Origin of the sequence: Bacillus sp. SH7-1 (genome assembly GCF_008042405.1) — a bacterium.
Taxonomy (GTDB): domain Bacteria; phylum Bacillota; class Bacilli; order Bacillales; family Bacillaceae_G; genus Bacillus_A; species Bacillus_A thuringiensis_N.
The window spans coordinates 57,672-141,314 of the sequence record NZ_QNUD01000002.1; the positions used below are offsets into that span (position 1 = coordinate 57,672).

Here is an 83,643-nt window from a genome sequence, read left to right on the forward strand (position 1 = left end):
GAAGAATCAATCGTACTTGTGAATATTGAAGATATTGTATATGTAGGACTTGTAGATGGGAAAGTGACAGTAAAAACAATGAGGGAAACGTATGTAACACACGATACACTTGTGATTTTGGAGAAGAAGTTGCCACAGGCAAGTTTTATGCGTGTCCATCGTAGCTTTATTGCAAATATTAATCATATTACTGAAATTCAGCCATGGTTCAATTCTACTTACAATTTAATCATGAAAGAAGGATCAAAAGTACCTGTTAGCCGTACATATGCTAAAGAACTCAAGAAGCTGCTTCGTATTTAAGAAGCAGCTTTTGTATTTCATCCTTTTATATTTGCAACTGATTCTGTATATTTGACGTTCCGCTATGTAAACGCTTACTCAGTCGTTTATATCCTATACAATAAAGGTACCAAATCGAAAGAGGTGGCCAAAATGAGTACGAAAAAGGTATATAGTTTCTTATCACAAGCATTCATATTCTCAGCTATTATGTTAATTTCTAATATTATTGCAACACATTTACCAATTCCGATGCCTTCATCGGTAATCGGGTTAGTCATTTTATTTAGTCTATTATGTTTAAAAGTAATTAAATTGGAGCAAGTTGAATCACTTGGAACAGCTTTAACCGGTATTATCGGATTTCTCTTCGTCCCATCAGGTATTTCAGTTATTAATTCTCTTGGTGTAATGGGACAATATTTTGTACAAATCTTAACTGTAATTGTTGTCGCAACAATTATTTTACTCGCTGTAACAGGATTATTTGCACAATTTATTTTAGGAAAAGATGAAAAAGAAACAGAAGATACAAAAGAATTGAAAGTAGTAAATAAAGGACGCAAGCACGGAAAGGTTGCGTAACCATTTTAGTATATATTGTTAGGAGGTAATGAACATGGCAAGCACAATGACTCCATATTTCGGAATCGTCGTTTCATTAATCGCATACGGAATCGGCACATTATTATTTAAGCATTCTAAAGGATTCTTCTTATTCACACCATTATTTGTAGCGATGGTATTAGGGATTGTCTTTTTAAAGGTAGGTAACTTTACCTTTGAAGAGTATAATACTGGCGGAAAAATGATTAGTTTCTTCTTAGAACCAGCAACAATTGCCTTTGCAATTCCGTTATATAAACAAGTTGATAAGTTGAAAAAATATTGGTGGCAAATTTTATCAGCTATCGTAGTAGGATCTATTTGTTCAGTAATTGTCGTGTTCATTGTTGCAAAAGCAATTGGTCTAGATACAGCAGTAATGAATTCAATGTTACCGCAAGCAGCAACAACAGCAATTGCGTTACCAATCTCTGAAAGTATTGGTGGTATACCAGCAATTACATCGTTTGCAGTTATTTTTAACGCAGTTATCGTATACGCATTAGGAGCATTATTCTTAAAAACATTTAGAGTGAAACATCCAATTGCAAAAGGTTTAGCGCTTGGAACAGCAGGTCACGCATTAGGAGTAGCAGTAGGAATTGAAATGGGTGAAGTAGAGGCAGCTATGGCAAGCATTGCTGTAACGGTAGTAGGGGTTGTAACAGTAGTTGTCATACCAATGTTCATGCCGTTTATTGGATAGTAAAACTTACTTAAAAAAATGAGAAAAGCAAGCTATTTGTAGGACAGATTTCTACTGATAGCTTGCTTTTTATGTTACAGTAGTGGTAAGACCTATCTTTAACAAAATGTAAGTTTCCTTAAATCTTCATTAATACTATGTAGAATACGTTTTGAATTAGGTCATTGTATTGTAAAATAAGAAGTAAGCTACTATAGACCTGCTAAGGTAGGCGTATAATGAGCTTATAAAAATCTTAATATGAATGAATAATTAAAAGTAGAAAAGAGAGAAAAATCTACTTATTAACGTTTTACTTTATAGGACAGGAGAGAGTACTCGTCGATTATGCAAATAAAAAACCTGTTTCAAAGCAAAGGATTTCAGAGGTTACTCGTATTAGTAATACTTGCTCTCGTATTATACGGGCTGCAAAGCATGTTGAATTTAATTTTAATTACGTTTATTCTCACGTATTTAATGGATCGATTCCAAAAATTTATTTCTCGTAAATTAGATCATTTTATGCCCATCAATCGAAAGCTCATTATAGCATTTCTATATGTCATGTTAATTGGTGGAATTGCTATTACGCTATTTAAATATTTACCAGTATTAACGATACAAATTTCACAATTGATTTATCAATTTAACGTATTTTTAAGAAACCCACCGGATAGTGAATTAATTAAGTATGCAGTTAATGCTGTCAATCATATGGAATTTTCTAAATATGTAGGACAAGGTGTAGACATTTTGTATAAATCGATTACAAATGTCGGGAAGTTCGGACTTCAAGTTTTACTTTCTTTAATTTTAAGTTTATTTTTCCTGCTGGAGAAATCTCGTATCGTTGCTTTTACTGCAAAATTTAAAGAAAGCCGACTTGCAATTTTCTATACTGAAATTGAGTACTTCGGTAAGAAATTTGCACGTTCATTCGGAAAAGTAATCGAAGCACAATTTTTAATTGCAGTTGTTAACTGTGTTTTATCCGTTATTGCATTATGGATATTAGGATTCCCACAATTATTAGGTTTAGCGTTAATGATCTTCTTACTCGGTTTAATTCCAGTAGCTGGGGTTATCATTTCGTTATTCCCACTTTGTATGATTGCCTACAATATCGGCGGTATTATGTACGTTGTTTATATTTTAATTATCGTAACAGTCATTCATGCGCTTGAAAGTTACGTGTTAAATCCGAAGTTTATGTCGCAAAAAACAAACTTACCGATTTTCTATACATTTATGGTATTAATCTTCTCAGAACACTTCTTAGGTGTATGGGGACTAATTATCGGTATTCCAATCTTCATTTTCTTATTAGATGTCTTAGATGTGACAAGTGATGAAATGGAGAAGGACTTGGAAAAAAATAAAGTGAAGTAGAGAAAAGCATCGATGTTCGATGCTTTTTCTTTTATAACATGATGTTTCTTATGCCATACTGTAAGAAGAATATAGAATAGGGGTGAAAGAATGGCTGTAAATGAAAAGGTAGAATTAGCTACATTTGCTGGAGGGTGCTTCTGGTGTATGGTTTCGCCATTTGAAGAGATGGAAGGGATTATAAAGGTTGTTTCTGGCTATACAGGTGGTCATAAGGAGGATCCAACGTATAAAGAAGTGTGCTCGGAAACGACGGGACATTATGAGGCAGTACAAATTACATTTGATGCAACCAAAATGCCGTATGAAGAGTTACTAAATATATATTGGAGACAAATTGATCCGACTGATGTAGGTGGGCAATTCCACGATCGTGGACAGTCTTACGAAACAGTGATTTTTTATCATAATGAAGAACAACATAAAAAGGCAGACGCTTCAAAAGAAGAGCTTGCACAGAGTGGACGTTTTTCAAAGCCGATTGCGACAAAAATATTACCAGCTACTACGTTTTATCCGGCTGAAGAATATCACCAAGGATATCATAAGAAAAACACATTCCGCTACGAGTTATACCGTAAGGGTTCAGGACGAGATGCATTTATTAAGCAACATTGGCCAAAGGATAATGATCATTTAAAGGAAAAACTCAATGAGATGCAGTTTTATGTAACACAAGAGAATGGTACCGAACCACCATTTCGAAATGAGTATTGGAACCATCAAGAGGAGGGCCTTTATGTAGACATCGTTTCAGGTGAACCGTTGTTTACTTCTATAGATAAATTTGATAGTGGATGTGGATGGCCTAGTTTTACAAAACCAGTTATGGCAGCAAGTGTGAAAGAAAAAATGGATGTGAGTCATAATATGACTCGTACGGAAGTGAGAAGTAAAGAAGGAGATTCCCATCTTGGGCATGTATTTCCAGATGGTCCAGGACCGAATGGGCTTCGCTATTGTATAAATTCAGCAGCTCTTCGATTTATTCCTAAAGAGGAATTAGAGAGAGAAGGCTATGGTGATTTCTTAATCTTGTTTGGAAATCAAAAATAACCTCGCAGTTAGCGAGGTTATTTTTTGTTATTTTACTTTTTTCTTTTTGAACTTGCTTAATACTTCATAAACGATTGGGACAATAAGAAGTGTTAATAACGTTGAACTTGTTAATCCACCAATTACTGTTACACCAAGTCCTTTAGAAATTAAGCCGCTACCTTCAAATCCTAATGCAAGCGGGATAAGAGCCCCAATTGTTGCAATTGCAGTCATTAAAATTGGACGAAGGCGTGTTGCACCAGCTTCTAATAAAGCTTCACGTGTTGATAGACCTTCATTTTCTTTATGAATAACGCGGTCAATAAGCACGATTGCGTTTGTTACAACGATACCGATTAACATAAGCGCACCGATCATTGCAGAGACACTTAACGTTTCACCAGAGATTAATAAGGCAACAAGAGCTCCAATAATTGTAAATGGTAGCGAGAATAAAATTGCGAATGGTGCAAGAGCACCACCAAATGTAACGACAAGAACGAAGTATACAATCGCAATCGCAGCTAACATCGCTAAGCCAAGTTGCTTGAATGATTCTTCAATATCTTTTGTAACGCCGCCCATAGAAACATCTACGCCGGAAGGAAGATCCATTTTATCTACTTCTTTTTGAACCGCGGCAGATGCTTTTGAAACGTCATCAGATGTTAGTTTTGCACTTACTTCTGCATAAACACGGCCATCACGGTGTTTCACTGTATTCGAAGTTTCCCCTTCTTTTATAGTCATAACATCTTTCACAGCCACTTCATTACCAAGTGGCGTTGTAATTTTACGATTTGTTAAGTCATTGATTGTTTCATAATTTTGCTTTTCAGCTTCTACATATACATTGACATCTTTACCGTCTTTTTTAATTGTTGTCAGAACAGGGCGATCATGTTGATTAGAAAGTCCCATTCCGATTTGTGCAGCCGTTAGCCCCATTTTGCTTAGTTTTTCCTGATCTGCGACTAAACTGTATTCTGCATACGTTTTTGCAATACTAGAGTCTACATCTTTTAAGTCTTTATTTTTCTTCATGATATTTTGAATATCTTTTACGACAGGCTTAATTTCTTCAGAGCTATCTCCGTAAACGTATAGTTTAATTTCATTACTACCGCCACTCGCTCCGAAATCTTGGTTTTTCCATTCACCTTTTCCAGACATCTTCTGTAAATCTTTAACGACTTGTTCTTTTTCTTTTTCAAAGTTTTTCGTGTCGTTATCATATTGTACGAAGAACATTGCTTGATTTGATTGACCAGGGCTCATTGGGTTTTCTCCACCTAATGAGAATTGAATTGTTTTGACGTCTTTATTATCCTGGAAGTGCTTTTCAGCTTTTGTTGCAATTTTTTCAACGTCTTCTAACGTTTGACCTGGTTCAGGATTGTACGTTGTAATGATCATTTTTTCTTCTTCAGCTGGTAAGAAGCTTACACCGATAGTTGGCACAAGTGCAAGACTACCAACTAATAGAAGGACAGCGATACTTGATGTAATAATTTTGTGATTTAAAGCCCATGCAAGTATGCGTTTATAACTGTTTGCTAATTTGCTTGGTTTTTCTTCATGATGTACCTCTTTTTCCCTCATGCTCTCTTTTTTAAATAAAGAATGAGCTAGCATTGGTACAATTGTAACTGCTACTAGTAATGATGCTAATAAAGCGAAGACGATAGTTAAGGCGAATGGTAAGAACATTTCACCGATCATACCTTTTACTAGTCCAAGCGGTAAAAATACAGCAATTGTTACAATAGTAGAAGACATAATTGGAATAAACATTTCTTTCGTAGCTTCACGAATTAAATCTTTTCCGCGTAGTTTTTCTTCTGATAATGACATACGTCGGTAAATATTTTCAATAACAACAATGGAATCATCGACGACGCGCCCGATAGCGACTGTCATTGCTCCAAGTGTCATAATGTTAAGCGTAATATCCATTTGCTTTATGACTAATACAGCAATTAATAACGAAAGTGGTATGGAAACGACAGAGATTAATGTTGTTCGGATATTTCGTAGGAACAGCATAATAATAACAATCGCAAAGATAGCACCAAAAATGGCTTTGCTCAGCATTGTTTCTACTGATTTCTCAATAGGTGCACCTTGGTCGAATGTTGAAATAACCTCTAAGTCTTTATATTTTTTCTCAAGTTCTTTTACTTTATCTTTCACTGCATTTACAACATCAACTGTATTCGCGTCAGCAGCTTTTACAATTTGAATTCCAATTGCTTCTTTTCCATTTGTTCGAGAAATAGATTCTGCTTTTCCGACTTCTTTAATGTCAGCAATTTCGTCTAATGTAACTGTCGGAATCCCGTTCATAGCGGCTGGATTCATTTGCGGCATTTGTGTACCAGCTCCAGCATTTTGACTACCTTGACCATTCGGTGATGAAGGAACAGCTGGGATTTTCATTTCTTTCAATGCTTTAATTGTTGTAATATTTCCATCTACAACAACTGATTTTTCCGTGTCTTTAAATGTATATAAGCCAAGTGGTAAAGATACGTCCGATCCTTTAATTACATTTTTTACAGTATCTTCACTTAAACCTAATTCTTTCATCTTATCTTTCTTGAAGACAAGTTGTACTTCATCTACTTGTTGACCTGAAATTTGAACAGATGCGACCCCATCAAGCCCTTTTAATCCTGGAACAACATTTTTTTCTACATTTTCAGTTAAGGTAGCTAGAGATTCATTTTTACTTGCTACGCTTAACGAAATAACTGGAAAGGCATTGAAGTTTACACGTGAAACTTTCGGATCCTTTACGCCTTCTGGCAGTTTCACATTTGCGAGAGCTTCTTTAATTTCTGTTTCAGCCTTTTCCATATTTTTATCAAAATCATATTCTACCTGAATAGAAGATGCGTTTTGAAAAGATGATGAACTAACAACATTTACACCACTTAAATTTTGCAGTTGCTCTTCCATTGGTTTTGAAATTTTGTCAGCTACTTCTTCTGGTGTAGCACCAGGATAAACCGTAGTTACTGTTACAACCGGTGTTGTAATATCAGGAATTGTTTCCAGCTTCATATTAAGCCCAGAATAAATACCTGCAATGGTAACAATAATGGTTAGTAGCCAAACTGCGAACTTATTTTTTAACGAGAAATTAATGATTTTGTTCATGTTTGCGCTCCCTTTTTATTGTATTGACCAACTGGTCAGTCTAATACATAATATAACTGACTGATTGGTCAGTCGTCAATGAAAAGAGATGGTATAATAAATTCATGATAAGATGCGAGATTAAGTTTAGGAGAGAAGATATGAAAGAAAAAGAGCGCTTAATTATAGAGATGGCTATGAAGTTATTTGCGACTAAGGGTGTAAATGCAACATCAGTGCAGGAAATTGTGAGAGCTTGTGGCATATCTAAGGGAGCTTTCTATTTATATTTTAAATCGAAAGATGAGCTTTTATTAGCAATACTTCGATATTACTATGACAAGATTCAAAATAAAATGATGGATATTGATAAAGAATCATTATTACCACGTGAAAAATTTGCAAAACAATTGCATTGCCAGTTTAACGATATACAAAAGCATAAAGAATTTATTATTATGCATGCGAGGGAAAATGCTATTCCTTTTAATAAAGAAGTGGAAGAGTTTATGATGCGGATGAAGTTAGAGTCTCACGCATTTTATCGGAATAGTTTACTGTCTATTTATGGTGACAAGGTTATTCCATATTTATTAGATTTAGTAATTATGGTAGAGGGCATATGCCGTGGATATTTAGAACTAATCATTTTACAAGCACCAGAAGTTGACTTATCGTATGTCTCTGCGTTTATTTTGAAAAGAGTGGATGATTTAGTAGATGGGTTGGTAGAATCTTTGGAAGAACCCGTGTTACATGAAGAAAAGCTTGGAGAATTCCTTTGTAAATCAGAGCTTATTAAGGAGCAGGTTAAGGAACATTTTTTAAAAGAAATCATTGTTTTTAAACGTACATTAGCTGATCAATTAGAAGATGATGAATTGCTTGTTACGCTAGATGTTTTGGAGGCGGAAATGAGATTACCAAATCCAAGGATTCCGGTCATCCAAGGAATGCTGTCTAATTTAGAAGTATATCCAAATTTAAAAGAATTTCGCTTACGACTTATGGGATATTACAATATAAAAAGGTAACAATGACAGTTTTCATTGTTACCTTTTTTTTATGCATTCACTTTTTCTTTTGTTTGTGTAGTCTCTTCTTGCTCAATATTGATTGTTTCTTTTACGATATAAATCGGACGGTTTTTACTTTCGTCATAAATACGAGCAATATATTGGCCGACGATGCCAAGGCCAAATAACTGAATACCACTAAAGAATGTAATAGCAACCATAATAGATGCCCAACCTGTTTGTGTATCATGCCCGAGAATTTTCACAGTAATTGTATATAGTAAGACAATTATAGAAATAAGAACTGATAATAAACCTAAAGACATAACGATGCGTAATGGCTTTGTCGAAAATGCAATAATGCCATCAGATGCAAATTTAATCATTTTCTTTAATGGATATTTTGTTTCACCAGCAAAGCGCTCATCGCGTTGATATTCAACATACGTTTGGCGGAAGCCAACCCAAGACATCATACCGCGGATGAAGCGATTTCGCTCAGTCATTTGATTGAAAACATCAGCTACCTTGCGATCGATGATTCGGAAATCACCAGTATCTTTTGGGATATCGATATCAGACATGTAGTTTAGGAATTTATAGAAATATTTAGCTGTTAAAAGTTTAAACCAAGTTTCACCTTTACGTTGTTTACGTTTTGCATAAACAACTTCATATCCTTCTTCCCATTTTGCAATAAGTTCAGGAATCACTTCAGGTGGATCTTGTAAGTCTGCATCTATGATTACAATAGCGTCACCTTTTGCAGCAGCAATACCAGCTGTAACGGCTACTTGGTGTCCAAAGTTACGCGCAAAATTAACGATTTTTGTACGGTAATCATTTGCTGCAATCTCAGATAAGATTTCCATTGTACGGTCTGTACTACCGTCGTTTACAAAGACAAACTCGTAATTAATATCATTTTGAAGCATAACGGACTTTAAACGATTATAACATTCCTGTGCTACTTCTTCCTCGAAGTACATAGGAACTACAACCGAAATTAATTTTTGCATGTTGTATCCTCCGTATTTTTAATAAGTCGTTCAAATTTAATTAGTAGCCTTTTCAGTTTGGTTGAATGTCCAAATTTTATTAAGAACAAAATTTATAACCATTCCGACACCAATTGCGAAAATCTGTGCAATTAATGCATTCAAGGCAAGTTTATCTACTAATATAAATAAACATAATGTATTAAAAGCCAATACAATTAAATTTACAGTTAGAAATTTAAAGAACATTGACGTGCTTTTATTATTAGGTTTAAACACCCAATTTTTATTCCAATAGTAGCTATTGGCAACACCAATTAAATAGGCAATGGTATTCGCAACAAGATAGTTCATCCCGAACCTTAATAAGATCCAAAAGCTAATAATGGTAATGAGCGTATTAAAGATTCCTACTAAACCAAACTTTAAGAGTTTCTCCATAATAGTATCCTCATCTTTATAAAATATATAAATAAAACAAGAAATGTAGAAAGGTTATTCTTACATAACAACTATCAATTATAGCATAGTTTATACTAAGATGTTATATGTTTTGAGTGGATATGATTTTAGGATACAGAATGAATTTGTCAATAATAAAAAAGGTTAATTCAAATTGGCATACTGGACAATATGAAAGCAAACATGGAAATCATGGTAATATTAATGTATAGTAGCTGGTAGTGTAATTTTTTTTAGGAAATATAATGTTTTCCCATATAAATATGTTAAGGAGTGAGTTTTTTTGGAACGTTTTTCTGGATTGTTTTCAACTTTTTCTACACGTGCCATATACGGCATTTATAGCTTTTTCGTTGCAATATTAATTTTTGATTATTTTTCAGATACTCAAAAATATAATTATGCAATGATATTAGTTGGAGTTTTATTATTATGTACAATTGGAAACTTTATACTTAGTAGTGGATCGCTATATCTTGAAAGAGTAAATGAAAAAATATGCTTTTTTGTACTGCTAATTATTTGTGTAGCAGTGAAAACTGCATGGATTGTTACATATAAGATTGATCCGATTGGTGACTATGAAGCCTTTTTCAATACTGCAAAAGCATTAGGTGATAACTTTGTTATTCATGATAGATATGTTGCATTATTTCCACATATTTTTGGTTATGCTTCATTCTTAAGTATCTTCCTAAAAATATTTGGGGCAAACTTTATGGTTCCGCCAATTATTAATGTTGTTTTAACTACAATTTCGATGGGATTAATATATTTTATAGCTAGAAGAATTGGTGGAGTGAGAACAGCGATAACAGCAAGTGTTTTATGGATTCTCTTGCCATCACAAACGATGTATAACATGTTTGCACTTTCAGAACCGTTGTATTGTACAGTACTGTTATTAGCCTGGGCAATTATGATAATTGTTTATGATAAACTTGAAAATATAACGATTGCAAAGGTCCTTATGTATTCAATTCTATTAGCTGCATTACTTGTATTAATAAATATGGCAAGACCAATTGCAGCAGTTCCAATTATTGCCTTAGCGATATGGATGTTTATTATAGATACAAAGCATATAGGGAATAAAAAGCTACTTATTAACAAGGTGGCATATGTAGGGGTTATCATTATTGGGTACTTAATGATGTCTTCGGCAGTAAATCATTATACAACATTACGTTTAGGTGAAGAGATAGCAACCGTGCCGGGATACAATATTCATGTAGGATTTAATAAGGGATCTTCAGGAACATGGAATCCAGGAGATTCAGCATTACTATATCATTATAGTGGTCAACCAGGATGGAGTGCTCAGGATACTCAAAAGCAAATGCTTGAAGAAGCGAAAAAGAGAATCAAAAACGATGATATAGATTTCGGAAAACTAATGTACGATAAATTTATTATCTTCTTAGGGAATGATGATCAAGCTGTGAAGTACGCAGATCCAGTGATCGACCATAAAGTAGGATATACTATAATTTCTAATGTTTTCTATTACTTTTTACTAGCTACTTCACTGTTCGGAGCGTTAGTAGCTATAAAAAATAAAAATAAATCTTCACTTTTAATTATTTGTTTATATGCGATTGGGCTAACAATGGCACAAATGATAGTAGAAGTAGCACCGAGATATCATTATTCGGCTACAATACCTATGATCTTTTTAGCTGCTTTTGGTATTAAGCATATTTATAATAAAAAAAGTGACAGAGATATAGTAAAAAGATAAGTAAAAAAAGCAGTTGTTTCAAAAGGGTGTGTACGAATCCTTTTAGAAGCAACTGCTTTTTTACTTATAAAATTTGAAAGATAGTTCTTATTGGATTAAGCGTTTTGCTGAGCCCATTTCTCTACATCCCAAGTTTTTGTTATCCAACCTTCATAAAAGTCTGGTTCATGGCATACAAGAAGAATTGTTCCTTTATATGCTTTCATCGCCTTTTGCAGCTCTTCTTTTGCTGTAACATCAAGGTGGTTTGTTGGCTCATCAAAGAGTAACCAGTTACTTTCTTCACCCATTAGTTTACATAAACGAACTTTTGCCTGTTCGCCACCGCTTAATTGGTTCAGTGGACGAGAAATATGTTCGTTTTTCAAACCGCATTTCGCTAACATGGCGCGTATCTGATGTTGGTCTAAGCTAGGGAAAGTATTCCAAACATCATCAATTGGTGTTATATTATCAGCTTTTACTTCTTGTTCGAAGTATGATGGATTTAAGAAGTCACCAAGGCTTGTTTTTCCGCTTAATGGTTTAATCTTACCTAAAATTGTCTTCAACAGTGTTGACTTACCGACACCGTTACATCCAACAATTGCAATTTTTTCTCCGCGTTCAATTGTCATCGTTAATTTTGGTAATAGCGGATGTGTATATCCAATTTCTACATTTTCCCCTTCAAAGACGAATCGGCTACTTGCACGACTTTCTTTAAATGAAAACTCAGGTTTAATAGCTGTTTCAGGGCGATCGATACGTTCCATGCGATCAAGTTGTTTTTGACGGCTCTTTGCACGTCCTGTTGTTGAGTAACGAGCTTTATTTTTCGCAATAAAATCTTCTTGCTTTTTAATAAATTCTCGCTGCTTCTCATAAGCGTTGATATGTTGATTTTTATTCATTTCTGCTAGCTCTAGGAATTTTTCATATGTCGCTGTGTAACGCGTCATTTTTGTGAATTCTAGATGGAAAATAATATCGACGCATTTATTCATAAATTCCGTATCATGGGAAATTAATAGGAATGCGTGTGGATATTCTTTTAAATAAGTTGTTAACCAATGAATATGTTCAACGTCTAAATAGTTGGTAGGCTCATCTAATAGTAGTACTTCTGGTTGCTCAAGTAGTAATTTTGCGAGTAATACTTTTGTACGTTGTCCACCACTTAATGCTGCAACGTCACGATCTAGACCAATTGCGTCAATTCCAAGACCACGTGCTGCTTCTTCAATTTTAATATCTAATAAATAGAATCCGCCTGCTTCAAGAGCATCTTGAATTTCTGCCATTTGCTCAAGAAGTTCCTCTAATTCTTCCGGTGTAGCAGTTCCCATTTTTTCTGCAACTTCATTTAAAGCTTTTTCTTTTTCAAATAAAGGTAAAAACGCATCTGCTAATACATCACGAATTGTGCGACCAGGTGTCAAAATAGTATGCTGGTCTAAGTAACCGTAATTTGTACCAGGTGTCCATTCAACGCGACCTTCGTCATGGATAAGCTGACCAGTAATTATATTCATAAATGTTGATTTACCAACACCGTTTGCTCCAACTAATCCAACATGTTCCCCTGCAAGTAAGCGCATGGATACATCTTTAAATAATGTACGATCACCAAATGTATGGCCTAATTTTTCAACAGTTAATAAGCTCATAATGTCCTCCGTTCATTTCTAAATAGTGTCTTGAATCATGATACTAAATTCTTGGATAGAATGCTATCATTTCCAAAATATATAATGTATTTGACCAGTAGGGTATGCAATTCCAAAAGGATGATGGGTTGCTATGATGTGAAAGAAATAAAAATAAGGTGTAACCATTTAATAAAAGTGGTTACACCTTATTTTTTATTTTAAATATCCACGAACAATTCCGCGTAAGCGATTTGCGTGGAATTTGCGCTTATCATTAGAAATATTCTGTGTCATACGGAATGTTGCTGCAGCAACAGCACGTAAGAAATAAGGGAATCCATAGTGTAAGCGAATAACCCTACCAAAACCACCAGCATAAGAAATGGCACGTTTTAATGATTGTTCATTAATAATTTCCTCTTTTACAGGATGGTATACGAACAGATCTTTTCTAAATAAACCAGTATAATTTTGTTTCATACCGCGTAGTACAAAGTCAGTTTCTTCACCAGCTCCATAAATCGTTCCCGAACCAACACCTAAATCTTCATCAAATGTACCTACATCTTGTACAAATTGCTTTGTGAAGAATAGGGTGAAAGAAGGTCCCATGAATCCATACTTATTATTTAAAATAATGTCTGTATTCGGCGCGTGTATTAAAGAACCCGTTCCTTCAACATTTGTCGTGTTTGTTGAGATAAAATGAACATCTTTATTAGAGTTGAAGGTTTCTAATATGCTTTCTAAAACATTTGTTTCATAAATACAATCATCATCTGGAAAAGCGATGAAGTCGCCATCTGCTACTTTTAAACCTGCATTGCGAGCTCTCGATAGCCCTTTAATAGGTGTATAGATGTAATTAATAGAAAATTTATCTTTATATTCATCAAATAAATCAGAGATTGGCGTATCATTTTGATCTACTACGATAAGTTCAAAATTTTTGTAAGTTTGTTGTTCAAGTGATTTTAGTAAGTCAAGAATATCATCACGTCTGCCACAAGTAGCCATGATTAAAGAAAATTTCAAGTTTAACAGCTCCTTTTAGAGATTGCGTTTAAGCCTTTTTGAATCGTGCTAGTATCTTTTCGAGTAGTGAAAAGAGAATTTCATCCTTTGTTATAAAGAGGATAAGGGCATACGTTAATCCACATGTTATTATTACTAGGATAACTTGTAGTATTTGTCCAGATACGATCATATCAATAACGAATGCTATCGGGACAAATGTTAGTGAATAAAATAGATATTTAAGTTTTTGTATATCGAATAACGTATAATTCACTTTTAATTTCTTTTTCACATAAATATATTCAAATGTGATTAAGAAACAATTTGCAATTGTTGTTGTGAAAATTGCGGTTGTTGGTGTAAGTACATGGAAGAATATTAATGCAATATTGGATGCCAAGTTGATAAATCCACAAATGAATAAAAATCGCACTAAAATGCTTTCTTTCTTTTTCACATAAATAATTTGATTCGATAAAATGGACTCAATACCAACCGTAATCATATAGAAGGCGAAAACAATTAATGTATTACCAGCCGCAGCAAATCCTTGTCCACCGTAAATAACAACAGCTCCATGAGCAATGAGCATTAAACCGATTGCAGCAGGGAATAGGGTAATGAAGTATACTTTTGAAATTTTATTTAGTAAAGATTCATACTCCAGTTCAGACGCATTTCCTGATAAATAAGACAACCTTGGAACGGTTACTTGTACAACACTTAACATAAGTGTATTAATAATCATCATAATTTGAAAAGCCATTACGTAATATGCAACTTCTTCTTTTCCAACATATACTCCTAAAAAAAGACGATCTAATTGAGTATATAAAATATTAGCATTTGAAAAAATCAAGACTAATAGTAACGGTTTTAAATGAGGAATAATCGTTAAGTCGGAAAAATCAAATTTCACTTGGCGTTTCACATATATAAAGCTAATAGAGTGGTTTAAAAATGTTGATAATACTAATAAACCAGCATATGTTTTGTAATCGTCAACCCCATGAATCAAAGAGAAAAGAAGTACGACATAGATTAATCGAACGATAACTGTTTTTTTAGTGATGAAATCATAATTTTCATATGCCTCATTGAACCATTCCACATAAAACATGTTAGATATAAAATTAAAACCGAAAATAAGAAGAACAGGAAATAGACTATGATGTCCATATCCAATATAACTAAAGAGCACAAAGGCTGATAAAGCCAAAATACTAGTTGTGAAGTTAATTACATAGAGGCTTGTAAATAACTTAGAAACTTTCTTTTTATCGTTTTTAATTAAGCTAATTTCACGTAAACCATATTGATATACACCAAATACGGCGAACACGAAGAAGTAATTGAAAAAAGTTTCAGCAATATTAACGGTTCCGATTGAAGTTGCTCCTAACGTTCGATATGCGTAAGGACCAACTAAAATTGGAAGGATAATATTAAACGTATTGAGCAGTATTTTATAAAAAATATTTGAAGCAATTGATTTCTGCATAATTTCACCTTTCCATTAAAATAATCCAATTTAATTAAAATACTTGCTATGTCATAGTAAGGTTTTTAACTACAATTAATTCTTTCAATATAATGAAGTGTAAGGTGTTTTCTACACGATTTACAAATCCTTAAATTGTTTTGTTGACCACCCGTATAAGTGTACCCTACATAAACTTTGTAAAGCAACTGTTGATGGAATAGAACCGTGTTATAAATGAGGTTTTATCAATTAGAAAAAGTGAATAGCGAACGGATATGTATAAAAATATTACATAGTATGTGTGAAAAGGAGTAATGGTTGTATGAAGGTGTGGAAATGATTATAAAAAATGAGCGAATATATGATAGTTATTCGCTCAGAAGATGTTTTAATGGTAAAGTCCTACATACTCCAAGGTTTACTTAAAGTTAGAACTTCAGCCATTTCCTTGCTTTTGACGCGTCCCTTTTTTCTACTTTCTGCACGCTCAGAACCAGTTGTGTGTAGCCAATGTTCTTCTTCAGTTTCAGGTAGTACTTGTGGAACTGATGAAGGTTTTCCATCTTTTAATGCAACGAATGTAATGAAACATGTTGCAGCTATTCTACGCTCGCCTGCTAATAAATTCTCTGCAATTACTTTTACGAACACTTCCATTGAAGATTTTCCTGTATAGCATACGAATGCTTCATAACAAACAGAATCTGCTTGGTGAATTGGAGTTAAAAAATCAACAGAATCGATAGATGCTGTTACACAATGTTTACGGCTATGTCTTGCAGCTGCAATTGAAGCGATACTATCAATTTCTGCTAATAATTTTCCTCCGAAAAGTGTTTGGTGATTATTTAAATCATTCGGAAAAACACGTGTTGTTTTAATTGCTTTGGATTCTCGCATGAATTTCTTTTCCATATGGTCAGCCCCTATTTTCTGTTTTCAATCAGAATGACATGTATTGTAAGTGGAGTACAAAAATATTAAAAATCCATAGATATTTAATGAAGTAAAGAATTCCAGAAGCGGGTTAGTAAAACTTCTGTATTTGTATTCATGTAACTGAAAGAAAAGTTATCTTATATAAAGTGTAGTGTAAAAGAGGATTCGCTTACATTGCAAGTGAAAAAATTAGGACCCTGTATTTGTCATAGAAATTCCCTATCAGCTATGTGCCTATTCATGATAGAATCGTTTTGTTATGAATGGAAGTAGAGGTGCAATGGACATATGAATCATATACAAACAAATTTTTCGTCTTTTTTCAGTAAAATAATGATTGGTGCGATGCTCGCATTTTTTGTTTATAGTTGTTGGTCTGCGTTCGAAACAAGCAAACAATTTTTTGGAGACAGTACAACAAGTGTAACAATTGTATTGGTTATTTTCGTTATTCTCATGTTGTTGGTAGCATCGATTTTACAGTATCGTTTTACAGATAAACAATTTCTTATTTTTCTTATCAGTACATGTATAGTTGTGAGACTTAGTATGGTTTTATTTGTAGACGTTCCGTTAATCGGTGATATGAAAGCTATGTTTGAGTCTGCAAAGCAGGTTGCGATTGGTAATAGCGTAGAGAATATAGCACAGTTACCTTTTATTATTTATGAATCAATTATTATTCGTATATTTGGCGATACAGTATTCGCATTGCAGTTATTTAATATTTTATTTTGCACAGGGACTGCATTTTTCATTTATCGTATTGCAGCAATAGTTTTTGGAGAAGAATGCGGTCGTATTGCGTCTGTATTTTATGCTTTATATATTCCAAATATATTTATGAGTTCTTTATTAACATCAGAATCACTCGCAATATTTTTATTTTATTTAGCTTGTTACATACTTTTATATAAAGGTTTAGATCATCCTTATATGTGGGTGCTTGCAGCAATTTTATTTGCATGTAGTAATATGATTTTCCCAATGGGGTTATTTCTTCCTATTTTTATTGCTGTATATGTGTTGTTAGTTGAACTTTTTCAATCAGCAATGAAGCAAAAAGTATTATTAAAGATGATAGGAATACTTATTCTATTTTATAGTACCCATTTTGGTGTGAGTTATGGAATTCAGACAATGGGAATGTCACAATATACGATTTCAAATGAAACGTATGTTCAATCTGTTTTGATTGGAAAAGGTAAAAATGAGAGGGAAATGACAAAGAATCAAAGCGTAACAGAGCGTATTGACCAAAAGCTAAAAGAGATTGAAGAAGAAAGATTTAAACTTTTAAAGCCAGTCATTAATCAATTCTCAGATGAGGGAATACATTCTATTCTATTTAAATGTGAAAAACTTATATATATAGCGGTAACATTGTTTATGTCTATTGCTTTATTACACTTTCTTATTAAGAAACAACAAAACGAAGGATATATGTTGTTCTTATTGTTAATTAGTGGATACGTATTGTTAAGACTCTTCCAAGTAGATATGGCATATTACAATCTTATTGTGCCAGCTTTGTTTATTTTGCAAAGCTTTGGTGTTTATATGAGTTATGTATACTGTCAAAAAATATTCTTCAGAAAATAAAAAGAATCCAGATTGGATTCTTTTTTTGAATGGAAGATGAGGACTAAGAGTTAGCGGAGATAAAGAATCTCTACTGACATAATCTGCACTCTATCGGTTCAGTTCCAGTTGCAAACTAACGGCTGTTAGAGCCATTTTTGAGGAATCGTCTTGAATTCCTTTCATTACTTGTGAAATGGTTTCTAACTCATTTTCAATTTTTTTATTCTGCTCTTTCGAGTTAGACATGTCTTTTACAATTTCTTGGAAGTATTGATCTGTTACAGACATACCATCTGTTCCTTCAGATACGAGGGAGCTAATTTGTTTGACTGAAGAAGAGACACGAATAATTTGTTCATTTGTTTTTTCGACGAGCTTTGTCACGTTGGATATAGATTCTTTCGTTTGCTCTGATAACTTTCGAATTTCTCCAGCTACAACAGAGAAGCCCTTACCAAATTCCCCAGCACGAGCAGATTCAATCGCAGCATTTAGTGCGAGTAAATTTGTTTGCTCTGCAATTGATTTTACAATATCTATGATTTCATTAATTTTGTTAGAAATATCGAGAAGTTCATGAGTATCTGTAATGATAGTTTCCATGTTCGTTTGAATGTATTCCATTCGTTTATTTTGCTGATTTAATTGCTCTTTCCCTTTATTCGCTTTTTCTTCCGATGTTGTAGCTAATGATGTACCTGTTTTGGCAATTTCTACAATAGTTTCAGATTTAGCGGTTAACTGTTGAATAGAAGCGCTCGTTTTTTCAGATACAGATGCTAGTTCTGTTGCAATATGCGTAATGGTCATAGCTGTTATTTCTTTTTCTTTTTCATGTTCTTTTTGCATTCTTTCATATTCAGATTCATAAGCCGCAATAACGAGTTCTTGTTCAAGAGTAAATAATTTGTTTATTACGTTTATAGAATGTGAAAAATCGTCAATTGTTTTAAATTTTGTTTGCAATATCTTCATGATAGAGCGGAATAATTCTTGATAAGCGGCAGTATACCATTTTCTATGTAAGCCAATTTGTACATGCCTTTTGGCAATTCGAACACGTTGTTCAATAAAATCTTCATGCATATCTCCGCTGAATAATTCTTTTATATGTGTTTTTAAAGTTTGCTTTAGTTTTGGAATAGAACTATAACGTTCAATAATAGTAATTAAATTTGGCTGTTTTGTAATATTGGCATAGAATTTTTCCGTAATCCAATCAATTTCTTCATAAATAAAGGGCTGTAGTATCTTTACGATTTGTAAATCTTCCTTTGAAATATGTAGCATATCCATTTGAATTTTCAATTCAGAATTAGTGGGCACGTTAAAAGTGATTTGTTGATCCTTACTTAATTCAAGTATACTGGCGTTTGTTTTATTTGTATGTTTTTTAAAAACCCCAAACATCGTTCTTCCCCCCTGTGTATAAAGCGTTTTCATTTTTGGTTCTATTATAATTATATATTTTTATATACAATTACTCTACGTTAGTGTGTAGAATAGTATATAAATTAAGAGAATTCTATGTAGAATTCTCTTAATGGCCTTTATTAATTTTAGCATGTGTTTTAAAGAAAACTGGGAAATGTACATTATATATTACAGTGACAACACGAATAATGAATGTTACTAATAAACAAACATAGAAAGCTAATACGTGTGCCCCCATTGCATATGTGATTAGGAAACTAATTGCTCCTAAAATAGAAGCGATTGCGTAAATCTCTTTTCGGAATACGTAAGGGATATCTTGAGCGCAAATGTCACGCAAAATACCGCCTCCAATACCTGTAATGACTCCCATTGAAACAACTAGGAATGAGGCGTCAACATGATGTGACATTGCCGCATTTGCACCAATGGCTGTAAAAACACCTAGGCCAACAGCATCAGAAAGCATAATAACGACTTGCAGTTTATTGATACGCTCAAAAAACATACAAGTAAATAATGCTGATAATACGCTTACGAAAAAGTAAATGGGTTTAACAAATGCGACAGGAGGCAGGTTACCGATCATAATATCACGAATAATACCGCCGCCGAGCGCAGTAGCTACAGCTAAACAAAGGACACCGAATAAATCTAAATCTTTTTTTAAACCAACTAATGTACCGGAAATAGCAGCGGCGATAATGCCAAGAAACGTAAATATGTCGATTAATAACATTGCTGTAATCCCTTCCTCCTAAAGATGTTCCAGAGAAAAAATATACACTAAAGTTATGTAAATAACAATGCATTTTCGTTACATGTAGAAAAAAAGAAAAAATGAGGAAAGAAAGCGCTTGAAAATACAAATAATCTTTTTCTGTAAGGTAAGGTTGGGGTAGAAATGTGAGACGTTTAATTAAAAAATATATGTTATAATAAATATTTGAGATGAGAAAAAAATATTAACTGTATAGATTGAAATTAGGTAATAGTTATGGAGGTTCTAGATGTTAAGCGAAAATAGTAAAAGTAATAAATTTGAAAATTTTCTACTAATCTTTATTTTGTTGCAACCGATTTTAGATTTGCTTACAGCGTTCTGTATCATGGTTTTAAAAATTGATACGACCATTGGAGTTATTACACGCCTATTCGTTATGTTCCTAAGCGGGATATATATTTTAATTCAAACGAAGAAACAAGGAAATATAAAATATATATTGTATATAATCTTAGTAGGGATAGTCTTTACTATCGGATTGGTAAATAATAAGCTTACAAAAAATCCTATGGTACTTACAGAAGAAATTAAGTTTATAGCAAAAGCTTTATATCCTTTTGTTATGCTTACTTGTTATGTGTTTGTATTTAAGTCTTTAAAAGAAAAAAGCCATTCAAATTCAAAAATGCGTGACTATATTACGTATGCATCACTAATTATAGGGGTAGTAATGGTAGCTTCGATTACTACTGGAACAGATTATAATAGTTATGAGTGGGTAAAGTTAGGATCACGCGGTTGGTTTTATGCAGGTAACGAGCTAGGATCTATTTTAGCCATCATGTGTCCAATTGTTATTTTGTATTCAATTGAAAAAACAAAAAGTATAGGTAAAGCGTACTATTGGATTCCTTCAATTTTAGTTGTTTATTCACTATTTGCAATTGGAACAAAGGTTGGCGTAGGAGCGATCTTTGGATCAATGGCTATCGCAGTTGTTATGTGCTTTATTCAAGCATTTACACAACGTAAAGATGGAAAGAAACATGCCTACTTATTAAATGGTTTTCTTGCAATGACTGTATTTGTAGGCATATTGGCATATACACCTTTTTCACCGTTTATGAAAAATATGGGATTCCATTTCCAATTGATTGAACAAGAACAGAGTGTGAAAAAGGAAGAGAAAAAGAAGGAGGAAGCTAAAGAGCATAAACCTCCTGTGACAGAGAAAGAAAAGGAAAAAGAGAAAGAAAAAGAAAAAGTAGCTGAGAAAAAAGAAGAAACGCAAGCTCTTATTTTTAGTGGGCGTCAATTATTTGAACAGATGTATAAAGATTTCTATAATGAAGCTCCAATGTCTCAAAAATTATTAGGAATGGGTTACGCTGGTAACTATAAAGAACAGCCGAAGTTAATTGAACGTGACTTCCACGATTGGTTCTATTCTTTCGGAATCATAGGGTTCATTTTACTTGTAATTCCATTTTTATACTTTGGTATTAAATTTATTGCATGTATATTTACTAAATTTAAACAAATATTCACTGTGAAATATGCAATGGTGATTGCAGCGATACTTCTCGGATTAGGTATTTCATTCATGGCTGGTCATATTTTAATTGCACCTGGAGTGAGTTTCTACTTAGTAGTAATCATGGCATATTTAATAGTTGACCTGGAAATTGAATGATAGAAAAATAAAAGCTAGCATATGTTAGCTTTTATTTTGTTATAGTAAATAAAAAGAAAAAAATGGGGGATGTAAGAAATGAAAGTGTTGCATATGAATGCTGGTGCAGAAGAAGGTGGGGGGAAAACACATATTATTTCACTTTTATCTCAATTTTCAAAGGAAGAAGTGGAATTAATGGTATTTGAAGAAGGTGCGATTGCTAGAGAGGCGAGAAACCTTGGCATTCAAGTGCATGTTTTTACCCAATCATCTCGGTACGACCTATCAATTCTTTCAAAAATAAAAGCATTTATTAATGAAAATCAATTTGACATTGTGCATACACATGGCGCACGAGCAAATTTCTATCTCTCCCTCTTGAAAAAAGGTATAAAAGCGAAATGGATAATGACTGTCCACAGTGATCCAACTTTGGATTTTATGAAGAGGGGATTAAAAGGATGGGTATTTACGAAGTTAAATTTACGTTCTTTCAGGAAGGTAGATTTGTTCTTTGCAATTACGGAGAACTTTAAGAGAAACATAATAAAACTAGGTGTACCAGAAGAAAAGATTTGTACGGTTTATAATGGAATTGAGTATGATAGTAATCCAGTAAAACCTTATGATAAGAGTGAATTTGGCATCGATGAAGGAGTATTTACAGCTATTCAAGTAGCGCGTCTTCATCCTGTTAAAGGTCATGATATTTTATTTGAAGCGTTACAAAAAATTGAAATTCCAAATATAAAGGTGCTTCTGCTTGGTGATGGCCCTATAGAAGCAGAATTAAAAGAGATGGTGAAACAAAAAGGCTTAGAGGATAAGGTGATTTTTCTAGGTTTTCGTACAGATTCAAAAGAATTATATGCATCTGCACACATTAATTTGTTAACCTCTTATAGCGAAAGTTTCCCTCTCGTTTTATTAGAAGCGGCTAATCAACGCTTAACGTCTATTGCAACAAATGTAGGTGATATGAGAAAGTTAATAGTTGATGATACGTATGGATGGATTGTACCGATTGGTGATGCGGATTCGTTAGCAAACGCATTAGAAAATGCTTACGAAAAATGGTTGAATGGTGAATTAGAAGCGATGGGAAATCGTTTATATAATCATGCATCTACTCATTTCTCGCTAAAGAATTTGTATGAAGATACTTATAATGCATATAAAAAACTTTTACTGAAATAGAGAGGATAGTTAATCATGGAAGTAAAAACGGTTGATATTCTAGGTGTTCCTTTTTCTACAATGACAATGGATGAAACAATCCAATATTTGAAGGGACAACTAGAATTGGAGCGAACGCATACTTTTCAGGTAGTAACAGCGAATCCTGAAATTGTTATGTGTGCAAAAAAGGATGAAACATTCCATAAAACATTATTAAATACAGATTTAATTACACCTGATGGTATTGGAGTTGTAAAAGCAAGTGGTATGCTAGGTACACCTTTAAAGGAACGTGTAGCAGGTTTTGATTTAATGTGTAATTTATTTGCGAAGCTATCAGAAGAGAATAAACCGGTATCTGTTTTCTTACTTGGTGCAAAACCGCATGTTGTACAAGCTGCAGCAGATCATTTAACGAAGACGTATTCAGCTGTATCTATTGTAGGCATACAAGATGGATATTTTAAACAAGAAGAAGAAGAGAATATCGTTTCTCGTATTCAAGAAGCAAAACCAGATCTATTACTTGTCGCACTTGGTTTCCCAAGACAAGAGAACTTTATCCAAACTAATAAGCATCGTTTAGAAACGAAAATGGCTGTTGGAGTAGGTGGAAGTTTAGACGTATGGGCTGGTGAGGTAAAACGTGCACCAAAATGGATTCAAGCAATCCATTTAGAGTGGTTTTATAGATTGTGTAGTAATCCAACGCGCTGGCGTCGTCAGTTAGTATTAGCGGAATTTTTAAAAGAAATCATGCGTTCGAAAAAGTAGCGGAATATCGCTACTTTTTTATTTGGCCATTTTTGATAAATTGAGGTTTTGTTTATCTAATACTGATTGGTGCCCTTCACTAATCGGGCGTTTCATGGCAGTATACTTTCAGTCTAATTTCTTTGCTCCAGCTGAATTTTGAGGTAGTGTTCTTACAGCCCTCAAATAGTGGGATATGTATTTTGCTTTTTGGGAATGATGAAGGAGAATTTTTTACAAAGTATTTTACTTATACAATTCACACATGTAAAATGATGTGTAAAGACAGCTGTGTAAGGAGGACTTCTTGTGGGTAAGGTGAAAGAAATTTCGAAGCGAAAGCTACTTGGTATAGCAGGGCTTGGATGGTTATTTGATGCAATGGATGTTGGAATGCTTTCATTTGTAATGGTAGCGTTGCAAAAAGATTGGGGATTAAGTACGCAAGAAATGGGCTGGATAGGCAGCATTAATTCAATTGGTATGGCAGTCGGGGCGCTCGTTTTTGGAATACTATCAGATAAAATAGGACGGAAATCAGTCTTTATTATTACATTATTACTATTTTCTATCGGTAGTGGTTTAACTGCTTTAACGACGACGCTTGCGATGTTCCTTATTTTACGATTTTTAATTGGTATGGGGCTTGGTGGAGAACTTCCAGTTGCTTCTACATTAGTATCAGAGAGCGTTGAAGCACATGAACGTGGCAGAATAGTTGTGCTATTAGAAAGTTTTTGGGCAGGTGGATGGCTAATTGCAGCTCTTATCTCGTATTTTGTTATCCCGAAATATGGTTGGGAAGTGGCGATGGTATTGAGTGCGGTTCCGGCACTATATGCTTTATATTTAAGATGGAATTTACCAGATTCTCCGAGATTCCAAAAGGTTGAAAAAAGACCATCTGTTATCGAAAATATAAATTCAGTTTGGTCTGGGGAATATCGTAGGGCAACAATTATGTTATGGATTCTATGGTTTTCTGTTGTCTTTTCCTATTATGGGATGTTCCTTTGGTTACCTAGTGTAATGGTATTAAAAGGATTTAGTTTAATAAAAAGTTTCCAATACGTACTTATCATGACGTTAGCTCAATTGCCAGGGTATTTCACTGCTGCTTGGTTTATTGAACGTCTTGGTCGTAAGTTTGTTTTAGTTACATATTTGATCGGTACAGCGTGCAGTGCTTACTTGTTTGGAGTGGCAGAGTCATTAACAGTACTAATCGTAGCAGGCATGTTACTATCCTTCTTTAATTTAGGTGCTTGGGGTGCATTATATGCTTATACACCTGAACAGTATCCAACGGTTATTCGTGGTACAGGTGCAGGGATGGCAGCAGCATTCGGTCGTATTGGTGGTATTCTTGGGCCTTTATTAGTAGGATACTTAGTTGCTTCACAGGCTTCATTATCACTAATATTTACGATTTTCTGTGGATCAATTTTAATTGGCGTAGTTGCTGTAATTGTACTTGGGCAAGAAACGAAGCAACGAGAATTGGTATAAGGTAAAACTTTAATCAGTGAGTGATCTGATTATTGGCCCGTACCAATTGTGTTTTAGAGCAGTAAAACTAAGGGCTCATGTTTTCGCATTCAGTGATTTTTACTGCCTACAAATAATGGAATAAAAGGGCAGGGGGAACCGTGGTGGTTCCCTTTTTTCTGTTTTTTTAGATAAATAATGGTATAGTAAGAAAAAGGGAATGTTCCTTATAAAAGCGAATGTATACAACAGGACATACGGACAAAAGAATTAGGTGGTTGAAGAAATGAAAATTTTACTAATCATGGAAGAAGCAGAAGAGCGAAGAAGTTTAGTTGAGAAATTTACTGAAAATATAAGGAATGTAGAATGTTTTGAAGCAAATACAGGAACAGAATCATTATTTATGATGAAGAAGCATACACCAGATTTCGTTTTTTTAAATTCCAAATTACTAGATGGAACGGGTTTTGAATATGCGAGTTTATTACGGGAAGTAAATTGTTATACGAAATTTATTTTTATGGGTGAAGATATAGAGGAGTCCATTACAGCATTTCGTTTTCAAGCAGTTTATTATTTACTACGCCCATTTCGCGAAGAAGATTTGCAATTCCTTTTATATAGAATGGGTAAAGAGCAAGGCGAGAAAGCAAAGAGTTATTTGCGAAAACTACCGATAGAAGGTCAAGAGGGGATTAGGTATGTTTTCCCTGATGATATTGTATATGTAAGCAAAAATAAGGAAAACAAAACGGTTTCAATTTATACAACAAATAATCAGTATATTTCAACATATACACTCCAAGAGCTGGAAAATAAGCTAAATGCATATGATTTTTTACGCGTGCATAAAAGTTATTTAATTAATATGTCATATGTACAAGAACTAAAACCTTATTATAATGGCACATATAATCTATATTTAGATAAATATGATGAGCAACCGATCCCAGTTAGTCGTAATTATGTGAAACGACTTCGAAATAAAATTGAATTATAGCAGATAATGCGAATTTTTTAACATGATAAACTAAAAATCCTTCATGATAGGGAGGATTCAAGTTAAATATTCAGAAAATTTAGTACAATCCCACTAAGAAATAGTATTGGGGGGATTGTATGTGAGAACATTGAAGTCGATTTTACTTTGGGGAGTTATTGCAGCAGTAGGAGCGGGTGCTTTTGGTGTAATAGCTTTATCACAAGGTGAAACTATTAATGCCGTATGGCTCTTAGTAGCTGCGGTATGTGTGTATGCAGTTGCTTATCGCTTTTATAGTAGATTTATAGCGAGAAAGGTATTCGGTTTAGATAATAATCGGCAAACGCCAGCCCATACATTAAATGATGGAAAAGATTATGTTCCGACAAATAAGTGGGTATTATTTGGGCATCATTTTGCAGCAATTGCTGGGGCTGGGCCTTTAGTAGGACCAATTTTGGCGGCACAAATGGGATATTTACCAGGGACAATATGGATTATTGTTGGGGTAGTTGTCGCTGGAGCTGTGCAAGATTTTGTAATTTTATTTGCTTCGATGAGACGTAATGGTAAATCTTTAGGAGAAATGATTAAAGATGAGATTGGTCCTGTTACAGGACTTATTGCAATGATCGGTATTTTAGGCATTATGATTATTTTATTAGCGGTATTAGCATTAGTAGTAGTAAAGGCGCTTGTCGGAAGCCCTTGGGGAATGTTTACAATAGCAGCAACGATTCCTATCGCTATTTTAATGGGAGTGTATATGCGCTACATTAGGCCTGGACGGGTTGGTGAAGGGTCAGCAATCGGAATTATCCTACTTATACTGTCTCTTATTGGAGGGCAGTATGTAGCGGAAAATCCAGCGCTTGCAAGCATGTTCACATTTAGCGGCGAAACAATTGCTATTATGCTTATTGTATATGGATTTATCGCATCGGCATTACCAGTTTGGATGCTTTTAGCACCACGTGATTATTTAAGCACATTTTTAAAAGTCGGAACAATTGTAGGATTAGCAATCGGTATTTTAATTGTAGCACCAGAGCTACAGATGCCAGCGGTTTCGAAATTTATTGATGGAACTGGTCCTGTGTTCTCTGGAAACTTATTCCCGTTCTTATTTATTACTATTGCTTGTGGTGCAGTGTCTGGATTCCATGCTCTCGTTTCATCAGGTACGACGCCGAAGATGATTGAGCAAGAGGGACACGCACAGCCAATTGGTTATGGAGCAATGTTAATGGAGTCATTTGTAGCGGCGATGGCGATGATTGCAGCTTGTGTATTAACACCGGGAACTTATTTTGCAATTAATAGTCCCGCAGCACTTATCGGTACAGATGTCTCACAGGCAGCTCAAGTTATTTCCTCATGGGGATTTGCTATTACACCAAATGAACTAAAAGATCTCGCTGTAAACGTTGGAGAGCAAACGATTTTATCACGTACAGGTGGTGCGCCAACGTTAGCGATAGGTATGGCATATATTTTCTCACAAGTAATAGGTGGAACGACCATGATGGCATTTTGGTATCATTTTGCGATTCTCTTTGAAGCGCTATTCATTTTAACAACGATTGATGCTGGAACGCGTGTAGGCCGATTTATGATTCAAGATATTTTAGGGAATGTATATAAGCCATTTGGGAAAACGGATTCTACATTAGCAAATGTAATAGCTACAACGTTATGTGTATTAGGATGGGGTTATTTCTTATATCAAGGGGTAGTTGATCCGCTTGGTGGAATTAACACATTATGGCCACTTTTCGGTATTGCGAACCAAATGTTAGCGGGTATTGCATTATTACTTGGAACGACGATTTTGTTCAAAATGGGGAAAAAGGCATATGTTTGGGTGACGCTTATTCCAACTGTCGGATTGCTTATTGTAACGATGACGGCGGGTTATCAAAAGCTATTTCATGAAAACCCTAAAATAGGATTTTTATCCCACGCAAAGGTGTTCCAAGGAGCATTAGATGAGGGGAAAGTGTTAGCGCCAGCTAAAAATGTCGCTCAAATGAAGCAAATTATTTTCAATGATTATATTGATGCGGCACTTTGCGGGATTTTTATGATAGTTGTAATCGCTGTATTAATTTCTGCAATTCGAATTTGGATTCAAGTATTAAGAAATAAGCCGATGCCGCTAAAAGAGGCACCATATATCCCTAGAGATGAAAGTGAGTCGAGGAACTATGCTTAAAAGACTATGGCAAGTATGGGGACAAAGGAAACACTTTATTAGTTTACTTGTTGGAGTACCAAGCTATGAAACGTATGTAGAGCACATGAAAAAGCATCATCCAGAAGAAGAAGTTGTATGTCAAAAACAGTTTTTTGCAGAAGCACAAGAAGCTAGATTTAATGCAAAGGGTGGCAAGATATCGCGCTGTTGTTAGTGAAAAGGACGAATTTTCGTCCTTTTTTATTTTTTGCTGTTCCACGTGAAACAGCAAAAAATAAATAAAAATCTTTGGGAATTATAGGAACTTCGTATACAATAAAATAAGGAAAGGGATAGATAGAAAAGTAGGGAGATTATTTTATGTTAAGGGATTTATTTGTAAACACAACAATTATTCTTTCCTTTATTTTTATTGGAGGTCAGTTTTTAAGGGACAGGCCGTTAAAAGAAGAGTTCTCTTTTTGGCAGAAATGTGTAGTAGGTATTCTTACCGGAATATTAAGTGCACTGTTGATGCATTTTGGTGTACATATTGAGGATATTATGTTAGATCTACGCTATTTAGCTGTTATTTTGGCAATTACAATTGGAGGTCCAATAGCTAGTAGTATAACAGTTACTATTATTTTAATTACTCGATTGTTTTTCACTGATTACTCTTTAGCCTCTGAATTGGCTTGTTATACTATTGTATTGATAGGCGTTGGAATTATTTTTATTTGGCGGATGAAAGCTTCTATATTTACAAGGTGGATCTGGTTTAATGTATATAGTTTATCTATTTTAGCAGTGCCACTTTCTATTTTATTTAAGGATAGATCTATAGTAGCATTATATTTAGTTTGTAGTAGTATAGCGGCATATATCACGTTTATAAGTGCAAATTATGTTTTACAATCCAATGAGTTATTTCAAACGATGAAGCAATATGCAACGATAGATGCATTAACAGGTTTAGGAAACGTAAGACAGTTTGACTTAGAGATGAATCGTCATATTAGTAATAAGCGTATGGAAAATGATTCATTTTGTTTACTACTTATAGATATTGATCATTTTAAGTATGTAAATGATACGTATGGGCATCCTGCAGGAGATGAAGTATTAAAACAAATAGGGCGTATTTTACGAGAAGTTTCAACGTTTCCAGATTTGGCCTTCCGAAAGGGTGGAGAGGAGTTCGCGCTTCTGATACCGAAGAAGGGATTAAACTACGGAATGCGTATGGGGGAACAAGTTCGCACAGCTGTGGAGAAACATTCATTCCAATTGTTAAATGGAACAAAAATAAAAATTACAGTTTCAGTAGGAATTTCAGTATATGAACAGTCACCAGAGCAATTTATTCAAGCTGCTGATGACGCGTTATATTACTCCAAAAGAAATGGTAGAAATCAGGTCAGTTCTGCATCTTAAAGGTAAGATGACCGGAAGAGCTTATAAAAAACAAAACACCCACAGAGAGGAATATATGATCTCTGTGGGTGTTTTCATTTAGTTAGACAAGTTCTTTTGATACAACGAATTTACGATATGCACCGTGATGTGTTGGGCCTACGTATTCGTTGATCTTGAATGAATAACGAATAGCAGCTGTGATAAATTCTTTAGCAGTTTTTACCGCTTCTTTCACAGGTTTTCCTTTTGCAAGTTCTGCTGTAATTGCAGCAGAATATGTGCAACCTGCGCCGTGTGTATTTGTTGTATCAATTTTTTCTGATTCTAAAAGATCAAATGTTTCTCCATCATATAGGACGTCGATTGCAGTTTCCGTACCAAGCTTGCTGCCGCCTTTAATTAGGACATATTTCGCACCTAAAGCGTGGATTTTTTTCGCTGCTTCTTTCATGTCTTCAAGAGAATTAATTTTCACACCACTTAATTGGTAAGCTTCAAATAAGTTTGGTGTTACAACTAATGCCTTTGGAACAAGAACGTCACGTAAGCAATCATTCGTTTCAGGATGTAATGCCTCATCAGCACCTTTACATACCATAACAGGGTCAACTACTACATTTTTGAAATTATGTTTTTCGATTGTTTCTGCAACCATTTCAATAATTTCTACTGATCCAAGCATACCTGTTTTTAAAGCATCTACTCCAACACCCTCAATTGTCGTTTCTAACTGTGGTTTTAATGTAGAAGCTGGGATTGGGAATACGTTATGTGCCCAACCGTTATGTGGATCCATCGTTACGATTGTCGTAAGAGATGTCATTCCGTATACACCAAGTTCTTGGAATGTTTTTAAATCAGCTTGTATACCAGCACCGCCACTTGTGTCAGAACCAGCGATAGTAAGTGCTTTATTTAATGTCATTATGAAAGCCCCCTCAGGTGATATAATGAAAACTATGTTTTCACCATTATATCAATGTTATGAATAAGTACAAAGTGAAAAGTAGATGATTTATTTGAGGAGCTATTTAAAATCTTGTATGTAGGAGACGAATTATGTTTCAAGAGAATCGTACAAATGAATTAGTTATATTAAAAGAAATTGCAGAAACACTAAATACATCAAATGATATGTACCATGTACTGCAAGCAGTGCTAGAAAAATTGCTCAGTGTAACGGGTCTAACGACGGGCTGGATTTTTCTTGCGGATGAAAATGGGAAATATACGAAGTTGATCGATTATCAGTTACCAGAGGCACTTACATATGAAAATAAACGTCCGATGTGTGAAGGTGAGTGTTGGTGTTTACGTGGCTTTGTGGATGGAAAATTAGAGCGAGCGGTTAATATTATTGAATGTAAAAGAATTAATAATGCAATTGAATATAATTGGGGAGATACAGAAGGAATCCTTCACCATGCTACGGTTCCTTTAAAGGCTGGAGGAGAGAAATTTGGTGTTTTAAATGTAGCTAGCCCAGGTAAAACACATTTTTCGGAAGAAGAATTAGTATTGCTCCAATCAGTTGCTTTCCAAATCGGGACGGCCTTAAAACGAACAAAATTATATGAAAATGAAAAGCGAAGAGCACATTATTATGTGAAATTGGAGCGGTTTATTCAAGCTTTAAAAACGATTCATAAGTTTAATATATTACCTGAAAAAGTGGTAAATCACGTAGGTGAAGTATTTCAGTGGAATCAAGTGGCGTTTTTTATTAGGGAAGAAATAGAGTTATCTTTGCGAGCTTCTTATGGTCAGGAAGGGTTACAAGAGGATGTAAAAGAAGCGGCAAAGAAGGCGTTAGAGCAAGGTGAGCTAGCTCTATTAAAACATCTAAATGGAGTTGTTATTGCTGCACCAATACATATCCAAAATCATATATTTGGTGTTTTATGTGTTAGTTTAAATAATGGGGAATTTGATGTTAATACAATAGATGTAATTCAAGCATTATCGAATCACGTTTCATTAATAATAGAGAATTTAAGATTAAACGAACAGCGCCGTGAACTCGTACGAATGGAAGAAAGAAACCGATTAGCGAGGGATTTACATGATTCTGTTTCGCAAAAATTATTTTCATTAACCTTTATGACAAAAGGGGCTGAAGCTGTTTTAAAAGGTCAAAATGAAAAGGTTGATCAATCTTTGCATGAGATGCGTGAACTAGCGCAAGGGGCTTTAAAGGAAATGAGAACATTAATTTGGCAGCTTCGTCCGGCAGGTTTAGAAAAAGGCTTATTACCAGCTTTAAAGCAGTACGGTGAAAACTTGGGATTGAAAATTCGTGAACAAGTTACAGGTGTTCGTGATTTGCCACGTGTAGTAGAGGAAGCGCTATGGAGAATTGGACAAGAAGCTTTAAATAACGTAAGTAAACATGCGAATGTCAGAGAAGCAACGATTTATTTCAAAGTGACGGAGAAGAATGTATCATTAGAAATAGTCGATCAAGGAAAAGGCTTTGTAGAAAAGGATATAAAAGAGAAGAAATCACTCGGCATGACTACGATGCGCGAAAGAGTAGAATTAATTGGTGGAACAATTAAAATTGTAAGTGATAAGAAAAGAACCAGTATAAAAGTAGACGTACCATTATGATGTGAAAATGAGGGAAGTTTGTGAAAATAAAAGTATTGTTAGTTGATGATCATACAGTTGTTTTAAAAGGATTAGCATTTTTCTTAAGTACGCAAGAAGATTTAGCGTTAGTTGGAGAAGCGAATAATGGGAAAGAAGCATTAGTGAAAGTAGGGGAGACAAATCCTGATGTTGTACTAATGGATTTATATATGCCCGAAATGGATGGTGTTGAGGCAACGGCGTGTATCAAACAAGAATATCCGGATGTGAAAGTAATAGTATTAACTAGCTTTTCTGACCAGGCACATGTTTTACCAGCATTAAGGGCGGGAGCAAGCGGCTATATTTTAAAAGATGTAGAACCAGACCAACTTGTTGAAGCTATTCGAAGCGCATATAAAGGTAATATTCAATTACATCCAGATATAGCAACTGCTCTTCTCTCTCAAACATTACCTGTGGAAGAAAAGGAAGAAGAACCTTCTATTCAAGTGGATGTGCTAACAGCAAGAGAAAATGAAGTGTTGCAGCTATTAGCAAAAGGGATGAGTAATAAAGAAATCGCTTCGTTTTTAGTTATTACAGAAAAAACAGTAAAAGCTCATGTAAGTAGTATTTTGAGTAAATTACATTTATCCGATCGCACGCAAGCGGCGTTATATGCAGTGAAAAATGGAATTGTATAAGACAAAAGTCGTAAGACCTAGTTCGCCTTTGGAAGGTGGACTTTTTTTATGGAAAAATACGTCTATGTGAGGACGAAATTATCTTGATATAAAGATAAAATATGTTTTGTAAGCAACAAACAACAATTACAAGGGATACCTTTTTTGAAAGCATATAACAACAGAAGAGCTAGTATTAGGAGGAAAATATAATGACAACAGTTTTATTCGTAAAAGCAAACAACCGTCCCGCGGAACAAGCAGTTAGTGTGAAATTATATGAGGCATTTTTAGCAAATTACAAAGAAGCGCATCCAAATGATACAGTAGTAGAACTTGATTTATATAAAGAAGAATTACCATACGTAGGCGTAGACATGATTAATGGTACGTTCAAAGCAGGTAAAGGATTTGATTTAACAGAAGAAGAAGCAAAAGCAGTAGCAGTTGCTGATAAGTACTTAAATCAATTCCTAGAAGCTGATAAAGTTGTTTTCGGTTTCCCATTATGGAACTTAACGATTCCAGCGGTACTACACACATATATTGATTATTTAAACCGAGCTGGTAAAACGTTTAAATATACGCCAGAAGGTCCAGTTGGTCTAATTGGAGATAAGAAGATTGCATTGTTAAACGCGCGCGGCGGTGTATATTCTGAAGGTCCAGCAGCTGAAGTAGAAATGGCTGTTAAATATGTAGCAAGCATGATGGGCTTCTTCGGTGCAACAAAAATGGAAACAGTAGTTATTGAAGGACATAACCAATTCCCAGATAAGGCAGAAGAGATCATTACAGCGGGTCTTGAAGAAGCAGCTAAAGTAGCAAGCAAATTTTAATTGAAAATAGAATCGTCACTCGAAAAAAGTAGCATTAACGCCTATATGTTAATGCTACTTTTTTACATTTTAAGTTCGTCAGCCAATTTTTCCAATGGAATTCGATCTTGTATGTAATAAGTTCTTCCGTCTTTTTTTAAGTAATTATGCTGGCAAAACTGGTTTAATACATATAAAAGATGACGGTAGCTGACATTTAAGTATTCCGAAGCCTCAGTATGTTTTTCTGTATAACTGTTATTTTGTTCTGTTAATAGAATAAATGCTGCTAATCGATTTTCGAACGGATAACTATTGTTTTTGGCGTGACTTTCTGTTCGGGTAATTGTTTTTTCACCGATAAATTTGCATAGTTTTTGTAGAAAGGTAGCATCTTGCAATAAAAGATGCTGACAATCTTTAAGAGGAAGTGCCAAGCACATGCATTCTTCAATCACTTCCACCGTTTTCGTGACGGATTCTACACCAATCAACCCTAATTCTCCGATAAACGAAGGTGCCTGAATAAAGTTAATTAAGGAGACTTTCCCGTTTTTGTGACTCATATATATTTTCGCTTTCCCGGAAATTAAGTAATAAAGATAAGGGAAATTAGCCCCTTCATTACATATCCTTTCTTTCTTTTGAAAGGAATGTAGTTCAGCGTACGGTAAGACATCAAAAGAAAAAAGAGTATGGAAGTTGTAAGTTTGCATGTAATGAGAGATTTCTTCGCTATTTTTGCTGACTTTCATATTTTCACCTCATGTTTAGTATGAGATATCTCCTATTATTTTTACAAGAAAGAATGGTACGATTTATGTGAATTTGTTTTTGTAGAAAAGAGAGTGTGAGGGGACTATGAAAAAATATAAAACACTATTATTTGATGTAGATGATACATTGTTAGATTTTCAAAAGGCTGAGAAGATAGCGTTACGTATGCTTTTTGAGGAGAAAGGAATTCCTCTAACTAGCGAAGTTGAAGCACAGTATAAAAAAGTTAATAAAGGTCTTTGGGATGATTTTGAAGAAGGTAAAATAAATCGTGATGAAGTAGTAAATACAAGATTTTCGGTTTTATTTAAAGAATATGGACAAGAAGTAGATGGAATATTATTCGAAAATAATTATCGCAGTTACTTAGAAGAAGGGAATCAACTCATACAAGGCGCGTTTGAATTTATAAATCAAATTCAAAGGGAGTATGATTTATATATAGTGACAAACGGTGTTTCTAAGACGCAAGATAAACGTTTGCGTAATGCAGGATTACATTCGCTATTTAAAGATATTTTTGTTTCTGAAGATACGGGTTATCAAAAGCCAATGAAAGAGTATTTTGATTATGTTTTTGAACGAATTCCTAATTTTTCCCTTGAAGAAGGGCTCATTATTGGGGATTCGTTAAGCGCTGATATTAAAGGTGGATATGTAGCAGGAATTGATACTTGTTGGTTTAATCCAGAAAAGAAATCAAATAATAGTGAGATTGTGCCGACATATGAAGTGCAAAATTTTGAAGAGTTACACGCACTATTGAAGCAGCATGTGTAATGAAAATAGGCAGTGGAACTTTTGTCCCTACTGCCTATTTGTATTAGCTTGTAGTTTCGTTGTTTTTAGGAAGTGGAAATGCATTACCAATCGCTGCCGCTCCAAGCATAGGTAATAGTAAGTTGAGCGGGAAAAACATGAGTAATAGTAGTGTTATAGCAATTGGTTTTCTTAATGCATAGCTTGAAATTGCTGTTGTGACAATGGCTACCGAAGCGATTGGATCTATAGGGATAATAGAAGCTATAGCATATCCGATACTAGATCCAGCGAATATAATTGGGAAAATATGTCCGCCACGCCAACCTGTATTTAAACAAACAGCAGTAATACATAATTTTAAAACCCCTGAAAGAAGTAGTACCCAGAAGGATAAATGGCTCCATTCAACGACTAAATCTTTTAATTGATGTTCTCCGGAGAATAATGTGTATGGGAGAAAAGTTCCTGTAATCCCTAATAAAACACCACCGATAATTCCAAGGATAAGTTTGTATTCCCTAAAAGGATGAATGAATTTCTCTAATGTGAATTCTAATTTAAAATAAAAGAATCCAACTATAGCACCAATACTAGCAAGTGGTAGAAAGGCAATCCATTCATTAAGAGAAAGGGAACCTTCTCCAAAATCAACGATAAAGGATCCACGATTATCAAATTTACTAAGCAATAAATAAATGGAAAAACCAGCGAAAGTAGTAGCTAAATATACAATTGCTTTTTTTCCTTTAGAAAATTCATTAATTTGTTCACCCTCATTTTCATTTGGAGCTAAATAACCGAATAATGGCGCGTTAAAAATTACACTTAAAGTAGCACCAATTCCAACCTCCGTTAGTTCATTCATTCCTTTTAAGGCGAATGTAAAGCGATCCCCTACCCATGTACAAAGTCCACCGATAATTCCAACAAGTGCTGCTTCGGGACCTAAGCTAGCCCCAAATATTAAAACGATAATCGCAGTTAAAGTAGCTTTATGTACAAAACGGTATTCAATTCTACCTGTTTTTTTATATTCACCCATTACTTCCGGCATAAGACGTGGATATGTGCCGAAGTATTTTTGGGTTAAGCCAACGAGAATACCACCGATAGTTGTTATACAAATGGTGTAATACGGGGGAGAAGATAAGATAGTAGGTAAGTATCCCCAAATAAAGTGAATGCCGATATTTATTGTAACTAAAAATAACCAGACTGTTGCTCCTACTATAGAGCCTAAAATAATGCCGTATAGGACGAGTATAAAGTGCATGTCCTTTGTGTGTGTCATGTTTTACCTCCGTTATGTAAGTTTTAATGTTGAAAGAATTAAATATAATACTGTGAAATGAATATGTATAGTATCTTTTTGAGAGGTTGGCTTATTCAATATATTGAGGTCTTGTGAGAATTTGAAATGTATACAGTTAAACTACTTATTTCATTCTATATAGTAATTATGGGTTTTAAAAGGTCTTTTTCAAATGAATATGGAATATATTTCTTTTGTTATGCATGTCAAATTCTTTGTATTTAATTTAGAACATTCAGAAAAACTAATTGACATTAGGAAATTATTGCTATAAAATCAACGGTAATTGCATAGTCTTATCAAGAAAAGGTGGAGGGACAGGCCCGACGAAACCTTGGCAACAGCCGTATAACGGAATTGTGCCAAATCCTGCAGGTAATATCCTGAAAGATAAGAAAGAGCCTTTAGAGCGTGTTTTCAAACTGCTCCTTTCTTGTTTTCAGGAAAGGGGCAGTTTTTTATTTTGTATAAGAAGAAAGGAGAATGAGAGATGGGAGAATCATGGGGAAAAGGAACAATTTGTGTGCAAGGTGGCTATACGCCAAAGAATGGTGAACCGCGTGTTTTACCGCTTTATCAAAGTACAACGTATAAATATGATACTTCGGATGATTTAGCAGCACTATTTAATTTAGAGGCAGAAGGATATATCTATACGCGTATTGGCAATCCTACTTTAGCAGCATTTGAGCAGAAGTTATCAGATTTAGAAGGTGGTGTAGGAGCTGTTGCAACGGCCTCTGGGCAGGCTGCTATTATGCTCGCCGTTTTAAATATTTGTAGTAGTGGAGACCATTTGCTTTGTTCTTCCACAGTTTATGGCGGGACGTTTAATTTATTTGGAGTGAGTTTGCGTAAGCTTGGTATTGATGTTACGTTCTTTAATCCAAATTTAACAGCTGATGAAATTGTGGCCCTTGCTAATGATAAGACGAAACTCGTTTATGCAGAATCGCTAGGAAATCCAGCAATGAACGTTTTAAATTTCAAAGAATTTTCAGATGCAGCCAAAGAGTTAGAAGTACCTTTTATTGTGGATAATACATTAGCGACTCCTTATTTATGCCAAGCATTTGAACATGGAGCAAATATTATCGTTCATTCTACGACGAAATATATTGATGGTCATGCAAGTTCTTTAGGTGGCATTGTCATTGACGGAGGGAACTTCGATTGGACAAATGGGAAATATCCTGAACTTGTTGAACCGGATCCAAGTTATCACGGCGTAAGTTACGTTCAAAATTTTGGTGCAGCAGCTTATATTGTGAAGGCACGTGTTCAATTATTAAGAGACTACGGAAATTGTATGAGCCCATTCAATGCGTATATTAGCAATATCGGCTTAGAAACATTGCATTTACGAATGGAGCGTCATAGTGAAAATGCTCTCGCAGTTGCTAAGTGGCTTGTTGATCATGAACGTATTGAATGGGTGAATTATCCGGGATTAGATAGTAATGAAAATTACTCGTTAGCACAAAAGTATTTGAAGAAAGGTGCTAGTGGTGTTTTAACATTCGGCATTAAGGGGGGATTAGAAGCAGCGAAAGAATTTATCGCAAATGTAAAACTAGCAACTCTCGTAACGCATGTAGCTGATGCACGAACTTGCGTTATACATCCTGCTAGTACAACGCATAGACAATTAAGTGCTGAAAATCAGCGTTTAGCGGGTGTCACATCAGATTTAATTCGTTTATCAGTTGGTATAGAAGATGTCTCTGATATTATTGCAGATTTAGAAGCAGCGCTAGTCGGAGGCAAACAACATGCCAATCATAATTGATAAAGATTTACCAGCTCGCAAAGTGTTACAGGAGGAAAATATTTTTGTAATGACAAAAGAGCGAGCAGAAACACAAGATATCCGGGCATTGAAAATTGCCATATTAAATTTAATGCCTACAAAGCAAGAAACAGAAGCGCAATTACTTCGTTTAATTGGCAATACACCATTGCAATTAGATGTTCATTTACTTCATATGGAATCGCATTTGTCTCGTAATGTAGCACAGGAACATTTAACAAGTTTCTATAAAACATTCCGTGATATTGAGAATGAGAGATTTGATGGACTCATTATTACAGGAGCACCAGTTGAAACCCTTTCTTTTGAAGAGGTAGATTATTGGGAAGAGCTTGGGCGTATTATGGAGTATTCAAAAACGAATGTAACATCTACGCTTCATATTTGCTGGGGGGCACAGGCTGGTTTGTATCATCATTATGGCGTTCCCAAATATCCTCTGAAGGAAAAAATGTTTGGTGTATTTGAACATGAGGTCCTTGAACAACATGTGAAATTGTTACAAGGCTTTGATGAGTTGTTTTTTGCTCCGCACTCTCGTCATACAGAAGTACGAGAGAGTGATATTAGAGAGGTGGAACAATTAACATTATTAGCAAACTCTGAAGAAGCGGGTGTTCATCTTGTTATCGGGCAAGAAGGCAGGCAAGTTTTCGCACTCGGTCATAGCGAATATAGTTGTGATACGTTAAAAGAAGAATACGAACGAGATCGTCAAAAAGGGTTAAATATTGATGTGCCAAAAAATTATTTTAAGCATAATAATCCAAATGAGAAACCGCTTGTTAGGTGGAGGAGCCATGGGAATCTATTATTCTCTAATTGGTTGAATTATTACGTGTATCAAGAAACCCCTTATGTATTATAAAAAAAGATTGTGTAACACGTGGTAACGTTTTCTTTGTAAAGATTAACCTTTATTTTTCCGAATGTTCAAAAAACATTGTTTTTCAGATTTTTTGCTCATATAATTTCATCTAAACACAATTTTTGAGGGGTGGACAGTATTATGAAAGAAATTCAAGTTGGTTTATTAGGTCTTGGGACAGTTGGTAGCGGTGTAGTTCGTATCATAACAGATCATCAAGAGCGGCTTATACATCAAGTAGGTTGCCCTGTGAAAGTAACGAAAGTACTAGTACAAAATATTGAAAAAGAGAGAGAAGTAGAGGTACCTTCTACTCTATTAACACAAGATGCAAATGAAATTTTAGATAATCCAAATATTGACGTTGTCATCGAAGTGATGGGCGGTATTGATGATGCAAAAGCATATATTTTGCAAGCTTTACAAAGTGGGAAGCATGTTGTGACTGCCAATAAGGATTTAATGGCGTTGCATGGGGCGGAACTATTAGCGGTAGCAAAAGATAATAAAGCAGATTTGTTTTATGAAGCAAGTGTAGCCGGAGGGATTCCGATTTTACGAAGCATCGTAGAAGGACTTTCTTCAGATCTTATTACGAAAGTAATGGGAATTGTAAATGGAACGACAAATTTTATTTTGACGAAAATGTCAGATGAAGGGAGAGCATATAACGACGTGTTAAAAGAAGCCCAACAACTTGGATTTGCAGAAGCAGATCCAACATCAGATGTAGAAGGTTTAGATGCAGCAAGAAAAATGACGATTTTGGCTACCCTTGGTTTCTCTACAAATGTAGAGCTTGGAGATGTGAAGGTAAAAGGGATTACTTCTATTACAGAAGAAGATATTGAATACAGTAAGAGTTTAGGATACACGATTAAATTAATCGGTCTTGCGAAGCGAGATGGTGAAAAATTAGAGGTTACAGTTGAACCGACACTACTTCCAAATACACATCCTCTTGCGGCCGTACAAAACGAATATAACGCTGTATATGTGTATGGTGAAGCAGTCGGAGAAACGATGTTTTATGGACCCGGTGCAGGAAGTTTACCGACAGCAACAGCTGTTGTTTCCGATTTAGTAGCTGTAATGCAAAATATTAGATTAGGTGTAAATGGAAATAGCGCGGTATCCCCGCAGTATAAAAAGGTATTAAAAGAGCCAGACGAAATTGTTGTGAAGAAATTTTTAAGACTTCATGTAAAAGATGAAATTGGTGTATTTGCAAAAATTACTTCATTATTCTCTGAGCGTGGTGTTAGCTTTGAAAAGATTATTCAAATGCCACTTGAAGAGAAAGGAAAAGCTGAAATTGTAATTGTAACGCATCGTGCGTCGCTTGCTGATTATGATTATATTCTACATACGTTGCAAGGGTATGAAGAAATAGATTGTGTGAAAGCAAACTATCGAATTGAAGGGGATGCTAAGTAGTATCTCGACTAATAAAAAATCTATTAAGCGGCTTGCTTAATAGGTTTTTTTCTATTTAAAATCTGCGTACCAACTTGAATAAATGCTTGTATAATCCAGCCTGTTGTAAAAGATAAGATGATAGTTCCAAAATAGATAGGTCCATTTAATAAAAAGCTTAATGTTAAAAATAAAAATGCTAATGAAATTTCTGTTCTTCTAAATGTCCATTTCTTTTTCTCAGCAACCGTTAAAACGAAAGCCTCTTGAGGTGCTGCGCAAAGGTTTGTAGAGACATAAAGACCAATCCCAGCTCCGACGAATAGATTTCCGCAAATAAGTGTTATATATTTTGGAAGAGAGCGGATAGCGTCCATAATAGTTGTAATGGAACCAATCCAATCAACAAAAAGAGAAATAAGAACCATCGTTACGATTGTACCAATTGTAATTTGTTTTTTATTCCAAAAGAGAACGATAAGGGTAAAAGCAAAGTTAATCATGAAAATCCAAAAACCGATACTTATCCCGAAATTTTGATATAGTGCAATAAAGAAGGAATCATAAGGGCTAAGTCCAAATGAAGTAATTGTCGTCATCATATTAATACCGATGGCGAGAATGAGTAGACCGCCAATGAAAAATATATATTCTAATTTGAATCGAAGCATAGTTGTATATCCTTTCAAAATGTATTTGCTAGGAAAGGATATATTGTGGAAAGCTTACCAGGTCAAGGGAGAATTTTTGCGAGAAGGGGAAAATGAGATGACGAATATAAGAAAGATTGCTGAACTTGCTGGAGTATCTGTTTCAACTGTTTCACGTGTACTAAATAATCATCCGTACGTAAATGAACAGAAACGAAAAGAAATTTTAGCGATTATAGAAGAATTAAATTACACGCAAAACGTGAATGCAATTCATTTAGTGAAAGGAAAAACGAATGTAATTGGCGTTTTATTGCCACACGTAAATGATCAATATTATAGTGCTATTATCGAGGGAATATCAAAAGAAACAGCAAAGAATAATTATAATATGATGCTTTGCCAGACAAATTATAGCGAAGAAAGAGAACTAGAAATTTTAAATATGTTAAAAATGAAAAAGCTTGATGGGGTTATTATTTGTTCTCGGACAAATAGTAAGGAGAAGCTTGAAGAATATACGAAATTCGGCCCGATTGTTATGTGTGAAGAAATAGATTCGAAGTGTATTTCAAGTGTCCATATCGATTACTACAAAGTATTTTCACGTGGGATGAAAAGCTTAATAGATGCCGGTCATACACGTATTGGATATTGTATTGGAAGAAGTAATAGCGTTAATAGCCAAAGACGAAAGAAGGCGTACGAAGATTCGCTTCAACAGAGTATCGTAACACCGTTAGAGACCTGGAAATTTGAGGGGTGTTTTACAGTGGAAGATGGACGCGATGTAATTAGAGAATGGGCTCATATGTCAGTAAAACCGACGGCGTTCCTTGTATCTTGTAACCATATTGCAGCGGGGATGGTTACAGAAGCAAAAAAACAAGGAATTCGTATTCCAGAGGATATTACGATTATCGGGTGTGATGATCAAGAGGTGGCAGATATATTGGGTATAACGACGATTTCGCATTCTAGTAAAAACGTTGGAGTGAAAGCGTTTGAATTATTATATGAAAAGATTAATGAAGAGAAATTAGATGTGAAGCATATAGAGTTATTACCAGAGTTAGTAGATAGAGAAACGACATAATTGAGAAGGTGTGAAAATCGCTTTTCAAAATTGCGTTTGGTATAATTATGGACAATCTATGAGGGCTAAAAGGGGTTTTGATATGAGATCAAAAGTAGTAAAAGTAATTCTGCTCATTACAATTGCATCTTTCTGTTTATTTGCATATGGCTTTGTTTCAGGTGTGAATGATGTATTAAATCCGAAAGCTTCAAATTTAATTAAAAAGACCGATGTAGTGGCAAAAGAGAAAAAGAAAACGGGAATGTTACAAATCGTTAGTTTAGGTGATTCATTAACACGCGGTGTTGGTGATAAAGAAGGAATTGGCTATATTGGACGGATGAAAGAAGATTTACAAAAAGATTATAAGCAAAAGGTTGCCTTAACTAACTTAGCGGTTAGTGGTGCGAAAATGCCGGACTTATTAAAACAAATTGAGAGTAGTGGCGCTCAATATTCAATTAAGCAAGCAGATGTAATCGTTTTAACGATTGGAGGAAATGATTTATTTCCGGGCTGGGAATCGCTTGGAAAGATAGATTTAGAAACATACCGTCCTGATACAGAAACATTCCAAAATGAGGCGAAGAAAATTATAGAAGAAATTCGTAAGTTAAATACAGATAGCCCTATTTTTTGGCTAGGTTTATATAATCCTTTTGAAGATGTAGAAGATTTAAAAGGATCTTCAAACATTGTTGTAGACTGGAATACATCTTTAGAAAAGTTAGCGATAAATAATAAAAATGTGTATATTACACCGACATTTGATTTATTCCAAAACCGTGGGAAAGATTTATTATACTCCGATCATTTCCATCCGAATGAAGTAGGGTATACATATATGGCAGACCGATTAGTTCAAAATGTTGCGAGTAAATTAAAACTAGAACAAGGAGGGGTAAAATGACGACGATACTTTCCGTACGAGACGTGAAGAAGGTAATTGGAAAGAAGACAATTGTAGAGAATATTTCCTTCGATGTAAAACAAGGAGAAGTGTTTGGCTTCCTAGGACCGAATGGTGCCGGAAAAACGACTACCATTCGAATGTTAGTTGGATTGATTAAAGAAACAGAAGGTACGATTTCTATTGGTGGTTATTCTATTAAGGAAAATTTCAGAGAAGCGATGCGTCAAATTGGGAGTATCGTTGAAAACCCAGAACTGTATACATATTTAACGGGATGGGAAAATTTAAAACAATTTGCCCGTATGTTAGGTGATATATCAGATGAACGTATTATTGAAATTGCTGAAATGGTTCATTTAGATGAAAGAATTCATGACAAGGTAAAAACGTACTCACTTGGTATGAAACAACGCCTTGGAATTGCACAGGCGCTCCTTGGGAATCCCAAATTGCTCATATTAGATGAGCCAACGAATGGTTTAGATCCAGCAGGGATTAGAGAACTTAGGGAATTTATACATAAGCTTGTAAAAGAAGAAAATATGAGCGTGTTTATTTCAAGTCACTTGCTAAGTGAAGTGCAAATGATATGTGATCGCGTTGCTATTATTCATAAGGGAAAGATGATAACAGTTGCCAAGGTTGAAGAGTTAATTAAAACAGCAAGTGATCGTGTAGAATGGATTGTTACACCGATTTCTAAGGCGAAAGATATGCTAGAAGATGCTGAGGAAGTAAGAGAAGTGAGTATAGAAGGTGACCGATTACTATGCCGGATGGATATTGCATCTATAAGTAGTTGGAATAAATATTTTGTAGAAAATGGGATAGATGTACATAGCGTTAAGGAACTTGTATTTACGCTAGAAGATTTATTTATTGAACTCACAAGGGGTGAGCAGCATGCGTGAATTTGCGAATCTAGTTTTAAATGAATCCGAAAAAATTTACCGTAAGAAACGCATTTTTGTTGTCATGCTTATTTTAGCGATCTTAATTCCACTTTTTGTATATGCTCAGTATCGTGAAATAGAAACGACACAAAAAAGGCTCGGTACAACGGATTGGAAAGTTTCATTACAACAACAAATTGTTGATTCTCAAAACCGCTTAAACAACTCTAGATTACCAGAAGAATGGCGTGATTGGCTAAAGGTAAGAGTGGAGCAGCAACAATATTATTTAGATCATGATATTAACCCGATGGCACCAGGTGCACCAACTTTTGTAAGGGCGTTTATTGAGCAAGGAATTACATTGTTTATTCCGCTTCTCGTAATGATTGTCGCTATTGATATTGTTTCAGGAGAACGAAGTGATGGAACGATGAAGATGTTACTTACGCGGCCGATTCGGCGCTGGAAAATACTCCTTAGTAAGTACGTGACGATGTTATTTTTCATTTCACTCATACTGCTTCTTGTAGGTTTGTTTGCTTACGTATTATCAGGGCTTGTATTTGGATACTCGGGATGGAATTTACCTGTTTTAACAGGATTCGTCATTGATAAGGAAACGTTAAATACGAACTTTGTGCATCTTATTCCGCAGTGGCAATACATCTTAATGGCGTATGGACTAGCCTGGTTTGTTGCTATCGTTGTCGGAACTATATCATTTATGGTCTCTGTTTTAATTCGTAATACACCAGCTGGTATGGGCGTTATGTTAGCTGCATTAATTGCAGGCGGTATTTTAAGCTCATTCGCAACATCTTGGGAAGGCGCGAAATATATTTTTAGTGTGAATTTATCATTAACGGATTATTTATCAGGAAAATTACCTGCATTACAAGGTTTATCGATGGGATTTTCTTTGATGAATTTAACTGTTTGGGCAGTTGTTTCCCTTATTATTTCGTTCGTAGTATTTACAAAACAGGATATGGTGAATTAATTAGATAGGAAGTGACAGTATGGAAAATGTTTTAAAGAATGATTGGGAGCCACTATTGGCACAAGAATTCGAGAAAGAGTATTATCGTACTCTATCCAGTTTTTTGACAGAAGAATACAGCACGCATGTTGTTTATCCGAAGGTAGAAGATATCTTTAACGCTCTTCAGTATACAAGTTATGAAAATACAAAGGTTGTTATTTTAGGACAAGATCCATATCATGGACCGAATCAAGCGCATGGTTTAAGCTTTTCTGTACAACCTGGTGTTAAAACACCACCATCATTGTTAAATATGTATAAAGAACTTCGAGATGAATATGGTTATGAAATCCCGAATAACGGTTATTTAGTAAAATGGGCGGAACAAGGAGTATTACTACTAAATACCGTATTAACAGTTCGTCAAGGCGAAGCAAATTCGCATAAGGGAAAAGGATGGGAGCATTTCACAGATCGTGTGATTGAACTGTTGAACGAACGTGAAAAGCCAGTTATTTTCATATTGTGGGGGCGCCATGCGCAGGCGAAGAAGAAGTTAATTACGAATTCGAATCATCATATTATCGAATCTGTACATCCAAGCCCATTATCGGCAAGACGTGGTTTCTTTGGTAGTAAGCCATATTCTAAAGTAAATACGATTTTAGCTAATATGGGCGAAAGAGAAATTGATTGGGAAATTCCAAATTTATAAATAAAAAAGGTAGTTAACAGTCGTTAACTACCTTTTTTATTATCATTGTTGCTCGTTCTTTAATTTTGCATCTAGTACAAAAGTACCAAATGGGATAACTGATGAAACGAATGCTCCAAGTGCCCATAAAATTGATTTACGGTGTACGATTGTTACTTGAATTACTGCAAAGATGAATAGAATAAATAGAACACCATGAGCCATGCCTGTAATTTTAACAGCTGTTGCAAATCCTGCGAAATATTTCAATGGCATTGCTACAAATAATAGTAGTAGGAAAGAAATACCCTCAACTAGTCCAATTGCTCTTAATCGTCCGATTGGTGTAGATAACATAAAGTAGCCTCCTTTAACGTATGCTTGTATATAGTAAATTTGTATTCTTTTTCAAAATAAAATAGTCTATTTTGTTTCATTATATACAAAAAGAAAGTTTACACTACGAGAATAGTGCAAAGTTCAAAATATAGTCACAAAAGCATGAGAATTTAAATAAAAACCTATTTGAAGTATTTGACTTCAAATAGGTTTTGTGAATGAAAATATTAAACAAGTACATCCGTTTTTAAAACGAATTTCTCTACAACTTTTGCAACACCATCGTTCATATTTGTATCTGTTACGTAGTTTGCAATTTCTTTAATATCATCAGGTGCATTGCCCATTGCAACGCCAAGACCAGCAAATTCAATCATTGCTTGGTCGTTATAGCTATCGCCCATTGCGATAACTTCTTCACGCTTAATGCCAAGCTTTTGGATCAGTTTGTTTAAGCTCGTTCCTTTTGTAACACCGGCTTCTGTAAATTCTAAGAAGAATGGTTTCGAACGCATCACGCTTAATTGGCCTTCTAGTTGTTTTTGTAGTTTCTTTTCAACTTCAACAAGGCGTTCAGCCTCTTTATTCATTAATACTTTTACTACCGGCTCTTTAACTGCGGCTTTAAAGTCATCTACTACAACAATTGGCATACCAGTAATATCGCCCTCAATTTCAGTATAAGGATTATTTTCTTCCGTTACGATATCATCGCCCATATAAGTATGAATCCATACATCTTCAGTTTTACTAATTTCAAATAGGTTGTGAACGATTTCAGGAGATAGCGTACTACTAAAGATTTCTTCGTTTGTTTTACAGTTAATAATTTTTGCACCATTAAAAGATAGAATAAAACTGCCGTATTCTTCTAAACGAAGTTCTTTCGCTACATTGCGCATACCAAACGTTGGACGTCCAGAAGCAAGTACCACCTTTACTCCTTGCTCTTGCGCAGTCATTAGAGCCTCTTTCGTACGAGGTGAAATGGTATGGTCGTCACGTAATAAAGTATCATCTAAATCTAAAACAATCATTTTATAAGTCATATTGAAAATTCCCTTCTTTATTTAAATAGAAATACATGTTCATGAAGATATTAAGGAATAATAGTAAGACATCGAACTTCTTCAGGAAGAAGTAGATAAATTATCATGAGCGTATTGCCCATGATAATTTATCGTAACAACTCTAAAGGTAGAGTGCAATAATGGAAGTTTTCCAATTTACGATAGTTGTTTTTCTGTAGAACGAGAAAATAGTATTTCGAGCAAAATTGCCATGACAGATCCAAGAACGAGACCGTTACTTAAAAATGATGCTAGAAATGGTGGGAGCGTAGAAAATGCTCCAGCTGGAACGAACATAACTCCGACTCCAGTAAAGATGGAAAGACCCGCTACCTTAAATAATTGTTCTTTATTTTGTACTGTGTCGTATTCACGGAAGGCTAGACCAATCATACTTGCAAATACAGGATAGATAGCAGCATAACCAACTGCAACCGGGATTGCTGCAAAGAATGAAGTGATCTTTGGAAATATACTAACGACAATAATAAAGCTTGATCCTAACATAAATGGGAGCCGCTTATAAATATTAGTCGTTGCAATAAACCCTGCTGATCCAGAAATGGCGACAGGTCCAATAGCTGAGAATAGACCGCCTAGTAATTGATTGATTCCTGTTATAATGCCAGCTTGTTTGAAACGATCTGGTGCAGCATCTTCTTCATACTTAGAGACAATCTTTTGCACAACGCGAATGCTTGCTAACATATTTGTTAGAAGTAATAGTGTAACGAAAACTACCGTAATTGCCATGTTCCATTCAATGCGAGGCATTCCGAAAACAAATAGGGATGGAAAACGGATTATATCTGTCACAGGCGTTACTGGATTAGATAATCCGAAGCATGCAAATAATATCCAGCCGCAGACAATACTGAAAAGAACGGAATATTGTCCAATAATAGGTAGCTTCATAATGAAAAAGGATAGTAAAATAACAATGAGTGAAAGAATAAATACGTCGGCTTGTACTTCTGTATGTTGTCCGTCAAGGCCGAACATTCCCTTTAAGAAGGAACCGCTAAGTTGTGCGACAAGAAGAAATAAATAAGTTCCAATAACTGTCGGTGTAAAATAGCGAACGAGCTTATCAATGAGTCCTAAAACACTAAGAATAATACAAATGATACCACTTAATAGGAAGGCGTATTGAAGGACTTTAAGTGTTTCATTACTTGATCCAAATAATACGACACCTAAACTTGCATAAAGGGAGAAAATCCCCCACCAAAGGCCCGCAGGACCTTCTTGAATAGGAAGTTTATGTCCAAATATAGCTTGCAGTAGACCAGCAAAGCCAAGAACAAATAATGTTCTTTGTACAAATGCAATAGCTTCAGCTCCATCGAGACCATAACTAGTTGCGACGCTAATTGGTACAATAAGGCTTCCAGCTAAAATAAATAGCGCCCATTGTAAGGCGGAAAGAAATGTTTTCATTATATCAACCTCTTTCATAGATTCCATATCTAGTATATATGTATTTCATTTCCACTGGCAAAGATTGTAGATAGAGAAAAGAGTTGAAACACGATATGAATGCACGTAAGCAATTATGGATAGCAGTTATATGTATGACCTTTGTTGTAATTCTAGGAACGTTAGGATTTATGACAATTGAAGAGATTAGTTTGTTTCAAGCATTTTGGATGACGATGATTACCGTATTAACTGTTGGATACGGAGATGCCGTTCCTGTAACACATGCAGGGAAAGTATTTGCGCTTCTTATCATACCGGTTGGCGTTGGTATTGTTACGTATGCAATTGGTGTAGTGGCAGCTATGATTATTGAAGGGAATTTATTTCATGCAGTACGGAGGAAGAAGATGGATAAACAAATAGCACAGTTACAAAATCATATTATCGTATGTGGTTGCGGTAGAGTGGGGCTTCAAGTTGTACATGAATTGCAAGAAAAGAAAATTCCATTTGTCGTCGTGGATAAAGATGAAAGTATATTGGAGAAGGAAAAACTTTTGTATGTACATGGGGATGCAACGGAAGACCAAGTGTTACATCATGCTGGAATTTCAAAGGCAGCCGGTCTAGTTGCTATCGTAGCCAATGACGCTGAAAATGTATTTATTACATTAACCGCAAGAGGATTAAACGATGCAATTAAAATTGTGGCAAGAGCGGAAAAACCAGAAACCGAAGACAAATTAAGGCGTGCGGGTGCAAATAAGGTGATTAATCCATCTAGTATGGCAGGAATTCATATTGCAAAAGGTATTGCGAATCCGCTAACAGTTCATTATATTGATACAGTACTGTATGGCGTGGATCAGTCATTTGTAATTGAAGAAATTGCAGTCGGAAAAGGCTCTATTTTAGCTAGTAAATCTTTACTAGAGAGTGATGTGAGAAATCAATTTGATGTAACAATTTTAGCGATTTTGAGAAATGGGAATGTTATACATAATCCGACGGGGCATGAAAAATTGCAAGAACATGATATGATAATAGTATTTGGTTCAGTAGAGAAGCTGGGGCAATTTGAGAAAGAACTACAAAGTACGAGGTGATAAGGAATGCAAATATCGAGCGATAAGATTTTAAATAAAATGGCGAATGAAATTGCAAAGGCAAAAAGTAGTGAAGGACAAAAATCAAAAGATCATTTATTAGTTGTGCGTGCTTTATGTGATTTACTATTAGATGAACAGGTTGAATCTTCTACTTATAGAGAGCCGCAAATTCAATCGCAAGTAATTGGAACGCAGCCTATAACAACTGTTCAACCAGTTATGCCAGTTTCTGGAGAACCTGTGTATATAAAAGAAGAAGGCGCAAATGGTAATTCGTTATTTGATTTTTAAGAATTAAATCGTTTGGATTATATGTGAAAATTGCTTATGATAAAAATAAAAAAGGGGAATTAAAATGAAAATTTTCTTTTTACTAGGTTGTATTGCAGCAGGGCTATCTGTTGCGTTAGGGGCATTTGGAGCACACGGTTTAGAAAATAAAATTTCTGCAAAAATGTTAGAAGTTTGGAAAACAGGCGTTACATATCAAATGTTCCATGCAGGTGGGCTATTCGTAGTTGCCTTATTAATGGATAAGATTCAATCATCACTTTTAACTACTGCTGGTTGGCTTATGGTAGCTGGGATTATTATGTTCTCAGGTAGTCTGTATGCGTTAAGCACAACAGGCATTAAGTTCTTTGGACCAATTACACCTCTTGGTGGTGTAGCGTTTATCGTGGCGTGGATCTTAGTCGGAACTGCAGTTGTAAAAGGGTTATAAAAACAAAAGCTGGCATATGCCAGCTTTTTTTATGGTCTTGGAGCATAAGTTGCTTGTTGACTAGGTAAATACATAATTTCTTCTGGGAATTCTACATAATCTAAGTAAATCATCAATAGTAAATAACGTTTCCCGGATTGTGGCTCACTAATTACAATATGATCACGACCAGCAGCTTCGATAATACCTGTATACGATTGTGTACCGAGTGAGCTACCGCGCTCATAAGTCATTACAACCGTAGCTTGTTTGCCCTTGTTCAAGCGAAGAATATTTTCAATATAAGACTGTTCTAATGGTAACATACCTTGAGAAACTGCCAATTGAGCTTGAGCAACTTGTTGTTGCATCGCTTGCTGCTGTTGCTGTTGTTGTGCAGTCATTTGTTGCGGTTGTACATAAGTTCCAGATGGTTGATAAAAACCTGTTCCATAGTATGGATTCTGTTGCTGTGCCATTCAAAAATCCCTCCTCATTTTCATTCCTTAATATACGCTTGGACAGTCTCCAGCAGATGGCTGGAAGAAGCAATGTTTTTTAAATCGTCCAGAGTTTTGCTGGTCATACCAAGTTGGTGGGCAAGGACCTTCAGGTCTGAAAAACCATAAAGCGAAATTTGCAGGCCAAAAACGTTGTCCTTGAATAGTCCGCCTTGCTAAGGCAATGTCTTGTTCGCGTGCTCGTTGATAAAAATATCCCTTTTGGGTAGCCTCAAAACCACCAGGATTTTGATAAACCATCTGACGTAAGTTCCGTACTTTTTTAAAATCTAAACAATTTCCGAGGACACGATTTACACCGACATTTCCAACCATTAGCATGCCTTGTTGTCCTTCTCCTTCAGCTTCGGCGCGCATGAGTCTAGCTAACAACTTTACGTCTTCTTCTGTATGCGCAATAACACCCATTATGTGTCACCTCTCTTTTTGGAATACCCTTTGGAAAGAGGTTTATTTCTAGATGAAGTGTGGAACAATTACTAGTTCATACGTATGAGAAAAAGGACTCAGATATGACAACCAAACGAAGTTTTACATTGAGAGAGGAAAATAAAAAAAGCTAGCGTGAGCCAGCTTTTCATCATTAAAATACTTTAGACCATAAGTTTGAGAAAAAATCTCCAACAGAGCGCATTGTTAACACAAACCAATTTGCTTTTTCAACTTCTTCTGTCGTTTTTGCAGTAACTTTCATACTTTTACTACCGTCTAAGAAACCATATTTATCAGTTGATTCTAAAGTAATGGAGCCTACTTTGGCATCTTTCTTAATAGGAGCAACTAAATGTCCATCTTCAGCAAGAGATTTATCTACTTCAGTCCCAATTTTATAAGGATCTTTGCTACCTTTTTTCGCAATTACTGTTATTTCTTTTTCCGGTGCAACAGTTACTTGATCTTCTTTTCCTTTTACTACAGAAATTGTATTGTTTTTATTCACTTTTAGCTTTTGTTTTTCGAAGTTATTAAACCCGTATTCAATTAATTCACGAGATTCTGTGAAGCGCTCGTCCATTGATTTTGTTTTAATAATAACTGAAATAAGACGTACATCACCACGTTTAGCAGTAATAGTAAATCCGTATCCAGCTGTATCAGAACTTCCTGTTTTTAAACCATCTGTTCCTTCATAAGAGAAAGCGGCACCCGGTAACATCCAGTTCCAGTTTTCCATACGAATTGGTTTCGGATGATTGTCCGGGAAGTTTCTAAATCTTTGTTTTGTATCCTCTAGCATTTCTGGATACTTTGTAATCATTGTTTTTGAAAGAATACCCATATCGCGAGCTGACATAGAGTTTTCTGCATTTGAATCAGTACCCTCAGGATGTTTTCCTTTTAAGTCAGCGTTATTTAACCCAGTAGCGTTTACAAATTTATATTTCTTTAACCCTAGTTTTTTTGCATGTTCATTTGCAAGATTTAAGAAGTTTTTTTCACTTCCTGCAAGTAGTTCTGCTAAGGCAATACTAGATCCGTTTGCAGAGAAGATAACGATAGAATGATATAATTCTCTTACAGTATATTGACGCCCCTTTTCAAACGGAACATTAGAGAATTCATTATTACGTGAAACTTCATAAGCGTAATCAGAAATGTTTACCTTTGTATCCCAAGTGATTTTTCCCTCTTTAATTGCTTCTAATACAGCATAAACAACAATTAATTTTGACATACTAGCAATAGCTAGTAATTCATCTGGATTTTGTTCATGCAGTATTTTTCCTGTATCTGCATCAAATAGAAGTGCAGCTGCCGCCTCTATATGTATTTTTTCTTCCGCATGGGATGTTGTTACTCCTAAGGAAGAAATTGACAATAAAAGCGCTAGTAAAATAGACAAGATTTTCTTCATATAGATTATCACCTTCGCATCGTTATTAGCATGTAGCTCGTACCATTTTAGCATAAATTTGGATATGAAAAGGTTACAATTTTACTAGAAATTTGAAAAGAATTTGTCGATTTTTGTTCAAATTTGCAGAGAAAAGAAGTTTTTTGAAGAGAAGTATAGAAGATAATAAAAAAAGGAACGAATTTCGTTCCTTTTTTACGATTTATCCCGTTATTTACTGGGCAGTAAGATTTCTACCTCGAAATTCAGCGAAAGCAAAGGAGTTAGGAGGGATATCAACTGCCCGTAAAAGCCCGATTGGTGAGGGCTGATTAAAGTTTCACTTTATATGTGTAGAAATTTCTCTACCTTTTCGTCTGGTAGAATGTTTCCAACGAAAAATGTTCCGAATTCACCATAACGAGCACTTACTTCATCGAAGCGCATTTCATATATAAGTTTCTTAAATTGAAGAACATCATCAGCGAATAATGTTACGCCCCACTCGAAATCGTCGAATCCGACTGATCCTGAAATGACTTGGCGTACTTTACCTGCGTACTGGCGACCGATTTTACTATGACTGTACATCATTTTTTTACGTTCTTCCATAGGAAGCATGTACCAGTTGTCATCACCTTGGCGACGCTTGTCCATTGGATAGAAGCAAATATGATTTGCTTTTGGTAGGTCTGGATATAAGCGAGCTAAGATTTGTGGGTTTTGGTATGGATCTTCATCAGCTGGAAGATAGTTGCTTAGTTCAACAACAGATACGTAAGAGTATGCAGGAACCATATATTCAGCTAATGTTGTTTTATTCAATTCTGTCTCAATTTCATTTAACTCTTCCATTGTTGGACGTAAAATCATAAGCATAATATCAGCTTTTTGGCCAACAACTGTATACATTGCATGACTGCCTTTTTTTGCAGTAGCTACTTCGTTCCATTTTTCAACGACATTTAAAAATTCAGACACAGCTTGTCCGCGTTCGTCGCTAGATAATGTTTTCCATGCAGCCCAATCAATAGAACGTAAATCATGTAAACAATACCAGCCATCTAACGTTGTTGTTGCTTCACTCATTCTATTCACCTCAGTTAATGATAGTTTTACACGTTAACTATAGCATATATAGTTTTAAAAGCATCTATATAAAACCTTGGCACATAAAATTGTCACATTTTAATTTACTTGAAAATCGGAGAAGATAAGGATTAAAGGGGCTTTATTTCTATGCTGAATTTTATGAAAATATAATCATTTTCATTTTATCTATTTTTTGGGAGCTATAAGTTTAAAATATAGAGGAAAAGCAGTATTCTTAAAGATAGAGTTTTTTTAACATATGTAGGAGGGTTTATTCGTGAGCAACTTATTTACAACAGTAAAAGAAAAAGTTCAAGGAAAAGGCATTTCTATCGTACTTCCTGAAGGAACTGATGAAAGAATTTTAGGCGCTGCAGAGCGTTTAGCAAAAGAAGAGTTAGTAAAACCAATTTTAGTTGGTAATAAAGAAGAAATTAGCGCAAAAGCTGCTAGCATGAATTTAACATTAGCAGGCGTTGATATTTATGATCCAGCTACATACGAAGAAATGGATGCAATGGTAGCATCTTTCGTTGAACGCCGTAAAGGTAAAGCAACTGAAGAAGACGCTCGCAAAATCCTTAAAGACGAAAACTACTTCGGTACAATGCTTGTATACATGGGCAAAGCACACGGTTTAGTAAGTGGTGCAGCTCACTCTACAGCTGATACAGTTCGTCCAGCACTTCAAATCATTAAAACAAAACCAGGCGTTACAAAAACTTCTGGCGTATTCATCATGGTACGTGAAGAAGAGAAATATGTATTCGCTGATTGTGCAATTAACATTGCACCAAACAGCCAAGATTTAGCTGAAATTGGTATCGAGAGTGCGAAAACTGCTGAATTATTCGGTATTGACCCACGCGTTGCTATGTTAAGCTTCTCTACAAAAGGTTCTGCGAAATCTCCAGAAACAGAAAAAGTTGTAGAAGCAACTCGCATTGCAAAAGAAATGGCTCCAGAATTAACTTTAGATGGAGAATTCCAATTCGATGCTGCATTCGTACCATCTGTAGCTGAGAAAAAAGCTCCAGGTTCTACAATTAAAGGTGATGCTAACGTATTCGTATTCCCAAGCTTAGAAGCTGGTAATATCGGTTACAAAATCGCTCAACGTTTAGGTAACTTCGAAGCAGTAGGACCAATCTTACAAGGTTTAAACATGCCTGTAAATGACCTATCACGTGGATGTAACGAAGAAGAAGTGTACAAGTTAGCTTTAATTACAGCAGCTCAAGCACTTTAATTCTATAATGAATTGAAATAAAGACCGTCGCTATAATAGCGACGGTCTTTATTTTTCTAAGCCAAGTGCTTTATTGTTACGATCAATAATACGTTGTAAATTCGTCTCATATAAAGGAATTTCATCTATTGTTAATTGAGATGGTGTTAACTTTGGAGCGAATTGCTGCAGTGTTTTTAAAAGGCGCATCATTAAATCTTGTACTGTAATGGTTTCGCCAAGTAATTCTGAGAGTGAGGCCATCGTACTCGGTACAATCTCAGGATACGTAAAGCGTGTTTCTTCTCCTTGAATGGCTAGGTTGTAGAAGTCACGAACGAGTGTGGCACGTTCAGAGCCACTTCCTGTAGCACAGAGATAAATTTGGACAGCGACACCACCGCGAATACGGCGCTGTGAAATGCCAGCGAATTTTTGATCGCGAATACTTAAGTCATAGCTACCAGGACAGTAAGAACCAACAATTTCTTTTGCCTCGATTGTGACATCGTAATCTTTTAACATTTCTTTAATTAAATGCCACATTGTATCGTATCCAAGATCAATATCGATACCTTTTTCCGTCTCTTGGAATAAAAGTGATACGTTTAAAACACCTTCATCGAGTACAACTGCAAGTCCACCGGAATTACGAACGATAACATTGAAGTTGTTTTCCTTTAAAAAGGAAATACCTTCCTCCAAGTGTGGTAGGCGTGAATCTTGAATGCCAAGAACAATTGTATTGTGATGAACCCAAGAACGCATTGTTGCAGCTGATTGACCATTTCCGATACTTGTGCATAATGTGTCATCCATTGCGAATGACTGCAATGCATGGAATGTTGGTCCCAAACTAGACTGATCTACAATACGCCACTCTGGCTGAGATAAAATGGAACGGGAATTGCTCATATAACTAACCCCTTATCTTTAAAATGACAATCTCTATTATAACAAAAAATGTAGAAACGGGTTTTCTCATATATAAAGGGAAAGTTTAACGATGAAATAATAAAAAGGATGCATGTAATGCATCCTTTTTATTCTGCAATTTTTTCTAAATTACCGTTTCGATCCATTCGGAAAGATGTTTGAGAACGTTCTTCGTCATCCATGACTGCCAACTTACGAGCTCGGTTCATAATGTTCATAAGTGTTTCGTAATCTTCTTGTACGGTATGAGATTGTTTTTCTAACTTTTCTAGTTTCTTTTCTAGTTCTTCATTCCGAAGGATTTGTGCTTTAATTTCTTGTTTCAATCTCGTATTCTCGTTTTCAAGAGCTGTCACTTTTATATTTGAAGATCCGACTGTTTGTAAAAAATAGATAACATCTTGCATTGTCATAGAGCTTCTTGCAGCAGGAATAGTAGCTTCTTGATATGGAATAGCTTCTTTATATTGTACGATTGATTCCTCTTGTACGAATTCTTCATAATCAGTTATCGAATCTGAAGCTGGTGGTGTATAAAGTAAACGTTTCTTCGCTTGTTCACCGCTTGCAGCACGCATTTTATCTTTACGATGTTTTTTTGCTAGTTGAAGAGCTTGTTCATAACTATAGCGAACAACAGCATTCCAGCGGAAACCACAGGCAGCCGATGTACGATTTAATTGATCTCCTACTTCTTCAAACGCATTTAATTGAGTACTTCCTTCTCGAACGTGACGAAGTACAGTTTCAGCAAGTAATAAATCGTCCTCATCCGTCCAAGCATCTTGTCTTACTTTCATAGATTCAACTCCCTTTCTTTTTATGAACTTCCTATTTTTATAATGGGCAAAAAAATGAGCTTTTATACAAAGCTTTTAAAAATATGGTAGATTTCGATGCAAGGTGAAAATTTTGCTATGAATGATGAGAGCTTCTGTAGGAGAGCATATAAAGTGAAACTTTAATCAGTGGGTTTTTCTTTCCATCCCCGCTGATTATTAACCTTTACCAATCGGGCATTTATCCCCCACCTAACTCTCTCGCATTCACCGAATTCTAGGGTAGGAGTCTTACTGCCCGCAAATAGAGGGATAAATATGTAGCATTATATGAAGAAAGAGCGTCGCAAGGAAACTTGCAACGAGCTTCAAAGAGCGGTAAAATACCATTTAGTGTTTATTTTTAAATGTACTTGAGAAAAGTTTAAAATAGAGGAAGTGTTATATAATGGGAAACGAATTTCGTGTGTGTGATGATTGTCAAGCAACGAACGTTAAAACGTTGATTCCGAAGTTAAAAAAAGTAGATTCATGTGCGACAATTGAAGTTGGATGTCAGTCTTACTGTGGCCCTGGTCGTAAAAAATCATTCGCATTTGTAAATAATCGTCCAGTTGCGGCTCCAACAGAAGATGAATTAATTACAAAGATTGAAGTAAAGTTAAATAAGTAAGAAAAAGAAGAGTGAACAGATTCCTCTTCTTTTTTTATGCCCATAAGAGGAAGGATTTATTCTGTGGAAGCTTAATTGCTGACGATAATAGTTAATGACAGATGGGCGTTATCTATTTATTGGGAGCTCGACCTATATGAATTTGTATTTCAAAATAATAGTTGACAGTCTTTGGAAACGATAGGTAGAATAGAAGGTGTCTGATTCTGAGAATCATTATCAGGGAAAGAACGATTCACCTAATTTTTTTATTACTATTTGAGAATAAATTTCATTTCATTAAATTAAATATATGTTGTTGGTTAGGATGGTTGAGGGATGGAAGTGAGCGCAAGGAGTATAGAACAGCAAGATGTGAATGTTAAAGAGATTAAGAGTAGACCGCTCATAGCTTCTATTATTTTAGTAGTAGGTACAGTTTTGTTAGCTTTAAGCATGGCATTGTCTATTTCGTTTGGTGCTGCAGATATTAATTTAAAGACTGTATGGCAAGCTGTGTTTCAGTTTGACGGTTCTATTACGCATCATAACGTAATTCAGGAACTTCGCATGCCTAGAGCAATAGGGGGCGTAGTTGCAGGTGCTTTTTTAGCGGTATCAGGAGCAATTATGCAAGGTATGACGAGAAACCCACTGGCATCACCATCTTTAATGGGGATTACAGATGGCGCTGTATTCGGAATTGCAATTATGTATGCATTCTTCCCTAATTCACCTTATTTAATGTTCGTTATCGCATCTTTTATTGGAGCTGCTTTTGGTGCGAGCATTGTATATGGAATTGGGTCTTCTTCACCAGGTGGATTAACACCTGTGAAATTAGCTTTAGCAGGTGCAGCAATTAGTGCTTTATTAGGGGCCATTTCATCTGGAATTGCGCTGTATTTCAATCTTGCCCAAGAGGTGAGTATGTGGAATGCAGGTGGAGTTGCTGGAGTGAAATGGGAAAGTATTAATATGTTAGTACCGATTGGCCTAGTTTGTCTCTTTATTGCAATTATGATGTCCAGGTATATTACAATTTTGAGCTTCGGTGAAGAAATTGCGATTGGACTTGGTCAAAATACGACATTAATTAAATTTATCGGAACAGTACTTGTTCTTGTGTTAACAGGTTCTGCGGTTTCTATGGCAGGATCGGTTGGATTTGTTGGTCTTGTAATCCCACATATGACTCGTTTCCTTGTAGGCTCAGACTATAGATGGGTTATTCCATGTTCTGCGGTCTTAGGTGGGCTGTTAATTGAATGTGCAGATATGTTATCTCGCGTTATTAACCCGCCGTTTGAAACGCCAATTGGAGCAATTACAGCGCTAATTGGGGTTCCATTCTTCCTCTACTTAGCACGTAACGAAGGGAGAGGGAAAATGTGAGGACAAGTGTCTTAACAAAAAAGAACGTTTCTGTTCTAACGATTTTAGTAGGATTAATCGTTGCTGTATTTTTAATAAGTTTAAATACAGGGACATTTAAAATACCGCCAATGGACGTATTAAAGTCATTGGTTGGACTTGGTGCTGAAGATCAGTCTGTTATTTTATTTGAATTCCGTATGCCACGTATGGTTATTGCTATATTAGTTGGATCTGCTTTAGCAATGTCAGGTGCGATTTTGCAAGGATTATCACGAAATCCACTTGCTGATCCAGGTATTATCGGTATTAACGCTGGAGCGGGATTAACAGTTGTTATATTCGTCTACTTTTTCTTCGGGAAAGTTGGGACTGGTACATTTTTATCTGTATTTATCCTCCCATTTTTCGCGTTAGTTGGAGCGATATTAGCAGCGGTTATTATTTATTTACTAGCATGGAAAGACGGCGTTTCATCTACTCGATTGATACTTGTTGGTATCGCCGTTGCAGCCGGATTTGGTGCTGTTAGTTTAATTTTTTCTATGAAGATGACATCTAATGATTTCCGTTTTGCTACGATTTGGTTAGCGGGAAGTCTGTGGGGTACAGATTGGAAATTCGTGCTAAGTGTACTTCCATGGATGGTTATATTCTTGCCACTTGCTATTAGTAAGGCGCACATATTAAATGTAATGAACCTAGGCGACTCTACAGCAGTGGGTCTTGGTGTAAACGTAGAAAAAGAAAGACGTAAATTATTATTTATTGCAGTTTGTTTAGCAGGTGCATCTGTCGCTGTTGCCGGAGGAATTGGTTTTATCGGTTTAATGGCTCCACATTTAGCAAGGCGCCTCGTTGGTGGTAAGCATCAAATTATGCTGCCTACAGCTGCATTAATAGGAACGTTTTTACTTTTATTCGCAGACGTAATTTCAAGAAGTGTGTTACCAACTTCAGAAATACCAGTCGGTCTTGTTATTTCCGTAATTGGTGCACCGTATTTCATATACTTACTTATGAGGACAAAATAAAGGGAGGCTTTTTGTATGGCAACTTTAGCAGTTGATGCGGTATCTGTTGGCTATAATGAAGGGTTAATTATTGATGGATTAACAGTTGAAATTCCGGAAGGGAAAATTACAACAATTATCGGACCAAATGGTTGTGGAAAGTCCACATTATTAAAAACGGCTTCTCGTATTTTGAAGGCAAAAAAAGGTACTGTTTATCTTGATGGAAAAGCAATTGAGAAACAGCCAACGAAAGAAATCGCAAAGAAAATGGCGATTTTACCACAGACTGCAGAAGTGCCAACTGGCCTTACTGTGTTTGAACTCGTTTCATATGGACGCTTTCCTCATCAAAAAGGATTTGGAACGTTGAAAGAAGAGGATTATCGCTACATTCATTGGGCACTTGAAGTGACGGGAATGACAGAATTCGCAAATCGTCCAGCAGAGGCATTATCAGGTGGGCAACGCCAACGCGTATGGATTGCGATGGCTCTTGCACAAGGGACAGAATTACTCGTATTAGATGAACCGACAACGTACTTAGATATGGCTCATCAATTAGAAGTATTAAACTTATTGAAAAAGTTAAATGAAGAAGAAGGTAGAACGATTGTTATGGTTATCCATGACTTAAACCATGCTTCTCGTTTCTCAGATCATATGATTGCACTAAAAGCAGGTAAGTTAATGAAACAAGGAACGCCAGATGAAGTAATGACAAGTGAAACACTTCGCAGTGTATTTGAGATCGAAGCTCAAATTGTTCCATGTCCAGTAAACTGTAAGCCAATTTGTTTAACATATGATTTAGCGATGATTAGTAATCAATTGCGTCAAAAAGCATAAGTAGAATCCCCCTCGTAAAGAGGGGGGCTTCTAATGGACGTTGAGCTTCTTATTAGTAAATAGGAAGTTGAACACCCGTTAGAACGGGGCATAAACAACAATTAATAAATATATATTGATTAATTGTTAATCTTGTTTCTTATAGTTCACTGTAACTTATAAGAGAAATACAGCTAGAAGGAGTGGGAACATGAAGAATTTTAAAATGGCGTTATTAGCAATGGTACTAGTCGTTACTTCTGTACTATTTGCAGCTTGTTCTAACAAAGAAGAGAAGAAAGCAGATGCGAAGGATGCGAAGACTGAAGAGCGCACTGTACAACACGCAAAAGGGGAAAGTAAAATCCCTGCAAATCCAAAGAAAATTGCTGACCTTAGTGGTTCAACAGAAGAATTATTAATTTTTGGTATGAAACCAATTATTACTGCTAATACATCTCAAGAAAAAATTGATGCACATATTGAAAAGAAATTAAAAGACGTAAAACCAGTTGGTTCTGCTTGGGGCGATAAAATTAACATCGAAGCGGTAGCTGCTGCAAAACCAGATTTAATTCTTGTAAACAATCGTCAAGAGAAGATTTATGATCAATTGTCTAAAATTGCACCAACAGTTATGTTAAAAACTCCATTAGACCAATGGCGTCCAAAATTCGAAGAAGTAGGTCAAATCTTCGGTAAAGAGAAAGAAACAAAAGAATGGTTCAAACAGTATGACGAAAAAGCAAGCAAAATACATGACAAAATCGTTGCGAAAACTGGCGATGCTAAATTCATGAAAATGGCTGCATATCCGAATGCTTTCCGTGTATACGGTGACTATGGTTACGGTAGCGTAATCTTTAATGATTTAAAATTACCAGCAGTTAAAGGTACACCAACTGATAAACCGTTAGTACAAGTACAAAAAGAAGCTTTAATCGATTACAATCCAGATTACTTATTCGTATTTACGACTGGTGACGGTTCTCAGCGCCTAAAAGAATTCCAAGAAGAATCAATTTGGAAAAATATGAATGCTGTTAAAAACAACCACGTGTTTACAATTAAAAACGAAGACTTAAACAAAGGTTACTTCCCACTAGGTAAAGAAATGATCTTAGATGAAGTTTCTGAGTTCGTTTTAGGGAAATAATATATAAAGAAAAAATCACTTGGTAAAAGTGATTTTTTCTTTATATAAGGGCAATTAATATAGTCTTTCATTTCTTTCTGTTTCCTATTTCGAAATGATCTTAGATGAAGTTTCTGAGTTCGTTTTAGGGAAATAATATATAAAGAAAAAATCACTTTTACTCTGGTAAAAGTGATTTTTTCTTTATATAAGGGCAATTAATATAGTCTTTCATTTCTTTCTGTTTCCTATTTCGTTTATAATATATAGTAAGAATGCAGTAAAGAAAGGGGGATGTCGGAAGGTGGTATATTTAAACGACAAACTCAGCGAAACAAAAGTGTTTAAAGACCCGGTACATAAATATGTGCACGTACGCGATCGTGTTATTTGGGATTTAATCGGAACGAAAGAATTTCAACGCTTGCGCCGTATTAAGCAGCTTGGAACGACATTTTTTACATTTCACGGTGCAGAGCATAGTCGCTTTACTCATTCGTTAGGTGTATATGAAATTATTCGTCGTATGATTGATGATGTGTTTGATGGCAGACCGAACTGGAATGCTGAAGATAGATTGTTATGTTTATGTGCGTCATTACTTCATGATGTCGGTCACGGCCCATTTTCTCACTCGTTTGAAAAAGTATTTTCATTAGATCATGAGAAATTTACGCAAAAAATTATCGTTGGAGATACGGAAATTAATCGTATATTAAGCCGTGTGGATAAGGATTTTCCGCAAAAGGTAGCTGATGTAATCGCAAAAACATCTACGAATAAATTAGCGATTAGCATGATTTCCAGTCAAATTGATGCAGATCGTATGGACTACTTATTAAGAGATGCGTATTTCACAGGCGTAAAGTATGGAAACTTTGATATGGAACGTATACTGCGTGTCATGCGTCCGTATGGGAATCAAGTAGTTATTAAAAATAGTGGTATGCATGCTGTTGAGCATTATATTATGAGTCGTTACCAAATGTATTGGCAAGTATATTTCCATCCGGTAACGCGCAGTGCTGAAGTTATTTTAACGAAGATTTTACACCGTGCAAAATCATTGCATGAGAAGTATTATACATTTAAAAATCATCCGGTTCATTTCTATTCTTTATTTGAAGAAGAAGTAACAGTAGAGGATTATTTGAAGTTAGACGAGAACGTTATGTATTATTACTTCCAAGTATGGCAAGACGAAGAGGATCCAATATTAAGTGATTTATGCCGCCGCTTTATGAATCGAAACCTATTTAAATATGTAGAGTTTACAGATAAGCACGGTTTAGATAATTGGATGGAATTAAGTAGCTTATTTAAAAAGATTGGACTCGATCCAGAATACTATTTAGTAGTTGATTCAACATCAGATTTACCGTACGACTTTTACCGTGCTGGTGAAGAAGAAGAGCGTCTGCCGATCTTACTTCTTATGCCAAATGGAGAGCTTAGAGAGCTTTCACGTGAATCGGATATTGTTGAAGCAATTACTGGTAAGAAGAGAAGGGATCAAAAATTATTCTATCCGCATGATCTAATCTATGAAGATGGAAGAAAAGGAAAATATAAAGAGAGAATCATCGAGTTACTAGAAGGTAAAAAATAAGAAGCAGCTCTTAGCTGCTTCTTATGAAAGAACTTGAAATTATTTGTCGCTTAAGCGTTTTCCGCCAACTGCATAATGGTTTTTAGACATTTCTTCGATGAAAACAACGATGTTTTCTTCAGGAGCACCAGTTGTTTCGCTTACTGCTGCTGTTACTTTCTCAGCAAGAGCTTTCTTTTGTTCCTCTGTGCGTCCTTCTAGCATTTTCACTGTTACGTATGGCATATATAATCGCTCCTTTTATGTAAGTTACACTCTTATTATAGCGGATTATGGGGAAGAACAATCGAAAAAACAAATATTTTCTTTTTTGACATATTGAAGAGGAGATGAATCATGGATCAGTTATTTAGATATCCGTTGCACCAAATTCCGTTGGTAGCAATGGCCATTATTATTGCGTTATCAGTTCATGAATTTGCGCATGCATATGTTGCATATAAATTTGGAGACGATACAGCAAAAAAACAAGGGCGTTTAACGTTATCACCGATGGCTCACTTAGACCCCATCGGGATGATTGCTGTATTAATTCTTGGGTTCGGTTGGGCAAGACCAGTGCCTGTTAACCCGTACAACTTTAAAAAGCCACGTCTTGCAGGGATATTAGTTTCTATTGCAGGACCGATTAGTAACTTAATTTTAAGTGCAATTGGTTTAATTATTTGGTATAGCCTATTAACATTTGGTGTGTTAGACTCAATTCCATTTGCAGTAGCAGATACGTTGGCTCAATTCTTCCGAATTTTTATTATGCTTAATATCGTATTACTTGTATTTAACTTATTACCAATTCCGCCACTTGATGGGTATCGAGTTGTGGAAGATCTAGCACCAACAAATATTCGTGCGAAAATGACACAGTATGAAAAGTATGGAGCAATAGCGTTATTAATTCTTGTTATTACACCGCTTAGCAATTATACAATTCAACCTATTTTCAATGTTGTCATTCCATATGTATTTGTATTTTTAGACAGTATCATTGCGCCTATTTTTGGCCTTTTATAATCATTAAGTGAGGAGGAGTTTACATATGACAGAGAAAAAGAAAAAAATCGGTTTTAATATCGTGAAAAATGATTCAACAGATGGACATGGTGGTTTTGGCGTTGGGGCATTAAGTCTAGAAAACATTTCGCCCGTATTTGTCGATGTACTAGAGAAAACAGCATTCGTTGATATCGGTGCGATGCATGCGCGTAGTACAGTAGAAAAAGGGATTAAGTTTTTAACAAATAAAGATGAAGTTCCAAACGGTAAACCATTTTGGCTTGTTTGGGTGACGATTGAAAGAACTGCAACAGGTGCTTATTATGCAGGTGTAACAGCTTGTGAAATGACAGTAGACCGTGAAATTCGCCGTGGATATAAATCACTTCCAGAGCACGTAAACAAAATGGATAAATCAATGAAGCGTCACATTATGGTTGACCATATGGATGAATCATCTAAAAAAGTACTTGGTACGTTCTTGAAAGAACATAATGAAGCAATTTGGAACGAGTCTAGTGAAGAATTGCGCCGTGCATTATTAAGTGAATAAAAGAAAAGGATGTCTCACTAGTCGATTGTTGACTAGGTGACATCCTTTTTGTTTTGGGAGATCGGGACCATGGGATAGGAAAATATATCAACGATTCGAAAAGGAGTATCCATTTCCCGACAAAGAATGACGATAGCTTTCTTACCACGGGAGATATTTTTTCCACCAACCCGTCTTTTTCTTTTCTTCAGTTGTTTTTTCAAATTCCTCTTTATCATCAACATGATCCATACAATATTCAGTCGGCTCTGTACCTTTTGCAAAATACATTTTCACTGAAATTGGACAATTTTTTGTAGCAATCTTACCGTTTTCAGGGTTAATATTCACCGCTACGACATCACTTGGCTTTTTGAACTCTTTTTTAGGCTGTCCATCTAATCCTTTTTCCATCGTATCGGTCCATATTTTTTTCGCATATCCTTGTTCTGCTACGTTTGAAATCGATTTAGGTTGATCGTATCCGACCCACACACCAGTTACAAGTTGCGGGGTAAACCCAATCATCCAACTATCTGTTTCTGTAGAACCAGACTTTCCGGCATATGTTCTTGATAGTTTTGATAACATCGATTGGCCAGTTACAGCGGCATAACTACTTAGGTTTTTATTAAACATACCTGTCATCATTTCTTCCATGACAAATGTTTTGCTTTTATCGAGGACTTGTTTACTCTCCAGATGAGCATCGTATAATATGTTTCCCTCATGGTCCATAATGCGGCGAATAAAAATCGGTTTTACTTCTTTTCCACCGTTTGCGAACATACTATAAGCATTTGCCATTTCAATTGGCTTTACAGGAGATGTGCCAAGAGCAAGAGACGGAACATCTTTTAATGCGCTCGTAATTCCGAATTGTTTCGCTGTTTTTGTAAGGATATCTTCACCTAAAAATAAATTTGTTTTCACAGCATATATGTTATCGGAGACTGCGAGAGCTTGTGCCATCGTTACGAAATCATCTGCATAGTAATCTTTATAGTTTTTTGGTTTATACTTTGAAATACCATCACCTAAAGTAAATACCGTGTATTCGCTTTTTAAGCGCGTAGCAGGGGTGAATCCTCGTTCTAGTGCCGCATAGTATAGAAATGGCTTAAATGTAGAACCAGGCTGACGAACGGCTTGTGTAGCCCTGTTAAATTGACTCTTATTATAATCGGTGCCTCCCACAAGGGCAGCTACTTCACCTGTTTTTGGATTCATAGAGACGATAGCAGTTTGTATGTTTGTTGTTTCAGGTATGTGATCTTTTACAGCTTGCTCTGCAACTGATTGTAATTTAGGGTCTAGTGTTGTATAAATACGCAGGCCCCCCTTTTGTAAGGCTTGTTCATCTAATCCGATATCACGAAGAAGAGAAGCTTGTACAGCATCTTGGAAATAAGGTGCAATCTCTGCGACTTTTTTTGTATCCAATGAGGCAAAAGTTAATGGCTCTTTCTTCGCTGAATTTGCTTGTTTCTTCGTAATATAACCTTGTTCTACCATTTCATCTAATATGAGAGATTGTCGTCCTTTCGCACGATCCTCTTTTAAAAAGGGAGAGTAGACACTAGGTCCTTTTGGGATTCCTGCGAGCATACTAGCCTCCGCTAATGTTAATTCTTTTGCTGTTTTATCGAAATATAGACGAGACGCAGCTTCGATTCCATAAGCACCATGCCCGTAATAAATTGTATTTAAATATCCTTCTAAAATATGATTTTTATTATAGTTTACTTCAAGGCGGATTGTGTACATTGCTTCTAATAGTTTACGTTTCCACGTTTTATCATGATCTAAATATAGATTACGTGCGTATTGTTGTGTAATTGTACTAGCACCTTGGACTTTTGCCATCGCTTTTAAATCAGCAACAATGGCACCAGCAATACGCTTCATATCAAAGCCATGATGTTTGTAGAATCGTTGATCTTCGATAGATAGTGTCGCTTCTTTTACATAAGGCGAGATTTCATTGAGAGATACATTGTAGCGTTTTTGCATTTCATTACTTTGTCCTATAACAGTGTCATCATTAGCGTAAAAGACACTTGTTTGCGGGACAGCAACAGGAGGAGGTCCCATAATTTTTGCAACTATAATAATAACAAAAAAGGAAAAAACGAAAAGAAGAACAGAAGAAAACATTACGGTGAAGAAAAGACGTTTATATTTTTTAAGTTTCGGATTCATAGTTTGATCCATCTTTTTCAGCCCCTCATTCATACAAACATTATTGTATTAGTATTGAGGGTTTTCGGTTATTTTAAACAATGAAATTTGGAAAACAAAAAGCTCCTTCAATTAAGAAAGGAGCTCAAAGGCACGTGCCGGCCAATCAGTAATAATGACATCTACGCCATAATCAATCATAGTTTGTAAATCTTTGTATTCGTTAATTGTATACGGGCGGAAAACGTACCCTTGTTTTTGTGCTAGTTGAACAAATTCCTGTGTTAGTAGTTCAAAGTTTGGATGTAAACCAGTTGCTTCTCTAGTTTTTGCTTCAGCGATGGGATCAGCAAGTGGTGTATCATATAAAATCGCTCTTGGAATTTCAGGAGCAATCTCTGCTAGTAATGAAACAGATTCATGGTTAAATGAGGAGAATATAATTTGATTAGATAGATGATATTCTCGAACAAGAGCTACAACTTTTTCTTCGATATTTGGATAGTGAATCACGTCTGTTTTTAATTCAATATTGAGTTGTAAGCTTGTTGTAGATAACCAAATAAATACTTCTCGTAACGTTGGGATTTTTGCTTCCTGGAAAGAATGGTCTTTATGGCTACCAGCATCTAAAGCTTGTAACTCCTCTACCGTTTTTTCAGAAACAAGCCCTATGCCATTTGTTGTACGATCGACTGTTTCGTCGTGAATTACGACAAGTTCACCATCTTTTGATAGGTGGACATCAAGCTCAATTCCATGAGCGCCAATGCGTTCAGCTTCTTGGAAGGCAATCATCGTATTTTCGGGATGTGTTCCTTTTACGCCGCGGTGAGCGAAAATAAGTGGTTTACTCATGTGAAATTCTCCTTATCATCTCTTTTCTTTCATTATGAAACTGCTTTGGAAAAAATACAATTTAATATGACAAACATTTACAAAAGTCTAACAGTTGCACAAAAGTTAACGTTAACGTAAAATGTAATAATCAAGTGAAGGGAGGAATAAACATGTATAAGATTGATGAAGTCACAAAGCAAGTTGGTTTAACAAAACGTACACTTCGTTATTATGAGGAAATTGGTTTAATTCATCCCCCTGAACGTAGTGAGGGGAATATTCGCCTGTATACAGATGAGGATATCGCAAGGATTAAAAGGATTGTGGAAGCGAAAGAAGTACTAGGAATTACGCTACAAGAAATGCAGCATTTCTTATCGTTAAAAGAAAGAATGGAACAGAGAAGAAATAGCGAGAATCCTCGTGACCGTGAAGTGATTCAAGAAATTAAAGAGATGCTTGAAAAACAAGTGCAAACGTTAGACGAGAAAATGGAGCAAATGCAGCGTGTAAAGGCGGAACTTGAGGATAGCTTACATCGTGCAGTGACATTTTTAGAGAATACAAAAGGAGAGTAATCAAAATGGAGAGCAAACGAAAACTGGGGAGATTGATTACAGTGGTGGCTACCTTTCTTGCCTTTTCGGGTATAGGGGTAGTCGACCCGATTTTGCCGATTATTGCTGAAAAGATTGGTGCAACGCATTGGCAAGTCGAGATGTTATTTACGGCGTATATTTTAACGATGGCAATTATGATGTTACCAGCTGGAATATTTGCATCAAGATTTGGTGATAAACGAATGATGACAATTGGTCTTGCGATCGTAACTGTATTTGCGTTTATATGTGGTATATCGCAAACGATTGCTCAATTATCTCTTTTCCGCGCTGGATGGGGATTAGGAAATGCGATGTTCTTCGCAACGGCGATGACATTATTGATTGCATTAAGTAAAGAGGTTCATGAAGCAGTTGGATTATATGAAGCAGCTATCGGTTTAGGAATGGCAGGCGGGCCTTTATTAGGTGGTATATTAGGTGGACATTCTTGGCGTTATCCGTTTTTCGCGACGAGTATTTTAATTTTCTTAGCATTTATTTTAGTTTTCTTTTTTGTGAAAGAACCAGAGCGAAAAGTGAAACGTAAAGCAGCAGGCGTAGGGGAATTACTTAACCTAGTGAAGTATAAGCCATTTATGCAAGGTGCGATTTCAGGGATGTTATACTACTACGGATTTTTCGTTGTGTTAGCATATTCACCACTTATTATGCATTTATCTGCTATTCAATTAGGATTTGTATTCTGTGGATGGGGATTAGCGTTAGCCTACGGTTCTGCAATTTTAGCGCATAAGCTAGAAGGTAAATATGAGCCGAAAGCATTGTTGAAAGGTAGTTTACTCGTATTTGCGATTTTCTTAATTGCGCTATTCTTCGTGAAAATTATGTGGTTACAAATTGTATTAATTGTTCTATCAGGATTAGCATCAGGATTAAATAATGCATTATTTACAAGTTATGTAATGGATATTTCACCATATGAAAGATCTGTTACATCAGGTGTTTATAACTTCGTCCGTTGGTTAGGTGGCGCAATTGCGCCGATTTTATCAGGAGTTATTGGCCATACAGTTTCACCGCAAAGTCCATTTTTAGTCGGTGGGATTGTTGTGTTAGTTGGCTGCGTAATGATCTTAATTCCAATTCGTAAATCGGTAGAAGTAGAGACAAAAGCCCTTTCTTAAGAAAGGGTTTTCTTTATATGTATATGTTAGAACCCTCTGACTAAAATATATTTTCGGTATTTTTGTACTTTTAACTATACATTTTTGATGTTTTGTTTTATTTTTGTTAGGGGACATTAATGATGTCCCTATTATAAATTTGCATTGAAAGGCGTGATTGTACGATGGAACTATGGTTCACTGAAAAACAAACAAAACATTTTGGGATTACGGCGCGTATTAACCGCACATTACATACGGAGCAAACAGAATTCCAAAAACTTGATATGGTTGAAACGGAAGAGTTCGGAAACATGCTTATTTTAGATGGCATGGTTATGACAACAGAAAAAGATGAGTTCGTTTATCATGAAATGGTAGCGCACGTACCTTTATTTACACATCCAAACCCTGAAAACGTATTAGTTGTAGGTGGTGGCGATGGTGGTGTTATTCGTGAAGTGTTAAAACACCCAAGCGTAAAGAAAGCAACTCTTGTTGAAATCGATGGAAAAGTAATTGAGTACTCTAAACAATACTTACCATCAATTGCAGGCGCATTAGATAATGAGCGTGTAGAAGTAAAAGTAGGAGACGGTTTCCTACACATTGCAGAAAGCGAAAATGAATATGACGTAATTATGGTAGATTCTACTGAGCCAGTAGGGCCAGCAGTAAACCTATTTACAAAAGGCTTCTATGCTGGAATTTCAAAAGCATTAAAAGAAGACGGTATTTTCGTTGCACAAACGGACAACCCTTGGTTCACACCAGAACTAATTACGACTGTGTTTAAAGACGTAAAAGAGATCTTCCCAATTACTCGTTTATACACAGCAAATATTCCAACTTACCCAAGTGGTCTTTGGACATTCACAATTGGATCTAAAAAACATGATCCATTAGAAGTAAGTGAAGATCGTTTCCACGAAATCGAAACGAAATACTACACAAAAGAATTACACAATGCAGCATTCGCATTACCGAAATTTGTTGGCGATCTAATTAAGTAAGAGAATCGTATGGAACAAATAAAGTGTAAGTAGCTCATTTAAGGTGTTTGTCCAGAAGACTTGAACATGCTAGCTATTTACACTTCTGTAAAGAAAATCGTCTTCTTATTGTAAAAAAGAAGACACCGGTAAATCGAGAAAGAGGAGCAGCTCGCTCCAAATTTGAGAAATAATGAAAGGTTGGGATACCTTAAGTTCCACATAAGGAGGAAAAGAATATGCGTTTTGATGAAGCTTATTCAGGTAAAGTATTTATTAAAAGTCATCCAAGTTTTGAAGAGTCAAAGGTAGTTATTTACGGGATGCCTATGGATTGGACAGTAAGTTACCGTCCAGGATCTCGCTTTGGCCCTGCACGTATTCGTGAAGTATCAATCGGTCTTGAAGAATATAGCCCATATTTAGATCGTGAACTAGAAGAGGTAAAATATTTTGATGCGGGTGATATCCCATTACCATTCGGAAACGCACAACGCAGCATAGATATGATTGAAGAGTATGTATCAGAACTTTTAGATGCCGATAAGTTTCCACTAGGTCTCGGCGGTGAGCACTTAGTGTCTTGGCCAATTTTTAAGGCAATGGCAAAAAAATATCCGGATTTAGCGATCATCCATATGGATGCTCATACTGATTTACGTGAATCGTATGAAGGGGAGCCTTTATCTCACTCTACACCAATTCGTAAAGTGTGCGATTTAATTGGTCCGGAAAACGTATATTCTTTCGGTATTCGTTCTGGAATGAAGGAAGAATTCGAATGGGCAAAAGAAGTAGGTATGAACTTATATAAATTTGACGTATTAGAACCGTTAAAAGAAGTATTACCGAAACTTGCAGGACGCCCAGTCTATGTCACAATTGACATTGACGTATTAGACCCAGCTCATGCTCCTGGAACAGGAACATTAGAAGCTGGAGGTATCACATCTAAAGAATTATTAGATTCCATCGTGGCAATTGCAAATTCAAATATAAATGTAGTTGGAGCAGACTTAGTAGAAGTAGCTCCTGTCTACGACCATAGTGATCAAACGCCAGTCGCAGCAAGCAAATTCGTGCGGGAAATGCTGCTCGGTTGGGTGAAATAAAAGTAAAGCCGACTGTTTAGACCTGGTGACTAAGGTTCTTTCCTGCAAAAGGTGCTTCTTACCTTTTGGCAGGGAAGGTTCTTAGACGCAAAGGTCTAGGAGGCGTAACTGGATAGAATAAAAGCGGAAGCGGCTCACTTAGAATTGCAGGTCATTGGAACGCTCGAACGAGAAGCGTTTTTGGCTTCGACCGAGAGTGTGAAATGGCCGGAGATTCTAACCGCTCTAGCTGGATAAAGTAAGAGCCTCCTATATGATTAGGGGGCCCTTACTTTATCGTTATGTGTTGGTAAGTCGATATGTCTTGTTGAATCGTCGATATAATTTCATTTACCATCACACAACACAAAAAAGAGTTATCCTCAAACGATGAGAATAACTCTTTTTCTTATGCTACTTTCTCTTCCGAAGTAATGCCACGAATTTCATCAGCAGAACGAATTGGATATTTACGGAACACGATTGATCCGATGTATCCAACAATTGTGGTAACGATTCCACATAATACAGCAGCAATCGTTACTTTTACAACGTCATTAAACCCGAATAAGACAAGAAGTCCTGGGATTGGTGATGCTGTTCCTGGTGCATTATTAACGAGCTGGAAAAGAGATGTAATAATACCAGCAAGCGCACCGCCAACGAAGTTTGTCGCATAAATTGGAATTGGATTTGCTGAAACAACATCCGCTTGTGTTAAAGGCTCGATTGCTACAGCGATTGTGTCTTTCTTTGAGCAAATTTTTAATCGCTTAAAGAAAATAAAGTTCATTGGGGCTGAGGCTGCTACGGCAAGACTACCAATCGCCATTGGTAAACCTGTTAATCCAAGCATTGCAGTTAGTGCCATAGAACTTAATGGAGAGGTAGAAATAACTGTGATTAATCCACCAAGCATAATGCCCATAATGATAGGACTTTCTGTAGTTGCAACTGAAATCATAGAGCCGATTTTACCGAGCGTTGCGTTCACGAGCGGATCCATAAGCATTGCCATTCCTCGTGAGATTGGTGCAGCAATAAATAAAATTGCTAAAAACTCTACACCAGCTGGTAATTTCTTTTCGAGAAATTTCACGACGAAAGCACAAACGTATCCAGCGAAAAATCCTGGTAAAATACCGAATCCACTAGTAGCGATACCGATTAAAACAGCATATACAGGTGAAACACCGATTGCTAGTGCGACTAAAATTGCTGCTGCGACACCGCTCATACTACCAGAAGCTTCTCCTACTGATTGTAGAAAGTCATTATGAAACATTTCTCCACCGATATAACGGTGAAATGCTTCAATAAGAAAACTTGCGATTGCTGCATTAGCTAAAGCACCCATTGCTTTCATGCCGTAAGGAGCACGGTAACTAAAAAGTGTAAATAGACAAAGTACAACAAGTAATAGTGCTAAACCTTGCAAGATAGCCATTTGAAAACTGTCTCCTTTGATTTTTATAATAAAAATTTGTATCATTCAATAATAATATAAATTTTCATGAAACGGAAAAAATTTTTATTGGGAAATTGCTATAAGGTGAAAATGCCTTACAATAATGTAAGGAAAGTGTAAGGTGTTTAGATAGAGTATAGTATGGCATTTTTCGTATAATACAAGTATAGATATATGACTAGGGAAAAAGAAGTACAAACAGGAGGCGCATGTATGAAATTGGTAATTAAAGTTTTAGTTGTATTCGCCATTATTCTAGGTGGAACAGCGTATTATTTGAACACAAAAACAGAAGGTGTACATGCTTTTGTAGACAACTTCTTTTCAAATAAAGAAATACAAGATTATTATGCGGTTATAGATAAAGGTGAGAAAAAAGACGGAGAATACTTATATACTTTTAAAGGGTATACAGAAGACGGAAAGTTACAAGTTGTGAAAAGAATGATGAACCGTGAATTGCATACAGGGGCGTTTATAAAAATTTATGCAAAAGGTATGCAAGGAAAAGGATGGGCTGAAATCCCGAAAGAATCAATTCCGCAAAAAGCGTTGGAAAAAATAGAAAAACCATAAAAGGAGCGACTTATTCGCTCCTTTTTTAGTGTGTCAAAATAGTGATAGATGTCTTTTCTTTGTTAGAAATGATTTTTGCACGTCCACCAATTGGGAAAGTGAAAATTGGGGTTGTATGCCCGAAACTTGCGTTTGCAATGATAGGGATATGTGCAAGTTCAGGCTTTGATGTAATCATTTCTTGAATGTCTTCTATCGCGCATTCTGCACCTTTTTGCATCTTTCCTATAACGATGCCTTTTACGTACTCAAAATTTTGTTGCTGCATAAGGGAATGTAAATAACGATCAAAGGTTTTAAGAGTAGCTTTTCCAGTTAAGCTATCCTCCTCAAGAAATAAAATTTTATCCTTTAAATTTGGCATATATGGTGTACCTTGCAGTAAATTCAATGTGCTCATATTACCACCGATAATTTCTCCAGTTGCTTCGCCCTCATGAATTGCAACATATCCATCATTTTTAATAAATTCTCGGTTTTCTTGATCTACATACCAAGAATCATCACTCCACGTTTCAGATGGCAAGACTTCAATAGGTTCAATAGAAGTTAAGCATTTTAAAAAGTAATCAGTCGTATACTCGAGCCCTTTCTCCATTCCAAAAGAAGAGAAGTGGGGTCCTGAATATGTAACGAGTCCAGTTTTTGTGTAAATTGCATTATTTAATGCGGTGATATCGGAATAGCCACAGAAAAATTTAGGGTTTTCGCGAATTAAATCGTAATCGAGATGTTTTAATAAGCCGTTAGAGTTGTATCCGCCAAGTGTTGTTAAAATGGCTTTTACATTTGGGTCTCTAAATGCTTCGTGAAGGTCTTGAACGCGTGAAGAAATAGAGGAAGAAGCAAATCGATCTATCTCATCAACATATGTTGAGAATGTGACTTGAAAACCCATGTCGGTTAATCTTTTTATAGCAAGTTCTTGGTTCGTAGTTGAGACAATACTTAAACTACAAGATGGTGAAATAACTCTAATTTCATCACCTTTTTTCAATTTTGTTGGTAGCACTTAACTCACCTCTTTAAATGAAAGAATATTTAGATTTAAAAAATATTTTATCATATGAAATAAAGTGAAAGTGAATTATTTTTTGAAATGGAGTTTTCCTGATTTTTCAGCAGACAGACAGCGTCTTTTTTTGATATGATAGGAAAAGTGATTTATTATAAGTAGTATTTAATATCTATAACATTTGAAAGGTGTGCAAGACGTGGAGAAACAACTTGCAGGCTTGCCGGTACACGTTCATTTCGTAACAGAAATCCGTGAAGGGGCGAGGAAGGAAACCGTTGCTTTTGAAGCAAATGGTCAATACTATGTAAAAGGTCAAGGTACATATGTAACATTCCAAGAGCCGAACGAACAGGGCGAAGTGAAAACAATTATTAAAATTCAAGATGAACAAGTTCTCATTATGCGTTCAGGTGCTGTTTCAATGCGTCAAACGCATGTGAAAGGTGAATGGACAACTGGTACGTACACGAGTGAACTTGGTACGTTTGCATTGCAAACGAAAACTGATAACGTTCTTTTTAAATGGTCGGATGAAAAGAAAAAAGGACAACTTTTCTTAACGTACGCATTGCTTCTAAGTGAACAAGAAGCTGGCAGATATACAATTACACTTAATTTGAAGGAGGCAAAATAATGAATTCTTTAGAACAAGTAAAAGGATTAATTAAAGAAGAAATTCAAGCTGCTGTATTAAAGGCAGAATTAGCGACAGAAGAACAGATTCCAAACGTTGTATTAGAATCTCCAAAAGATAAAACAAATGGTGACTTCTCTACAAATATGGCAATGCAACTTGCACGCGTTGCGAAAAAAGCACCTCGTATGATTGCAGAAGAATTAGTTGCAAACTTCGATAAAGCAAAAGCTTCTATTGAAAAAATTGAAATCGCAGGTCCTGGTTTCATTAACTTCTACATGGATAATAGCTACTTAACAGACTTAATTCCAACAATCGTTAACGCTGGCGAAGCTTACGGTGAAACGAATACTGGTAAAGGTGAAAAAGTACAAGTTGAGTTCGTATCTGCGAATCCAACAGGTGACCTTCACTTAGGACATGCACGTGGTGCAGCAGTAGGTGACACTCTATGTAACCTATTAGCAAAAGCAGGATATGACGTATCTCGTGAGTACTACATTAATGACGCTGGTAACCAAATTCATAACTTAGCTCTTTCTGTTGAAGCTCGTTACATGCAAGCTTTAGGCCTAGAGAAAGAAATGCCAGAAGACGGATACCATGGTGCGGATATCATTGGAATCGGTAAACGTTTAGCTGAAGAGTTTGGCGATCGTTATGCGAAAGCTGATGAAAAAGAAAGCTATGAATTCTACCGTGAGTACGGTTTAAAATATGAGTTAGCAAAACTTCAAAAAGACTTAGAAAGCTTCCGTGTTAAATTTGATGTGTGGTTCTCAGAAACATCATTATACAAAAACGGAAAAATCGATCAAGCTCTTGCTGTATTAAAAGAGCGTGAAGAAATCTTTGAAGAAGACGGCGCAACTTGGTTCCGTTCAATGACTTACGGCGATGACAAAAACCGTGTATTAATTAAAAACGATGGTTCTTACACATACTTAACGCCAGATATCGCGTATCACCGTGATAAATTAGAGCGTGGTTTCGATAAGTTAATTAACATTTGGGGTGCTGACCACCATGGTTACATTCCTCGTATGAAAGCTGCTATTCAAGCGCTAGGTTACGATAAAGATACGCTTGAAGTAGAAATCATCCAAATGGTACAACTATACCAAAACGGTGAGAAAATGAAGATGAGTAAGCGTACTGGTAAAGCAGTTACACTTCGTGAGCTTATGGAAGAAGTAGGCGTGGACGCAATGCGTTACTTCTTCGCAATGCGTAGTGGTGATTCTCATTTAGACTTCGATATGGACTTAGCTGTATCAAAATCTAATGAAAACCCAGTATACTATGCACAATACGCTCACGCTCGCGTATGCAGTATCCTTCGCCAAGGTGAAGAATTAGGATTAGCTACAGGCGAAGACATGAACTACAAACTTGTTACTTCTGAGAAAGAAGTAGAGTTACTGAAAAAACTTGGTGAATTCCCAGCAGTAGTTGCGGATGCAGCACAAAAACGTCTACCACACCGCATTACAAACTATGCATTTGAATTAGCAGCGGCATTACACAGCTTCTACAATGCAGAAAAAGTATTAAACCAAGATAACTTAGAATTAAGTAAAGCTCGCTATGAGTTAATGAAAGCAGTACGCACTACACTTCAAAACGCATTAGCAATCGTAGGAGTATCTGCACCAGAAAAAATGTAATTAAGAAAAGCGGAAGCGGCTCGTTTAGAATAGGAGGGGGATGGAGCTCCTGACAGAGAGGCGTACTTTGCCTCGGAGGAAGGCGCGAAGCCACCGAGTATTCTAGCCGCTGGAGCTGGACAATAAAGAAAAGCGAAACCGATTTTTCGCTTTCAGTAAAAGGCAATCACACGATGTTGTGATTGCCTTTTTGTATGGAAATAATAAAAAAATAAAATTTTATCAAACAAAAGGAGAATTTGCGTCGTCTTATATAAATGACAGGAGGTTTCAGATGGAAGAAAAGGTAGAAGAATTAATTGATATATATAAGCAGCAAATATATTCCTTATGCTATAAGTTAGCGAAGACGAAAGAAGACGCGGAAGATATTTTTCAAGAGACGTGGATAAAAGTTTTTTCATCGCAGCACCAACTTTCTTACGTGGAGAATTATAAAAAGTGGATTACTACAATTTGTGTTCGTACGTTTTATGATTTTTATCGCAAAAAGAAAAGATGGAAAGATCGTGTATTGGATTTATTTCATAAAGAAGATGGCGGAGAAATAGAGCATGCAGATGATGTGAATATATCAGAAGAATTTATTCAAAAAGTCGAAGCAGAAATGATACGAGAAGTTATACAGTTATTAAATGAAAAATATAAAACAGTGCTCGTACTCTACTACTATGAACAATATTCTTACAAAGAAATGAGTGAAATATTACATATACCAATTGGCACGGTGAAATACCGCCTTAATTATGCGAAGAAGCAAATGCGAGAACATTTGGAGGGGTTCGTTTATGAAGGAAGATAAATTTGATCAAAAGATAAAAAGTAGTTTAGCAGGAGAGATGATTCCTAGCGAAGAGCTGATAAATAATACGAAGAAGGGCGTGCGAAATGCTCGGAAATTAGAGAAGAGATGGGTTATTTTCATTCATGCTATTTGGATAATTGTATTAACAGCCACCCTAGGGCAGTTTGTTAGTCATTTGGAACATAAAATATCTGTCATTATAACGATAGTTATTATGATGCACCTATACATTCCAATATATGTTGTCATACAGTCATTTTTAAAGAAGGAGTATAAATCACATGATAGAGTTCAATAATCCATTTGTAGTATTTGAGATAGCTGGGATTACAATGCTTTTGACTTTTATAGCACTTTTAGTATGTGTAGCATCATGGGTGTATACAGATGCGAAAACGCGTGGAATAAGTAAGTGGTGGAGTGTTATAGCGATTGTATTGCCATTTTTTATTGGATTTTTGTTATATATGATACGAAGAAGTAACAAGAAAATAGAAGGAGAACATACAATGAAGGTTATGAAAAAGCAAAAGATAACATTAGTTGTCATATTTGCAAGTGCGATGTTTGTATTACTGAGTGGCTTTGCTTTTCTTCAAACGTTAGATGATATGTGGAGAACTGGTGATATATATTTAGAAAATGAGAAGCAAGGGGAGACAAGTTACGAGGCGAAATTCTCATCATGGGATATTGCGGGGAAAGATATTGAACTTGAGTATGCAAAAGATACAGAAGTAACATTTTCTTATGAGACAGATGCAAAACGTGGGAATTTATGCTTTAGCTTGCATGAAAGGCAAGGAGAAGGTATAAGAGAGTTAAAAGAGATCTGTGAATCGAAAACAGGTACTTTTAAAGCTACATTAAAAGCGAATGAAAAGTATGTATTTAATATAAGTGGTTTAATGGTGAAAGATGGTTTTGTAAAAGTTAATTGGGAAGCAAAATAAAGGGCCCCTGAGAAAGGCCCTTTATTTTATTGGATTGTATAAGTAACAGAAAAACTAACAGGACTATAGTAAACGTAAGGTGCATGAAATTGAACATACATATTTCCATCTGTTTTTGCAGTGAAAATTCGGCCGTAACCATCAGAATAACGTCCAATAAGGTTATGATTTGAGTCATAAACACTGTAACTAGGAGTTTTGCTGTTAGGATGAATTGTTAATTCTTGTCCTTTTTGAAGGGAAATAGGTTCTTGTTCAGAACTACCTCCAGTTTGCAAAGAATAAAATTTTGTAAAGCTTTGTTCTTGAGTAGCGGCAGAAGCCTTTATTTCAGGAATAAACGCGGTAGCACCAGTAATTCCTGCTAAAGTTAATGCACCTGCTAAAATCATTTTTTTCATAGTAGAAAAAGCCTCCTTATTAGTTGTAATCATTTTCGTTACAGTTAATATTGTATACGATAATGAGCAGGAGAAAATATGCTTTTATGCATATATATTTTTTCTCAATAAAATATCACCACTTTAAAGTAGGTGATTTTTGCTATAACTAATTGTTTTTCTTTTGGACTGACAAAAGAAGACGGATAAAGACTTTATTATATATTTTCCTTATTTTAATTAATTTGTATTGAGAAATAGAAAAGTGAAACCTGAATTATTTGCATATTTTTAATGAGGATATAGATGTTATTACTTTTAAAAGAAAGGTGGCTTTTTCTGGAAAAAATAAACATGTAATGTTGTGTAAATTAAGGAGAATGATATGAGGATGGTCAACCTTAGCCAGAATATAATATGTAAAATAGGATAATCGGTTAACCTAAAGATGCCGTATAATAATGAAGTAAAAATAGGGAACAACAATTAACTATTGATTTTTGGTAACAATTCTAGAATAATAGACTATGGAAAAAATTTGTTGTTTTTTGGGGGAATTACAAAAAAGGTATATCTGTATTATTTATTGACGAAATGCTACTAGGGAATGTTGTAATTGCTTTAAATTATGTTATTACAATCAAGGTAAGTGTACTTAAAATTATAATCTATCTAACAACTAAGTAGGTAATCCTCAAAACTTCTTATTTAAGGAGCCAGGGATTTGGTGCTAATCAACTTGATTTTTTAGATTTAATAAAAATAATGAGGAGATATACACCTCTTATTTTTGATTTGACATCATTTATATATATATTAATACATAAATGCATATAAGTATATATAAATGTTTTATTATCCGTAAAGAAATTAAAAATTTTTAGCGGATAAATGATATGTAGGTTTATTTTAATGTTTTGACATAGCTTTATAATCAGATACATCAAGAGACACCCTTTTTCACGACACCTATTTATATACTCCAAAAATGAAAAGACTGATTCTCGTATTTCTGCAAAATTCACATGAAATCAGTTGAAAATCACAATCATTTTTATTTACCCCAAACTTGTTCCGCTTTATTCAGATTTGGAGACTATTTCTTTTATCTTCATAGACAAACAATACTTCGTTCGTAATATTTTAACTCGCTCCACATTTATAAGCTTTTTTGTTGATATGCTTAATTCGACTAGAATCCTTAATTTTCGTTATTTTTTCAGAACGATAAGTATGGAAGTTGATAGGATGCATATTTGCTGTGAAGTAGTTAGTCTATGTTTGCCCGCACTAAAGTTTTTTACACACATAATAATTATTTTATAATCCCTAAGGCACAAAAGAAGAATGGTTGTCATGTATTCTGTTATCTGTAACCTATATGTATTTATTATTTAAACTTCGTTATCAAAGTTTATCTATATTCCTATTAAAAATATAGGTCAAAAGTACATAATTGTAGGCATGTTGAAAATGTTAGATGGACTTATAAAAAATCAAGTTTCAAGTTGTTAAGTAGTAGTGAAGGAGGGAAGCAATCATAGTAGCTATTAAAAATACGCAGGTGAAATAGTTGGATAACAGAATTTTCGTCATAACATGTCTGTACCAGAAACTATTTATATTTCAAATAATGAGGAGGCTAACATAGAGTATGTATTTAAAGAGAATAACTTCGATTTTTTCGATTATAATGATTTTCATGTTTACTATAGGTCAAAGTCTTTTACCTATAGTAGCAAATGCACAAGAGTTAAACACGGCAGGGCTTGTGGATAGTTTTAAGATTGATAAAACAGATCTTTATGTCGGACAACGGACTAAAGTAACTGTAAACTTTAGTGAAAAAGATGGCCTTAAGCTGAAGCCTGGAGACACACTAACATTAACACTGCCTCCAGAATTAAAAGGATTAGATAAAGAGTTTCCATTAGATGACTATGGTACTTGTAAAGTCACTGCAGGTACTGTGGTATGTACATTTAACGATAAAGTGAGTACACATCAAAATATTAAAGGGTATTTAAACTTTTTCGTGGAAGCTGCTAATGTAGGGACGGATGAAAAGAAAGAGATTGAAACCAATTTCGGTACAAATGTAGATAAGCAGTCTGTAACAATTACCGGCCCAAGTAGTGGTGGTGGTACAGATCCTGGAAAGCCACCGTTTTTTTATAAAACTGGTGATATGAACTCGGGTAAGGACGATGAAGTACGTTGGTTCTTGAATATAAACTTAGCTAAGGAAGAGCTAAGTCGTGATATTGTCGTGACTGATAATTTACAAGAAGGTCAAACACTTAATAAGGATAGTTTCTATATAAGTATAGATGATAATCTAGGTCGTCGATCTTTAACGCTACAAGAGTTTGAACAGCAAGGTTACGGAAAGATTACTTTTACTGGAGACAGATCATTTAAAGTTGTGCTTAATAAGGATAAAGCACGTCTTGCTGCCTTTACGATTGGTTATACATCCACTATAACGGAAGCCGGGAAGAAGCAAGATTTCTTTAAGAATGATTATACGATTGATTACCAAGTTTTAAACGGAGAACCAGTTACTGAATCGGGTACTCATCCAGTCGAAAATATGACAGCTGGCGGTGGTGCTGAAGGTAACGTGACTCCAAGAGGAACATTAAAAATTGTGAAGCATATTGAAGGGGATGAAGAAAAAGTAATCCCAAATGTTTCGTTTAAGTTATATAAAGAGTCTAATGAACAAGTTGGAGATGTATATACAACAAATGAAAAAGGGATAATTGAAATCCCTAATTTACAACCAGGTAAATATTATGTGCAAGAAGTTTCGGCTCCAGACTATGTTGATTTCGATCCTCAAGCAAAAATAATTTTTGAAGTTAAATCAGATGCTGTAAATGGAGTTAAGTTGCCAATTCCAAATAAAGTGAAAACTACATCTATTGCAGGGACGAAGACGTGGAAAGGCGATAACGAGAAAGACCGTCCAAGTTCAATCAAAGTAGAGTTACTACAAAATGAGAAAGTAGTAGACACGAAAGAAGTAACAGCGGCAGATGGTTGGAAGTACAAATTTGACAACCTACCAGCATATGATGCAAATGGAGTAGCATACAAGTATGAAGTAAAAGAACAACCGATAGATGGATACACAACAGAAGTAAATGGTTATGACATTACAAATACAAAAGTGGTACAAACAACTAAGGTAGAAGGAACAAAAACATGGAAGGACGGAAATGCGCAAAGTCGTCCAACGATGATTAAAGTAGACTTACTACAAAATGGTACAGTGATTGCGACGCAAGAAGTAAGCGAAGCAACAGGCTGGAAATATGAATTTAAAGATTTGGCAATAAACGATGTAGCCGGAAAAGCATATAAGTATGAAGTGAAAGAACAACCGGTAGATGGATATGAATCCAAAGTAAATGGTTATGACATCACGAATACAAAAGTAGGCAAGACATCAGTTGCAGGAACGAAGACGTGGAAAGGTGGCACAGAGGAAGAGCATAAAGCCATCAAAGTAGATCTCCTACAAAACGGTACAGTGATTGCGACACAAGAAGTAAGCAAAGAAACAGGTTGGAAGTATGAATTTAAAGATTTAGTAGCGTTCGATGAAAATGGAAAAGCATACAAGTATGAAGTGAAGGAACAACCGGTAGATGGATATGAATCCAAAGTGAATGGTTATGACATCACGAATACAAAAGTAGGTCAAACAAAAGTAGAAGGAACGAAAACATGGAAAGACGATAACGCAACAGATCGTCCGGAAATGATTAAAGTAGATCTTTTACAAAATGGTAAAGTAGTAGATACAAAAGAAGTAACAGTGGCAACAAATTGGAAGTATACGTTTGAAAAACTCCAAGCATACGATGCAAACGGAGCAGCGTACAAGTATGAAGTGAAAGAACAGGCAGTACCAGGATATGAATCCAAAGTAAATGGTACTGACATCACAAATACAAAAGTAGGCGAAACAAAAGTAGAAGGAACGAAAACATGGAAAGACGATAACGCAACAGATCGTCCGGAAATGATTAAAGTAGATCTTTTACAAAA

79 protein-coding genes, 1 pseudogene and 1 riboswitch (1 of these 81 cut by a window edge) are annotated in these 83,643 nt (G+C 35.5%); of the genes and pseudogenes, 51 read left to right on the forward strand and 29 right to left on the reverse strand.

Translation table 11 applies throughout. The features are described 5' to 3' along the window. The 5 genes from DN390_RS00495 to msrB form a co-directional block, all read left to right on the forward strand. On the forward strand, window positions 1–303 hold the end of the coding sequence (locus tag DN390_RS00495) for a LytR/AlgR family response regulator transcription factor (protein ID WP_060633043.1). The gene continues 438 nt to the left of window position 1, outside the view; 303 of the gene's 741 nt are visible here — the last part of the coding sequence; the start codon falls outside the window, past its left edge; it ends in the stop codon at window positions 301–303. 132 nt (window positions 304–435) lie between these two features. Further along, window positions 436–867: an antiholin-like murein hydrolase modulator LrgA gene (lrgA, locus tag DN390_RS00500; protein ID WP_060633042.1), complete on the forward strand. Its 432-nt coding sequence runs from the start codon at window positions 436–438 to the stop codon at window positions 865–867. Window positions 868–901: 34 nt separating this feature from the next. Beyond that, complete coding sequence (gene lrgB, locus DN390_RS00505) at window positions 902–1,594, forward strand: antiholin-like protein LrgB (RefSeq protein WP_000168869.1); 693 nt, start codon at window positions 902–904, stop codon at window positions 1,592–1,594. 327 nt (window positions 1,595–1,921) lie between these two features. Then, window positions 1,922–2,965 carry an AI-2E family transporter gene (locus tag DN390_RS00510; protein WP_060633041.1) on the forward strand — a complete coding sequence of 348 codons (1,044 nt, stop codon included), beginning with the start codon at window positions 1,922–1,924 and terminating at the stop codon, window positions 2,963–2,965. A gap of 90 nt (window positions 2,966–3,055) precedes the next feature. After that, window positions 3,056–4,021 (forward strand): peptide-methionine (R)-S-oxide reductase MsrB, encoded by a 966-nt coding sequence (msrB, locus tag DN390_RS00515; RefSeq protein WP_147806354.1) that lies wholly within the window; start codon window positions 3,056–3,058, stop codon window positions 4,019–4,021. Window positions 4,022–4,048: 27 nt separating this feature from the next. Here msrB and DN390_RS00520 read toward each other — a convergent pair whose 3' ends face one another. Next, window positions 4,049–7,165, reverse strand: coding sequence for an efflux RND transporter permease subunit (locus DN390_RS00520; RefSeq protein WP_147806355.1), 3,117 nt, complete (start codon window positions 7,163–7,165; stop codon window positions 4,049–4,051). 140 nt (window positions 7,166–7,305) lie between these two features. Here DN390_RS00520 and DN390_RS00525 point away from each other — a divergent pair, with 140 nt between their 5' ends. Beyond that, the gene (locus DN390_RS00525; RefSeq protein ID WP_147806356.1) at window positions 7,306–8,178 is read left to right on the forward strand and encodes a TetR/AcrR family transcriptional regulator; all 873 of its coding nucleotides are present in this window, start codon (window positions 7,306–7,308) and stop codon (window positions 8,176–8,178) included. A 29-nt stretch (window positions 8,179–8,207) separates the two neighbouring features. Here DN390_RS00525 and DN390_RS00530 read toward each other — a convergent pair whose 3' ends face one another. Next, window positions 8,208–9,179: a glycosyltransferase family 2 protein gene (locus DN390_RS00530; RefSeq protein ID WP_060633037.1), complete on the reverse strand. Its 972-nt coding sequence runs from the start codon at window positions 9,177–9,179 to the stop codon at window positions 8,208–8,210. A gap of 36 nt (window positions 9,180–9,215) precedes the next feature. Beyond that, a complete protein-coding gene (locus DN390_RS00535; protein WP_060633036.1) occupies window positions 9,216–9,599 on the reverse strand; it encodes a GtrA family protein in 384 nt (127 codons plus the stop codon). Between the two features lie 304 nt (window positions 9,600–9,903). On the opposite strand from DN390_RS00535, the gene DN390_RS00545 reads away from it, so the two are divergent. After that, window positions 9,904–11,361 carry a glycosyltransferase family protein gene (locus DN390_RS00545; protein WP_147806357.1) on the forward strand — a complete coding sequence of 486 codons (1,458 nt, stop codon included), beginning with the start codon at window positions 9,904–9,906 and terminating at the stop codon, window positions 11,359–11,361. 95 nt (window positions 11,362–11,456) lie between these two features. Here the strand turns inward: DN390_RS00545 and DN390_RS00550 are convergent, their stop codons facing one another. From DN390_RS00550 to DN390_RS00565, 4 genes are all read right to left on the reverse strand, one after another. Continuing rightward, complete coding sequence (locus DN390_RS00550) at window positions 11,457–13,010, reverse strand: ABC-F family ATP-binding cassette domain-containing protein (protein ID WP_060633034.1); 1,554 nt, start codon at window positions 13,008–13,010, stop codon at window positions 11,457–11,459. A 195-nt stretch (window positions 13,011–13,205) separates the two neighbouring features. Further along, window positions 13,206–14,027, reverse strand: coding sequence for a glycosyltransferase family 2 protein (locus DN390_RS00555; protein ID WP_000672697.1), 822 nt, complete (start codon window positions 14,025–14,027; stop codon window positions 13,206–13,208). Window positions 14,028–14,055: 28 nt separating this feature from the next. Beyond that, window positions 14,056–15,510, reverse strand: coding sequence for an oligosaccharide flippase family protein (locus DN390_RS00560; protein ID WP_097951351.1), 1,455 nt, complete (start codon window positions 15,508–15,510; stop codon window positions 14,056–14,058). Between the two features lie 384 nt (window positions 15,511–15,894). Then, a complete protein-coding gene (locus tag DN390_RS00565; protein WP_060633031.1) occupies window positions 15,895–16,407 on the reverse strand; it encodes an acyl-CoA thioesterase in 513 nt (170 codons plus the stop codon). A 312-nt stretch (window positions 16,408–16,719) separates the two neighbouring features. Between DN390_RS00565 and DN390_RS00570 the strand changes: the two genes are divergently transcribed. After that, window positions 16,720–18,033: an ArnT family glycosyltransferase gene (locus DN390_RS00570; RefSeq protein ID WP_147806358.1), complete on the forward strand. Its 1,314-nt coding sequence runs from the start codon at window positions 16,720–16,722 to the stop codon at window positions 18,031–18,033. A gap of 90 nt (window positions 18,034–18,123) precedes the next feature. Here the strand turns inward: DN390_RS00570 and DN390_RS31555 are convergent, their stop codons facing one another. From DN390_RS31555 to DN390_RS00580, 3 genes and pseudogenes are all read right to left on the reverse strand, one after another. Further along, window positions 18,124–18,864: a methyl-accepting chemotaxis protein gene (locus DN390_RS31555; protein ID WP_370513463.1), complete on the reverse strand. Its 741-nt coding sequence runs from the start codon at window positions 18,862–18,864 to the stop codon at window positions 18,124–18,126. 63 nt (window positions 18,865–18,927) lie between these two features. Further along, window positions 18,928–19,458 (reverse strand): annotated as a pseudogene (locus tag DN390_RS31560) (protoglobin family protein); the annotation flags it as partial. 97 nt (window positions 19,459–19,555) lie between these two features. After that, complete coding sequence (locus DN390_RS00580; RefSeq protein WP_000924376.1) at window positions 19,556–20,188, reverse strand: trimeric intracellular cation channel family protein; 633 nt, start codon at window positions 20,186–20,188, stop codon at window positions 19,556–19,558. Between the two features lie 271 nt (window positions 20,189–20,459). Between DN390_RS00580 and DN390_RS00585 the strand changes: the two genes are divergently transcribed. The 8 genes from DN390_RS00585 to DN390_RS00625 all read left to right on the forward strand — a co-directional run bounded on the left by DN390_RS00585 (window position 20,460) and on the right by DN390_RS00625 (window position 29,866). Continuing rightward, entirely contained in the window at window positions 20,460–21,866 is a 1,407-nt protein-coding gene (locus DN390_RS00585; protein ID WP_060633028.1) for an O-antigen ligase family protein, read from the forward strand. 78 nt (window positions 21,867–21,944) lie between these two features. After that, the gene (locus tag DN390_RS00590; protein WP_060633027.1) at window positions 21,945–23,045 is read left to right on the forward strand and encodes a glycosyltransferase family 4 protein; all 1,101 of its coding nucleotides are present in this window, start codon (window positions 21,945–21,947) and stop codon (window positions 23,043–23,045) included. 15 nt (window positions 23,046–23,060) lie between these two features. Then, window positions 23,061–23,801 carry a WecB/TagA/CpsF family glycosyltransferase gene (locus DN390_RS00595; protein WP_097951356.1) on the forward strand — a complete coding sequence of 247 codons (741 nt, stop codon included), beginning with the start codon at window positions 23,061–23,063 and terminating at the stop codon, window positions 23,799–23,801. Window positions 23,802–24,089: 288 nt separating this feature from the next. Beyond that, a complete protein-coding gene (locus DN390_RS00605; RefSeq protein ID WP_147806360.1) occupies window positions 24,090–25,289 on the forward strand; it encodes an MFS transporter in 1,200 nt (399 codons plus the stop codon). Window positions 25,290–25,554: 265 nt separating this feature from the next. Next, window positions 25,555–26,271, forward strand: a complete 717-nt coding sequence (locus tag DN390_RS00610) for a LytR/AlgR family response regulator transcription factor (protein ID WP_147806361.1) — start codon at window positions 25,555–25,557, stop codon at window positions 26,269–26,271. Window positions 26,272–26,392: 121 nt separating this feature from the next. Next, window positions 26,393–28,468, forward strand: a complete 2,076-nt coding sequence (cstA, locus tag DN390_RS00615) for a carbon starvation protein CstA (protein WP_147806362.1) — start codon at window positions 26,393–26,395, stop codon at window positions 28,466–28,468. Further along, window positions 28,461–28,664: a YbdD/YjiX family protein gene (locus tag DN390_RS00620; RefSeq protein WP_000919886.1), complete on the forward strand. Its 204-nt coding sequence runs from the start codon at window positions 28,461–28,463 to the stop codon at window positions 28,662–28,664. The genes cstA and DN390_RS00620 overlap by 8 nt, the downstream gene beginning before the upstream one ends. Window positions 28,665–28,810: 146 nt before the next feature. Continuing rightward, window positions 28,811–29,866 carry a GGDEF domain-containing protein gene (locus DN390_RS00625; protein WP_147806363.1) on the forward strand — a complete coding sequence of 352 codons (1,056 nt, stop codon included), beginning with the start codon at window positions 28,811–28,813 and terminating at the stop codon, window positions 29,864–29,866. 82 nt (window positions 29,867–29,948) lie between these two features. On the opposite strand, the gene pdxK is transcribed toward DN390_RS00625, so the two are convergent. Beyond that, window positions 29,949–30,773, reverse strand: coding sequence for a pyridoxine/pyridoxal/pyridoxamine kinase (gene pdxK / locus DN390_RS00630; RefSeq protein WP_000174252.1), 825 nt, complete (start codon window positions 30,771–30,773; stop codon window positions 29,949–29,951). Between the two features lie 134 nt (window positions 30,774–30,907). Here pdxK and DN390_RS00635 point away from each other — a divergent pair, with 134 nt between their 5' ends. The 3 genes from DN390_RS00635 (at window position 30,908) to DN390_RS00645 (ending at window position 33,944) form a co-directional block, all read left to right on the forward strand. Beyond that, window positions 30,908–32,458, forward strand: coding sequence for a GAF domain-containing sensor histidine kinase (locus DN390_RS00635; protein ID WP_060633021.1), 1,551 nt, complete (start codon window positions 30,908–30,910; stop codon window positions 32,456–32,458). Between the two features lie 20 nt (window positions 32,459–32,478). After that, window positions 32,479–33,126 carry a response regulator gene (locus DN390_RS00640; RefSeq protein ID WP_147806364.1) on the forward strand — a complete coding sequence of 216 codons (648 nt, stop codon included), beginning with the start codon at window positions 32,479–32,481 and terminating at the stop codon, window positions 33,124–33,126. Window positions 33,127–33,317: 191 nt separating this feature from the next. Then, the gene (locus DN390_RS00645) at window positions 33,318–33,944 is read left to right on the forward strand and encodes an FMN-dependent NADH-azoreductase (protein ID WP_097951361.1); all 627 of its coding nucleotides are present in this window, start codon (window positions 33,318–33,320) and stop codon (window positions 33,942–33,944) included. 62 nt (window positions 33,945–34,006) lie between these two features. Here the strand turns inward: DN390_RS00645 and DN390_RS00650 are convergent, their stop codons facing one another. Beyond that, complete coding sequence (locus DN390_RS00650; protein ID WP_147806365.1) at window positions 34,007–34,678, reverse strand: transcriptional regulator YeiL; 672 nt, start codon at window positions 34,676–34,678, stop codon at window positions 34,007–34,009. A 106-nt stretch (window positions 34,679–34,784) separates the two neighbouring features. Between DN390_RS00650 and DN390_RS00655 the strand changes: the two genes are divergently transcribed. Further along, window positions 34,785–35,480 (forward strand): YjjG family noncanonical pyrimidine nucleotidase, encoded by a 696-nt coding sequence (locus DN390_RS00655; RefSeq protein WP_060633018.1) that lies wholly within the window; start codon window positions 34,785–34,787, stop codon window positions 35,478–35,480. A gap of 43 nt (window positions 35,481–35,523) precedes the next feature. On the opposite strand, the gene DN390_RS00660 is transcribed toward DN390_RS00655, so the two are convergent. After that, a complete protein-coding gene (locus DN390_RS00660; RefSeq protein ID WP_147806366.1) occupies window positions 35,524–36,753 on the reverse strand; it encodes a chloride channel protein in 1,230 nt (409 codons plus the stop codon). 314 nt (window positions 36,754–37,067) lie between these two features. After that, a riboswitch (SAM riboswitch) is annotated at window positions 37,068–37,171 on the forward strand. Between the two features lie 93 nt (window positions 37,172–37,264). Here DN390_RS00660 and DN390_RS00665 point away from each other — a divergent pair. The 3 genes from DN390_RS00665 (at window position 37,265) to DN390_RS00675 (ending at window position 40,889) form a co-directional block, all read left to right on the forward strand. Further along, entirely contained in the window at window positions 37,265–38,563 is a 1,299-nt protein-coding gene (locus DN390_RS00665; RefSeq protein ID WP_147806367.1) for a bifunctional O-acetylhomoserine aminocarboxypropyltransferase/cysteine synthase, read from the forward strand. After that, window positions 38,547–39,452, forward strand: a complete 906-nt coding sequence (gene metA, locus DN390_RS00670) for a homoserine O-acetyltransferase MetA (RefSeq protein WP_097951365.1) — start codon at window positions 38,547–38,549, stop codon at window positions 39,450–39,452. Before DN390_RS00665 ends, metA begins: the two co-directional genes overlap by 17 nt. 141 nt (window positions 39,453–39,593) lie before the next feature. Continuing rightward, complete coding sequence (locus DN390_RS00675; RefSeq protein ID WP_076541301.1) at window positions 39,594–40,889, forward strand: homoserine dehydrogenase; 1,296 nt, start codon at window positions 39,594–39,596, stop codon at window positions 40,887–40,889. Between the two features lie 23 nt (window positions 40,890–40,912). Here DN390_RS00675 and DN390_RS00680 read toward each other — a convergent pair whose 3' ends face one another. Further along, window positions 40,913–41,539: a YczE/YyaS/YitT family protein gene (locus tag DN390_RS00680; protein ID WP_060633014.1), complete on the reverse strand. Its 627-nt coding sequence runs from the start codon at window positions 41,537–41,539 to the stop codon at window positions 40,913–40,915. Between the two features lie 97 nt (window positions 41,540–41,636). Here DN390_RS00680 and DN390_RS00685 point away from each other — a divergent pair, with 97 nt between their 5' ends. Genes DN390_RS00685 through DN390_RS00705 form a run of 5 tightly spaced genes read left to right on the forward strand, consistent with a single transcriptional unit; the run spans window position 41,637 to window position 46,102 of the window. Beyond that, window positions 41,637–42,614 (forward strand): LacI family DNA-binding transcriptional regulator, encoded by a 978-nt coding sequence (locus tag DN390_RS00685; RefSeq protein WP_147806368.1) that lies wholly within the window; start codon window positions 41,637–41,639, stop codon window positions 42,612–42,614. Between the two features lie 10 nt (window positions 42,615–42,624). Then, the gene (locus DN390_RS00690; protein WP_147806369.1) at window positions 42,625–43,506 is read left to right on the forward strand and encodes an SGNH/GDSL hydrolase family protein; all 882 of its coding nucleotides are present in this window, start codon (window positions 42,625–42,627) and stop codon (window positions 43,504–43,506) included. Further along, on the forward strand, window positions 43,503–44,420 hold the full coding sequence (locus tag DN390_RS00695; RefSeq protein WP_147806370.1) for an ABC transporter ATP-binding protein: 918 nt from the start codon (window positions 43,503–43,505) through the stop codon (window positions 44,418–44,420). The genes DN390_RS00690 and DN390_RS00695 overlap by 4 nt, the downstream gene beginning before the upstream one ends. Next, entirely contained in the window at window positions 44,413–45,405 is a 993-nt protein-coding gene (locus tag DN390_RS00700; protein ID WP_001206484.1) for an ABC transporter permease subunit, read from the forward strand. Before DN390_RS00695 ends, DN390_RS00700 begins: the two co-directional genes overlap by 8 nt. A 19-nt stretch (window positions 45,406–45,424) precedes the next feature. Beyond that, on the forward strand, window positions 45,425–46,102 hold the full coding sequence (locus tag DN390_RS00705) for a uracil-DNA glycosylase (protein WP_097951371.1): 678 nt from the start codon (window positions 45,425–45,427) through the stop codon (window positions 46,100–46,102). Between the two features lie 42 nt (window positions 46,103–46,144). Here the strand turns inward: DN390_RS00705 and DN390_RS00710 are convergent, their stop codons facing one another. The 3 genes from DN390_RS00710 to DN390_RS00720 form a co-directional block, all read right to left on the reverse strand. Further along, window positions 46,145–46,438 carry a DUF3817 domain-containing protein gene (locus DN390_RS00710; RefSeq protein WP_000953396.1) on the reverse strand — a complete coding sequence of 98 codons (294 nt, stop codon included), beginning with the start codon at window positions 46,436–46,438 and terminating at the stop codon, window positions 46,145–46,147. 209 nt (window positions 46,439–46,647) lie between these two features. Beyond that, a complete protein-coding gene (locus DN390_RS00715) occupies window positions 46,648–47,469 on the reverse strand; it encodes a Cof-type HAD-IIB family hydrolase (RefSeq protein ID WP_000221382.1) in 822 nt (273 codons plus the stop codon). 177 nt (window positions 47,470–47,646) lie between these two features. Beyond that, on the reverse strand, window positions 47,647–48,930 hold the full coding sequence (locus DN390_RS00720; protein WP_060633009.1) for a purine/pyrimidine permease: 1,284 nt from the start codon (window positions 48,928–48,930) through the stop codon (window positions 47,647–47,649). A 95-nt stretch (window positions 48,931–49,025) separates the two neighbouring features. Here DN390_RS00720 and DN390_RS00725 point away from each other — a divergent pair, with 95 nt between their 5' ends. The 3 genes from DN390_RS00725 to DN390_RS00735 all read left to right on the forward strand — a co-directional run bounded on the left by DN390_RS00725 (window position 49,026) and on the right by DN390_RS00735 (window position 50,745). Further along, window positions 49,026–50,018: a potassium channel family protein gene (locus DN390_RS00725; RefSeq protein ID WP_147806380.1), complete on the forward strand. Its 993-nt coding sequence runs from the start codon at window positions 49,026–49,028 to the stop codon at window positions 50,016–50,018. 6 nt (window positions 50,019–50,024) lie between these two features. Beyond that, entirely contained in the window at window positions 50,025–50,312 is a 288-nt protein-coding gene (locus DN390_RS00730) for a YwdI family protein (protein WP_060633007.1), read from the forward strand. 64 nt (window positions 50,313–50,376) lie between these two features. Next, window positions 50,377–50,745: a DUF423 domain-containing protein gene (locus DN390_RS00735; RefSeq protein WP_000688311.1), complete on the forward strand. Its 369-nt coding sequence runs from the start codon at window positions 50,377–50,379 to the stop codon at window positions 50,743–50,745. Between the two features lie 29 nt (window positions 50,746–50,774). On the opposite strand, the gene gerQ is transcribed toward DN390_RS00735, so the two are convergent. The 4 genes from gerQ to hemQ all read right to left on the reverse strand — a co-directional run bounded on the left by gerQ (window position 50,775) and on the right by hemQ (window position 54,168). Continuing rightward, complete coding sequence (gerQ, locus tag DN390_RS00740) at window positions 50,775–51,203, reverse strand: spore coat protein GerQ (RefSeq protein WP_060633006.1); 429 nt, start codon at window positions 51,201–51,203, stop codon at window positions 50,775–50,777. Between the two features lie 27 nt (window positions 51,204–51,230). Further along, window positions 51,231–51,653 (reverse strand): cell wall hydrolase CwlJ, encoded by a 423-nt coding sequence (gene cwlJ, locus DN390_RS00745; protein ID WP_060633005.1) that lies wholly within the window; start codon window positions 51,651–51,653, stop codon window positions 51,231–51,233. A gap of 175 nt (window positions 51,654–51,828) precedes the next feature. Further along, complete coding sequence (locus tag DN390_RS00750) at window positions 51,829–53,100, reverse strand: serine hydrolase (protein ID WP_060633004.1); 1,272 nt, start codon at window positions 53,098–53,100, stop codon at window positions 51,829–51,831. Window positions 53,101–53,424: 324 nt separating this feature from the next. Beyond that, window positions 53,425–54,168 (reverse strand): hydrogen peroxide-dependent heme synthase, encoded by a 744-nt coding sequence (gene hemQ / locus DN390_RS00755; protein WP_060633003.1) that lies wholly within the window; start codon window positions 54,166–54,168, stop codon window positions 53,425–53,427. A 280-nt stretch (window positions 54,169–54,448) separates the two neighbouring features. Between hemQ and pta the strand changes: the two genes are divergently transcribed. Then, window positions 54,449–55,420 (forward strand): phosphate acetyltransferase, encoded by a 972-nt coding sequence (pta, locus tag DN390_RS00760; protein WP_000067215.1) that lies wholly within the window; start codon window positions 54,449–54,451, stop codon window positions 55,418–55,420. A gap of 48 nt (window positions 55,421–55,468) precedes the next feature. Here pta and lipL read toward each other — a convergent pair whose 3' ends face one another. Both lipL and DN390_RS00770 read right to left on the reverse strand, forming a co-directional pair. After that, on the reverse strand, window positions 55,469–56,314 hold the full coding sequence (gene lipL, locus DN390_RS00765) for an octanoyl-[GcvH]:protein N-octanoyltransferase (RefSeq protein ID WP_147806371.1): 846 nt from the start codon (window positions 56,312–56,314) through the stop codon (window positions 55,469–55,471). A 128-nt stretch (window positions 56,315–56,442) separates the two neighbouring features. Then, window positions 56,443–57,135: an RsfA family transcriptional regulator gene (locus DN390_RS00770; RefSeq protein WP_060633001.1), complete on the reverse strand. Its 693-nt coding sequence runs from the start codon at window positions 57,133–57,135 to the stop codon at window positions 56,443–56,445. Window positions 57,136–57,562: 427 nt separating this feature from the next. Here DN390_RS00770 and DN390_RS00775 point away from each other — a divergent pair, with 427 nt between their 5' ends. The 6 genes from DN390_RS00775 (at window position 57,563) to DN390_RS00800 (ending at window position 63,725) form a co-directional block, all read left to right on the forward strand. After that, complete coding sequence (locus tag DN390_RS00775; protein ID WP_000526076.1) at window positions 57,563–57,787, forward strand: YuzB family protein; 225 nt, start codon at window positions 57,563–57,565, stop codon at window positions 57,785–57,787. Window positions 57,788–58,105: 318 nt separating this feature from the next. After that, on the forward strand, window positions 58,106–59,161 hold the full coding sequence (locus DN390_RS00780; RefSeq protein WP_060633000.1) for a FecCD family ABC transporter permease: 1,056 nt from the start codon (window positions 58,106–58,108) through the stop codon (window positions 59,159–59,161). Then, entirely contained in the window at window positions 59,158–60,174 is a 1,017-nt protein-coding gene (locus tag DN390_RS00785) for a FecCD family ABC transporter permease (RefSeq protein WP_097951377.1), read from the forward strand. Before DN390_RS00780 ends, DN390_RS00785 begins: the two co-directional genes overlap by 4 nt. A gap of 15 nt (window positions 60,175–60,189) precedes the next feature. Then, the gene (locus DN390_RS00790) at window positions 60,190–61,002 is read left to right on the forward strand and encodes an ABC transporter ATP-binding protein (RefSeq protein ID WP_060632998.1); all 813 of its coding nucleotides are present in this window, start codon (window positions 60,190–60,192) and stop codon (window positions 61,000–61,002) included. 190 nt (window positions 61,003–61,192) lie between these two features. Further along, window positions 61,193–62,137: an ABC transporter substrate-binding protein gene (locus DN390_RS00795; protein WP_147806372.1), complete on the forward strand. Its 945-nt coding sequence runs from the start codon at window positions 61,193–61,195 to the stop codon at window positions 62,135–62,137. 283 nt (window positions 62,138–62,420) lie between these two features. Then, window positions 62,421–63,725, forward strand: coding sequence for an HD domain-containing protein (locus DN390_RS00800; protein WP_000262747.1), 1,305 nt, complete (start codon window positions 62,421–62,423; stop codon window positions 63,723–63,725). Window positions 63,726–63,764: 39 nt separating this feature from the next. Here the strand turns inward: DN390_RS00800 and DN390_RS00805 are convergent, their stop codons facing one another. Beyond that, window positions 63,765–63,950, reverse strand: coding sequence for a 2-hydroxymuconate tautomerase (locus DN390_RS00805; protein WP_001147171.1), 186 nt, complete (start codon window positions 63,948–63,950; stop codon window positions 63,765–63,767). Window positions 63,951–64,061: 111 nt separating this feature from the next. Here DN390_RS00805 and DN390_RS00810 point away from each other — a divergent pair, with 111 nt between their 5' ends. Together DN390_RS00810 and DN390_RS00815 are read left to right on the forward strand one after the other, a co-directional pair. Continuing rightward, window positions 64,062–64,736 (forward strand): site-2 protease family protein, encoded by a 675-nt coding sequence (locus DN390_RS00810; RefSeq protein WP_060632996.1) that lies wholly within the window; start codon window positions 64,062–64,064, stop codon window positions 64,734–64,736. A gap of 25 nt (window positions 64,737–64,761) precedes the next feature. Beyond that, on the forward strand, window positions 64,762–65,271 hold the full coding sequence (locus DN390_RS00815; RefSeq protein ID WP_000136683.1) for a YwhD family protein: 510 nt from the start codon (window positions 64,762–64,764) through the stop codon (window positions 65,269–65,271). Window positions 65,272–65,412: 141 nt separating this feature from the next. Here the strand turns inward: DN390_RS00815 and DN390_RS00820 are convergent, their stop codons facing one another. Beyond that, on the reverse strand, window positions 65,413–67,464 hold the full coding sequence (locus DN390_RS00820; RefSeq protein ID WP_147806373.1) for a transglycosylase domain-containing protein: 2,052 nt from the start codon (window positions 67,462–67,464) through the stop codon (window positions 65,413–65,415). Between the two features lie 99 nt (window positions 67,465–67,563). Beyond that, window positions 67,564–68,289 (reverse strand): glycerophosphodiester phosphodiesterase, encoded by a 726-nt coding sequence (locus DN390_RS00825; protein WP_098608566.1) that lies wholly within the window; start codon window positions 68,287–68,289, stop codon window positions 67,564–67,566. Window positions 68,290–68,441: 152 nt separating this feature from the next. Between DN390_RS00825 and DN390_RS00830 the strand changes: the two genes are divergently transcribed. From DN390_RS00830 to speB, 4 genes are all read left to right on the forward strand, one after another. Next, window positions 68,442–68,849, forward strand: coding sequence for a MerR family transcriptional regulator (locus DN390_RS00830; protein WP_000276566.1), 408 nt, complete (start codon window positions 68,442–68,444; stop codon window positions 68,847–68,849). Between the two features lie 5 nt (window positions 68,850–68,854). Next, window positions 68,855–70,018, forward strand: a complete 1,164-nt coding sequence (locus DN390_RS00835; RefSeq protein WP_098198990.1) for an MFS transporter — start codon at window positions 68,855–68,857, stop codon at window positions 70,016–70,018. A 164-nt stretch (window positions 70,019–70,182) separates the two neighbouring features. Next, window positions 70,183–71,010, forward strand: coding sequence for a polyamine aminopropyltransferase (gene speE, locus DN390_RS00840; RefSeq protein ID WP_060632991.1), 828 nt, complete (start codon window positions 70,183–70,185; stop codon window positions 71,008–71,010). A 218-nt stretch (window positions 71,011–71,228) separates the two neighbouring features. Then, a complete protein-coding gene (gene speB, locus DN390_RS00845) occupies window positions 71,229–72,101 on the forward strand; it encodes an agmatinase (protein ID WP_063223915.1) in 873 nt (290 codons plus the stop codon). 388 nt (window positions 72,102–72,489) lie between these two features. On the opposite strand, the gene DN390_RS00850 is transcribed toward speB, so the two are convergent. Beyond that, window positions 72,490–73,527, reverse strand: coding sequence for a PTS sugar transporter subunit IIC (locus DN390_RS00850; RefSeq protein WP_000996323.1), 1,038 nt, complete (start codon window positions 73,525–73,527; stop codon window positions 72,490–72,492). A gap of 234 nt (window positions 73,528–73,761) precedes the next feature. Here DN390_RS00850 and DN390_RS00855 point away from each other — a divergent pair, with 234 nt between their 5' ends. Then, window positions 73,762–74,124 carry a YxeA family protein gene (locus DN390_RS00855; protein WP_000779938.1) on the forward strand — a complete coding sequence of 121 codons (363 nt, stop codon included), beginning with the start codon at window positions 73,762–73,764 and terminating at the stop codon, window positions 74,122–74,124. Window positions 74,125–74,149: 25 nt separating this feature from the next. Here the strand turns inward: DN390_RS00855 and DN390_RS00860 are convergent, their stop codons facing one another. After that, window positions 74,150–75,136 carry a S66 family peptidase gene (locus tag DN390_RS00860; RefSeq protein ID WP_147806374.1) on the reverse strand — a complete coding sequence of 329 codons (987 nt, stop codon included), beginning with the start codon at window positions 75,134–75,136 and terminating at the stop codon, window positions 74,150–74,152. Between the two features lie 202 nt (window positions 75,137–75,338). Here DN390_RS00860 and DN390_RS00865 point away from each other — a divergent pair, with 202 nt between their 5' ends. The 5 genes from DN390_RS00865 (at window position 75,339) to DN390_RS00885 (ending at window position 79,204) form a co-directional block, all read left to right on the forward strand. Further along, a complete protein-coding gene (locus DN390_RS00865; protein ID WP_000414868.1) occupies window positions 75,339–75,776 on the forward strand; it encodes a YwiB family protein in 438 nt (145 codons plus the stop codon). Then, window positions 75,776–77,446, forward strand: coding sequence for an arginine--tRNA ligase (argS, locus tag DN390_RS00870; protein WP_147806375.1), 1,671 nt, complete (start codon window positions 75,776–75,778; stop codon window positions 77,444–77,446). Before DN390_RS00865 ends, argS begins: the two co-directional genes overlap by 1 nt. 274 nt (window positions 77,447–77,720) lie before the next feature. Then, window positions 77,721–78,248 carry an RNA polymerase sigma factor gene (locus DN390_RS00875; protein WP_147806376.1) on the forward strand — a complete coding sequence of 176 codons (528 nt, stop codon included), beginning with the start codon at window positions 77,721–77,723 and terminating at the stop codon, window positions 78,246–78,248. After that, entirely contained in the window at window positions 78,235–78,549 is a 315-nt protein-coding gene (locus DN390_RS00880) for an anti-sigma factor (RefSeq protein ID WP_075311625.1), read from the forward strand. Before DN390_RS00875 ends, DN390_RS00880 begins: the two co-directional genes overlap by 14 nt. Next, complete coding sequence (locus tag DN390_RS00885; RefSeq protein WP_147806377.1) at window positions 78,533–79,204, forward strand: ABA4-like family protein; 672 nt, start codon at window positions 78,533–78,535, stop codon at window positions 79,202–79,204. The genes DN390_RS00880 and DN390_RS00885 overlap by 17 nt, the downstream gene beginning before the upstream one ends. Before the next feature lie 26 nt (window positions 79,205–79,230). Here DN390_RS00885 and DN390_RS00890 read toward each other — a convergent pair whose 3' ends face one another. Further along, window positions 79,231–79,605, reverse strand: a complete 375-nt coding sequence (locus DN390_RS00890) for a hypothetical protein (protein WP_147806378.1) — start codon at window positions 79,603–79,605, stop codon at window positions 79,231–79,233. A gap of 1,633 nt (window positions 79,606–81,238) precedes the next feature. On the opposite strand from DN390_RS00890, the gene DN390_RS00895 reads away from it, so the two are divergent. Then, window positions 81,239–83,643 (forward strand): Cna B-type domain-containing protein (locus tag DN390_RS00895; protein ID WP_147806379.1); only part of this gene is annotated, 2,405 nt, incomplete at its 3' end.

What these genes read in the sequence shown, in the direction of transcription:
- DN390_RS00715 (WP_000221382.1), bottom strand. Translation starts at nt 47,469, where the DNA reads ATGACTTATAAAATGATTGTTTTAGATTTAGATGATACTTTATTACGT.
- DN390_RS00820 (WP_147806373.1), bottom strand. Translation starts at nt 67,464, where the DNA reads ATGGATCAAACTATGAATCCGAAACTTAAAAAATATAAACGTCTTTTC.
- DN390_RS00665 (WP_147806367.1), top strand. Translation starts at nt 37,265, where the DNA reads ATGGGAGAATCATGGGGAAAAGGAACAATTTGTGTGCAAGGTGGCTAT.
- metA (WP_097951365.1), top strand. Translation starts at nt 38,547, where the DNA reads ATGCCAATCATAATTGATAAAGATTTACCAGCTCGCAAAGTGTTACAG.
- DN390_RS00625 (WP_147806363.1), top strand. Translation starts at nt 28,811, where the DNA reads ATGTTAAGGGATTTATTTGTAAACACAACAATTATTCTTTCCTTTATT.
- DN390_RS00790 (WP_060632998.1), top strand. Translation starts at nt 60,190, where the DNA reads ATGGCAACTTTAGCAGTTGATGCGGTATCTGTTGGCTATAATGAAGGG.
- DN390_RS00580 (WP_000924376.1), bottom strand. Translation starts at nt 20,188, where the DNA reads ATGTTATTAATCGACATATTTACGTTTCTTGGCATTATCGCCGCTGCT.
- argS (WP_147806375.1), top strand. Translation starts at nt 75,776, where the DNA reads ATGAATTCTTTAGAACAAGTAAAAGGATTAATTAAAGAAGAAATTCAA.
- DN390_RS00780 (WP_060633000.1), top strand. Translation starts at nt 58,106, where the DNA reads ATGGAAGTGAGCGCAAGGAGTATAGAACAGCAAGATGTGAATGTTAAA.
- DN390_RS00620 (WP_000919886.1), top strand. Translation starts at nt 28,461, where the DNA reads ATGCTTAAAAGACTATGGCAAGTATGGGGACAAAGGAAACACTTTATT.
- DN390_RS00805 (WP_001147171.1), bottom strand. Translation starts at nt 63,950, where the DNA reads ATGCCATACGTAACAGTGAAAATGCTAGAAGGACGCACAGAGGAACAA.
- lipL (WP_147806371.1), bottom strand. Translation starts at nt 56,314, where the DNA reads ATGAGCAATTCCCGTTCCATTTTATCTCAGCCAGAGTGGCGTATTGTA.
- lrgB (WP_000168869.1), top strand. Translation starts at nt 902, where the DNA reads ATGGCAAGCACAATGACTCCATATTTCGGAATCGTCGTTTCATTAATC.
- DN390_RS00660 (WP_147806366.1), bottom strand. Translation starts at nt 36,753, where the DNA reads ATGACACACACAAAGGACATGCACTTTATACTCGTCCTATACGGCATT.
- DN390_RS00835 (WP_098198990.1), top strand. Translation starts at nt 68,855, where the DNA reads ATGGAGAGCAAACGAAAACTGGGGAGATTGATTACAGTGGTGGCTACC.
- DN390_RS00830 (WP_000276566.1), top strand. Translation starts at nt 68,442, where the DNA reads ATGTATAAGATTGATGAAGTCACAAAGCAAGTTGGTTTAACAAAACGT.
- DN390_RS00880 (WP_075311625.1), top strand. Translation starts at nt 78,235, where the DNA reads ATGAAGGAAGATAAATTTGATCAAAAGATAAAAAGTAGTTTAGCAGGA.
- DN390_RS00655 (WP_060633018.1), top strand. Translation starts at nt 34,785, where the DNA reads ATGAAAAAATATAAAACACTATTATTTGATGTAGATGATACATTGTTA.
- DN390_RS00595 (WP_097951356.1), top strand. Translation starts at nt 23,061, where the DNA reads ATGGAAGTAAAAACGGTTGATATTCTAGGTGTTCCTTTTTCTACAATG.
- pdxK (WP_000174252.1), bottom strand. Translation starts at nt 30,773, where the DNA reads ATGACATTAAATAAAGCACTTACTATCGCTGGTTCTGACACAAGTGGC.
- DN390_RS00550 (WP_060633034.1), bottom strand. Translation starts at nt 13,010, where the DNA reads ATGAGCTTATTAACTGTTGAAAAATTAGGCCATACATTTGGTGATCGT.
- DN390_RS00720 (WP_060633009.1), bottom strand. Translation starts at nt 48,930, where the DNA reads ATGAAAACATTTCTTTCCGCCTTACAATGGGCGCTATTTATTTTAGCT.
- DN390_RS00730 (WP_060633007.1), top strand. Translation starts at nt 50,025, where the DNA reads ATGCAAATATCGAGCGATAAGATTTTAAATAAAATGGCGAATGAAATT.
- DN390_RS00795 (WP_147806372.1), top strand. Translation starts at nt 61,193, where the DNA reads ATGAAGAATTTTAAAATGGCGTTATTAGCAATGGTACTAGTCGTTACT.
- DN390_RS00565 (WP_060633031.1), bottom strand. Translation starts at nt 16,407, where the DNA reads ATGGAAAAGAAATTCATGCGAGAATCCAAAGCAATTAAAACAACACGT.
- DN390_RS00855 (WP_000779938.1), top strand. Translation starts at nt 73,762, where the DNA reads ATGAAATTGGTAATTAAAGTTTTAGTTGTATTCGCCATTATTCTAGGT.
- DN390_RS00705 (WP_097951371.1), top strand. Translation starts at nt 45,425, where the DNA reads ATGGAAAATGTTTTAAAGAATGATTGGGAGCCACTATTGGCACAAGAA.
- msrB (WP_147806354.1), top strand. Translation starts at nt 3,056, where the DNA reads ATGGCTGTAAATGAAAAGGTAGAATTAGCTACATTTGCTGGAGGGTGC.
- DN390_RS00520 (WP_147806355.1), bottom strand. Translation starts at nt 7,165, where the DNA reads ATGAACAAAATCATTAATTTCTCGTTAAAAAATAAGTTCGCAGTTTGG.
- DN390_RS00650 (WP_147806365.1), bottom strand. Translation starts at nt 34,678, where the DNA reads ATGAAAGTCAGCAAAAATAGCGAAGAAATCTCTCATTACATGCAAACT.
- DN390_RS00825 (WP_098608566.1), bottom strand. Translation starts at nt 68,289, where the DNA reads ATGAGTAAACCACTTATTTTCGCTCACCGCGGCGTAAAAGGAACACAT.
- DN390_RS00885 (WP_147806377.1), top strand. Translation starts at nt 78,533, where the DNA reads ATGATAGAGTTCAATAATCCATTTGTAGTATTTGAGATAGCTGGGATT.
- DN390_RS00700 (WP_001206484.1), top strand. Translation starts at nt 44,413, where the DNA reads ATGCGTGAATTTGCGAATCTAGTTTTAAATGAATCCGAAAAAATTTAC.
- DN390_RS00685 (WP_147806368.1), top strand. Translation starts at nt 41,637, where the DNA reads ATGACGAATATAAGAAAGATTGCTGAACTTGCTGGAGTATCTGTTTCA.
- DN390_RS00610 (WP_147806361.1), top strand. Translation starts at nt 25,555, where the DNA reads ATGAAAATTTTACTAATCATGGAAGAAGCAGAAGAGCGAAGAAGTTTA.
- DN390_RS00510 (WP_060633041.1), top strand. Translation starts at nt 1,922, where the DNA reads ATGCAAATAAAAAACCTGTTTCAAAGCAAAGGATTTCAGAGGTTACTC.
- speB (WP_063223915.1), top strand. Translation starts at nt 71,229, where the DNA reads ATGCGTTTTGATGAAGCTTATTCAGGTAAAGTATTTATTAAAAGTCAT.
- DN390_RS00875 (WP_147806376.1), top strand. Translation starts at nt 77,721, where the DNA reads ATGGAAGAAAAGGTAGAAGAATTAATTGATATATATAAGCAGCAAATA.
- DN390_RS00810 (WP_060632996.1), top strand. Translation starts at nt 64,062, where the DNA reads ATGGATCAGTTATTTAGATATCCGTTGCACCAAATTCCGTTGGTAGCA.
- DN390_RS31555 (WP_370513463.1), bottom strand. Translation starts at nt 18,864, where the DNA reads ATGCAAAAAGAACATGAAAAAGAAAAAGAAATAACAGCTATGACCATT.
- DN390_RS00710 (WP_000953396.1), bottom strand. Translation starts at nt 46,438, where the DNA reads ATGTTATCTACACCAATCGGACGATTAAGAGCAATTGGACTAGTTGAG.
- DN390_RS00645 (WP_097951361.1), top strand. Translation starts at nt 33,318, where the DNA reads ATGACAACAGTTTTATTCGTAAAAGCAAACAACCGTCCCGCGGAACAA.
- DN390_RS00530 (WP_060633037.1), bottom strand. Translation starts at nt 9,179, where the DNA reads ATGCAAAAATTAATTTCGGTTGTAGTTCCTATGTACTTCGAGGAAGAA.
- DN390_RS00890 (WP_147806378.1), bottom strand. Translation starts at nt 79,605, where the DNA reads ATGAAAAAAATGATTTTAGCAGGTGCATTAACTTTAGCAGGAATTACT.
- DN390_RS00725 (WP_147806380.1), top strand. Translation starts at nt 49,026, where the DNA reads ATGAATGCACGTAAGCAATTATGGATAGCAGTTATATGTATGACCTTT.
- DN390_RS00535 (WP_060633036.1), bottom strand. Translation starts at nt 9,599, where the DNA reads ATGGAGAAACTCTTAAAGTTTGGTTTAGTAGGAATCTTTAATACGCTC.
- DN390_RS00675 (WP_076541301.1), top strand. Translation starts at nt 39,594, where the DNA reads ATGAAAGAAATTCAAGTTGGTTTATTAGGTCTTGGGACAGTTGGTAGC.
- DN390_RS00560 (WP_097951351.1), bottom strand. Translation starts at nt 15,510, where the DNA reads ATGCAGAAATCAATTGCTTCAAATATTTTTTATAAAATACTGCTCAAT.
- speE (WP_060632991.1), top strand. Translation starts at nt 70,183, where the DNA reads ATGGAACTATGGTTCACTGAAAAACAAACAAAACATTTTGGGATTACG.
- lrgA (WP_060633042.1), top strand. Translation starts at nt 436, where the DNA reads ATGAGTACGAAAAAGGTATATAGTTTCTTATCACAAGCATTCATATTC.
- DN390_RS00695 (WP_147806370.1), top strand. Translation starts at nt 43,503, where the DNA reads ATGACGACGATACTTTCCGTACGAGACGTGAAGAAGGTAATTGGAAAG.
- DN390_RS00570 (WP_147806358.1), top strand. Translation starts at nt 16,720, where the DNA reads ATGAATCATATACAAACAAATTTTTCGTCTTTTTTCAGTAAAATAATG.
- DN390_RS00635 (WP_060633021.1), top strand. Translation starts at nt 30,908, where the DNA reads ATGTTTCAAGAGAATCGTACAAATGAATTAGTTATATTAAAAGAAATT.
- gerQ (WP_060633006.1), bottom strand. Translation starts at nt 51,203, where the DNA reads ATGGCACAGCAACAGAATCCATACTATGGAACAGGTTTTTATCAACCA.
- DN390_RS00735 (WP_000688311.1), top strand. Translation starts at nt 50,377, where the DNA reads ATGAAAATTTTCTTTTTACTAGGTTGTATTGCAGCAGGGCTATCTGTT.
- DN390_RS00750 (WP_060633004.1), bottom strand. Translation starts at nt 53,100, where the DNA reads ATGAAGAAAATCTTGTCTATTTTACTAGCGCTTTTATTGTCAATTTCT.
- cwlJ (WP_060633005.1), bottom strand. Translation starts at nt 51,653, where the DNA reads ATGGGTGTTATTGCGCATACAGAAGAAGACGTAAAGTTGTTAGCTAGA.
- DN390_RS00815 (WP_000136683.1), top strand. Translation starts at nt 64,762, where the DNA reads ATGACAGAGAAAAAGAAAAAAATCGGTTTTAATATCGTGAAAAATGAT.
- DN390_RS00770 (WP_060633001.1), bottom strand. Translation starts at nt 57,135, where the DNA reads ATGAAAGTAAGACAAGATGCTTGGACGGATGAGGACGATTTATTACTT.
- DN390_RS00590 (WP_060633027.1), top strand. Translation starts at nt 21,945, where the DNA reads ATGAAAGTGTTGCATATGAATGCTGGTGCAGAAGAAGGTGGGGGGAAA.
- DN390_RS00680 (WP_060633014.1), bottom strand. Translation starts at nt 41,539, where the DNA reads ATGCTTCGATTCAAATTAGAATATATATTTTTCATTGGCGGTCTACTC.
- DN390_RS00850 (WP_000996323.1), bottom strand. Translation starts at nt 73,527, where the DNA reads ATGGCTATCTTGCAAGGTTTAGCACTATTACTTGTTGTACTTTGTCTA.
- DN390_RS00775 (WP_000526076.1), top strand. Translation starts at nt 57,563, where the DNA reads ATGGGAAACGAATTTCGTGTGTGTGATGATTGTCAAGCAACGAACGTT.
- DN390_RS00585 (WP_060633028.1), top strand. Translation starts at nt 20,460, where the DNA reads ATGTTAAGCGAAAATAGTAAAAGTAATAAATTTGAAAATTTTCTACTA.
- hemQ (WP_060633003.1), bottom strand. Translation starts at nt 54,168, where the DNA reads ATGAGTGAAGCAACAACAACGTTAGATGGCTGGTATTGTTTACATGAT.
- DN390_RS00525 (WP_147806356.1), top strand. Translation starts at nt 7,306, where the DNA reads ATGAAAGAAAAAGAGCGCTTAATTATAGAGATGGCTATGAAGTTATTT.